The sequence below is a fragment of the Caballeronia sp. LjRoot34 genome (assembly GCF_964253815.1).
Taxonomy (GTDB): domain Bacteria; phylum Pseudomonadota; class Gammaproteobacteria; order Burkholderiales; family Burkholderiaceae; genus Caballeronia.
Window position 1 is genome coordinate 57672 of sequence record NZ_CAXUSB020000001.1, and the last position, 115343, is coordinate 173014.

At 59.5% G+C, this 115343-nt stretch carries 105 protein-coding genes, 1 tRNA gene and 2 pseudogenes (1 of these 108 only partly in view); 41 read left to right on the forward strand and 67 right to left on the reverse strand.

Features of this window, described 5'->3' with window-relative positions:
* Together mreC and ACSQ36_RS00250 are read right to left on the reverse strand one after the other, a co-directional pair.
* Positions 1-534, reverse strand: the start of a protein-coding gene (gene mreC, locus ACSQ36_RS00245; RefSeq protein WP_436180526.1) for a rod shape-determining protein MreC. It extends 567 nt beyond the left edge of the window; the window shows 534 of its 1101 coding nt (coding positions 1-534); its start codon is at positions 532-534; the stop codon falls past the left edge of the window.
* A 199-nt stretch (positions 535-733) separates the two neighbouring features.
* The gene (locus ACSQ36_RS00250; RefSeq protein WP_017772379.1) at positions 734-1777 is read right to left on the reverse strand and encodes a rod shape-determining protein; all 1044 of its coding nucleotides are present in this window, start codon (positions 1775-1777) and stop codon (positions 734-736) included.
* Between the two features lie 377 nt (positions 1778-2154).
* Here ACSQ36_RS00250 and gatC point away from each other — a divergent pair, with 377 nt between their 5' ends.
* From gatC to ACSQ36_RS00275, 5 genes are all read left to right on the forward strand, one after another.
* Positions 2155-2454 (forward strand): Asp-tRNA(Asn)/Glu-tRNA(Gln) amidotransferase subunit GatC, encoded by a 300-nt coding sequence (gatC, locus tag ACSQ36_RS00255; RefSeq protein ID WP_213765121.1) that lies wholly within the window; start codon positions 2155-2157, stop codon positions 2452-2454.
* A gap of 114 nt (positions 2455-2568) precedes the next feature.
* Positions 2569-4062 (forward strand): Asp-tRNA(Asn)/Glu-tRNA(Gln) amidotransferase subunit GatA, encoded by a 1494-nt coding sequence (gene gatA / locus ACSQ36_RS00260; RefSeq protein WP_436180527.1) that lies wholly within the window; start codon positions 2569-2571, stop codon positions 4060-4062.
* Between the two features lie 2 nt (positions 4063-4064).
* Entirely contained in the window at positions 4065-5543 is a 1479-nt protein-coding gene (gatB, locus tag ACSQ36_RS00265; RefSeq protein WP_436180528.1) for an Asp-tRNA(Asn)/Glu-tRNA(Gln) amidotransferase subunit GatB, read from the forward strand.
* Positions 5544-5635: 92 nt separating this feature from the next.
* Positions 5636-6472 carry a polyphosphate kinase 2 family protein gene (locus ACSQ36_RS00270; RefSeq protein WP_436180529.1) on the forward strand — a complete coding sequence of 279 codons (837 nt, stop codon included), beginning with the start codon at positions 5636-5638 and terminating at the stop codon, positions 6470-6472.
* Positions 6473-6496: 24 nt separating this feature from the next.
* Complete coding sequence (locus ACSQ36_RS00275; RefSeq protein ID WP_436180530.1) at positions 6497-7270, forward strand: exodeoxyribonuclease III; 774 nt, start codon at positions 6497-6499, stop codon at positions 7268-7270.
* A 1045-nt stretch (positions 7271-8315) separates the two neighbouring features.
* Here ACSQ36_RS00275 and ACSQ36_RS00280 read toward each other — a convergent pair.
* The 6 genes from ACSQ36_RS00280 to argB form a co-directional block, all read right to left on the reverse strand.
* On the reverse strand, positions 8316-9257 hold the full coding sequence (locus ACSQ36_RS00280) for a M48 family metallopeptidase (RefSeq protein WP_213768917.1): 942 nt from the start codon (positions 9255-9257) through the stop codon (positions 8316-8318).
* On the reverse strand, positions 9254-10540 hold the full coding sequence (locus ACSQ36_RS00285) for an AmpG family muropeptide MFS transporter (protein WP_436180531.1): 1287 nt from the start codon (positions 10538-10540) through the stop codon (positions 9254-9256). Before ACSQ36_RS00285 ends, ACSQ36_RS00280 begins: the two co-directional genes overlap by 4 nt.
* Before the next feature lie 54 nt (positions 10541-10594).
* On the reverse strand, positions 10595-11203 hold the full coding sequence (metW, locus tag ACSQ36_RS00290; RefSeq protein ID WP_213768919.1) for a methionine biosynthesis protein MetW: 609 nt from the start codon (positions 11201-11203) through the stop codon (positions 10595-10597).
* A complete protein-coding gene (metX, locus tag ACSQ36_RS00295) occupies positions 11200-12345 on the reverse strand; it encodes a homoserine O-succinyltransferase MetX (protein WP_436180532.1) in 1146 nt (381 codons plus the stop codon). Before metX ends, metW begins: the two co-directional genes overlap by 4 nt.
* Before the next feature lie 293 nt (positions 12346-12638).
* A complete protein-coding gene (locus ACSQ36_RS00300) occupies positions 12639-13343 on the reverse strand; it encodes a pyrimidine 5'-nucleotidase (protein WP_213768921.1) in 705 nt (234 codons plus the stop codon).
* Positions 13344-13410: 67 nt separating this feature from the next.
* Positions 13411-14310 (reverse strand): acetylglutamate kinase, encoded by a 900-nt coding sequence (argB, locus tag ACSQ36_RS00305; protein WP_213768922.1) that lies wholly within the window; start codon positions 14308-14310, stop codon positions 13411-13413.
* 257 nt (positions 14311-14567) lie between these two features.
* Here argB and ACSQ36_RS00310 point away from each other — a divergent pair, with 257 nt between their 5' ends.
* Positions 14568-14762: a cysteine-rich CWC family protein gene (locus ACSQ36_RS00310; RefSeq protein WP_436180533.1), complete on the forward strand. Its 195-nt coding sequence runs from the start codon at positions 14568-14570 to the stop codon at positions 14760-14762.
* A 103-nt stretch (positions 14763-14865) separates the two neighbouring features.
* Here ACSQ36_RS00310 and ACSQ36_RS00315 read toward each other — a convergent pair whose 3' ends face one another.
* Complete coding sequence (locus ACSQ36_RS00315) at positions 14866-16575, reverse strand: tetratricopeptide repeat protein (protein ID WP_436180534.1); 1710 nt, start codon at positions 16573-16575, stop codon at positions 14866-14868.
* A 108-nt stretch (positions 16576-16683) separates the two neighbouring features.
* On the opposite strand from ACSQ36_RS00315, the gene ACSQ36_RS00320 reads away from it, so the two are divergent.
* Together ACSQ36_RS00320 and ACSQ36_RS00325 are read left to right on the forward strand one after the other, a co-directional pair.
* Entirely contained in the window at positions 16684-18030 is a 1347-nt protein-coding gene (locus tag ACSQ36_RS00320) for an ATP-binding protein (RefSeq protein WP_436183053.1), read from the forward strand.
* Positions 18027-18569, forward strand: a complete 543-nt coding sequence (locus ACSQ36_RS00325) for a response regulator transcription factor (protein ID WP_089166514.1) — start codon at positions 18027-18029, stop codon at positions 18567-18569. The genes ACSQ36_RS00320 and ACSQ36_RS00325 overlap by 4 nt, the downstream gene beginning before the upstream one ends.
* Before the next feature lie 86 nt (positions 18570-18655).
* Here the strand turns inward: ACSQ36_RS00325 and hslU are convergent, their stop codons facing one another.
* The 9 genes from hslU to ACSQ36_RS00370 all read right to left on the reverse strand — a co-directional run bounded on the left by hslU (position 18656) and on the right by ACSQ36_RS00370 (position 28391).
* Positions 18656-19999: an ATP-dependent protease ATPase subunit HslU gene (gene hslU, locus ACSQ36_RS00330; protein ID WP_436180535.1), complete on the reverse strand. Its 1344-nt coding sequence runs from the start codon at positions 19997-19999 to the stop codon at positions 18656-18658.
* Between the two features lie 42 nt (positions 20000-20041).
* Positions 20042-20578: an ATP-dependent protease subunit HslV gene (gene hslV / locus ACSQ36_RS00335; RefSeq protein ID WP_089166516.1), complete on the reverse strand. Its 537-nt coding sequence runs from the start codon at positions 20576-20578 to the stop codon at positions 20042-20044.
* A 405-nt stretch (positions 20579-20983) separates the two neighbouring features.
* Positions 20984-21403 (reverse strand): RNA polymerase-binding protein DksA, encoded by a 420-nt coding sequence (gene dksA, locus ACSQ36_RS00340; RefSeq protein WP_089166517.1) that lies wholly within the window; start codon positions 21401-21403, stop codon positions 20984-20986.
* 768 nt (positions 21404-22171) lie between these two features.
* Entirely contained in the window at positions 22172-23251 is a 1080-nt protein-coding gene (locus ACSQ36_RS00345; protein WP_436180536.1) for a CobW family GTP-binding protein, read from the reverse strand.
* 185 nt (positions 23252-23436) lie between these two features.
* Complete coding sequence (locus ACSQ36_RS00350; RefSeq protein WP_436180537.1) at positions 23437-24639, reverse strand: class I SAM-dependent rRNA methyltransferase; 1203 nt, start codon at positions 24637-24639, stop codon at positions 23437-23439.
* A 201-nt stretch (positions 24640-24840) separates the two neighbouring features.
* The gene (gene xerC / locus ACSQ36_RS00355; RefSeq protein WP_436180538.1) at positions 24841-25761 is read right to left on the reverse strand and encodes a tyrosine recombinase XerC; all 921 of its coding nucleotides are present in this window, start codon (positions 25759-25761) and stop codon (positions 24841-24843) included.
* A 1-nt stretch (position 25762) separates the two neighbouring features.
* Positions 25763-26482, reverse strand: a complete 720-nt coding sequence (locus ACSQ36_RS00360; RefSeq protein WP_213768939.1) for a DUF484 family protein — start codon at positions 26480-26482, stop codon at positions 25763-25765.
* 29 nt (positions 26483-26511) lie between these two features.
* Complete coding sequence (gene dapF, locus ACSQ36_RS00365) at positions 26512-27396, reverse strand: diaminopimelate epimerase (protein ID WP_436180539.1); 885 nt, start codon at positions 27394-27396, stop codon at positions 26512-26514.
* A 110-nt stretch (positions 27397-27506) separates the two neighbouring features.
* Positions 27507-28391, reverse strand: coding sequence for a lipid A biosynthesis lauroyl acyltransferase (locus ACSQ36_RS00370; RefSeq protein WP_436180540.1), 885 nt, complete (start codon positions 28389-28391; stop codon positions 27507-27509).
* Positions 28392-28684: 293 nt separating this feature from the next.
* Between ACSQ36_RS00370 and metK the strand changes: the two genes are divergently transcribed.
* On the forward strand, positions 28685-29872 hold the full coding sequence (gene metK / locus ACSQ36_RS00375; protein WP_213768932.1) for a methionine adenosyltransferase: 1188 nt from the start codon (positions 28685-28687) through the stop codon (positions 29870-29872).
* Between the two features lie 926 nt (positions 29873-30798).
* Positions 30799-31563 (forward strand): phytanoyl-CoA dioxygenase family protein, encoded by a 765-nt coding sequence (locus tag ACSQ36_RS00380; protein WP_436180541.1) that lies wholly within the window; start codon positions 30799-30801, stop codon positions 31561-31563.
* 19 nt (positions 31564-31582) lie between these two features.
* Here ACSQ36_RS00380 and ACSQ36_RS00385 read toward each other — a convergent pair whose 3' ends face one another.
* A complete protein-coding gene (locus tag ACSQ36_RS00385) occupies positions 31583-31786 on the reverse strand; it encodes a DUF3185 family protein (RefSeq protein WP_213768934.1) in 204 nt (67 codons plus the stop codon).
* 33 nt (positions 31787-31819) lie between these two features.
* Entirely contained in the window at positions 31820-32650 is an 831-nt protein-coding gene (locus tag ACSQ36_RS00390) for a mechanosensitive ion channel family protein (RefSeq protein WP_436180542.1), read from the reverse strand.
* A gap of 249 nt (positions 32651-32899) precedes the next feature.
* Here ACSQ36_RS00390 and mgrA point away from each other — a divergent pair, with 249 nt between their 5' ends.
* The 3 genes from mgrA to ACSQ36_RS00405 all read left to right on the forward strand — a co-directional run bounded on the left by mgrA (position 32900) and on the right by ACSQ36_RS00405 (position 37074).
* On the forward strand, positions 32900-33943 hold the full coding sequence (gene mgrA / locus ACSQ36_RS00395) for an L-glyceraldehyde 3-phosphate reductase (protein ID WP_436180543.1): 1044 nt from the start codon (positions 32900-32902) through the stop codon (positions 33941-33943).
* A gap of 617 nt (positions 33944-34560) precedes the next feature.
* Positions 34561-35331 carry a ferredoxin--NADP reductase gene (locus ACSQ36_RS00400; RefSeq protein ID WP_213768937.1) on the forward strand — a complete coding sequence of 257 codons (771 nt, stop codon included), beginning with the start codon at positions 34561-34563 and terminating at the stop codon, positions 35329-35331.
* A gap of 345 nt (positions 35332-35676) precedes the next feature.
* On the forward strand, positions 35677-37074 hold the full coding sequence (locus ACSQ36_RS00405; RefSeq protein ID WP_436180544.1) for an amino acid permease: 1398 nt from the start codon (positions 35677-35679) through the stop codon (positions 37072-37074).
* A 455-nt stretch (positions 37075-37529) separates the two neighbouring features.
* On the opposite strand, the gene ACSQ36_RS00410 is transcribed toward ACSQ36_RS00405, so the two are convergent.
* Positions 37530-37739 (reverse strand): hypothetical protein, encoded by a 210-nt coding sequence (locus tag ACSQ36_RS00410; protein ID WP_436180545.1) that lies wholly within the window; start codon positions 37737-37739, stop codon positions 37530-37532.
* Between the two features lie 125 nt (positions 37740-37864).
* Entirely contained in the window at positions 37865-38989 is a 1125-nt protein-coding gene (locus ACSQ36_RS00415; protein WP_436180546.1) for an ISAs1 family transposase, read from the reverse strand.
* Between the two features lie 211 nt (positions 38990-39200).
* Between ACSQ36_RS00415 and ACSQ36_RS00420 the strand changes: the two genes are divergently transcribed.
* The 5 genes and pseudogenes from ACSQ36_RS00420 (at position 39201) to ACSQ36_RS00440 (ending at position 43516) form a co-directional block, all read left to right on the forward strand.
* Positions 39201-40331 (forward strand): PAAR domain-containing protein, encoded by a 1131-nt coding sequence (locus ACSQ36_RS00420; RefSeq protein ID WP_436180547.1) that lies wholly within the window; start codon positions 39201-39203, stop codon positions 40329-40331.
* Positions 40328-40951, forward strand: coding sequence for a hypothetical protein (locus tag ACSQ36_RS00425; protein ID WP_436180548.1), 624 nt, complete (start codon positions 40328-40330; stop codon positions 40949-40951). The genes ACSQ36_RS00420 and ACSQ36_RS00425 overlap by 4 nt, the downstream gene beginning before the upstream one ends.
* A gap of 1 nt (position 40952) precedes the next feature.
* A pseudogene (locus ACSQ36_RS00430) lies at positions 40953-41972 on the forward strand (vWA domain-containing protein); the annotation flags it as partial.
* Positions 41945-42506, forward strand: a pseudogene (locus ACSQ36_RS00435) (CoxG family protein). The pseudogenes ACSQ36_RS00430 and ACSQ36_RS00435, both read left to right, overlap by 28 nt.
* Positions 42479-43516 (forward strand): XdhC family protein, encoded by a 1038-nt coding sequence (locus ACSQ36_RS00440; protein WP_436180549.1) that lies wholly within the window; start codon positions 42479-42481, stop codon positions 43514-43516. Before ACSQ36_RS00435 ends, ACSQ36_RS00440 begins: the two are co-directional and overlap by 28 nt.
* A gap of 53 nt (positions 43517-43569) precedes the next feature.
* Here the strand turns inward: ACSQ36_RS00440 and ACSQ36_RS00445 are convergent, their stop codons facing one another.
* From ACSQ36_RS00445 to ACSQ36_RS00480, 8 genes are all read right to left on the reverse strand, one after another.
* Complete coding sequence (locus tag ACSQ36_RS00445; RefSeq protein WP_436180550.1) at positions 43570-44325, reverse strand: glycosyltransferase family 2 protein; 756 nt, start codon at positions 44323-44325, stop codon at positions 43570-43572.
* Positions 44326-44931: 606 nt separating this feature from the next.
* Entirely contained in the window at positions 44932-45804 is an 873-nt protein-coding gene (cas7c, locus tag ACSQ36_RS00450) for a type I-C CRISPR-associated protein Cas7/Csd2 (RefSeq protein WP_436180551.1), read from the reverse strand.
* Complete coding sequence (gene cas8c / locus ACSQ36_RS00455) at positions 45801-47618, reverse strand: type I-C CRISPR-associated protein Cas8c/Csd1 (RefSeq protein ID WP_436180552.1); 1818 nt, start codon at positions 47616-47618, stop codon at positions 45801-45803. The genes cas7c and cas8c overlap by 4 nt, the downstream gene beginning before the upstream one ends.
* Positions 47615-48289 (reverse strand): type I-C CRISPR-associated protein Cas5c, encoded by a 675-nt coding sequence (gene cas5c / locus ACSQ36_RS00460; RefSeq protein ID WP_436180553.1) that lies wholly within the window; start codon positions 48287-48289, stop codon positions 47615-47617. The genes cas8c and cas5c overlap by 4 nt, the downstream gene beginning before the upstream one ends.
* A 95-nt stretch (positions 48290-48384) precedes the next feature.
* On the reverse strand, positions 48385-48792 hold the full coding sequence (locus ACSQ36_RS00465; RefSeq protein ID WP_436180554.1) for a hypothetical protein: 408 nt from the start codon (positions 48790-48792) through the stop codon (positions 48385-48387).
* Between the two features lie 1131 nt (positions 48793-49923).
* Positions 49924-50649: a PepSY-associated TM helix domain-containing protein gene (locus ACSQ36_RS00470; protein ID WP_213764612.1), complete on the reverse strand. Its 726-nt coding sequence runs from the start codon at positions 50647-50649 to the stop codon at positions 49924-49926.
* A gap of 258 nt (positions 50650-50907) precedes the next feature.
* Complete coding sequence (locus ACSQ36_RS00475; protein ID WP_213764613.1) at positions 50908-51972, reverse strand: serine/threonine protein kinase; 1065 nt, start codon at positions 51970-51972, stop codon at positions 50908-50910.
* An 84-nt stretch (positions 51973-52056) separates the two neighbouring features.
* Positions 52057-52269 carry a hypothetical protein gene (locus ACSQ36_RS00480; protein WP_213764614.1) on the reverse strand — a complete coding sequence of 71 codons (213 nt, stop codon included), beginning with the start codon at positions 52267-52269 and terminating at the stop codon, positions 52057-52059.
* 306 nt (positions 52270-52575) lie between these two features.
* Here ACSQ36_RS00480 and ACSQ36_RS00485 point away from each other — a divergent pair, with 306 nt between their 5' ends.
* From ACSQ36_RS00485 to ACSQ36_RS00500, 4 genes are all read left to right on the forward strand, one after another.
* On the forward strand, positions 52576-53859 hold the full coding sequence (locus ACSQ36_RS00485) for an MFS transporter (protein WP_436180555.1): 1284 nt from the start codon (positions 52576-52578) through the stop codon (positions 53857-53859).
* Positions 53860-54102: 243 nt separating this feature from the next.
* Positions 54103-54288: a hypothetical protein gene (locus tag ACSQ36_RS00490; RefSeq protein WP_213764616.1), complete on the forward strand. Its 186-nt coding sequence runs from the start codon at positions 54103-54105 to the stop codon at positions 54286-54288.
* A gap of 346 nt (positions 54289-54634) precedes the next feature.
* Positions 54635-55417, forward strand: a complete 783-nt coding sequence (locus tag ACSQ36_RS00495) for a DUF1295 domain-containing protein (RefSeq protein WP_436180556.1) — start codon at positions 54635-54637, stop codon at positions 55415-55417.
* 51 nt (positions 55418-55468) lie between these two features.
* The gene (locus ACSQ36_RS00500; protein WP_436180557.1) at positions 55469-56563 is read left to right on the forward strand and encodes an SAM-dependent methyltransferase; all 1095 of its coding nucleotides are present in this window, start codon (positions 55469-55471) and stop codon (positions 56561-56563) included.
* Positions 56564-56674: 111 nt separating this feature from the next.
* Here ACSQ36_RS00500 and ACSQ36_RS00505 read toward each other — a convergent pair whose 3' ends face one another.
* Positions 56675-58147, reverse strand: a complete 1473-nt coding sequence (locus ACSQ36_RS00505) for an amidase (RefSeq protein ID WP_436180558.1) — start codon at positions 58145-58147, stop codon at positions 56675-56677.
* Positions 58148-58224: 77 nt separating this feature from the next.
* Positions 58225-58920, reverse strand: a complete 696-nt coding sequence (locus tag ACSQ36_RS00510) for a dienelactone hydrolase family protein (protein WP_213764619.1) — start codon at positions 58918-58920, stop codon at positions 58225-58227.
* Positions 58921-59615: 695 nt separating this feature from the next.
* Between ACSQ36_RS00510 and ACSQ36_RS00515 the strand changes: the two genes are divergently transcribed.
* A complete protein-coding gene (locus ACSQ36_RS00515; protein WP_213764620.1) occupies positions 59616-60761 on the forward strand; it encodes a branched-chain amino acid ABC transporter substrate-binding protein in 1146 nt (381 codons plus the stop codon).
* Between the two features lie 198 nt (positions 60762-60959).
* Here ACSQ36_RS00515 and ACSQ36_RS00520 read toward each other — a convergent pair whose 3' ends face one another.
* A complete protein-coding gene (locus tag ACSQ36_RS00520) occupies positions 60960-62183 on the reverse strand; it encodes an MFS transporter (protein ID WP_436180559.1) in 1224 nt (407 codons plus the stop codon).
* Between the two features lie 180 nt (positions 62184-62363).
* Here ACSQ36_RS00520 and ACSQ36_RS00525 point away from each other — a divergent pair, with 180 nt between their 5' ends.
* From ACSQ36_RS00525 to ACSQ36_RS00535, 3 genes are all read left to right on the forward strand, one after another.
* On the forward strand, positions 62364-63029 hold the full coding sequence (locus tag ACSQ36_RS00525; protein ID WP_213764621.1) for a HugZ family protein: 666 nt from the start codon (positions 62364-62366) through the stop codon (positions 63027-63029).
* A 373-nt stretch (positions 63030-63402) separates the two neighbouring features.
* On the forward strand, positions 63403-63708 hold the full coding sequence (locus ACSQ36_RS00530; RefSeq protein ID WP_060817484.1) for an H-NS histone family protein: 306 nt from the start codon (positions 63403-63405) through the stop codon (positions 63706-63708).
* 250 nt (positions 63709-63958) lie between these two features.
* Complete coding sequence (locus tag ACSQ36_RS00535; RefSeq protein WP_436180560.1) at positions 63959-65152, forward strand: cation diffusion facilitator family transporter; 1194 nt, start codon at positions 63959-63961, stop codon at positions 65150-65152.
* A 31-nt stretch (positions 65153-65183) separates the two neighbouring features.
* Here the strand turns inward: ACSQ36_RS00535 and ACSQ36_RS00540 are convergent, their stop codons facing one another.
* The 3 genes from ACSQ36_RS00540 to ACSQ36_RS00550 form a co-directional block, all read right to left on the reverse strand.
* Positions 65184-65642: an Lrp/AsnC family transcriptional regulator gene (locus ACSQ36_RS00540; RefSeq protein WP_062168666.1), complete on the reverse strand. Its 459-nt coding sequence runs from the start codon at positions 65640-65642 to the stop codon at positions 65184-65186.
* A 94-nt stretch (positions 65643-65736) separates the two neighbouring features.
* On the reverse strand, positions 65737-66387 hold the full coding sequence (locus tag ACSQ36_RS00545) for an exonuclease (protein WP_436180561.1): 651 nt from the start codon (positions 66385-66387) through the stop codon (positions 65737-65739).
* Positions 66384-67028 carry an MBL fold metallo-hydrolase gene (locus ACSQ36_RS00550; protein WP_436180562.1) on the reverse strand — a complete coding sequence of 215 codons (645 nt, stop codon included), beginning with the start codon at positions 67026-67028 and terminating at the stop codon, positions 66384-66386. Before ACSQ36_RS00550 ends, ACSQ36_RS00545 begins: the two co-directional genes overlap by 4 nt.
* A gap of 676 nt (positions 67029-67704) precedes the next feature.
* On the opposite strand from ACSQ36_RS00550, the gene ACSQ36_RS00555 reads away from it, so the two are divergent.
* A complete protein-coding gene (locus ACSQ36_RS00555; protein WP_436180563.1) occupies positions 67705-68343 on the forward strand; it encodes a septal ring lytic transglycosylase RlpA family protein in 639 nt (212 codons plus the stop codon).
* A gap of 89 nt (positions 68344-68432) precedes the next feature.
* On the opposite strand, the gene rsmI is transcribed toward ACSQ36_RS00555, so the two are convergent.
* Positions 68433-69335 carry a 16S rRNA (cytidine(1402)-2'-O)-methyltransferase gene (gene rsmI / locus ACSQ36_RS00560; protein ID WP_436180564.1) on the reverse strand — a complete coding sequence of 301 codons (903 nt, stop codon included), beginning with the start codon at positions 69333-69335 and terminating at the stop codon, positions 68433-68435.
* On the opposite strand from rsmI, the gene ACSQ36_RS00565 reads away from it, so the two are divergent.
* The 7 genes from ACSQ36_RS00565 to ACSQ36_RS00595 all read left to right on the forward strand — a co-directional run bounded on the left by ACSQ36_RS00565 (position 69334) and on the right by ACSQ36_RS00595 (position 73637).
* A complete protein-coding gene (locus ACSQ36_RS00565; RefSeq protein WP_436180565.1) occupies positions 69334-69762 on the forward strand; it encodes a YraN family protein in 429 nt (142 codons plus the stop codon). The genes rsmI and ACSQ36_RS00565 overlap by 2 nt on opposite strands.
* Before the next feature lie 268 nt (positions 69763-70030).
* Positions 70031-70618, forward strand: a complete 588-nt coding sequence (locus tag ACSQ36_RS00570) for an SIS domain-containing protein (RefSeq protein WP_436180566.1) — start codon at positions 70031-70033, stop codon at positions 70616-70618.
* 20 nt (positions 70619-70638) lie between these two features.
* A complete protein-coding gene (locus ACSQ36_RS00575) occupies positions 70639-71445 on the forward strand; it encodes a BON domain-containing protein (RefSeq protein WP_436180567.1) in 807 nt (268 codons plus the stop codon).
* A gap of 14 nt (positions 71446-71459) precedes the next feature.
* Positions 71460-71813, forward strand: coding sequence for a c-type cytochrome (locus ACSQ36_RS00580; RefSeq protein ID WP_436180568.1), 354 nt, complete (start codon positions 71460-71462; stop codon positions 71811-71813).
* Between the two features lie 67 nt (positions 71814-71880).
* Positions 71881-71956 (forward strand) — tRNA-Ala (locus ACSQ36_RS00585).
* 158 nt (positions 71957-72114) lie between these two features.
* Positions 72115-73272: an AAA family ATPase gene (locus tag ACSQ36_RS00590; protein ID WP_436180569.1), complete on the forward strand. Its 1158-nt coding sequence runs from the start codon at positions 72115-72117 to the stop codon at positions 73270-73272.
* Positions 73272-73637 carry a hypothetical protein gene (locus ACSQ36_RS00595; protein WP_436180570.1) on the forward strand — a complete coding sequence of 122 codons (366 nt, stop codon included), beginning with the start codon at positions 73272-73274 and terminating at the stop codon, positions 73635-73637. The genes ACSQ36_RS00590 and ACSQ36_RS00595 overlap by 1 nt, the downstream gene beginning before the upstream one ends.
* A gap of 507 nt (positions 73638-74144) precedes the next feature.
* Here ACSQ36_RS00595 and ACSQ36_RS00600 read toward each other — a convergent pair.
* Entirely contained in the window at positions 74145-75824 is a 1680-nt protein-coding gene (locus tag ACSQ36_RS00600) for a Na+/H+ antiporter (RefSeq protein ID WP_436180571.1), read from the reverse strand.
* 432 nt (positions 75825-76256) lie between these two features.
* Between ACSQ36_RS00600 and ACSQ36_RS00605 the strand changes: the two genes are divergently transcribed.
* Entirely contained in the window at positions 76257-77576 is a 1320-nt protein-coding gene (locus tag ACSQ36_RS00605; RefSeq protein ID WP_436180572.1) for a sensor domain-containing phosphodiesterase, read from the forward strand.
* 100 nt (positions 77577-77676) lie between these two features.
* Here ACSQ36_RS00605 and ACSQ36_RS00610 read toward each other — a convergent pair whose 3' ends face one another.
* Positions 77677-81246, reverse strand: a complete 3570-nt coding sequence (locus ACSQ36_RS00610; protein WP_436180573.1) for an indolepyruvate ferredoxin oxidoreductase family protein — start codon at positions 81244-81246, stop codon at positions 77677-77679.
* Positions 81247-81496: 250 nt separating this feature from the next.
* Between ACSQ36_RS00610 and ACSQ36_RS00615 the strand changes: the two genes are divergently transcribed.
* Positions 81497-82150 (forward strand): glutathione S-transferase family protein, encoded by a 654-nt coding sequence (locus tag ACSQ36_RS00615; RefSeq protein WP_436180574.1) that lies wholly within the window; start codon positions 81497-81499, stop codon positions 82148-82150.
* 20 nt (positions 82151-82170) lie between these two features.
* Here ACSQ36_RS00615 and ACSQ36_RS00620 read toward each other — a convergent pair whose 3' ends face one another.
* The 9 genes from ACSQ36_RS00620 to ACSQ36_RS00660 all read right to left on the reverse strand — a co-directional run bounded on the left by ACSQ36_RS00620 (position 82171) and on the right by ACSQ36_RS00660 (position 90102).
* Positions 82171-82416, reverse strand: coding sequence for a hypothetical protein (locus tag ACSQ36_RS00620; protein WP_213764635.1), 246 nt, complete (start codon positions 82414-82416; stop codon positions 82171-82173).
* A gap of 74 nt (positions 82417-82490) precedes the next feature.
* A complete protein-coding gene (locus ACSQ36_RS00625; protein WP_158933979.1) occupies positions 82491-82721 on the reverse strand; it encodes a hypothetical protein in 231 nt (76 codons plus the stop codon).
* Positions 82722-82809: 88 nt separating this feature from the next.
* On the reverse strand, positions 82810-83721 hold the full coding sequence (locus ACSQ36_RS00630) for a carbohydrate kinase family protein (RefSeq protein ID WP_436183054.1): 912 nt from the start codon (positions 83719-83721) through the stop codon (positions 82810-82812).
* Positions 83722-83733: 12 nt separating this feature from the next.
* Positions 83734-85002 carry an AGE family epimerase/isomerase gene (locus tag ACSQ36_RS00635; RefSeq protein ID WP_436180575.1) on the reverse strand — a complete coding sequence of 423 codons (1269 nt, stop codon included), beginning with the start codon at positions 85000-85002 and terminating at the stop codon, positions 83734-83736.
* Positions 84999-86024 carry a LacI family DNA-binding transcriptional regulator gene (locus tag ACSQ36_RS00640; RefSeq protein ID WP_213764637.1) on the reverse strand — a complete coding sequence of 342 codons (1026 nt, stop codon included), beginning with the start codon at positions 86022-86024 and terminating at the stop codon, positions 84999-85001. Before ACSQ36_RS00640 ends, ACSQ36_RS00635 begins: the two co-directional genes overlap by 4 nt.
* A gap of 244 nt (positions 86025-86268) precedes the next feature.
* Positions 86269-86904 (reverse strand): class I SAM-dependent DNA methyltransferase, encoded by a 636-nt coding sequence (locus ACSQ36_RS00645; protein ID WP_436180576.1) that lies wholly within the window; start codon positions 86902-86904, stop codon positions 86269-86271.
* On the reverse strand, positions 86901-87677 hold the full coding sequence (locus ACSQ36_RS00650) for a PIG-L deacetylase family protein (RefSeq protein ID WP_436180577.1): 777 nt from the start codon (positions 87675-87677) through the stop codon (positions 86901-86903). The genes ACSQ36_RS00645 and ACSQ36_RS00650 overlap by 4 nt, the downstream gene beginning before the upstream one ends.
* Positions 87665-88708, reverse strand: coding sequence for an acyl-CoA dehydrogenase (locus ACSQ36_RS00655; protein ID WP_436180578.1), 1044 nt, complete (start codon positions 88706-88708; stop codon positions 87665-87667). The genes ACSQ36_RS00650 and ACSQ36_RS00655 overlap by 13 nt, the downstream gene beginning before the upstream one ends.
* Before the next feature lie 371 nt (positions 88709-89079).
* Positions 89080-90102, reverse strand: a complete 1023-nt coding sequence (locus tag ACSQ36_RS00660) for a bile acid:sodium symporter family protein (RefSeq protein ID WP_213764640.1) — start codon at positions 90100-90102, stop codon at positions 89080-89082.
* Between the two features lie 524 nt (positions 90103-90626).
* On the opposite strand from ACSQ36_RS00660, the gene ACSQ36_RS00665 reads away from it, so the two are divergent.
* Together ACSQ36_RS00665 and ACSQ36_RS00670 are read left to right on the forward strand one after the other, a co-directional pair.
* Complete coding sequence (locus ACSQ36_RS00665; RefSeq protein ID WP_436180579.1) at positions 90627-91064, forward strand: hypothetical protein; 438 nt, start codon at positions 90627-90629, stop codon at positions 91062-91064.
* 733 nt (positions 91065-91797) lie between these two features.
* Complete coding sequence (locus ACSQ36_RS00670) at positions 91798-92820, forward strand: porin (RefSeq protein WP_436183055.1); 1023 nt, start codon at positions 91798-91800, stop codon at positions 92818-92820.
* 142 nt (positions 92821-92962) lie between these two features.
* Here the strand turns inward: ACSQ36_RS00670 and ACSQ36_RS00675 are convergent, their stop codons facing one another.
* Complete coding sequence (locus ACSQ36_RS00675) at positions 92963-93928, reverse strand: NAD(P)H-dependent flavin oxidoreductase (RefSeq protein WP_436180580.1); 966 nt, start codon at positions 93926-93928, stop codon at positions 92963-92965.
* A gap of 298 nt (positions 93929-94226) precedes the next feature.
* On the opposite strand from ACSQ36_RS00675, the gene ACSQ36_RS00680 reads away from it, so the two are divergent.
* Complete coding sequence (locus tag ACSQ36_RS00680; RefSeq protein ID WP_436180581.1) at positions 94227-95120, forward strand: alpha/beta fold hydrolase; 894 nt, start codon at positions 94227-94229, stop codon at positions 95118-95120.
* Positions 95121-95331: 211 nt separating this feature from the next.
* Here ACSQ36_RS00680 and ACSQ36_RS00685 read toward each other — a convergent pair whose 3' ends face one another.
* From ACSQ36_RS00685 to ACSQ36_RS00705, 5 genes are read right to left on the reverse strand one after another with little or no spacing between them, the layout of a single operon-like run.
* Entirely contained in the window at positions 95332-96240 is a 909-nt protein-coding gene (locus tag ACSQ36_RS00685; RefSeq protein ID WP_436180582.1) for an MBL fold metallo-hydrolase, read from the reverse strand.
* Positions 96237-96794, reverse strand: a complete 558-nt coding sequence (locus tag ACSQ36_RS00690) for a DUF1289 domain-containing protein (RefSeq protein WP_436183056.1) — start codon at positions 96792-96794, stop codon at positions 96237-96239. Before ACSQ36_RS00690 ends, ACSQ36_RS00685 begins: the two co-directional genes overlap by 4 nt.
* 41 nt (positions 96795-96835) lie before the next feature.
* Positions 96836-97336: a YbaK/EbsC family protein gene (locus ACSQ36_RS00695; RefSeq protein ID WP_436180583.1), complete on the reverse strand. Its 501-nt coding sequence runs from the start codon at positions 97334-97336 to the stop codon at positions 96836-96838.
* A gap of 37 nt (positions 97337-97373) precedes the next feature.
* Complete coding sequence (locus ACSQ36_RS00700) at positions 97374-98297, reverse strand: hydroxymethylglutaryl-CoA lyase (RefSeq protein WP_436180584.1); 924 nt, start codon at positions 98295-98297, stop codon at positions 97374-97376.
* A 36-nt stretch (positions 98298-98333) separates the two neighbouring features.
* Complete coding sequence (locus tag ACSQ36_RS00705) at positions 98334-99275, reverse strand: 2-hydroxyacid dehydrogenase (protein ID WP_436180585.1); 942 nt, start codon at positions 99273-99275, stop codon at positions 98334-98336.
* A gap of 261 nt (positions 99276-99536) precedes the next feature.
* Between ACSQ36_RS00705 and ACSQ36_RS00710 the strand changes: the two genes are divergently transcribed.
* Together ACSQ36_RS00710 and ACSQ36_RS00715 are read left to right on the forward strand one after the other, a co-directional pair.
* Positions 99537-100166: an RBBP9/YdeN family alpha/beta hydrolase gene (locus ACSQ36_RS00710; RefSeq protein WP_436180586.1), complete on the forward strand. Its 630-nt coding sequence runs from the start codon at positions 99537-99539 to the stop codon at positions 100164-100166.
* Positions 100167-100250: 84 nt separating this feature from the next.
* Positions 100251-101249: a sulfate ABC transporter substrate-binding protein gene (locus ACSQ36_RS00715; RefSeq protein WP_213764651.1), complete on the forward strand. Its 999-nt coding sequence runs from the start codon at positions 100251-100253 to the stop codon at positions 101247-101249.
* Between the two features lie 66 nt (positions 101250-101315).
* Here ACSQ36_RS00715 and ACSQ36_RS00720 read toward each other — a convergent pair whose 3' ends face one another.
* The 13 genes from ACSQ36_RS00720 to can all read right to left on the reverse strand — a co-directional run bounded on the left by ACSQ36_RS00720 (position 101316) and on the right by can (position 115324).
* A complete protein-coding gene (locus tag ACSQ36_RS00720; protein ID WP_436180587.1) occupies positions 101316-102641 on the reverse strand; it encodes a type II toxin-antitoxin system HipA family toxin in 1326 nt (441 codons plus the stop codon).
* Between the two features lie 27 nt (positions 102642-102668).
* Positions 102669-103004 (reverse strand): helix-turn-helix domain-containing protein, encoded by a 336-nt coding sequence (locus ACSQ36_RS00725; protein ID WP_436180588.1) that lies wholly within the window; start codon positions 103002-103004, stop codon positions 102669-102671.
* Positions 103005-103282: 278 nt separating this feature from the next.
* Entirely contained in the window at positions 103283-104344 is a 1062-nt protein-coding gene (gene bioB, locus ACSQ36_RS00730; protein WP_436180589.1) for a biotin synthase BioB, read from the reverse strand.
* Positions 104345-104379: 35 nt separating this feature from the next.
* On the reverse strand, positions 104380-105105 hold the full coding sequence (bioD, locus tag ACSQ36_RS00735; protein ID WP_436180590.1) for a dethiobiotin synthase: 726 nt from the start codon (positions 105103-105105) through the stop codon (positions 104380-104382).
* On the reverse strand, positions 105102-106322 hold the full coding sequence (gene bioF, locus ACSQ36_RS00740) for an 8-amino-7-oxononanoate synthase (protein ID WP_436180591.1): 1221 nt from the start codon (positions 106320-106322) through the stop codon (positions 105102-105104). The genes bioD and bioF overlap by 4 nt, the downstream gene beginning before the upstream one ends.
* The gene (gene bioA / locus ACSQ36_RS00745; protein WP_436180592.1) at positions 106319-107680 is read right to left on the reverse strand and encodes an adenosylmethionine--8-amino-7-oxononanoate transaminase; all 1362 of its coding nucleotides are present in this window, start codon (positions 107678-107680) and stop codon (positions 106319-106321) included. Before bioA ends, bioF begins: the two co-directional genes overlap by 4 nt.
* Before the next feature lie 64 nt (positions 107681-107744).
* Positions 107745-108530, reverse strand: a complete 786-nt coding sequence (locus ACSQ36_RS00750) for an enoyl-CoA hydratase/isomerase family protein (protein WP_436183057.1) — start codon at positions 108528-108530, stop codon at positions 107745-107747.
* A 1399-nt stretch (positions 108531-109929) separates the two neighbouring features.
* Positions 109930-111171 carry a dienelactone hydrolase family protein gene (locus ACSQ36_RS00755; protein WP_213764657.1) on the reverse strand — a complete coding sequence of 414 codons (1242 nt, stop codon included), beginning with the start codon at positions 111169-111171 and terminating at the stop codon, positions 109930-109932.
* Positions 111172-111533: 362 nt separating this feature from the next.
* Positions 111534-111956, reverse strand: coding sequence for a YchJ family protein (locus ACSQ36_RS00760; RefSeq protein WP_436180593.1), 423 nt, complete (start codon positions 111954-111956; stop codon positions 111534-111536).
* Complete coding sequence (locus ACSQ36_RS00765) at positions 111953-112561, reverse strand: glutathione S-transferase family protein (RefSeq protein ID WP_213764659.1); 609 nt, start codon at positions 112559-112561, stop codon at positions 111953-111955. The genes ACSQ36_RS00760 and ACSQ36_RS00765 overlap by 4 nt, the downstream gene beginning before the upstream one ends.
* 83 nt (positions 112562-112644) lie before the next feature.
* Positions 112645-113322 carry an SDR family oxidoreductase gene (locus ACSQ36_RS00770; RefSeq protein ID WP_436180594.1) on the reverse strand — a complete coding sequence of 226 codons (678 nt, stop codon included), beginning with the start codon at positions 113320-113322 and terminating at the stop codon, positions 112645-112647.
* 21 nt (positions 113323-113343) lie between these two features.
* Positions 113344-114537 carry an acetyl-CoA C-acetyltransferase gene (locus ACSQ36_RS00775; RefSeq protein WP_436180595.1) on the reverse strand — a complete coding sequence of 398 codons (1194 nt, stop codon included), beginning with the start codon at positions 114535-114537 and terminating at the stop codon, positions 113344-113346.
* Positions 114530-115324 (reverse strand): carbonate dehydratase, encoded by a 795-nt coding sequence (can, locus tag ACSQ36_RS00780; RefSeq protein ID WP_436180596.1) that lies wholly within the window; start codon positions 115322-115324, stop codon positions 114530-114532. The genes ACSQ36_RS00775 and can overlap by 8 nt, the downstream gene beginning before the upstream one ends.
* Positions 115325-115343: the final 19 nt, after the last annotated feature.

Sequence of the window (115343 nt, forward strand, 5' to 3'; positions counted from 1 at the left end):
GAGCAGCGTGACTTCCGATTGCAGCGGGAACACACGCGTGACTTGCCCGATGACACCGTCTTCATTCACCACCGGCGCGCCGTCCTGGATGCCTTGCTGCGCACCCTTGCCGATCACGACTTTCTGCGTGAAAGGATCGCGGGTGTCGTACTGGACTTCGACAGGCGTGGTTTGCGTGCTGGCGCGCGAGCCGAGCTGGAGCAGCGCGCGAAGATGCGTGTTCTCGGCGGTGAGCTGGGCCGCGTCGCCGGCTTTCACCGACAACTCGAGGTTCTTTTCTTTCAGCTTGGTGTTCTCGTTGCGCAGGGTTGCGCTGGTGACGGCAAGATCGGCCGCACCCATGAAAATATCGCGTGGTACGAGCGCCGCGCGCTGCAGCGGATACAAACCCGCTCCCAGCACGCCGCGCACGATTTCGAGCGTGTTGAAGCGTGCGTCGGAGATCAGCAGGGCGAGGGCGAGCACCACGAAGAAGATCAATCGCGCGAGAGCGGACGGACCTTGCTTAAAAAGTGGCGGCGGACTGTATTCCATGGTCGGCGCCGAGGGCGTGAGCGGTTGGTTCGATGCTGCGGGTTCGCGTGGGGGCGCGCCCTTGCCCAGCGCTGTTCGCCGTGGCCCGGACTAAGCCGGGCCACGTGAACCATTGCGCAAGTCGCATACTTCGCGCACGTCGCCGTTGTTGCGTTGAGCGAGTGCGTGCTGTTGGCGCCTTAGTGAAAGGCGTCAAGGCTTACTCGTAGGAGAAGATGCTGCCGAGCTTGTCCATGCGTTCGAGCGCCATGCCCGAACCGCGTACGACACACGTCAGCGGATCTTCAGCGACGAGCACCGGCAAGCCGGTCTCTTCAGCCAGCAACCGGTCGAGATCGCGCAGCAAAGCGCCACCACCGGTCAGCATCATGCCGCGCTCGGCAATGTCGGCGCCCAGTTCCGGCGGCGTTTGTTCCAGCGCGATTTTCACCGACGAAACGATCTGGTTCAGCGGATCGGTCAGTGCTTCGAGAATTTCATTGCTCGAAATGGTGAAGCTGCGCGGGATGCCTTCGGAAAGATTGCGGCCCTTGACTTCCATCTCCTTGACTTCGGAGCCCGGGAAAGCCGAACCGATTTCCTTCTTGATGGCTTCAGCTGTCTGCTCGCCGATCAACATGCCGTAATTGCGACGGATGTAATTGACGATAGCTTCGTCGAACTTGTCGCCGCCCACGCGCACGGAACCCTTGTACACGATACCGCCGAGCGAAATCACGCCCACTTCGGTCGTGCCGCCGCCGATGTCGACGACCATGGAGCCCGTTGCCTCGGACACCGGCAAGCCGGCGCCGATGGCCGCAGCCATGGGTTCTTCGATCAGATACACCTGCGACGCGCCCGCGCCGTGTGCGGCTTCCTTGATCGCGCGCCGTTCGACCTGAGTCGAACCGCACGGCACGCAGATGATGATGCGCGGCGAAGGCGAGAACATACGCGATTCGTGCGCAGTCTTGATGAACTGCTTGATCATCTGTTCCGTGACGGTGAAGTCGGCGATAACGCCGTCCTTCATAGGCCGGATAGCTTCAATGTTGCCCGGCACCTTGCCGAGCATCTGCTTCGCTTCGCGGCCGACGGCCTGAATGGTCTTCTTCCCATTAGGACCGCCTTCCTGGCGAATGGAAACCACCGATGGCTCGTCAAGGACGATGCCCTTGCCCCGCATGTAGATCAGCGTGTTGGCGGTGCCGAGATCAATCGCCAGATCGTTTGAAAAGTAGCTGCGCAAAAAACCGAACATTCAAAATCCTGTCTCGCTGGGAGCCGTGCCTCGCTTCGAGCGCCAAAGGACGGCAGCGGAAAAAAATGACAGCCTGCAGCGGGACCCAATTTTGGCCACGCAAATTGCAAGACTGCGGAGAAATCTACCGGAGGATGCAAGCGAACCAGGCGTGCACTTTTCTTAAAAATCTGAAACTAAGAACAGGCCGCTGGTAAGTCGATCCGGATTTGGGTCGAACGCGTAATGATACCTTATAATTTTGGGGTGTTCGAAGGAAAAGGACGGTACATTTTGCCACCGTCAAGCCTGCTTTTTAAGCTCCTTTATCTCGAATTGCAGTCGCACTGTTGTCGCACTGTTTCTCAGCGTGTAAGTCGAAAAAACCCGGTGATCGAATGTCTCTGACCCTGACCGATGTAAAACGCATTGCGCACCTCGCGCGGCTCGAATTGCCCGAGCACGAGGCCGAACCCACGCTTGCGCGACTGAACGACTTCTTCGGTCTCGTCGAGCAGATGCAGGCCGTGGATACCACGGGTATCGAACCGCTTGCGCATCCGATTGAGCAGATCGAGAAAGCTGAGCTGCGTTTGCGAAATGATGTTGTTACAGAGCACGTAAACCGCGAAGAGTTCCAACGGTCTGCGCCTGCCGTGCGCGACGGGCTGTATCTCGTGCCCAAGGTGATCGAATGAACGTCGTGTTTTGAAACATCGCCTCCGAGGCAATGTAATTGAGGCGATGCAATACACGCACGAAAACAAAAGGCGCACGGTACTCGATACCCGGCGCCCTTCAGGAAGAACGCAATGCATCAAAAAAGCTTGACCGAACTGCGCGCGGCTCTCGACGCAAAGACCCTCTCCGCCGTCGAACTCGCGCAGCTCTTTTTGCAGCGCATCGACGCAGCGAAGGATCTCAACGCGTTCATCAGTGTTGACCATGAACTCACGCTTGACCAGGCAAAAGCTGCGGATGCGCTGATCGCCAAGGGCGAAGCGGGCGTGCTGACCGGTCTGCCGATCGCGCATAAAGACGTGTTTGTCACGCGCGGCTGGACCTCCACGGCCGGCTCGAAAATGCTCGCGAACTACGCGAGCCCGTTCGACGCCACGGTTGTGGAACGTCTCAAGAACGCGGGCGTGGTAACGCTCGGCAAGACGAATATGGACGAATTCGCGATGGGTTCGTCCAATGAGAATTCGTACTTCGGCCCGGTCAAGAACCCTTGGGATCTCAAAGCCGTTCCGGGTGGATCGTCGGGCGGCTCGGCTGCCGCAGTGGCTGCACGCCTCGCGCCCGCCGCCACCGGCACGGACACCGGCGGCTCGATTCGCCAACCCGCGTCGTTCACCGGCATTACCGGAATCAAACCAACGTACGGCCGCGTTTCGCGTTACGGCATGATCGCGTTCGCGTCGTCGCTGGATCAGGGCGGACCCATGGCCCGCAGCGCGTCGGATTGCGCGTTGTTGCTCAACGCCATTGCGTCGTTCGATCCGCGCGACTCGACCAGCCTCCAGCGCGAGGACGAAGATTACACGCGCTATCTCGGTCAGCAATGGTCCGGCACGGATGCGGCCAAACCGCTCGCCGGCTTGCGCATCGGCTTGCCGAAAGAGTTCTTCGGCGACGGTTTGAGCGCCGAAGTGCGCAGCGCGATCGATACCGCCCTGAAGCAATACGAAGCGCTCGGCGCAACGCTGGTCGAAGTCTCGCTGCCGAAGACCGAATTGTCGATTCCCGTGTACTACATCATCGCGCCGGCTGAAGCTTCGTCGAACCTGTCGCGTTTCGATGGCGTGCGTTATGGCCATCGCGCGGCTGAATACACCGATCTTCTCGATATGTACAAGAAGTCGCGTGCCGAAGGTTTCGGCCCGGAAGTGAAGCGCCGCATACTCGTGGGCGCGTACGTGTTGTCGCACGGTTATTACGACGCGTATTACCTGCAGGCGCAGAAAATCCGCCGCATCATCGCGCAGGATTTCCAGGAAGCGTTCAATCACTGCGATGTGATCATGGGACCGGTCGCGCCATCGGTGGCATGGAATCTCGGCGAAAAAGCCGATGACCCCGTCCAGATGTATCTCGCCGATATCTACACGTTGTCGATCAGCCTCGCCGGCTTGCCCGGCATGAGCGTGCCGTGCGGTTTCGGCGCTGCCGGCAGCGCGCATGCCACGCGGCCGGTTGGCTTGCAGATCATTGGCAACTATTTCAACGAAGCCCGGTTGCTCCAGGTCGCCGACGCGTTTCAGCGCGCGACAGACTGGCACGTGCAATCACCGGCGGGAGTGTAAGTATGAGTACGCAATGGGAAGTTGTTATCGGTCTTGAGACGCACGCGCAGTTATCCACCGTCTCCAAGATTTTTTCGGGTGCGCCCACGCAGTTCGGCGCTGAGCCGAACACGCAGGCCTGTCCCGTCGATCTGGCGTTGCCGGGTTCGTTGCCCGTGATGAACCGTGGCGCGGTGGAGCGCGCGATTCGTCTCGGCCTGGCAATTGGCGCGACCATTGCGCCGCGCAGCATTTTTGCGCGCAAGAATTATTTCTATCCCGATTTGCCGAAGGGTTATCAGATCAGCCAGTTCGAGATTCCGGTCGTGCAGGGCGGTACCGTCACGATTCAGGTTCCGGCCAATGAGAAAACCGGCACGGCCGCTTACGAAAAGACCGTCAACCTGACGCGCGCGCATCTGGAAGAAGACGCCGGCAAGTCGCTGCACGAAGACTTCGCGGGCATGACGGGTATCGATTTGAATCGGGCCGGCACGCCGCTGCTCGAAATTGTGACGGAACCTGAAATGCGCAGCGCCGCCGAAGCGGTCGCCTACGCCAAGAGTCTGCACAGTCTTGTGCAATGGCTCGGTATCTGCGATGGCAACATGCAGGAAGGCTCGTTCCGTTGCGACGCGAATGTCTCCGTGCGCCCCGTCGGACAGGCCGAATTCGGCACGCGCGCCGAGATCAAGAACCTGAACTCGTTTCGTTTCCTCGAAGAAGCCATTCAGTACGAAGTGCGCCGGCAGATCGAGTTGATCGAAGACGGCGGGACGGTGGTGCAGGAAACGCGTCTCTACGATCCCGACAAGCGCGAAACGCGTTCCATGCGAAGCAAGGAAGACGCGCACGATTACCGCTATTTCCCCGATCCCGACCTGATGCCTTTAGTCATCGATGAAGCGTGGATTGCGCGGGTTCGCAGCGAATTGCCCGAATTGCCCGAAGCCATGCAGACGCGTTTTGTCGAGCAATACGGTTTGACGCCGTATGACGCGGCGGGGTTGACGTCGTCGAAGGGGATGTCGGCGTATTTTGAAAGCGTCGTTGGCGTAGTCGGGCCGACGCATGCGAAGCTCGCGGCCAACTGGCTGATGGGTGAAGTATCGTCGCAATTGAACCGCGATTCGCTGGATATTGCGAACTCGCCGGTTTCTCCCGCGCAGCTCGGGCTCGTCATTCAGCGCGTGGCCGACGGCACGATCTCCAACAAGATTGCCAAGGATATTTTCCAGGCGATCTGGGAAGAGAAAGCCACCGACGACGCCGCCGCCGATCGGATTATCGAAGCGAAGGGGTTGAAGCAGATTTCTGATACGGGCGCGCTGGAAGCGATCATCGACGAGGTGATGGCGGCTAATCAGAAATCCGTCGATGAGTATCGTTCGGGCAAGGAGAAGGCGTTTAATGCGCTGATCGGCCAGGCGATGAAAGCGACGAAGGGCAAGGCGAATCCGCAGCAGGTCAACGAGCTTTTGAAGAAGAAACTATCCTCTTGAGTTGACGGCTGGACTATTCGCGGGTTGTTGCCGGGTCTCGTCTGGCAGCAACCCTTTCTTTTATCAACCGGGATCAACCGAGAATCGCACGCGTGGCTAAAAAACCTGAGCTGGACGATTATCGCGTGCCGTATTTCGACGGCAAGAAGATCAAGCCGTTTGATCTGGCGTCTATCGATACCGCGTCGAAGCCGTTTTCGTCCGGCGCCAAAGACGCGGATCGGGAGCGTTTAAGCGAGTTGAGCACAGCGCTCGATGGCTTGCAGGAAAAGCTGCATGCACAACGCTCGCATCGCATTCTGCTGATCCTTCAAGGCATGGATACGAGCGGCAAGGACGGCACGGTTCGCGGTGTTTTTCACGATGTCGATCCGCTCGGTTTGCGCGTCGTGCCGTTCAAGGCGCCTTCCGAAACCGAAGCCGCGCACGACTTTCTCTGGCGCATTCATTCGCAAGTGCCGGCTGCGGGCGAGTTCGCGATTTTTAATCGCAGCCAGTATGAAGACGTGCTGGTGCCGCGTGTGCTGAAACAGATCGACAGCCAGGCGTGGGAACGCCGTTATCGGCAGATTCGCGACTTCGAAGCGATGCTTGCCGAAAACGGCACGACAATCGTGAAGTGCTTTTTGCATATATCGAAGGATGAGCAGAAGGTGCGGTTGCAGGCGCGTATCGACAATCCCGAGAAGCACTGGAAGTTTGATCCATCGGATCTGGATGCCCGCAAACTCTGGGACGAGTATTGCCTGGCTTATGAAGACGCCCTTGGGGCGACATCGACGGACATTGCGCCTTGGTACGTGATTCCCGCCGATTCGAAGACGCACCGCAACGTAATGATTGGGGAGTTGATGGTGCGCACGCTGCAGGGTTTGAAGCTCGAATATCCGCCGGCGAAAGAGTCGCTGAAAGGGATCAAGGTCGAGTAGTTCATCAACATACAAGGATGCTTCATGTTTCGTGTCATCACCGCTAATTTGAACGGTATTCGGTCTGCCGCCAAGAAGGGTTTCTTCGACTGGTTTGGCGAGCAGGATGCCGATGTTGTCTGTGTGCAGGAGATCAAGTGTTCGCAAGACGATCTCACGCCGGAATTTCTCGCGCCGCACGGTTTCCAGGGTTACTTCCAGCACGCCGTTAAAAAGGGATATTCCGGCGCGGGGCTTTATACGAAGCACGAACCGGATGAAGTGATCATCGGGTTTGGGAGCGAGGAGTTCGATCCGGAAGGGCGTTATGTGGAGGCGCGCTTTGGGGATTTATCGGTGATCTCGGTGTATGTGCCTTCGGGGTCCAGTGGTGAAGAACGGCAGCAGGCGAAATACCGGTTCATGGCTGAGTTCATGCCGCATCTTGAGGAACTGGCCAAAGAACGCGAAGTGATCTTGTGTGGCGATGTGAACATCGTGCACAAGGAAATTGATATCAAGAACTGGAAGAGCAATCAGAAGAATTCGGGTTGCCTGCCGGAGGAGCGTGCGTGGCTTACGCAACTCTTCGATGAAAAAGCCTATGTGGATGTATTCAGAACGCTGGACCAGCGGCCTGAGCAATATACGTGGTGGAGCAATCGCGGCCAGGCTTACGCGAAGAACGTAGGGTGGCGGATTGATTACCAGATCGCGACGAAGGGTGTTGCGGATACGGCCGCGGCGACTTCCGTTTTCCGCGATATCAAGTTTAGTGATCATGCGCCGTTGATTGTTGACTATAAGTGGACGGTTTAGTTTGTTCGCACCGGTGGACGGGGGGCGGTTTTGGGGTTAGTGGGGGGGCAGTGCCGGGGTGGTCGGTTCTGGGGTCAGCGGTTGGGGTTGATGCCGGGTTGCTGCTTTCAGTGTTAGCGGTCTGCGAGAGTCGGATTTTCTCTTTATCACTATTAGCCACTGTGCGTGGCGGCACGTCATTTCTTTGTCCAAAGCGACAAAGAAACGAAGCAAAGAAAGCGCTTTTAAAACACGCTACCCTAAGTGTCCACAGCGTGCAGTTTTTATTCATAGGTGCCCCAAAAGCACGGTGCTCGCCAGAGCGAAGGATGTTTGAACCCCTCCTTCTCGCGAATCCTGACATGAACACGCTTCGCCCCGTACGCTCTCGGGCAAGCACAATTGCTAAGGAACCCGCACGGCCCTACAGGTATTTATGGCTGCGGTTTTTTGACAGGTTAGCTACCTGGTCTGTGCGACCGTATTCATTCGCCACAGCTTGATGCGTGTTTGTGTTTACTGCTTCAGTTTTTGTGAATTGGCTGCGCGTTCTGTACAGCTATTTTCGTCGGTTACGGCCACCCGCATCTTCGCGACCTCGTTTTCAGCAGGGTTGGCGACATGGTTCGACGTGCGCACAAATTCGGTGGTTGGTCGTCCGCGGATAGCGCGGGGTGCTCCTTGGGCAGGTTCAATCACTGGTGGCGAAGCGTGTGGGTATCGGTGTTCGGAGAAGGAGGGTTTCACACATCCTTCGCTCTGGCGAGCACCGTGCTTTTGGGGCACCTATGAATGAAAACTGCACGCTGTGGACACTTAGGGTAGCGTGGTTGAAAGCGTTTTCTTTGCTTCGTTTCTTTGTCGCTTTGGACAAAGAAATGACGTGCCGCCACGCACAGTGGCTAATAGTGATAAAGAGAATATCCGACTCTCGCAGACCACCACGGCCGAAAGCACCAACCCGGCATAGACCCCGACCGCTGACGCTAGAACCCACCACCCCGGCATCAACCCCAACCGCTAACCCCTTGCCCAACCAGAACCCCGAGTGCGAACGAAACCCCCCTCACATATGAGGCTTCTTAAACCGCCCCATTCCCGCATAACCCGGCAACTGGTCCACCGTTTTCCCGATCGCTTTTGCATAAAGCGGCATCATATCCGGCAATCGCTTCATCAGATCGTGTACGCGCGCAGCGCCATACGGATGCATCCAGATAAAACCGTTCGGCGTGCGCCGCGTCCGCGCATCAATCTTCTTCCATAACGTGATGGCGGCGCGCGGATCGTAACCCGCCCGCGACGCAATCTCGCTGCCAATCACATCGGCTTCGGTTTCATCGGCGGCGGTATATCGCATGGCCAGCAACTGCTCGCCAATCCCCAGCGGAGTGGAACTGATATCGGCGAAACCGAATAACGGCGGAATCGTTCCCGTACTCAATTGCGCCGCCTGCTGACGCCCCAGCCGATCACGCGCATGTTCGCGCAACGCATGCGCAATCTCATGGCCGATCATCATGCCAAGTTCGTTATCGTTGAGACGCAACCGGTCTATCAGCCCGCTATAAATCACAATCTTGCCGCCCGGCAGGCAATACATGCGAATCTCGTCCGAACGCACCACATTGACTTCCCACTTCCAGTTCTTCGAGCGGTCATTCCACTTCAGCGCAAACGGAATTTCACGATTGGCAATTTCGCGTGCACGCTTCACGAGCGGATTGTCGTCGCCCAGAAGATGCTTGGTGCGCCGGGCCTCGCGCAGGATTTGAGCGTATTCGTCGGCGGACTGCTGTTCCAATGTCGCCGATGGAATCAGGTTGCGGAACAACGCCGCATTGCCAAAACGGATCTGGTCGGTGGCGGCGGAATAGGGCGGTTGTACATTAGCCGGTGCCGCCGGCGCTGCATCGGAAGTCCCCGACGCCGCGGACACCGCGAAGCTCAAGCCAGCATGTAGCGACACAACGCAAGCGGCGACGCGGATCAGGGCGTGCACCTTCATTGGACAGGTCTCCAGGGCGCGATTTTCGGCAACAGTAACATGCCTGGAATAGACAGCGCAGCGCAGATCATGAAGTACTCGAACCAGCCTGTTTGCGCGACCACAAAGCCACTCGATGCCGACGCCAACGTCCGCGGCACCGACGCAAGACTCGTAAATAGCGCGAATTGCGTGGCGGTATAACGCGGATCGGTCGTGCTCGCGATGTAAGCCACGAACGCGGCCATCGTCAGGCCGGTGGCGAAGGTTTCGAACCCGTAGAGCGCGGCCAGCGCCGCGGGCGACGGCCCGATTTTCGCCAGCCACGCAAAGCCGAGCGTGGAAACGATCTGCAACACGCCAAAGATCCACAGCCCGCGCGCAATGCCGATCTTCACCAGCCACACGCCGCCGACAATCCCGCCCGCCAGGCTCGCCCAGAACGCGACGGTCTTCGCAATGACGCCAATCTGCGTCTTGTTGAAGCCGATATCGAGGAAAAACGACGTGGAGAGCGTGGTCGCCATCGTGTCGCCGAGCTTGTACAGGAAGATAAAGCCAAGAATCAGCAGCGCCGTGCGCCAGCCGTCCCGGGCGATAAATTCGCGAAACGGCTGGATGATGGCATCGCGTAGATTCTTGGGCGGCGTGCCATGCACTTCGGGTTCGTTGACCACGAGCGTCAACACCATGCCCGGCAGCATGAACGCCGCCGTGACGAGGAAGACGGTGGACCACGGCAGGTGATCGGCGAGAATCAGCCCGAGCGAGCCGGGCACGAGCGCCGCAATCTTGTACGCGTTCACGAAGACGGCGTTGCCGAGTCCCTGCTCGGTGTCCGCCAGGAGTTCGCGACGGTACGCATCGATCGCAATATCCTGGCTCGCCCCGAAAAACGCGACGAGCGCGGTCAGCGCGGCGACGGTCCAGATCTGGTCTTTCGGCGATATAAACCCAAGCGCGCCAATGGCCACGGCCACCAGCAACTGCGTGACGAGCATCCAGCCGCGCCGCCGTCCCGGCCGCCAGCCCGGCAGGCGCGGCACGTAGCGGTCCATCAGCGGCGCCCAGATAAACTTCCAGGTGTAAGGAAACTGGATCAGCGCGAACAGCCCGATCTCTTTGAGGTTCACGCCTTCAGTGCGCAACCACGCCTGGACCAGATAGACGAGCGTGAAGAGCGGCAGCCCCGACGTGAAGCCGATAAACACGCAAATCAACATGCGTTTGTTGAGAAACGCGCGCCAGCCGGGGTGGTCTTCGTGAGCGGTAAGAGCGGGCGCCTCGTGTGGCGAGTTGGACATAGGATCGATTCGAAGCAGTAAGCGGTGCGCGAGCGACGAACCGGCAAGCTCAGTTCAGCTTCGCTTTACGCGATAGACCGCAAGGCTACCACGCCAGTTCGCCCCCCAACGGATGGACTGCCCACCGTGCAGCACCGCGCGATCGAGGATTTCGATCCCCACTTCCGGCGCCAGCGCCTCAAAATCCCGGATGGTGAGAACCCGTACGTTCGGCGTGTTATGCCATTGATACGGAAGCGTTTTCGACACCGGCATGCGCCCCTGCAAAACGGTTAGCCGATGCCGCCAGTACCCGAAATTAGGAAACGAGACAATGCATTCGCGTCCCACGCGCACGGTTTCACGCAGGATCGCGGCGGTTTGATGGATCGTTTGCAGCGTCTGCGACAGGATCGCGAAGTCGAAACTATCGTCTTCGAACAGGCGCAAACCGTCTTCCAGATTCTGCTGAATGACGTTCACGCCTTTCTGGGCGCACGCGAGCACGCCGGCGTCGTTGATTTCAATACCGTAACCCTTTACATCGAGTTCTTCGGCGAGCAGCGAGAGCAGCGACCCATCGCCGCAACCCAGATCCAGCACGGACGAGTTCGGTTCAACCCAGCGCGCAATGGCCCGAAAGTCCGAGCGCAGCGAAAGAGAGTCCAGCGTGATTTGGTTCATGCGCCCACCTCGGCGGCAATGCGTTCGTAATAGGCGCGCATCAGGTTGTGATAACGCGCGTCGTCGAGCAGGAAGGCGTCGTGGCCGTGCGGCGCATCGATTTCGGCGTAGCTCACCGTGCGTTTGTGATCGAGCAGCGATTTCACCAGTTCGCGCGAGCGTGCTGGCGCAAAGCGCCAATCGGTCGAAAAGCTAGCAATCAGATATTTCGCCGTGGTGTGCGCGAGCGACTTGGTCAGGTCGCCGTCGAACGCCTTGGCGGGATCAAAATAATCCAGCGCGCGCGTGATGAGCAGATACGTATTGGCATCGAAGTATTCGGCGAATTTATCGCCTTGGTATCTTAGGTACGATTCAACTTCGAACTCGACGTCGAAGTTGAAGTTGTACGCATCCAGAGCGCCTTCCGCCCGACGCAATGCGCGGCCGAACTTGGCGGCCATGTCGTCGTCCGAGAGATACGTGATGTGGCCGATCATGCGCGCGACCCGCAATCCGCGACGCGGCTTGACGCCGTGCGCATAATAATCGCCGCCATGGAAATCGGGATCGGACAGGATGGCGGAACGCGCGACCTCGTTGAACGCAATATTCTGCGCGGAGAGTTTCGGCGTCGATGCCACCACAATGCAGTGCGCCACGCGATCCGGATACATCATGCTCCAGGCCAAAGCCTGCATGCCGCCGAGGCTGCCGCCCATGACCGCGGCGAAGCGCTCGATACCGTATTGATCCGCTACGCGAGCCTGCGCGTGGACCCAGTCTTCAACCGTGACCACAGGAAAGCTCGCGCCGTACGGTTTGCCGGTGACGGCGTTCACGCTCATGGGACCGGTCGAACCGAAACATGAGCCCAGGTTATTGATGCCGATGACAAAAAACCGGTTGGTATCGAGCGGCTTGCCTGGACCCACCATGTTGTCCCACCAGCCGACGTTCTTGGGGTCGTCGACATAGACGCCCGCCACATGATGCGAGGCGTTCAGCGCGTGGCAGACGAGCACCGCGTTCGAGCGGGCGGCATTGAGCGTGCCGTAGGTTTCGACGACGAGATCATAGTCACCGAGCAGGCTGCCATTTTGCATGCGCAGCGGTTCAGTGAAATGCAGTGTTTGGGGAGTGACGATGCCGATTGATTCCATTCATTCCGCCTAAAGAAAACAGGGCGGCTAAACGGCGTCGGCGATGCGCGGAGGAGACCAAGCGGCGCGGCTGACAACCTCTTTAGCCGCATTTATAGTGAACCGGGTCAGGGTTCGCGCGCCCGCAATCGAGTCAGCAAATCGGCGCGTTGAAACAAATCAAGATAGCGGTGAAGTATATCGGAAAAACGGGAAAGGGGAGCTACGGGTACGGCTAGAGCAGCGAGCCCAAGCGATGAAGTTTGAAGTCCATACTACTTTTGTGATTTCAGGTGACTCGGGGTACGCCTGGTCTATCTGAGACCGCGCAAGCCTTTCAAAGACCGGATCTTGAGATCGACATAATGCGGCCGGCCGCTGGTCGGGGACCGAAGAGACTTCCCGCCGCTGGCATTTAAAACCGACGGCAGATGCCCCGTGATCCAGACCGTGCGAATCCCCAAGCGCTTATAGCGCTTCAAATGCCCACGCGTATCTTCTACAAGAACCGCGTCGGAGAGCGGCACATGAGCGCGCCGCATCGCGCGCCGAAGCATTCCTGCATCAGGCTTCGCGCGCCAATAACCGGTTCGGTCCTGCATATCCTCGATGGCAATCACGCGTTCAAACAGCTTGGCGATACCCAGTTCGTTGAGCACGGCGTGAGCATAAATTGAAGGCCCGTTGGTCAACACGATCTTCCGTCCCGGAAGCCCACGGATCATTCGTGCGAGACCGCGTTCGGCGCGAACCATGGAGCCGAGATCGGCAAAGGTATGGACGACGTGCAGGAAGTCGGCGGCGTCGATGGGATGATGGCGCACCAGGCCGAGCAGGGTGGCGCCGTATCGCTGCGTATAGCCGGTGCGCAACCGGTTGGCTTCGTCAACATCCACGCCCAGCCGGTCGATGATGTACTGCGTCATCCCGCGATTGATTGCGGGGAAAATCTCATGCGACGCGTGATGCAGCGTGTTGTCGAGATCGAATAACCAGACAGGGCGCCCGTGCGTGTTCATCCGGCGTCGGGAAGAACGCAAAAGCTCAACTCGAGCGCCGGCAGGTTCCACGTTCAATGCGCCACGTTCAATGCGAACGAATCATGGTCCCGAACGGCTGCTCGGTCAGGATCTCGAGCAGCACCGAATGCTCGATTCGACCATCGATGATATGCACCGAGCGCACGCCGCTCTTCGCTGCGTCGAGCGCCGATGAAATCTTCGGCAGCATGCCGCCGGAAATGGTGCCGTCGGCGAACAGCGCGTCAATCTCGCGTGCCGAGAGATCGGTCAGCAGATTGCCTTCCTTGTCCATCACGCCGGGGATGTTCGTCATCATCACGAGCTTCTCGGCGTTCAGCACCACGGCGAGCTTGCCCGCGACCAGATCGGCGTTGATGTTGTAAGACAAACCGTCTTCACCGAAGCCGATTGGCGAGATGACCGGGATGAACGCGTCGTCCTGCAGCGCCTTCACGACGGCCGGATTGATGGCTTCGACTTCACCCACCTGACCGATATCGATGAATTCGCCTGGATTGTCGCGATCCGGCATCATTAACTTGCGCGCGTGGATCAGGCCGCCGTCCTTGCCGGTGAGGCCGACCGCATGGCCGCCGAAATGATTGATCAACGTGACGATGTCCTGCTGCACTTCGCCGCCGAGCACCCATTCGACCACTTCCATGGTCTCTTCGTCGGTGACGCGCATGCCCTGGATAAACGTGCCCTGCTTGCCGATCTTCTTGAGCGCCTGATCGATCTGCGGACCGCCGCCGTGAACGATCACCGGGTTCATTCCGACCAGTTTCAGCAAGATCACGTCGCGCGCGAAGCCCTGTTTCAGGCGCTCCTCGGTCATCGCGTTGCCGCCGTACTTGATCACGATCGTCTTGCCGTGATACTGCTTGATATAGGGCAACGCCTCGGCCAGGATTTCGGCTTTCAGGGTCGGCGCGATCTGCGTAAGGTCGGGAAGCTCGGACATGGCGGCGATAAGGCGAAGAGCAGTTTAAACAGGCGGAATTGTACAGGACTGACGCGCTGCATCAGCGCGTTTCCGATAGCATTCCGACGACGGGTGAAAGTTAGCCTCTGGTCGCGCCAGTATGGGGTTGGCGCGTGAAATAATGACGCGATCGGGCAGGCGTGGGCGGGTCAAGACGTGGTGCTTCGGCAACGGCCGCATCGCGCACAATGCGGCTCGTGACCGCGTGTTTCGTTTTCGAAAGGCTTGGCTCCATCATGCGTTCCACCGACCCCGCTCCTCAATGCTGCGCCCTGTGCGGAGCGTTTTTCCGTTGTGCTCAGCAAACCGGCGACGCTCAATGCTGGTGCGCAGCGCTTCCGGCTTTGCCGGCCGAGCGCTTGAATCCGCGCATGACATGTCTTTGCCCGGATTGTTTGCGCGAAGAGACGCAACGTAGCATAAACGTGTGAATGTCGCGTTCGTGGCTGCGTTGGCGGAATGTGCGTGCGCATAAAAAAGCGGCGGTCCGTTGCCGGATCGCCGCTTTTTGCAGATTTAAACCTCTCGTAATGCTTACACGGCCGCTTTCTTCGCCGCCCGCTTACGCGGCGCCGCGCCGGTATGCGTTGCCGCGAGCGCGGCCAGATCACGCGTGACGTCGTCCATCACCGGCTCCCACTTCGAGAATTCCTTCTGCCGATACAGCGTCGCCGTCGGATACCACGGGCTGTCGGTGCGCTCCAGTTGCCAGACCCAATGCGGATTGGTGTCGAGGAGAATCCAGGTCGGCTTGCCGAGCGCCGCCGCCAGATGCGCCACGCTCGTGCAAACTGTAATCACGAGATCGAGTGAATCGATGAACGCAGCCGTGTCGTCGAATGATTCAAACTTGCCGGTGCGATCCGCGATCTCAAAACCACTGTCCCGAGCCGTGGATACCGCGCCCGACGCATCCTTCTGCAGCGAGAAGAACGCGACATTCTCGATCCCGCTGAACGCTTTCGCATACCGTTCAATCCCCACGCTGCGGAACATGTTGCGCTGATGGCCTTCGCTGCCGCTCCATACAAGGCCCACGCGCAGGCGTTTGTCGGCGGCGAATTCGGCACGCCAGTCGGCGGAGAGGTCGGCGTCGGCGGAAAGATACGCGCGCTTCGCCGGAATGGTGTCCGCGTCGATGCCGAAATGCAGCGGCAGGCTCAGCAGCGGGAAATGGAAGTCAGACGCGGGCAACGGCCCGTCGTGCGGCAGACATTCGACGCCTTTCGGCGCCATGCGTGCCATCAGCGGATGCAATGCCTTGAACGCAGCCCACACCAGCGTGCCGCCCTGCGCGTGAACCTTTTTCGCCAGCATTGGAACGAAACGGCAGAACTGCAGCGCGTCGCCGAAACCCTGCTCGCCCCACAGCAACAAGGTCTTGCCGCGTAGCGCTTCGCCGTTCCATCGTGGCATCGGGAAGTCGGGGTGCGCGTTGCGTAGTTCGCTTGAACCGTTCCAGCGCGACTCGAAATTGGCCCAGCCGCGCGCGTAATTGCCCTGCACGAGATCGAGAATGGAGAGATTGAACGGAAGGCGCTGCATTGCGGGCGCGATATGGAGCGCCGTTTCTGCGGCCTCGGTGGCCTCCGACCAGCGCTGCGCTTCTTTCAACCCGAGACTGTAGTTCGACAACGCGAGCGCATTCGACGGATTGATCTCGATCGCGCGCTTCCCGGCCGAAAGCGCACGATCGAGCTCCCAGCGGCGCGGATAGATGCGTGAGAGATTCGTCCACGCTTCGATATCGTCGGCATTCGCGGCGACGGCTTCTTCCAGCATGGCCAGTGCTTTATCTGCGCTGCCCGTGATTTCGTAGGCGACCGCCAGATTGTTGCGCAGCGTGAAGATGGCCGGATTGATCGCGTGGGCGCGTTCGTAGAAAGGAATTGCATCGGCGTGACGGTTGGCGAGCTGGAGCGCATAACCGAGATGCCAGAGCGCGAGCGCGTGCTGCGGATGCTGATCGACGAGTTGAGCCGCGAGCTGAATACCTTCGCCGATACGGCTTTGCTTCAGCATTGCGTCGATCAGGTCGAGGCAGATCTCGGGCCGGTCGGATTGCAACATCATGGCTGCCTGCAGCCACACAGCGCGCTCGGCCTGATTGCCTTGCGTGTTCGCGCTGCGAGCGTTGTCAATGAACGCGGTCAGCGCACGCGGGATAATGCTGTCTTGAGCGGCGCCGGTTTGCGGCGCTTCGCTGAGAAGCTGACTGGGGCGGGAGGATGGGCTGTTAGTCATTTTGTGTATGCGGCCTGGCCGCCCTGTACGAGACAACATTGGATGATGCGGCAATCCCCTTTGTCCAACCATTAGACTAATCTGAAATTTGAGGTGAAATTCACCGCGATGCATCGAATAACGAACACAGGCCGCGTCAATCTCGGTCACCTGTTTTGGCTTCGCAGTCTTGCGATCATCGGTCAACTTGTTACCATCGCCGTCGTACAGGCATTTTATGGTGCGCATCTCCCGTTAGCGGCCGTTCTGACCATTGTCGCGCTCGAGGTATTGTTCAACGCGCTGACATGGGTACGCGTTGCGCGCGCGCAGCCTGAAACGAATCTCGAACTGTTCGGGCAGCTCTGGGTCGATCTCGGCGCGCTGTCCGCGCTGCTGTTCCTGAGCGGCGGCGCCACGAATCCGTTTGTCACGCTGTACCTGCCGTCGCTCGCGATCGCCGCTGCTGTGCTGCCGTGGCGTTTGACCATCTGGCTCGCGTTGTTCGCGGTCGTCTGTTATTCGCTGCTGACGGTCAGCTATGTGCCGCTGAATATGGAAGATCCGCTGAATTTGTTCGAATATTTCCGCATCGGGCTATGGGTGAACTTCATGGTCAGCGTGGGGTTGATCGGCTGGTTCGTGGCGCGGATGTCGCGGGCGCTGCGGGCGCGGGATTTTGCGCTGGCCGATGCCCAGGAGCGGCTTCTGCGTGACGAGCGCGCCGTGGCGCTAGGGGTCCAGGCGGCTACGGTCGCCCATGAAATCGGCACGCCGCTGTCGACCATCGCGATGCTGAGCGAGGAGTTACGCGATTCCGCCCGTCACGACCCGCATCTCGCCCCCTATAGCGCCGATATCGAACTCCTCGAGCAGCAAATGACGTTGTGCACGTCCGCGCTCGCGCGCCTGCGCAGCCGCGCGACCGGACCCGCGCCGCGGCAACCGCTGGATGACTGGCTGCATGGGTTTGTCGAACAATGGCGGTTGCGGCATCCGCACGTGCGTTTCGAGTTGATTGAGTTGGAAGATGAGGCCGAGGAACACAAACGCGCGGGGCTGTTTCTCAGCGATCCCGTCGCAGTAGGGCAAATACTGACCATTCTGCTGGATAATGCGGCGCGGGCCAGCCGCGATTCGGTGACGCTCGCGACGTCGGCGAGCCGGCACCTTGGCGAGCCCGTGATTCAATTCGATGTCCGCGATCAGGGTCCCGGCATTCCGGTGGCATTGCGGGGTTCGCTCGGCGCGATGCCCGTCGACAGTACGCAAGGCGGCCACGGTGTCGGCTTGTATCTGGCATTCTCGGCAGCTACACGGCTTGGCGGGTCGATCGAGCTCACGCCAGCCAGCCCGCGCGGTACGCACGCCATCCTGCGTCTCGCCGACACAAGCGTCCCCGAATCGCGGGAAAAAGCAGCAAGGACGGGCCGCGGCGGCGTCGCCGCTTCCGTCACTACGGAGAAAAGAGCATGAGCGATACAAATTTTTTGGTCATCGACGACGATGAGGTTTTCTCGGGCATCCTCGCGCGCGGTTTGACGCGGCGCGGCTATACGCCGCATCAGGCGCACGACGCCGCCACGGCGTTGAGATTGGCAAACACGCAGAAGTTCAGCCAGATCACCGTCGATCTGCACCTCGGCAACGATTCCGGGTTGACGCTTGTCGCGCCCTTGCGCGATCTTCAGCCCGATGCACGGATTCTCGTGCTGACGGGTTACGCGAGCATCGCGACGGCGGTTCAGGCCGTGAAAGATGGCGCCGATAACTATCTGGCCAAGCCGGCGAACGTCGAGACAATCCTGTCCGCGCTGCAGGAGGAGGCCAGCGAGCAGACGGCCGAAGAGGCTATCGAGCACCCGGCGCTGCTGTCGGTCGCGCGGCTGGAGTGGGAGCATATCCAGCGCGTGCTGGCCGAGAACAGCGGCAATATTTCAGCCACGGCGCGAGCGTTGAACATGCATCGGCGGACACTGCAGCGCAAGCTGGCGAAGAAACCCGTGCGGCAATAAAGGTTATGTAGAACGTAAAAGGGCGGTTCCTTTGATTCCAGCGAGTGGCTGAAATCAAAGGAACCGCCCTTTTTGATTGAGCGCTTTTACAGCACGTAGCGCGACAAATCTTCGTCTTCGGCTACGTCGTTTAACGCTTTATCGACGTAAGCCGCATCGATTTTCACCGGATGACCCGTGTGATTGCCCGCCGCGAACGACACTTCTTCAAGCAACTTTTCGATCACGGTATAGAGCCGACGCGCACCGATATTCTCGGTCTTCTCGTTCACTGAAAACGCAATCTCAGCCATCCGGCGAATACCGTCCGCGCTGAAATCCAGCTCGACGTCTTCCGTTGCCAGAAGTGCCGTGTACTGCTTCACGAGACTGGCGTCGGTGGTATTCAGAATGGATTCGAAATCCTCCACGGACAGCGAATCCAGCTCGACGCGAATCGGAAAACGCCCTTGCAGTTCGGGGATCAGATCGCTCGGCTTGGCCAGATGGAACGCACCGCTGGCGATAAACAGGATGTGATCGGTCTTGATCATCCCGTATTTCGTATTGATGGTCGTGCCTTCCACGAGCGGCAGCAGGTCGCGCTGCACACCAGCCCGCGATACTTCCGCGCCACCCGTCTCGCTGCGCGAAGCGATCTTGTCGATCTCGTCCAGGAACACAATGCCGTTCTGCTCGACGTTCTGAATGGCCTTGGTCTTGACCTCATCGTCGTTCAGCAGCTTGCCGGCTTCTTCGTCGGTGAGCAGCTTCAGCGCGTCCTTGACCTTCACCTTGCGCTGCGTCTTCTTGCCGCCGCCGATATTCGCGAACATGGAACGGATCTGGTCGGTCATTTCCTCCATGCCCGGCGGCCCCATGATATCCATGGTCGCTTGCGGCGCTTCGATGTCGATCTCCACTTCCTTGTCGTCGAGCAGACCTTCTCGCAGACGCTTGCGGAACGTTTGACGCGTGCTGTTCGCGCTGTCGTCGTGCAACTCGGGCGTGCTGCCGAAACCAGCCGCCGGCCGGGCGCTTGGCAGCAGGATGTCCAGGATCCGGTCCTCGGCGCGATCGATCGCTCGCGAACGTACCTTGCGCATCTCGCTTTCACGCGTCTGCTTGACCGAAATTTCGATCAGGTCACGCACGATGCTGTCCACATCGCGACCCACGTAGCCGACCTCGGTGAACTTCGTTGCTTCGATCTTGATGAACGGTGCGTCGGCGAGTTTCGCGAGACGCCGCGCGATTTCCGTCTTGCCGACGCCGGTCGGTCCGATCATCAGGATGTTCTTCGGGGTGATTTCCTGGCGCAGCGGTTCGGCGACTTGCTGGCGGCGCCACCGGTTGCGCAGCGCCACGGCGACCGCTTTTTTCGCGCGGCCCTGGCCAATGATGTGTTTATCGAGTTCCGAGACGATCTCGGCGGGAGTCATGGTGGTCATCGTTGGTCCTTGTCCTGTGCTCGCGAATACGCGAAAGCGGTGTTACTCGATCGTCTCGATGACGCGATTGTGGTTCGTGTAGATGCACATATCGCCCGCGATTGTCAGTGCCTTTTCGACGATATCGCGCGGCGAGAGTTCGGTGTTTTCGGTGAGGGCCTGCGCCGCGGCCTGCGCATACGCACCGCCCGAACCGATCGCGCAAATGCCGTTTTCCGGATCGAGCACGTCGCCGTTACCCGTGATGACGAGCGTGGTTTGCGCGTCGGCGGCAATCAGCATGGCTTCCAGCCGGCGCAACATGCGGTCCGTGCGCCAGTCCTTCGCGAGCTCGACGGCGGCACGGGTCAGGTTGCCCTGGTGTTTTTCCAGCTTGGCTTCGAAGCGGTCGAGGAGCGAAAACGCGTCGGCCGTGCCGCCCGCGAAACCGACCAGGACCTTGCCGCCATAGATGCGGCGCACTTTCTTAGCACCGCCTTTCATCACGATATTGCCGAGGGTGACCTGGCCGTCGCCACCGAGGGCGACCTTGTCGCCGCGTCGTACGGAGACGATGGTCGTGCCGTGAAACTGTTCCATGTGCATTCCTTTGAAAGCGGAGTGGGCGCGGCGGCCAGTTGACCGGTGTGCCGCCGCGCCGCCGGGGAATCCTTTGGGAGCATGAAGAGCCGGACACGCTGCAGCATTGCGCTCGAACGGACTCTTGTAATGCCCACGCCACGAAAGCGCGTCCAGTTCATTTTAGGGCGCGGCGGAATTTATCAAGGCGCTTCTTGCGGCATCTTGTGCGCGATGGCGTTGTGGACTTGCCCGTTCGTTGGAGCAAGCGCCGCCCGTTGCGAAAACGGCGCGCAAAAACAAAAAGGCACACGATTTTTCGTGTGCCTTTTGTGTTTTCAAGCGCCTTCTAATTTCTTCGAACCAAATCCCGGCCGGCAGGTTTCCCGCCGCAGCCAAGGCCGCAGCGTACGCTGCCGCGGCAGATCAGTCGCCGAACAGCTTCTGGCGCAGTTCGCGTCGTTCCTGCGCTTCGAGCGAGAGCGTCGCCGTCGGGCGCGCGATCAGGCGCGGAATGCCGATAGGCTCGCCCGTTTCCTCGCACCAGCCGTAGTCGCCGGACTCGATACGCGCCAGCGACTGCTGCACTTTCTTCAGCAGCTTGCGTTCGCGGTCGCGCGTGCGCAACTCGAGCGCGTGTTCTTCCTCGATCGTCGCGCGATCAGCCGGATCCGGAACGATAACGGTTTCCCGCAGGTTTTCAGTCGTCTGGCCCGCATTCTTGAGAATGTCGGCCTGCAACTGTTCCAGTCGGACCCTGAAGAACGCGAGTTGATCCTCGTTCATGTAGTCCTTGTCGGCCATCTTCTGGATTTCGTCTTCAGTCAACAATCGTTTCGTCGTCATCTGGCTTGCTTCTTCAATGTGGGGCGATGTCGTTCGCCATCTTCGCGGTCGCTCGCCGCGCTCGCCGCCGCCGTTGTCCGGATTACCCGCACTTCGGCGATACTCGCCAACAATTACTGCATGCACTTACTACGCTAAACGGGCTGCGACTCTCGCGGCGCTGGACGGCGCCACGCGGGGCCGATTTTATCTAGACCGCTGCATCTAGACAGATTCGTCTGTTTCGTCTGGGCTGATTTTCAAGCAATTCGACCGGTGCCCGATGTTCGGAACAACACCTTACCTTTCACTTCCACGCTTTCAGCCGGTTTGCAATACAACGGTGAAATGTTGCTCGCGGCGCCGGCGGGAGCGCTTTTCAGACTCTTTTTAGCCGCACTTGCGCCGGGCTTTGTAGTAAAGGCTCGGCGGTGTACCGGCTTCTCCAGTGGGGCTGTATTGTAACTGAATCGCAAATGCGCACTACACCCAAGCAAAACACTGGCGCGATTCGTTCGTTATCTCAAAAATATAACGCGCTGACGTTTAAAAAGCGATGCTTCTTGGTGGGCGTGAACACATATTGCAACTACGTTCATCGCGAAAAACCACCGCCTCACGAAGGCGCAGCGATTTTAGCCTCGCTTAACGGCCGCAATGGTTGCGCTTCGGGAGAGAAATAGCGAGAACTGTGCCAAAAACGGAGGTTTTGGATTGAGCGGCGGCGCGAAGCCGCCGTGTGAGGGCTTCGCGTTTCGCCGGTTTCTTCGGTTTCTTTAATCTCCTGGATCAGACCAGGCAGGCGGTCAGCCCGTCGATGATCAAATCCTGCGGCAATTCAATCCCAATGAACACCATCTTGCTGTTCTTCTTTTCGATCGGTTGCCATTTCGCGGCAAGATCGCTGCCCATCATCTGATGCACACCCTGGAACACGACCTTGCGATCGACGCCCTTCATATACAGCACGCCCTTGTAGCGCAGCAGGCGTTCGCCGTAGATCTGCAGGATACCGCCGAGGAAATCTTCGAGCCGGTTGGGATCGAAGGCGCGGTCGCTGCGGAATACAAACGACTTGATCTTGTCGTCGTGATGCGCGTGGTGGTGATTCGCGTGGCCATGCTCGTGGTCGTGGCTGTGATCGTGGCCGCAGGTGGCGTGGTCGTGATCGTCGTCGTGCGCATGGTCGTGCCCGGCGTGGTCGTGATCGTGATCGTCTTCCGCCAGGAAATCCGGGTCGATTTCGAGCTTCGAGTTCAGGTTGAAGCCGCGCAGGTCGAAGATTTCCTTGATGTCAGCATCGCCGAAGTTCACGACTTTGATCGCAGCGCGCGGGTTCATGTGAACCAGACGGTGCTTGAGTGCGTCGAGCGTGGCGGCGTCGACCAGATCGGACTTCGTGATGAACAGGCGGTCCGCGAAACCTACCTGGCGCTGTACCACTTCGTGCTCGTCGAGCTGATGGTTGGCGTGCTTTGCATCGACCAGCGTGATGATTGCGTCGAGCAGGAATTCGTCGGCGATGGTGTTGTCCATGAAGAACGTCTGAGCGACCGGGCCAGGATTCGCGAGCCCGGTTGTCTCGATCACCACGCGATCGAAGTTCAGCGTGCCGGCCTTCTTGCGCTCGGCGAGATCTTCAAGCGCCCGCGCGAGGTCGCCGCGAATCGTGCAGCAGATGCAGCCATTGCTCATCTGAATGATCTGCTCGTTCGTTTCCTGAACGAGGATCTCATTGTCGATATTTTCTTCGCCGAACTCGTTCTCGATCACGGCGATCTTCATGCCGTGCTTGTCGTTCAGGATGCGCTTGAGCAACGTGGTTTTGCCGCTGCCTAGAAAGCCGGTCAGGATGGTAACGGGAATCATGATGGTCGCCCTGTTCTTTAAAGTCGAAGGATCGTGCGGCATGTTTTCGAGCTACGAAGCGCGGTCTGAAACGCCTGCGCTACACCCAAAAACATGCGGTCGGTCGATTATTGAAACATATTTGTCAAGCGGACGCTCTGTGCTGCCCTGAATGCGCGCTGTCCGAAGCGCTCAACTATGGGCGATCACGCGATTTGCAACAATAGGCCTTTCAGGTATTCCCCTTCGGGAAACGCGGTTAAAAGCGGGTGATCGACCCCTGCGCCCAGGCGCTTCAGGATACGCGCGTCCACTTTCGCATCGGCCGCGGCGCCTGCCACGATCTTTTGGAACAGATCGGCGTCAATGGCGCCCGAGCACGAGTAGGTAAACAGCAGGCCGCCCGGGCGCAACAGCTTGAATCCGGTCAGGTTGATGTCCTTGTATGCCCGCGCGGCGCGGTCCACGTGTTCCCGCGAAGGCGCGAACTTGGGCGGATCAAGCACGATCAGGTCGAAGCGCTCACCTTCCTCATGCAAGCGGCGCAAGGTCTTGAAGGCATCGGCGTCGAGCCATTCGGCGCGTTGCGGATCGAAACCGTTCGCGATGACATTTTGCCGGGCGAGGGCCAGCGCGTCGCCGGAGGAATCGATCGACACTACGCGTTTTGCACCGCCTTTCAACGCCGCCAGCGAAAAACCGCCGGTATAGCAGAAGCAGTTGAGAACGTCGCGGTCGCCGGCGTATTGGCGCACGAGCGCGCGATTGTCGCGTTGATCGATATAGAAGCCCGTTTTATGACCCCGTTCGACGTCGATGTGATACCGCACGCCGCCTTCGTTCGCGATCAGAGTGGCCGGAGGCGGATCGCCGGCCAGCACGCCGGTGATCTGTTCGAGCCCTTCCTTCTGCCGGATCGACACGTCCGAGCGTTCATACACGTTCGGGCAGCCGGTCGCGCCGATCAGCGCCTGCACGATCGCCTCTTTCCAGTGTTCCACGCCCGTCGCCATGAACTGGCAGACCAACTGGCCACGCTGGCTTTCATCGTCCGCGATGTAGTAATCGACGATCAAGCCCGGCAGCCCGTCCGCCTCCCCGAAAATCAGCCGCGTGGCGCCGGTATCGCGCACCATCGATTGCCGGTGGGCGATCGCCCGTTGTACACGCCGCTTGAAAAACGCGTGATCGATGGGCTCGCTTTCGTCGAAACTCCAGACACGGGCGCGAATCTGCGAGACCGGGCTGTATGACGCGCGTGCCAGAAACCGGCCATCGTGGGCGCGGATCAGCACGGTCGCACCGGGCGCGGGCTTGCCTTCCACATGTTCGATCGCGCTTTCGTAGATCCACGGGTGGCGGCGCGCAAGCGACTTGTCTTTCGCCGGTTTCAGCGTAATGGTGTTCATTCGGGTCTTCGGTGAAAGCGCTGACTGGACAGGGGAAGTGAACGCTGGGGAGGTTTCGGGCCGCGTTTTTGTTGCTGTTTCTGTTTCTATTGGCAGCGAGAGAATCTGGTGGTTACGCCGGTTACGCTCGTTACACGGGGAGTTGGCCACGTTTCCGGGCGCCGCGACGCGTCCGTATCTTGTTGCTTGCAGCCACGTGGCTTAGTCGCGTTTTTTTGCGCGCGGATGCGTCTGGTCATAGACGCGAGCCAGATGCTGGAAATCGAGCGACGTATAAACCTGCGTGGCCGCGATACTCGCGTGGCCGAGCAGTTCCTGCACGGCCCGAAGATCGCCGCTGGATTGCAACACGTGCGTGGCGAACGAATGCCGCAACACATGCGGATGCACATTCGATGGCACGCCGGCCAGCAACGCCACGCGTTTCACCCGATCACGCACCACGTTCGGCGACATCCGGTTGCCGCGCACCGAGAGAAACAGCGCGTGTGGATCGTCTTTCACGAATTGTCCGCGCACTTCAATCCACGCGCGCAGCGCGGTGATCGCCTTGCTGCCCACGGGAACCGACCGCCGCCGGTTTCCCTTGCCGAGCACATTGACTTCGGTGCTGGCGAGGTCGAGCCAGCCGGCAGACAAATATCCTTCGGATTGCACGAAATGCACGTCCAGTCCGACCAGTTCGGCGAGCCGCAAGCCCGACGAATAGAACAGTTCGAGTATGGCGTGGTCCCGCAGCGCTTCCGGCGTGTCGGCCTGGGGCGCTTCCATCAGCGCGTTGGCGTCGTCGACGGAAAGCGCCTTGGGCAGGGACTTCGCGCGTTTCGGCGCGCGCACGGTCGCGACCGGATTGGCTTGCATTTCAACCTGCTCGGCAAGCCATCGATAAAACGCCCGCCAGGCCGATAACCGATGCGCAATTGAGCGCGCCGACAACCCGCCGCCATGAGCGCGCGCTACAGCGCCACGCATGTCGGTGGCGTTCAGCGATTCCAGCGCCCGGCCGTTGGCCAGCTTCTTCAGCTCGTCGAGTTCGTGCGTATAACCGCGCAACGTGTGGTCCGATAATCGCCGCTCGTGCTCGAGCATCGACAGATAGGCGGTTACCGGATCGTCGGTCATGTCAGTGGGGCAGCAAGCGGCTGAGCGCGGCGCTGGCAAGCGTGCCGATTTGCGTAAGAAAGTCAGTGGCCATGCCTTCGTGGAACCGGCGTGGATCGGGCGAACCCATGACCAGCAAGCCGAATACGGGCGCTTCGGGACCGGCGACCGGATCGCGCAGCGCGAGCAGCGCGATGGATTCGGTGGTGTTGGCGGTATCAACGACACCATCCGTTGTAGCCGATGCCACCGAGACCGAACTCGCCGACGTCAGCCACTGGGCGGCCTCAAAGCCGGTATTCGGCCCGCAATACGGCGCGGCCAGGCTGCTCGTGAAGGAACGGACTTCCTCGCTGGTAGTCCGCGCGAACTCGGCTTGCGCGTAGGGCTCTGCGACATCCCACACGCGCAGCGCGGCTTGCGGCACCTCAAAGATTTCGCACAGGCCGGCGGGGATGGTTTTCGGCAGGGCATGCGGATCGCGCTCGGACATGACCCGAATTGTCCATCGATGAAACTTCGCGGCGATGCTGTCGTTCTCATGTCCGTAACGAAGCAATTCGGCCAACCGGCGTTCGATCTGCTTGTTCTTGTCGCGCAGCATCTGCATCTGACGCTCTTGCAGCGACACTGCGGACTTGCCATGCGGATTGGACAGCCGGATCGAGCCCAGCAACTCTGCATGCTCGGCAAAGAAATCCGGATTGGCGATCAGGTAGTCGGCGACTTCACGTTCATTCATGGTATCGGGCAGCATCGGGTTCCTGACGGTCAGTCGGCGTTAGCGAGTTTGGCATCAAGCTCGATCTCGCCTTCGAATACGGTGGCGGCGGGGCCGGCCATGAAGAGCGGGGCCGCGGCATTGTGCGCGCCCTCCCAGGCGATGGTCAGCACGCCGCCGTGAGTCTGGACCTGCACCGGCGAGTCGAGCAGACCGCGCCGGATACCCGCTGCGACCGCCGCGCATGCGCCCGTGCCGCACGCCAGCGTTTCGCCCGCGCCACGTTCGAAAACGCGCAGCTTCACCGCACCACGGTTCACAATCTGCATGAATCCCGCGTTCACCCGATTCGGAAAGCGCGCGTGATGTTCGATCACCGGTCCCTCGGTCAGCACCGGTGCATTTTCAACGTCGGCCACGATCTGTACGGCGTGCGGATTACCCATCGACACCACCGAGACCCAGCGTGTTTCACCTTGTACGTCGAGCGGCCAGAGCGTGTCGTGGCCTTCGGTGCGGCCTTGCAAGCCTTTCGCGTCGAACGGCACCAAAGCAGGTTCGAACTCCGGACGGCCCATGTCCACCACCACGTCGCCGTTCTCCTGCATGGTCAGCACGATCACGCCGTGATGTACTTGTACCCGAACGCTCGTCTTGCTGGTGAGGCCCCGGTCGCGGACAAACTTCACAAAGCAGCGCGCGCCGTTGCCGCAATGCTCCACTTCGCCGCCGTCGCAATTGAAGATGCGGTATTTGAAATCAACGCCTTCAATGTCCGGTTTTTCGACCAGCAGCAACTGATCCGCGCCGACGCCGAAATGCCGGTCCGCGAGCGCGCGCACCTGGGCTCCGTTCAGCGTGAGCGGTTTGGAGTAGCCGTCAAGCACGACAAAGTCGTTGCCCGCGCCGTGCATTTTGGTGAATTCGAGTTTCATGACGCTATTGTAAGTGACGCGCAGCAAGGGCATGCACTAGACCGAATGGGGGATGAGCCCGATCAGGTGTAGCAATCCCGCATTGTTTCCAGGAGACTGGTACTCGCCGGTCAATAAAAGCCCGGCTCGCCCGGCGGTCGCGTCTTGAAGCGCTTGTGTACCCAGTAATACTGCTCGGGCATCAGCCGGACCTGCTCTTCGAGGAATGCGTTCATGCGGCGGGCGTCGGCTGCGTCGTCGCCGGTCGGGTAGTTGTCCCAGGGCTTGAACACCCGCAGCCGGTATCCCTTGTAGTTCGGCAGCACTTCGCCCACGAACGGCATGATTTGCGCATGTCCGGTCTTGGCCAGGCGGCCGACCGCTGTCAGCGTGCACGCCTGGACACCGAAGAACGGCACGAAAGTGGAGTTGCGCATGCCGTAGTCCATGTCGGCTCCAAGCATGACGGGTTTGCGATCCCGCAACCAGCGCAGCACGATCCGCGCGCTGTCGGCGCGACTCGCCATCTCGGCGTCGAAACGGCCGCGCTGCTTCTTGGCTATCTCGTCGAGCGCTTTGTTCGACATCGGCTGATACAGCGATCCGCAGGTCCTGTGCAGCGAGTAGTTGATCCACACCGAAGCCGCCTCGATCGCGACGAAGTGAAAGCCGAGCAACAACGTGGGCGGCATGTCGGGATCGAGGAGATCGACTTCGCTGTCCACCTGGATGAGCTTGGCGAGCTTTTCCGCCGAGCCGAACCATTGCACGCTGCGCTCCACGTAACTGCGGATCGCGTGCCGGAAATGCTTCTGAGCGACCTCTTCCCGGCGCTCGGGTGGCCACTCGGGGAAACACAGGCTGAGATTGATATGCACGATCCGTTTCCTGTGGCTCGGGACTTGATAAAGCAGCCAGCCGAGACCGTCGCCGAAACGTGCAGTGATGCCGTAGGGAATGAGGGCGAGCAGTTTCAGGAAGCCCACCGCGAGCGCGACGCCAATTCGACCTAACATGTGACGCTCCCATGGGTCCGGAAGGTGGGGTTTCGACTTTGCCGGGGAGCGTTCCGGGCATGACGCGGGTGAGGGTATTTCTGGGATGGCAGCAAACGTTCGGCTCTGTGACAAAAGTGAGAAGCCGCTATAATAAAACCTTCGCCGAGTTAATGGACAACTTGCGGGGCGAAGCTGAATAGCGCTTAACGGCGCTATCCGGACCATGTTTTCCGCTAAAGCGTCGCCGCTTCAGACTCCAAACGAAGTCGGCTACGTGAACAACTTACCCGTACTCAAATGGAGTCTGAAGCGTGTCAAACAATTACTTCTTTACCTCTGAATCCGTCTCCGAAGGCCACCCGGACAAGGTAGCCGACCAGATCTCCGACGCCATCCTCGACGCCATCCTGGCGCAGGACAAGTATTCGCGCGTCGCGGCAGAAACCCTTTGCAACACGGGTCTCGTCGTTCTGGCGGGCGAAATCACCACGCAGGCGAACGTCGACTACATCCAGGTCGCGCGTGACACCATCAAGCGTATCGGCTACGACAACACGGAATACGGCATCGACTATCGCGGTTGCGCGGTGCTCGTCGCGTATGACAAGCAGTCGCGGGACATTGCGCAAGGCGTGGACGCCGCCCATGACGACAACCTCGATCAAGGCGCCGGCGACCAAGGGCTGATGTTCGGCTACGCATGCGACGAAACCCCCGAACTGATGCCGCTGCCTATTCACCTGGCGCACCGGCTGGTCGAGCGTCAGGCGAATCTGCGTCGCGACGGCCGTCTGAACTGGCTGCGTCCGGACGCGAAGTCCCAGGTGACCGTGCGTTATGTCGATGGCAAGGCGCACAGCATCGACACCGTCGTGCTGTCCACGCAACATGCGCCGGACATCGAACTGAAGGCGCTGCGTGAAGCCGTGATCGAAGAGATCATCAAGCCGGTCCTGCCGGCCGAGCTGATCAAGGGCGACATCAAGTTCCTGGTCAATCCGACCGGACGTTTCGTGATCGGTGGTCCGCAAGGCGATTGCGGATTGACGGGTCGCAAGATCATCGTCGACACATACGGCGGCGCGGCACCTCATGGCGGCGGCGCGTTCTCGGGCAAGGACCCGTCGAAGGTCGATCGCTCGGCAGCGTATGCGGGCCGTTATGTCGCGAAGAACATTGTCGCGGCAGGGCTGGCTTCGCGTTGCCTGATCCAGGTGTCCTACGCAATCGGCGTGGCGCGCCCGACGTCGGTCATGGTCAACACGTTCGGCACGGGCCGCGTGTCGGATGCAAGGATCCAGGAACTCGTGCTCGAGCATTTTGACCTGCGTCCGAAGGGCATCATCCAGATGCTCGACCTGCTGCGTCCTATCTATGAGAAGTCGGCAGCGTATGGCCACTTCGGCCGTGAAGAGCCGGAATTCTCGTGGGAAGCCACGGACAAGGCGCTCCTGCTGGCGGAAGCCGCCGGTATCGAACCGGTTGCTGAAACGGCCTGAGTTCCCGGTTTGAGTGTGTAAAAAAAGCCCGCTGAGCATCACGCTTAAGCGGGCTTTTTTGTGATGGTGCTGCCGTCGCGACCCTATCCTGGCGATTTCAGCCGCAGGCGCAACGGTCTGCTTCGTCCGAGGCTCACAGCGGCAAAACGGCACACGCATGAAGAAAGCCGGGTCCGGATTTCGGCTTTGCGTTGTCAGGAATAGTTAGCGAGCAACAAACGCAAACCATTCGTCGCTGGTCGAAAGCCTGCGCGGACGGCGGCTTGTCGTATTAATTACACCGGGCGCCAATTTCAATTTCGCCACGGGCGGGCGTAATTGCGCCGGTTTTCGCAATAGCGCTTTAAATGCAGCCTGTCGCGATGCTGCCCTTAATCGCAGATTCGAAAAAAATCCGTGAAACCAGGAGCGAATGCCATCGACAGGATGGGTATTCCTGAATTGTCCTGCGAGCAATTGAGTGCGCGCGGAATGATGGCGTAAGGCCCGGACAACGCTGCGTCCGGCAGGACGTGCAGCGCGGACGGCGGCACGGGTAAGACGATTCGTGAAACGGATATTCATGGATTTCACAGGCTCGGGTTCGCAATGGCTGCAACCCGACATTAGTCGGATCAAAAAAAGCGTTCAACAGTTTGATCGATTGAACACAATAAAAGTTGCGGGCTTGAAGCGCGCACTTATTTAATAGATTTTCATCGAAAGGGATTTTCGATGGGCTCTCTCAATGCACGTCGGCAGGTTATAGAAGAAATGTTACTGCCGGAAGTCGGCATTTTCCCGCACGGGTGTTCGACGGCCGGAAACCCGCGGGATGGAACGCTCGACGGCCCCGGCGATTTACAATCGATGTATTCGCCCTAATTAGCCGGTTTTCTTACAGTCTGATGAAGCCAGCCGGCCAGATGCTTTCCCTGTGAGTCGATATGCCGAATCAATCAAAGTTGGAACAAGTCCGCGCGTTGCGTGAGAACGGCTACGTGGTGGTGCCCGGCCTTGTCACGCCGGAGCGCTGCGAAGTCATGCGCAACGTGGCGCGGCAGCAGTTGGTGGAAGCGGCGGCGCCGGTGGAGTTCGAAGCCGACCTGCAATATCCCGGCGCGCCGAATTCGAAAGACGCGCCCGGCGGCCATACCGTGCGACGCTTGCTCGACGCATACGGTCGCGATCCACGATTCGCTGCCTGGGCCACGTCGCCCGACGTGCGCGGCTGGATGGAGGTGTATTTCGGCGAGACGCCGACGCTTTCCCGCGCGCATCACAACTGCGTGATGACGAAACATCCGGCTTACGGCAGCCTGACCGGCTGGCATCGCGACGTGCGTTACTGGAATTTCGAGCGCGATGACCTGGTGTCGGCGTGGGTTGCGCTGGGTAACGAGACGGTCGAGAACGGCGGGTTGTGGTTCGTGCCGATGTCGCACAAGTTGCCGTTCACGTCCGAACGTTTCGATCAAGCCAAGTTCTTCCGTTCCGACCTGCCCGAGAACGAAGTGCTGATTCGCAGCGCGGTATCGCCGAAATTGAATGCCGGCGACGTCGTGTTCTTCCACTGCAACACGCTGCATTCGGCCGGCAAGAATCTCACCGATCAGGTGAAATTCTCGCTGGTCTACACCTATCGTGGCGCCAGCAACTTGCCGTTGCCGGGAACACGGTCGGCGTCGATGGAAGACGTGCCGCTTATTTGACGCTTGACGCCTGAACGCGTCAGCGCCTGGACGGGATTGCCAGGCCGATCAACCCGGCCAGCATGGCAACCGCGCCGCCCGCGATCAACCAGATCGTCTTGTTTGTCGGCGAGCCGGTGAAGAAGCGCGAGACGTCGTTGCTGAGCGAATGGAACGACTGGCCGCCGAAATACAGCAGCACGACGCCGCCTACGATCAGTGCAATGGAAATCGCCTTGGTCATGAAAATCTCTTCAATGTGCGGGCGGCAAGCTTATTAGGCCTTGGCCGGATCGTCCAGCGCCGCGGCAGCTTGTTGAGGCTCAGGCGGATTGAGGCCCGGCTTGATCTGACGCAGCAAGTCGGCCTGCACGTTCGCGTAATCGGTCCGGTTCGTCCAGACGGCGACGTTCAGTTTCACGCCGGTATCGGTGTAGTCGGAGACGGCGATCCACGGTTTGGTCGTGTCGTCGTTGATGATGCGCGGGTCGGTTCCCACAATCCGATGTATCGACGCCAGCGATTCCTCGATATTTTGATCTTCCGGGATGATCACGTTCAGCACCACGCGGCGGCGGTCGTTCGCGGTGAAATTGGTGACCGGGTTCGCCCAGATCGAGCTGTTCGGCACGAACATGATGATGCCGTCGCTTTTGGTCAGACGGGTGGTGAACAGGCCGATTTCGTTCACGGTCCCGGCGGTCGTGCCGGCGCCTTCAATGTAGTCGCCGACCTTGAACGGCCGCAGCAGCAACAGCATCAAACCGGCTGCAATGTTCTGCAACGTGCCCTGCAATGCGAGGCCGATAGCCAGTCCGGCCGCGCCAAGCACGGTCAGGATGCTGGCCGCCGCGACGCCGAATTTGCCCAGCGCCGCAACAATGGCGACCACCCGTATCGCCCATTGCACCAGGCTTGCCATGACGGGCGTGAACGTGGCGTCCGCGTTCGTGCGGCCGAGCGCACGTTTCACCGCACTCGCCACACGGTTCGATACCCACCAGCCAACCAGCAAAATCAGTACAGCCATCAGTACGTTGAATCCGTACGTTACGCCTGCCGTCAGTAAGAAATCGTAGGCAGGGCGTAGTTTGTCCAGCGGGTCCATGAAACTTCTCCTCATTCGAATGAACAGGGTTGGGCTGGGTCCGCCCCCTAATCGTTCCCCATGCTGGCCATTTGGTCAGGTCCCGAATATCGGGATAGCCTTGAAGTCTTTCAGGTCAAGCCTGACGCGAATCCGCGCGATTCGCTAACATGACGGACTCAGTGCACGTCAGACGACATGTCCCGCGCGATTGTTGCTTGTCTGTGCTTACACACCCCATTGTCCCTTCACCAATTCGAGGATTCCGTCATGGCTTACGAAGCAGCTTCCGAACGCTATTCGGAGATGGCCTACCGCACCTGCGGCAAGAGCGGCCTGAAGTTGCCGGCGTTGTCGCTGGGTCTTTGGCACAACTTCGGCGACACCACGCCGATCTCCACGCAGCGCGACATCCTGCGCACCGCGTTCGATCTCGGCATTACGCACTTCGATCTCGCGAACAACTACGGCCCGCCGTATGGCAGCGCAGAGACGAATTTCGGGCGTCTGTTCAAAGATGATTTCAAGCCCTACCGCGACGAATTGCTGATTTCGTCGAAGGCGGGGTGGGACATGTGGCCAGGGCCGTACGGCCAGGGCGGCGGATCGCGGAAATACGTGCTGGCGTCACTGGACCAGAGCCTGCAGCGCATGGGCCTGGATTACGTGGACATTTTCTATTCGCATCGTTTCGATGCCGACACGCCGCTCGAAGAAACCGCCGGTGCGCTCGCGACCGCCGTGCATTCGGGCAAGGCGCTGTACGTGGGGATTTCGTCGTATTCGTCGGCTAAAACGCGCGAGATGGCGAAGTTGCTGGCCGAGCATAAAGTGCCGCTGCTGATTCATCAGCCGTCGTACAACATGCTGAACCGCTGGATCGAGGAAGATCTGCTCGATACACTTGACGACGTGGGGGCGGGCAGTATCGCGTTCACGCCGCTGGCGCAAGGGCTGCTGACGGGCAAATACCTGAACGGCATTCCCGCCGACGCACGGGTCAACAAGCCGGGCGGCGGGTCGCTGAAGCAGGAGCATTTGAGCGAGAAGAATATCGACCATGTGCGCAAGCTCAACGAACTCGCCCAACGGCGCGGTCAAAGCCTCGCGCAAATGGCGCTGGCGTGGGCGTTGCGCGGCGGACGCGTGACGTCGGTGCTGATCGGCGCGAGCCGTCCGGAACAAGTGACGGAGAACGTCGGCGCATTGAAGAACCTGGAGTTTTCGACGGAAGAACTCGCCGAAATCGATCAGCACGCGACCGAAGGCGGGATCAACCTGTGGGAAAAGCCATCGACGGATCAGCGGGTCTGAATCCGCACCGATGAGCATAAGGGGCGCGGTTATCGCTGCGTTCCCTGACGCTTGATCGAAGCCGCAACGTTGCTTCGATACTGACGGCCGGCGCGGCGTTGGCTGCAACGTCAAGGTGAACACCGGCTGGCAATGCCGGTGCCGACTGTCTTTCCGCCTCGCAAAAAACCAGCCTGACGGCAGCAGGGCCTTTGCCTTGCTGCCCGCACGGGTTGTTATCATGCGGACTCCGGAACGCTTGCTTCGTCTTCGTTTGCGATCAAGTTCGTTGTCCGACTTTTATGCCCTAAGCGTGGCGTCCGGACGAGCCGGCGGCGGCTGGTCATTCCTGTGCCGCGTGTCGAAAGAGCGCGCTCCGAACCCAGAAATCGCGTGTGCGGTAAAATAACCGATTACGCGTGAGGCAAGCGGGGAATGCGGGACATTCGCTCCAAACGCGCGGGTCTTTGCCGTTATCGGCCTGGTTCTCGCATGTCGCCGGAAATTCCGCTTTAGCATCACGCATTGCTTTCGTCGCGCCTTCGAGGTGTTGTCGCCGGAATCGAGCCTGAGTTAGCCAACAACGGCCGCCGGAACGCACTGCTGCGCCGCCCTGATTCCGCACTATCCATGAAGCCATGAGCAACCTTAATCCTCAAACCGTTCTAAGCGTCCATCACTGGACCGACACGCTGTTCAGCTTCACTTGCACGCGCGATTCCGCGTTCCGTTTCGAAAACGGCCAGTTCACCATGGTCGGCCTGGAAGTCGATGGCAAGCCGCTGCTCCGCGCTTATAGCCTGGCGAGCGCGAATTACGAAGAGCACCTCGAATTTCTCAGCATCAAGGTACAGGACGGTCCGCTGACATCGCGTCTTCAGCATTTGAAGGTCGGCGATCCGGTGTTGATCGGCAAGAAGCCGGTGGGTACGCTCATCGCCGACAATCTGCTGCCCGGCAAGACGCTGTGGCTGTTGTCGACGGGCACGGGTCTGGCGCCGTTCATGTCGATCATCAAGGACCCGGACGTCTACGATCGTTTCGACAAGATCGTGCTCACGCACACCTGCCGTTTCGTCGATGAACTCGCGTACAAGGATTTCATCACTGATCACCTTCCGGCGCACGAGCATCTGGGCGAGCTGATCCAGGAAAAGCTGGTGTATTACCCGACGGTGACTCGCGAAGAGTTTGCCAATCGCGGCCGGATCACGGACCTGATCGAAACGAAGAAGCTGTTCGCCGATCTGGACGTGGCGCCCTTCTCCGTGGAAAACGATCGCGTCATGCTTTGCGGCAGCCCGCACATGCTGCGCGACACGCGTCAGATTCTCGATGAAATGGGCTTCCAGGAAGGCAGCAACAATCATCCGGGACATTACGTGGTGGAGAAGGCCTTCGTCGGCTGAACCTGGCGTTGCTGGAATGCTGGAAAACAAAAACCGAAGCCCTTGTGCTTCGGTTTTTTCATTTGGGCGGTCGATCAACCAATCGCGATATGCAATTCCGTGTTGCGACAAGATGCCCTAAAAAGTGGCTTTTACTATTGATTCAGCTTACAAAAGCTAACTTCAGCTCAAATCAGCGCTGATACGCAATTTTCAAACGTTTTTGGAAAAACTGCGCTGACGCCGGGAAGTCAAAAATCAATTGTGCGCAACGTTTTGCGACGCTTAGCTTCCTCAATCCGATAAAATCGCGGGTTTTCCAATCGATTTAGCGCAACGCGCTCGAGGTTTGAGGAGTCATCGTTCATGTCCCTGTTCCGTAAGAAAAGCATCGAGCACATGCTCGCCGGCGCGCAACGCGCCGGACTCAAAAAAACGCTGGGGGCGCTCGATCTGACGTTTCTGGGTGTCGGCGCGATTATCGGCACGGGAATTTTCGTGCTCACCGGGACCGGTGCGGTGCAAGCCGGTCCGGCGCTGATGGTGTCGTTCATTTTCGCGGCCATTGCGTGCGCTCTCGCGGCGCTCGCGTACGCGGAATTCGCATCGACAATTCCCGTCGCCGGGTCGATCTATACCTATTCGTATGCCACGCTCGGCGAATTGGCCGCGTGGGTCATCGGCTGGGACCTGATGCTGGAATACGGGCTGGCGACCTCCGCCGTGTCGGTCGGCTGGTCGGGTTATCTGCAGTCGCTGCTGTCGGGCTTCGGCATTGGGTTGCCGACCGTGCTCACAGCCGCGCCGGGCGCCGTGCCCGGGCATCTCACCCTGTTCAACTTGCCCGCGTTTCTCGTCATGATGGTGATCACGGCGTTGCTGTCGATCGGTATCAAGGAGTCGGCGCGCGTGAACAACGTGATGGTCGCGATCAAGGTCGCGGTCGTGGTGATGGTGATCGGTGTTGGCGTGTTCCACGTTACGCCGGCTAACTGGCATCCGTTCATGCCCAACGGCTGGAACGGCGTGTTCGGCGCGGCGGCCGTGATGTTCTTTGCGTTTATCGGCTTCGACTCGGTGTCGTCGGCGGCAGAAGAGGTGAAGAATCCGAAACGCGATTTGCCGATCGGCATTATTTCGTCGCTGGCCGTGTGTGCCGTGCTTTATGTGGCAGTGGCCGCCGTGGTGACCGGCATTGTCCCGGCGGCGCAGTTCGCCAATGTCTCGCATCCGGTGTCGTACGCGCTGCAGGTCGTGGGGCAGACGTGGGTGGCGGGTTTCATCGATCTGGGCGCGGTGCTCGGCATGCTGACCGTGATTCTGGTGATGAGCTACGGCCAGACACGCATCATCTACGCGATGTCCCGCGATGGCTTGCTGCCCGCGCGTCTGTCGACGGTGCATCCGAAATTCGGCACGCCGTTCTTTACGACGTGGCTCGTGGGTCTGTTCTTCGGGTTGATCGGTGCGCTCGTGCCGCTCAACGTGCTGGCGGAGCTGATCAATATCGGTACGCTGGCCGCGTTTTCGATGGTGTCTATCGCGGTGCTGATTTTGCGTCGCACGCATCCTGATCTGCCGCGTGCGTTCCGTTGCCCGGGCGTGCCGGTCGTGCCGGTGCTGGCGGTCGCGTCTTGTCTGTTCCTGATGCTGAACCTGAAGGCCGTGACGTGGATTGCTTTCGTGGTGTGGCTGGCAATCGGGCTGGCAATCTATTTCGGCTATTCGCGCTCGCATTCGAAACTGGGGCGCGGAGTGGAGTGAATTTCACTTAGCCAGGGTGCGACTGCTGAACGCGCGGTCTCAAAGCAGAAAAAGCCGTTTCGACATAAGTTGAAACGGCTTTTGCACAATTGTAATTGATTGCAGAGAATCCACGGTAGTGGACAGTGATATTAGGATGACAAAGAGTCACTCCTTCCAAGGTAAGCAGCGACGACTCGATAACAGTCTAGAGGTTACAAGTTCGTACTGCTAGCCAACCTACGCAGACACTTTCTTGCCTCGCTTACGAGCCGAGGCGATACATGGCTGTTGGAACTATTAAAGGCGATACGACATCGAAAGTCCGACTTGAACTTCGACACCTGAAAGCATTCGCCCACGATAGTGATCCCCTCAACTCCTTGACTGATGACAGCGTCAAGTCATGCAGTTTGCGGTTTCCACGAGATTGCCATAGGACGCCCCAAAAAAATCGGAGCAAGCCGGGTTAATCGTTAGTCAAATTCCATGGTGGCTGGGCAATAACTCTCAGTTGTGACTACCGCTTGCTGGCCCAAGACTTCGTACACACAGCGGTAGGCGGATTTGCCCGTAACTGTGGTGACGAACTCAGCATTTTTCAAAATCCCCAAAACGCCAGCATTAGCGGTCGTCGATACAACGACGACCGCTCCGACGATAAGCGCTGCGATTTCCTTCTTCATATTTTTCCTTTGAACACGTGAAAAAATAAGCTATGTCACTAGCGATATGAACGCCAATCGGACATTTCCGAAATCGACTTGAACAAAACGCGCTATCCAGGGCGATTGCACTAAAAGTTAAATTTCTATTCACCATGCCAGCCGAGGAGTTGAGCGAGATAGCGGTCGTTCGCACACGCTTTCAGACGGCGAATCTTCAGTCCGACCTTGGATGTCGTATCGCGCTTGAGCAAGTTCATCACGATGCGCCGAAGGACAGCGAAGTTCTGCGCGGCGTTGTCCACCCGTATGCGGCACTGATCTTCGCCAAAGGCCATGTCCAATACCCAATGCATCGAGTTTTCTATGCGCCAGTGGGAACGTACGGCCTGAGCGATCGTGAGTGCGTTAGGCGGGAGGCTGCTGATGTAATAACGGCGCTCGGTTGAAACGGCACCGTTGATCTCACGCGTGGCCTCGACCATCGCCACTGAACGCAGCTTCGGCCAGCGAGACAGGGCGTCCAGTGCGCAGGGCGTGTACGACAGCGCCACGCAGCGGCGTGTTTCGATGCGCCCGTGATCCTTGCCAATCTCCACATGTTCGTCGCACTCGTAGGCACCCGGCCAGCGCTCCAATGCTGCAAAGGCCTCATGGACCCGGTCCTTGAGTTTGCCCTGGTTTCCCTTGACGGCCAGCACGTAGTCAGCCTCGCCGTCCACGATCTTCTGCGCAATACGCTGCTGACACCCCATGGCATCGATGGTGACAATCGCACCCTTAAGCAGCAGGGCATCGAGCAGTTCCGGAATCGCCGTGATTTCGTTACTTTTGTCGGCCGTGCGGACCTGCCCGAGAACTACGCCCAGTCCACAACCGTATGCCGAGACCAGGTGAATCGCACGCTCACCTGCCCGATGCGAGCCACGCACGGTCTTGCCGTCGATCGCCACGACCTGATCGACAAGCGCCGGACACAGGTGGCTCATCCAGCGGATAAAACATGCTTCGAATTGCTTGGAATTAAGCGACGCAAACACCCGCCCGAAGGTGTCGTGAGAGGCAATGCCGTGCTCCAGCGGCACATAGCGGCGCAGCCAGTCCAGTTTTTCTGTGCCCCAAGTCTGGATCGCGACCCAGCTGTCTGCCCCGCTGAGGATCGCACACACCGCAACCATAAGCATCCCGCTCAGATCGTGAGCCGGCGTGCGCCTGCGAGGGTCTTTCAAATCACCAAACGCATCTTCAATACTCAGTGCTTCATCGTGCATCGTTTCGACCTGAAAAAGACGAAAGTAAACGCCTTTCCCGTCGAGTTAACAACCATCTTTTTCTAACACGTTGATTGTTAACGAGGCTTCATGCAATTGCCCTGTCATTCGTGCTTTCTGATAACGATTTTAGGATTTTTCTGATTCACTAGCGAAGACAGATCCCGCTAAAACTCATGGTTCCAATCCAATAAATAAGGGCAAAGAACCTGTGAGACGAAACTACCTCAAAGTCGGCGACGTAGCGACCAACGGTGCAACCATCATCGAAGGTATCGATAAGGTCAAATTCGGGGGCGTGTACCTCACTTATCTCTACGCGAAGGTCCGTTGTCCCGTATGCAATACCATCGGCGTCGTCGTTCCATGGGGTCCACGCCGTCCCGGAAAATGGATGGGTAAGGAGCCAGCCTTAGATAACGATCTCTGCGCTTGTCAATGCGATCCCAGACCGCATTTGATCTCGTCACAGAGCGGCATGTTTATGTCGTTCGAGTCTCACGAGTTAGCTGCAATGGGTTTTTCGCCAATGGGCAAGCCGCTCCCAAAATCTCCTTTGCCTGCAGGACTGGGGGAACGCAATCTATCTGAATTGACCGACAGTAATCCAGCCCCCGGCCCTGGCAGCCAACCTACAACCGATTGTTCATATCTCGATGGTTCAAAGAGTCGTATCGATGCACCAGCGGGCTTTTACGTCTCGCGAAACGCCGTCAGCTTGTCTCCTGCAAAGCTAACCCAAGCTGACTTCCCGGCGGGCGGTGAAGCAGCCGCAATGCAATATGACGCGAAGGTCGATGGTAAGCAGATCCCGATCTTCGTACCGACTCGCCCGCCCGGGGATGGCTCGCCGATGATCGGAGAGCGCCAACTCGCGAAAGCGCTGGAGAAGTTGCCATCGCAGAACTTGGAAAATATCGGTCAAATCACGACCAATGCGAGTCCAAATCCGGAAGACGCGATCTGGCAACGCGATTATGGGCAACCAGACTTCTCATCGGCCGCGACCGCCAGCATCAAACAAGGCGTCGCGTTTTATCCGTGGGCCGCGTGGAAGGGACAAGGCGAAATCCCGCAGCGATACATTGACAGCACGATGCTCCATGAGACAGGACATCAGGTAAGTGAGGCACTTTGGAAGGATCCTGCAATGAAGCAACGTTTTGAGGATGCGATTTCTAGCGACGGACAGACGCCGTCGCAATATGCGGGACGGAACGCGAACGAAGACTTTGCCGAATCGGGAAATATGTATTGGTCGAGCAAAGGGACACCGTGCGCGGCAGAGGGACGGAAGCGGTATCCGGCCAGATTTGCCTACTTCGATTCACTTACCAAATGACGAAACTGCTTGGGTTATCTACTGCCATAGCGACATCGATCGCGCTCGCCACTGGATGCTCGACACAAACAGAAAGAAAAATAATGCCAAAAGATTTTTCGTTGGAAGGGTTTCAACCGGCAAGTTTGCCGCACCCCGGCACCATCACATTTATCGAGTCGTGGAACGACGTTCCTAAGCGAAAAAGCGCTGACGAATATCCCGACTCGTTCAGATTTCTTTGCCTGGACGAGAACGAGAAGGAAGTGTCCCGTGACAAAGCGAAGTGGTGCATCCCAATAGTGGAGTTCGATGTTTTTTCTGTGGATGACAACGGAAAATCAGTTCCTTTCAAAGAGGGGTCCTCCATTTCGATAACGGCGTATGGACCCGGCCATCGATTTGTCCGTTCTCTGTCGACCGCACCGCGTCCCCCATCGCCCGCGGCCCCCGCTCCGAAGCCCGGCGCAGGAAGTGCTGTGCCGCAAGGGGGCCCTGGCGGCGCTTCACGAACCGCTTCGTCGTCGAGTGCCACTTCGCTGAAATCAGCCCAATCGGCTTCCCAGTCCTTCGGCACCATGCTGGACAAAACGCAGATGACATTTTGGGAAAGGCTCAAAAGGACAATTCGCGACATTTAAGCCTGACGAACGCGAACTTTTCCATTAGGCCTTCGATCCTTTGGCGCGATCCCGATTGGGAAGGGAAACTGAGCGCGTTATTGCTGCCGAAGGTAACGAACGGCGTGCCGCCGCCCAAGCGTAACAACCGCCTTGCCGACGCCCTTGCCGCACGCGCGGCCGCATTGAAGCCGGCGAATCAGCAGCCGGACAACGTTGAACATCTCCACGCGCGTTTTACGTCAGCGCGCAGGAACGCCTGAGCCATCGCGATTTCGACACTCTTTCATCCGATGAATGGCGCGCGCTTCGACATCAAATTCGTTCGCGTAGAATGCCGCTAGCCCACGGAGCCGACACGGCGCTTGAAAACGGCATCGCACGGCACGCATGCGGATTTGCGTGCCAGCGCCCAGAGCACCGTGCGCTCGGGCGGCGACTGGACCACATGGAAATACAAGAAAGTGGTCGAGCGTTGCTCGCCGCTTGTCTTGCTGCTCGACATTTCCGGATCGATGAGCGCGTATTCCCGGGCTGTGCTTTACTTCTGTCATGCCTTGCTGCAATCGCGCGAGCGCCTGCAGGTTTTCCTGTTCGGCACGCGTCTGACCAACGCCACGCGGACGTTACGCTAATGCGATCCCGACGTCGCGATCGTCGCGATCTCCGATCAGGTGGTCGACTGGCCGAGCGGCACGCGGATCGGCGCGGCGCTGGCCGAATTCAACCGGCGCTGGGCGCGGCGAGTGCTCAACGGTCGCGCGACGGTGTTGTTCGTCACGGACGGGCTCGATCACGAAGCAATCAATGTCCTCGAAACCGAAATGCAACGTCTGCAGCGTTTTGCGCATCGGCTGGTGTGGCTCAATCCACGGGTTTCACCCCACGCGCGCGGGGCGTGCGGGCGATTCTGCCGCATGTCGATGCGATGCCGACGCTTGCGGCTGACAACCTCGACAGCCTGAACGCTGTCGGCCGGGAGCTGGCGACGACGACGCGTCATGCGGACCGGAAATCAGCAGGAGACACGCCGTCGAACTGACCGAAACGCATAATCTGCCTGTGGCGCACAATGTTTCGTGGAAAGCGCTGAACGATACCGAAATCTTGCGCGCGCGCATTCCGGTCGCGAACGCATGGAAGCCGATGGCGAAAACACGTTTGCGGTCGCAATGACGGCGTCGGCCGGACCCGTGAAAGCGAAATTCAAAGGGCGCGTGAATTTGGTGGACATCGACGCGCCGTACACGTACACCATCGTGTTCGAGAGGCAAGGCGGAACGGCCGGTTTCGGCAAGGGACGGGCGAACGTCGATCCGGAACTGGGTGACAATGTCGATTCAACGATGTTGTCTTACACGGCGCATGCACAAGTGGGCGGCAAGCTCGCGCAGATCGGCTCGCGGCTGATGGATGGCGCAGCCAGAAAGATCGCCGGGGAATTTTTCAAGCGCTTCAGCGCGCAGTTGACGCAGAGTGACGAGCCTGAGGGTGAGTCCATGCGGCGGCGGCCGACGGCGCAGGTGAAGGGAAGGAGGGGAAAAGATCATGGACAGCGTGGATCTCGAAGTCCTGAGAAACAGCGCGCGATGGCTCGAACGTGGGCATCGCGTGTTGCTGGTGACGGTGGTTAAAACGTGGGGCTCGTCACCCCGGCCCGAAGGCGCGATGCTCGCCGTGCGCGATGACGGCGCGGTGATGGGATCGGTGTCGGGCGGGTGCATTGAAGACGATCTGATCGATCGCGTCAGGCAGCGCGGCATTGAGCAGACGAAACCCGAGAGCGTGAAGTACGGAATTTCGGCGGAAGAAGCGCATCGGTTCGGACTGCCTTGCGGCGGGACGATTCAACTGGTGCTTGAACCGTTGTCGATGGCGAGCGGTATTGCTGAATTGTGCGAGGCTGTTCTCGCCGGGCGGCTGGTGACCCGCACGCTCGACATGACAAATGGCGCGGTCAAACTGGAGCCATCGCACACAACGGACGGTCTTACGTTCGATGAAACCACGCTCGCGACCATTCACGGGCCGCGGTACCGGATGCTCGTGATCGGGGCGGGACAGTTGTCGCGGTATTTGTGCAGTATCGCGGTCGGGCTGGATTATCACGTGACTGTCTGCGATCCGCGCGAGGAGTACACCGACGAGTGGGATGTGCCGGGGACGAAGATCGTGCGGACCATGCCCGACGATACCGTGACGGAAATGAAACTCGACGAGCGTTGCGCGGTGATTGCGCTGACGCATGATCCGAAGCTGGACGATCTGGCGTTGATGGAAGCGTTGAAGACGCCGGCGTTTTATGTCGGCGCGTTGGGATCGCGGAAGAACAACGCGGCGCGCAGGGAACGGCTGAAGGAGTTTGATCTCTCCGATGTCGAGTTGTCGCGCCTGCATGGGCCGGTGGGGATTTATATCGGCAGCCGGACGCCGCCGGAGATTGCGGTGTCTATTCTTGCCGAGGTGACGGCGGCGAAAAATGGCGTTTCGTTGCCGACTATTTTGCAGGTGGAGGGCGCGAAGGCGGCGCGGGAACTTGAAGGGACGGGTGAGATTTGCGGCATTTCCGGGATTGAATACTCGTAGACGACGCCGCGCTTGAAACAGCTCAAGGCATTGAAGCGCGGCGTTCGAAACGATCAGAGTATATTGCCGCGAAACTTCATGGCCTGCAGCCATTGTCCCGATACTTCCGACATTCCGTAATGCACGACTGTCTCGTCGATGAGCGCCCAAACCGATAAGCCGGCCTGACGGACTCGCCGGCAAAACGAGATGTCTTCTCCCTGATAGACCCCGTTCTCTTCGACCGTTTCAAAAAATCCGTAGAACTCACCGTTGGTTACCATCGACGCATATTGTTGTGGCGGCGCGTAGCATTCCGTAAACGGTTTAGTTGCCTCAAACGCTTCACGTTGCGCTAGAAAAACGCCCGTTCCAACGTGCTCGGCTTCAATGAATCCATTCGTGAAACTCACACTTCCATCTGCCTTCGTCAGTGGGCTGACGGTGTAGTCGGCGTATTTCTCTAGATACTGACGTACGGTCAAGCCCACGTCGGCGGCTGATATAGCCCCGTCGAGCCCCATTCTCCTGAACGGATACGCGACGCCTGAAACGATTTTGTTCGCGGCCAGAAGTCTCATGACGGCGGTGGCTGGGAACTTCATGTCGGTATCGAGGAAAAGGAGATGCGTGAATTCAGGATGATTCAGGAAATAATTGGCGAAGAAGTTACGCGCTCGAATGATCTGCGACGACGCAACGTGCAACGTTTCGTAGCTCGAACCGGAATCCGTTAATGCGCGCGTCAGATCGAGCAGCGAGAAGGCGAAATTGACATGGACCTCTTCGCTGTAGGTAGGCAGGCAGATCAGTACATGGTGAGAGGGCATGGGGGTGTCCGTATGAGGATGATTGAGTTCGCGCTCAAAGCTGAGGAAGCGATATCGTTAGGAATGTTAAAACAAATTTTCGATCTGAGAGATCTATGTGGATTGAATGTCGTGATGTTACAGGGCGGGAGGAGGTAGTGAATTTTTAGACTTTATACTCGCGACGAGATTGCGGGAATCACGCGCGGTGATTTGCGCTGGTTAGTTGTTCAAGCTATACGCGGGTGGGACACGGCTGATCGACTGGAGCAAACCCATCGGATGTTTCAAATTATGCGACCGTGGAGCGCGCGACCGCCGGTCCCGCTTCGTTGATACGATCTCATGGAGCGTTTCAACCCACACGCCCGCGAAGAGCGCGACTTGTTGCATACCGATCGACTTGAGAGGCAACCATGTTTCAACCCACGCGCTCGTGAAGAGCGTGACCGGTGGCACATCCCGCCGGACGCAATCCCAAGTCGTTTCAACCCACGCGCCCGTGAAGAGCGCGACGCTATCGCTTATAACCTGCCGTTTTCGCAGTATAAATTCGCCGTTTGCATCGGCGTATTAAAGTCGACCGCCTCCTTGGTCTCGCCGTGCTCGAGCACGCGAGTCATCGACTCAGATTCGCTCGATGACTTCAACACCGCTCGCAATCTTCGCTTTGTCAATCGACACGACATAATCGGAAAAATACCGGGCCGGCAGATCAGCGCCTTCTTTTATGCGCTCGACCTTTACCGCATCGAAAAGGGTATGCGCCGGCGCGTTGCCCACTGAATTTTCGTGTTTGAACACGATCAGCTTGCGCGCAGCCATTTCGCCACGGGCTGCGGAGCGATCGTGTTCGAACATGTTGATCAGCGAGCGCCATACCAGTTCGAGATCGTCTTCAGTGAACCCGGTGCGTTCCGCGAGCTTCGCCGATATGAAGCCATGTACCCGATATAAACCGTAGGGCACGATGTGCTTGCGACCCATCGTGCGGTCAGCGTTCTCCGCGTCCTTTTCGGTTGTGACGGCCATGCGGGTGATGGAGACTTCCATCGGCACAATGGGTTCGATCGACTTGGCGAACGCCAGTTGAATGGGGCCGCGCACTTGCCCGCAGTTGACGCCCGTGCTCATGACTGCGCCGAAAGCCCTGATATCGAAGAAGTTCGTGCACATCCATTTGGTGAGCGCTTCCGCGTCCTTGACATCCTTGGGCAGTTTCTTGTCCACCGGGACGAGATTGAGCGCCGCATAACCTAGTTTGTGCTGAAGATTGAGCACGGCCTTTTCCTGCATATAGATGGCGTGACCGGCCTCGTTATCCTTCTCCAGCGTCACGTAATTGCGAATCTTTCGTTTCAGGCAGACATCGGTGACAAGGCCGAGATTGGTTTCGGGATCGAGACGCGGCAGGTTTCCCGCATCGGGATCGCCATTCGGATTGCCGTTGGTGACATCGAACAGATAAACGAATTCGTAGCGGTTGGCGAGGATGGTCATACGCTTGTCTCCAGGATATCGTCGGTGATGATTTCTGCAGCGTCGCCTTTGCCAGCCTTCGAACGGAAACGTTCGTTGCGCTGGTGGTAGTAGCCGATAGCAAAGCGGCCCTGGTCTTCTAGTCGAAGCGTCTTTGGAAATTCACAGCCAAGACCATCGATAATTTGTTGCACTTCTTTTTCTAGCGATATCGCGAGTCCTTTTCCCTTCGGATCTTTCATCGCCTTGGATAAGTGGTTTTGCGCGCCACGCATGAGGATCGGAAATACGGCTGCGGGCATGGCAGAAGCGGACCCGTAATAACGATCCTTGATGCTCGCGCTGGCAGAGTGCAGCGCGGCTTCCTGAATGCCTTCCAGCACCGAGAACAACCGCCCGAGTAAATAACCCGGCATGGTGTTGCTTCTATCGAGACTCACAGGTACCTCCTCTTGAATATCGCCATTGCCGAGACGCTGGTCGCGTGCCAGAACGGCTTTGCACAACGCCACGCGCAGTCCGGAAATATCTCCATCTGCGCGCATGCGCATGATCGCGGCGCTCAACAAAGTGCGCGGATAACGCCCGCCGCTGAGGACCGCGCGCATCAAGGATCCCGCTAGTTGCTGCGGAACGTTTTCGGTCTTCTCCCGTGCCGCTATAGCGGACAGCAAGCGCCACGCGGCTGGCGTTGTTCTCCACGGCGTGGGTTCGATGGCCAGATCGTTGTAGTGCTGCGCGAGTCGTTTCGTGAATACGCCAAGGTTTTCGCTGAACCAATAGCGCACCGAAAGCCGAGACGCATTCGGTGACAACCCAAGCACGAATATTTTCGAGGCAGGATCGAGATTCGGATCGATGTCGTGCAGCGCACGTCCCTCCAATACCGCATCAAGCGCATGCTTGAGCTTGGCGGATTCGGCTGAGTCACTGGACGGCGGTTCCAGCTCACTGAGGAACAGGTTTTCCGCTGCTTCCCGCTGTTGCTGATCCTTGGCTTCGGCCCAGAACACCACACTTGCATCCCCAATCTGCACGCATTGACGATGATGCGGATCGCGCAGCAACAAGTGGTTAAGTACCGTTGTGTAAGCGAAGGCCGCATGCACGGAAACCGGTGCGTTCGCGCCGCGATCCTTGCCGTATGAGTCGAAGGCGTCGAGGTTGAAAGAGACAATCGATGCCCCCGATGTTTGCGCTCCCCACACGCCTTTAATGGCCGGATGAAGACGCGCGATCGGACGCGTTTCACCGCTGACGAGACACAAGCCGAGGGTCGTTTCATCGGCCGCGCTGTAGTGCTTGACCAGTTCCTGAGCCGCGGGACGCTCGTGGATATAGCCGAGTTCGCCATCAAGCCGGAAAACGACGTTCGTGCCGAAAATAGCCGGGGCGTGTTTGGCAATGTGTTCGCACCCTTGCCAGTTGTCTGGAATCCACGCCTCTATGAACTTGCGTAACGCGACAAGCCCTTCGTCGGTTGCCCCGGCCAGACGATCAAGATGGAGCGCCTTGAAAACTGCCCATGATCGTGCATTTAGCGTCGGGGTATCAGCCCCCGCTTTTTGGTCGACCCCAAGCACGAAAGCCGTCTTGTCCCACAGGAAAAACGGTGGCGGCGCGATACCCGACCGTTTAAACGATGCCGGAACCGTGAGCATTGTCCACTTCGATTTATTGTCGGCGGGATTGCTGAGATTGATGACGTCCTGCACTTCGCCTTCGCGATTCAACAGGATCGAATAGCCGATCTTTTCCTGCGTCGATCCGAATGCGGGTACCTTGCCTTGTGCGGCGAGCCGTTCGTAATACTCGACCAGTGATGTGAAGATCATGCCGAATACTCCACGAACGGCAACGGCGGAACGTCGATCCATCCGTCCTTTATCGATGCCCTGAAGAAGTGAGGCGCCATGCCATTCTTGAAGTCGATGTCGTGAAGCATCCAGCCGAGATCTTTTTCCGCCATAAGCGATTGATGCGGCTCGCGGGCGGGGGCATCGTCTTCCAGTAAAGTGAAATCGGCGGGAAATTCGCGCACGCCTAAGCACGGCGTTTGAAAACACTGACCTTTGCGCGCGCGACGGTTAAAGATGTCCAGGTGCTTACCGATTGAGTCTCCTTCTTCGGCTTTATCGGTAAGTTCAAAATGCGCTTCGATCACGTACGCTACGTCCTTGAGAATGGACGCCGCGCGTTGCTGACGATCCTCATCAACGTAGTTGACGAGACCTTCCAGCGTGCCCTTTTTCATGGCTGATCGCGCGCTCGATGCCGGGATCTTGCTTGCGACTTCGTTTCGACGGATGGTGTCGAAGCGAATCTCGTTGAGCACCTGAATACGGTCGATGACCCAACGGATGGCCGGCTTCCAGTGAATGGCTTCCACGATGCCGCGCGCAGCGGACGGCGTGATGACGTCGTAGGACACGCGCTCAACCTTCATCTCGGGGCGCGTGAACAATGCACGCTCGCCCTGGACATGCAAACGTATTCCGTATGCCACGGTTGTCTCCTTTATGTCGCGATGAGATACGTGATCGGTTTCTGCTGTTGCTCGCTCCTCCACATCGGGCTGATTAAACCGATCTGAAAATAGGTTTAGTAAATGAGTCTGGCCGCGTCGAGAAGCGCGGACTCGCCAAGCTGCAAACCATGTCGGTCGCTGTGTAGATTCATGGCAATAAGTTGCATGAATTGCGTGCCATATTTCGGCTCGGCAGCGGTATAAGCCGTTACTTTTTCATGCGGTCCGTACTGGTCGCAGGCGATCTTCGCGCCCCACGTTGCGTGGCCCACGCGCGGTCCGCCGCGAATGCGCCTTGGGTATGAATCGGTGTACTTATCAATGTAGCGGAGTTTTCCGGCAGTTTCTGCGAGTTTGGATGTGCCGAAGTGTTTCGCGGACTCCGCTGCGAGTTGACCCACTGCGTTGAAGTGATCCGAGAGTGTCTGCCAGCCGCTTTCGTCCGGATTCGGCGTTGAGTGTGCGTGGAAAACTCGAGTCACGAGCGTCGCCTCTGAGATTATTAGTGGGCGTCGCGATCGATTGAAATCGAGCGGCTTAGGTTGCCGCTATGTCGCTGATCAGCCCGTATTCGAGGGAGCTTAATATCAGCGTCATCTTAAAATTCGGTTTGAAATGTAATAATTGTTGCGATTCGCGCGCTTGTGACGGCGCCACCTCTTTTCGATGCCAGCGTAGACCGACCTACAAAATCTCAATCCACACGCTGGTAAAGGCGCGACGTACTGACGCAGCCAGTTGTAGATGGCAACTCCCTCGTTTCAATCCACGCGCCGTGATGGCGCGACTGTGCTGGATACGCCGGTCAAAAATCCGGCAGGCGTTTCAATCCACGCGCCCGTGAAGGCGCGACGTTACGCCCGGCGATGACTTCCTTTTCCCGGTTGTTTCAACCCACGCGCCAGTGAAGGCACGACTCTTTCACCGCTGCGCAGCTTCTCATCACTATAAAAGTTTCAATCCGCGCGCCGATGAAGGCGCGACAAGAACATAGGTCCAGACGCAGACCATGCGCGCAACGTTTCAATCCACGCGCCCATGAGAGCGCGACTCCATCCCATCTAACTCGTGGTTCTTACCCTGAAAGTGCGGTGCTTTCCGCGAACTCGCGTTGGTGCTCGGCGAGAGTCTTCGGCGGCACTGATCCTTGTTTCCGCACCCCAAAAAACGCAACGCTACTTTCTGCGAACCTGCCCGCAAAACCCTGATCGCTTACGGTTCGCGGACACCGACACAACGTTGCTGCCATGAACGTACGGGCGATTGCCACCATTCGCCGCGATATTAACTGACGACCTCGCGACTGTTCTAAGTAATAGGTAAAAAATCGTCGAGGACGAAAGCGGGAGTCGTTAGTTGTATAGAACAATCATTCTCATTGCGCCGCTCATACGACTGCTCCATCGCCCGATTGGCATTGCTCGACTTCTCACTTCTTTCGATCAATTCGCCAACCTCTCCAAGCATTCGTGCGCCAAATCACCGCACTCCATCACCGACTTTGCGAAGCGGTCGAGGAAGAACTAAAAGAATCCAGATCCCCAAAACCCAAAAAACCCGCGTTTTCGCGGGGTTCCACATTCAAGCACCAGCGCAATTGAGGACCGAAGCCCTCACATCAACCCCAGACAAACCATCGCGACAATCGACGCCATCACAATCACCGCGCCCACCGTCTTGCGTTTATTCAGCTCGGTCCACAGCAACACGCCCGTCAGCGACAGCAGAATAATGCTGCCGGCAAGCGTATCGATCAGCAGCACCCAGCCCACGCTTAATCCCACGCCTTTGTGCAGATTGCTCATGGTCGCGAGAAAACTGTTCTCGCTCTTCTTCACCGATACAAACCCGTTCCCCACCCAGTATTCCGCCGATACCGACCCGCCCGGCGACGCCACCGCCACCGTCCACAACTCCGGCTGCATGGTCTTCTGATCGCCCCAGCCAACCGGATGTGCCGCTTCACGTTTCGGCCGGCCGATATTGCCGTCGAGCTTGAGTTCCTGCTTGAGCCACTTGCCGAGTTCCATCGGCGACTTGAGGCCCTTCGCGGGCACGGCCATTTGCATTTGAGAAACTTGAGGTTCTCCGCTCGAAATCTTCAGCGGACCGGCGCGATGATTCAGCAGAAAACCCGTCGTCCCGAACAACAACCCCAGCACGGCGCCCCACAAACCGACCCAGCCATGCACCTTGCGTAGCCATTTGATGAAGGTTGCGCGGCGCGAGCGTTGTTTCCGAGCGAACTGTTCGGCGTCGTCGATAAGGCGGCGGCCGTGCGGCGCGTACGGCATCGTGGTCACGTTGGACGCGGGTTCAAAAGTTTCAGGCGCGTTCACGCGTCTCTCCAGAGGACATAGCGAATAAGGGGATGCTGCGGATGGATTTCTCACCGATACGGCCAACAAGCCGCCAACGAGCGACCAACAAGCGCATCGGCGGAGTCAAGCTTTCAAATGAGAATTGTTATCATTACACGGACATTAAAAATCTTCAATAGTCCCATTAAGTCCCATTAAGTCCCATTACGCGGCCGACGCAGGAGGGGCGCGCCGGCCGCAGTGAAAAGCTATCGGCGAACGATCGCCGAACGCCCGTCAAACCGGCCAGAGCGGCCCTTCTTCCATCGCGCCGACCTGTTCGCGCAACTCAAGAATCCGGTCTTCCCAATACCGCTGCGTGTTGAACCACGGAAACGCGGCGGGAAACGCGGGATCGTTCCATCGACGTGCCAGCCATGCCGCGTAATGAATCAGCCGCAACGTGCGCAGCGCTTCGACCAGGTGCAGCTCGCGCGGCTCGAAATCGCAGAAATCCTCGTACCCGGCCAGCAAATCGCCCAGCGCACGCGACGCCTCCGGGCGGTCGCCCGGCAGCAGCAACCACAAATCCTGGATAGCGGGCGCCATGCGGCTATCGTCGAAATCGACAAAATGCGGACCGGCATCCGTCCACAATACGTTGCTCGGATGACAATCCCCGTGCAACCGGATGCTTTTGACATCGCCGGCTCGCTCGTAGCATCGCTCGACACCTTCCAGCGCCATCTTCACCACGGTTTCATACGCTTCGCGCACGTCCTTCGGCACAAATCCGTGTGTCAGCAAAAACTCGCGCGGTTCGTATCCAAAGGTCTGGATATCGAGTGCTGGCCGTTCCACGTACGGCTTGATCTGCCCGACCGCGTGAATCCGGCCGATAAACCTCCCAAGCCATTCCAGCGTCTCCGGCCGGTCGATATCCGGGGCACGCCCGCCGCGCCGTTCAAAGATGGAGAACCGGAAACCCTCGAAGGTATGCAGCGACGCGCCATTCAACACGCGTGCCGGTACCGCCGGAATCTCGCGTTCGTAAAGCGTCGAAACGAAAGCGTGCTCTTCGAGAATGGCGTCGTCGGACCAGCGCAATGGCCGGTAGAACTTCGCGACCATCGGCGGCCCGTCTTCCATGCCAACCTGATACACACGATTTTCGTAGCTGTTGAGCGCGAGCATGCCGCCGTCGGTGCGTTCGCCAAGCGGCATCAGGACGCTGTCGAGCGCATCGAGCACACGCTCGGGCGTGAGATCGGCGAAAGGCGGAGGCGGGAGATTAGCGTCGTCGCCGGAGAGAGACAGATTGTCTCCGGACGCGCGCGATGCATTGGAATGGTTCGAGTTCATCCCTGCATTGTGACGCGCATCGCGGGGGGAAGCATCAGCGATGCGCGGTTACGGCGAAACAACGTTCTGAAACGCGCTAATTCCTCAATGCATGAGCGCGTTGTTCGGACGAACGAGTTCGCCGGTATCGATCAGGTCTTCGAGGAAGAACGGTTCCGTGTTTAGTAGTTCCGACGTGCCGGGTTCATCCGCGTACCAGGCGACCATGGCCATGTCGCCGAGAATCCGCATGACAATCCCGCGTGCGCCTTGTGGCACCGCAATATGGACGGAGCGAACGATTGAACCGATTTGCATGATGACTCCCCGAGGTGTGCCGGCAAAACAGTGCGCGTGCCGGCCGGTTCTGCATGAAGCACAGGCGCGTGAGGCCCTGTGCACGAAACTGAAGTGCCGCGCGTAAATTCCTCGAATGCCTGCAAATTGCAGTCGTGTTCCGATGATTTCGGCTGAAACGATGTTCTACTTTAGCGCATCAATTCGCGTGGGTCGAAAACTTGCATCGCATGGAAACAACGTATTTGCATTCCATCCGCTTTTCGAAAGTCGATTGAAAGCGCTCGGCGCGGTCTCCGGCAAAACCCTGACGATCACGGTATTGTTATGCCCTTCGCCACCGGAGATCCACTTGTGACTTCATCGCCGGCGCCGTCCCGGTCAGCTTCGTCCTCCTCGCTTTCCCCCGATCCCTTGCCCTATCTCGAACGTGGATCGCGTGCTTACTGGCACGCGGCGATTGCCTTGCTGTTTGCAGGCTACGCCACCTTCTCGCTGCTTTACTGTGTGCAGCCGCTCCTCCCTGAGTTCACCAAAACGTTTGGCGTGAGTCCGGCGGAAAGTGCGCTGTCGGTATCGGTGACGACGGCTTCACTCGCCATAGCGATTTTCATCGCCGGCTTCGTTTCAGAGGGCTGGAGCCGGCACCGGTTGATGACGCTGTCGCTGACGGCTTCGTCGTTGCTGACGATCATCGTGGCGTTCTTGCCGAGCTGGCACGCGCTGTTGTTCGTGCGTGCGCTCGAAGGTCTCGCGCTCGGCGGCGTGCCGGCCGTCGCCATGGCCTATCTCGCGGAGGAAGTGCATCCCGACGGCCTCGGCCTCGCGATGGGACTCTACGTAGGCGGCACGGCAATCGGTGGAATGGCCGGGCGAGTGATCAGCGGAATTCTCGCGGACTTTTTCTCGTGGCGCGTGGCTATCGGCGGAATCGGGGTGCTTGGGCTGCTCGCCACGCTGGCGTTTCGTGCGCTCCTGCCGCCGTCTCGACGTTTCGTGCCACGCGCCGGAATGGGATTTCGCCATCATCGGACGGCGCTGGCCGGGCATCTGAAAAACCGCGGCTTGCGTTGCGTGATCCTGATGGGCTTCGTGCTCATGGGCAGCTTCGTGACGCTTTATAACTACGTTGGGTATCGATTGATCGCGGCGCCGTTCAACCTGAGCCAGACGGAAATTGGCGCAATCTTCGTGGTGTATCTGACGGGCGTGGTGGCATCGCCCTGGTCCGGAAAAATGGCCGATATATTTGGCCGTGGCCGCGTCCTGATTGCCGCGCTGCTGTTGATGATCTTTGGCGTGGCGCTGACATTGTCGAGTTCGTTGCCCGTGGTGATTGCCGGTATCGCATGCATGACGTTTGGTTTTTTCGCCGGTCATTCGGTCGCAAGCGGCTGGATCGGTTGGTTGGCCAAAGGCCCGAAAGGTCAGGCAGCCGCGCTCTATCTGCTCGCTTATTACATCGGCTCCAGCGTGCTTGGTTCATGGGGCGGCCACTTCTGGACTATCGCCGGCTGGCCGGGCGTAAGTGGCTTCGTATTCGTTCTCCTATTAATCGGTTTGGGCGGGGCGGAATATTTGCGCCGGCAAGAGCATCACATGAGCGCTTGATCGCTTAGATGCACGAACGGATGTAATGAAGGTTTTTTGTAAACATTGGCGTGTGAGGGTTTTTCCGCATCCGCTTAAAACATCTGGCCGGAAAGCCTCGCCCCATAAGGCGTTTCGTTGATCTTCGCCAACGTTTGCGGAAAGCGGCACAAATAAAGCCTAAACAACGGCCTATACTCAAATCGACAGTGCGACGTCTCACGCAGCCAGGTGGACGCTGAGCACGAACGATGGGAGACGAGTATGAACACCTACTTCACGATCGGCGACTTCATCCTGATTATCCCGATGGCGCTCGCTGGCATTCTTTTCCTCGGCGCTGTACCGTGCGCCACGCAATTCCGGAAAAACACACTACGCGTATTCGGTGCGCTGCTCGGCGTGCTGCTTGCGTTTTTGCTGGTGGAAGGATTGCCTGCGCTGGTTTAGCAGTCCGATGGACCGATGGGCGCGGCGAGTAAAGTGGAGTCAAGGCTTCGGCTTTAACTCTTTGACTTCCACGCTTGGTTGACCGGGAACAGGGCGTCGAAAGACGCACCGTTCCTGCGTTTCTTGCATTCCCATTTCTCGCCGGGAATATCTTATGCTCGCGTTCGTTCTGAACGTCGACGCTTGCTTTGCTTCCACTTATCGCTTGGCTACCTTGTGTCGGCGCATCCGCCGGAGGATAACGTGCGTAAGTAGCCTATAAGTCGTAGTCCGAGTCTTAGTTGCAATCGCTCTCCAGTCGATGCCACCGATATTCATTGAACAAAAAATCGACATCGAGGACTTCATGCCGCCGCTCACCGTTGCCGTTATCGTTTTTATCGCGCTTATCGTTGTTTTCACGGCGGTTTGGGCGTGGCAAGCTAAATCGAAGAATGCGGGGATGGTCGATCCCATCTGGGCGATGTCGCTCGGCGTGGTCGCGGTGCTGGTCGCAATACTCGCCGAGGGCGATTCGCCTACGCGGGTCGTCGTTGGAATGGGCGGGTTCGTCTGGGGTATTCGGCTTGGTCTGCATCTGTGGAAGCGCAATGCCGGTCACGCGGAAGATCCCCGCTATCACACGTTCCGCGAGCAATGGGGCGCCGACGCGAACAAGAAAATGTTCTGGTTCTTCCAGATGCAAGTCGTGATTTCGATGCTGCTGTCGCTCGCGTTTTTCGTACCGGCCTATCGCGCAACGCCGCCGGGCGCTGCATGGGTTGCGCTGGCGACGGTGATCTGGCTGATCTCGATTGTGGGCGAAGCGTTCGCCGATCATCAGTTGCGCGTGTTCAAAGCGGACCCGTCGAATCACGGTAACGTCTGCCGCGCGGGCTTGTGGCGTTATTCACGGCACCCGAACTACTTCTTCGAGTGCGTGCATTGGGTCGCGTATATCCCACTCGCAATCGGCGTTGGCGTGTGGATTTTCGCCATGCTGTTGCCGCCCGTGCTGATGGCGTGGCTGCTGATGAAAGTCTCGGGCGTACCCATGATTGAAGCGGAATCGGCTAAAAAGCGCGCGGGATATGCCGACTATATGCGCACAACCAGTGCATTGATTCCATGGCCGCCGCGTCATCCTTAAATAATAATAGCGGGGAGTTTCCACATGAGCGATCTGCCATCGCGAGCGGTTATGTCAGAACCACAAGAAAAACCACAAGAAGAAGTGCCGACGCAAAGCTGGCTGATCGACTGGTGCGAGCGCGGCCGGCTTCCGGATTCGCTCGTGCGCTTCGGGATGCGCCGGTTGATGAAACAGCGCCTGCGCGATGAAGGTATTGATGATGGCGAAGCGCGTTCGAAGCGCTTTAATCGCCTGGTCGATGAACTGCGGGCAAGCCCGATCGCGATCGAAACGCAAGCCGCGAACACGCAGCACTACGAGGTGCCGGCGGCGTTTTTCCAGGGGCATTTGGGCGAGCACCTGAAGTATTCGTGCTGCTTGTATCGGACGGGAACGGAAACGCTCGATCAGGCCGAGCAAGCCATGCTTGAGGAATATGCGGTCCGCGCGCAACTCACCGACGGCCAGCGCGTCCTCGATCTCGGTTGCGGCTGGGGTTCGCTCTCGTTGTGGCTGGCGGAAAATTATCCGCGCTCGCAGATTGTGGCGTTATCGAATTCGCGGGGGCAACGCGAGTTTATCGAGAGCGAGGCGGCTGCGCGTGGCATAACCAATCTGAGCGTGGTGACGGGGAATATCGTCGATTATCAATTCGATCCGGCGTTGCTCGGCAATGGCTTCGACCGCGTGTTGTCGATCGAGATGTTCGAGCATATGAAGAACTATCGGCTGTTGCTCAACAAGATCTCAGGCTGGATGCGCGAGGACGGCAAGCTTTTTGTGCATGTGTTCGCGCATCGCACGTTGGCGTATCACTTCGAGGTGAAAGACGGCAGCGACTGGATGTCGAAGTATTTTTTCACGGGCGGGACGATGCCATCGGAGGCGCTGCTGCTGCATTTCCAGGACGATCTAACCATCGACCGTCAATGGTGGGTGAGCGGCGCGCATTATGAAAAGACGGCCAATCACTGGCTGGCGAATCTGGACGCGGCGCGCAGCGAATTGATGCCGCTGATGATCCAGACTTACGGCGCGGCTAACGCCGGCATCTGGTTTCAGCGCTGGCGCATGTTCTATATGGCGGTGGCCGAGTTGTTCGGGTATGCCGGCGGCAACGAATGGGGCGTCGCGCATTACCGCTTTTCCAAGCGCTCAGGCTAGGTTTTCGTGCGCTTGAGCTAACGCCAACCCGCCAACCCGCCAACCCGCCAACCCGCCAACCCGCCAACCCGCCAACCCGCCAACCCGCCAACCCGTCAATCCGCCAATCCTTCACCTCGCCGCCATCAACGCCGGGCGGCGGGCGAACCACGGCCTCGCGGCCTCTAGCTGGATTGCCAGCCGGAACAACGTGGCATCGTCGTTTATGCGCCCCGCGAACTGCACGCCGATCGGCATGCCGCGGGCGTTCCAGTAGAGCGGCACGGACATCGCCGGCTGACCGGTAAAGTTGAAAAGCTCCGTGCAACCGGCCCAGTCAAACGCCTTCTTCGCAGAAACCGACAACATCCGCCGCAACAACGTTTCAACCGGAAACGTCGAGAGCACCTGCATCTGGAAACGCTCGAATTGGGTCGGCTGCTTGGCGCCGATTCTGAACGGCGCGGCAGCGAGCGTGGGCGTCAACAACACGTCATATCGTGTCATCAACGCAGCCATCTGCGCCTTGAACTGACGCTGGGTTTCCAGCGCCGCCGGCAGATCGCGCTCGCCAATCCTCCGGCCGATATGCGCCATCGTCCATGACGCAATCTCGAAATCAGCGCGTTTGGGCTTCTGACCACTGATGCGATCGGCGTGCAGCACAATCTGTTCTGCCAGCACCGACCACATCACGAGGAACGCATGAGCGAGGGCGCCGAAGTCGAGCCCGAAAGACGCCGGCTCTACATGATGACCCAGTGATTCAGCGAGCCTGGCGGCATCGTCGAGAGCGGTTTTTACATCCGCCGATAACGCCCCCGCAAGCTGCGGCTCTTCCATATAGCCGATGCGCAACGGCCCGCACGGCTCGCGGACGGCCCGGAAGAAAGCGCCCGGTTGCCCGGACGACGTGAGATCGAGTAGCAGGGCGCTATCGCGGACACTGCGCGACACGGCATGATCCACCGCTAAATCGCCGGGTGCGGGCAGCGGTTGCGGCTGGACATCGTTGGATGGCTTGTAGCCGAACAGCCCGCAACACGACGCCGGGATGCGGATCGACCCGCCGCCATCCGCCGCGTGCGCGAGCGGGACGACGCCGCCCGCGACCGCCGCCGCGGCGCCTCCGCTGGAACCGCCGGTGGTGTAATCGAGTCCCCACGGGTTGCGCGCCGGGCCGAACAACTCGGGTTCGGTATACGGCATCTGGCCGATTTCAGGCGTGTTGGTCTTGCCGAAAATGTTGAGCCCGGCCTGCTTCGAGCGCGCGACGATCGGCGAATCTTCAGTGGGCGTGAAATGCTGGAAATGGCGGCAGCCCATGGACATCCGCAAACCCGCGACCGGCGCGCCCAGATCCTTGATGAGGTAGGGAACACCCGCGAGCGGACCTTGGCCCAAGGTGCCGGAACCGTCGCGTCCGCCACGGCTCGCGCGGTTGCGAGCCGCCTGATAGTCCTTCAGGACAATGGCGTTGAGCGCCGGATTGACGGCTTCGGCGCGCGTGATTGCCGTATCGATCAATTCCCGCGCGCTGACCTGGCCGCTGCGCACGAGCTCGGCCAGGCCGATCGCGTCGTAGTCGAGATACTTGGACTGCAAGGCTCCCCCTACTTGATGCGGTTGTATCCCGTCTTCTCAGGCGGCCAACCGTGCAGTCCGCGGCGTTGTGCGCCGAGTCAGGAATGCTCGCCGAGGAACGTCAGTGTGCGGCCGTGCGCGAGTGCTGACGCCGCCTGATTGTACGATGCGCGATCCGTGCAATTGAAGCCGTGATCGGCGCCCGGGTACACGTGGACCTGAGCGTCCTTGCCCGCGAAGCGCTGCTTGACCGAGTCGACGGCGGCAGACGGAATGTGGGCATCGAGCGCGCCGTAGTGGAATTGCATCGGCACCTTGATCTTGTCGGCCTCGTCGAGCTCGTTCTGGATGCCGCCGCCGTAGTAGGCCACGGCGATATCGAACGCGCCTTGCGCGGCGGACAAATACGCCAGCCGGCCGCCGAGGCAATAACCGACACCCGCGACCTTGCCCGTGACTTCCGGCAATGCGCGCAGCGCGGCGGCGGTGGCGGTGACATCAGCCACTGCATGCGCTACGTCGAGTTTGCCGTAGATTTCCATTGCTTTCTCGCGGTCCGCGCCGTCATAGCCGAGTTCCACACGCGGCTGGACGCGCCAGAAGATGTCCGGTGCGAGCGCGACGTAACCATCGGCCGCGTATTGATCGGCCACGGCGCGGATATGCGAGTTCACGCCGAATATTTCCTGGATGATGACGACGCCCGGGCCTTTGCCGCCTTTGGGCAACGAGAGATAGCCCTGGAAGGTGTCGCCGTTTGAAGGAATGTCGATCCAGCGGGATGTCACGGTCATGATGAAGCTCCTGGCTGATGCCTGAATGGGTGGGGCGAAATGATAAGGGACGATCGGGGCGGAACCGCAACCGAAGAGTGTGCCACCATTCCATGCGCCTTGCCGGCAAGGGCGCGGGCTGTAAAGCGGCTGTAGGAAATGCACGCGGCGGCGCGTTTTCAGAAGTGTTTCTGCAACTTTCCGTGGTCGTCATGGAGCCCGGCCTGAGGCTTTAAAGCGGCGGCTAGTTAATAGCTAAACCGAGTACTAACCCCAGCGCTTATCTGAGTCCTTAACCGAGTTCTTAACTCGCGCAATTGACTTGAAACAAGCGGACCGGATAATAACGGCCCGGCTGGCTAAAACTAAAGCGTTGCCTCCGGAATGCCGCGAACGCGCACTTGGCGGAAAGTGTCAATCCGCTGAAGAACCGCATGAACAGGACCTTTCCGCACTGCACCAGCACACTTTCAATAGCTTCTCAACACCTCTCTTATTAGTAGTCACACCACTAGCTTAAAAAACTTCCCCAAATTAATTTGACAACCCTACACTTGCGCGCAGTGCGGATGCTGGTCGTCATAAACGGCCTGCGGAAGTACGAGCCAAGTGCATGACGATGCATCCGGCGTGGTCGTCCACGGGGCTGAGCGAAACGTGACGAGACGGAGCACAGGGCGACACCGTTGTTTTTGGGACCGAAACTGGAGACTTACATGAACACCAAGCTTCACAAACTGTTGCCTATCAGCGCTGCAGCGCTAATGTTCGCCTCGATGGCAACAACCGCTACGGCCGACGAGGTCGTCAAGATCGGTCACGTTGCACCGTTGACCGGCGGTATTGCCCACCTGGGCAAGGACAACGAAAACGGCGCGCGCCTCGCAGTTGAAGAAATCAATGCCAAGGGTCTGACGATCGGCGGCCAGAAGATCACGCTTCAACTCGACGCACAAGACGACGCGGCTGACCCGCGTACGGCTACTCAAGTGGCGCAGAAACTCGTCGACGATAAAGTCGTCGCCGTGGTTGGTCACCTGAATTCGGGCACCTCGATCCCGGCTTCGAAGATCTACAGCGATGCTGGCATCGTGCAGATTTCGCCGTCGGCAACGAACCCGGTATACACGCAACAAGGCTTCAAGACGACGTATCGCGTTGTGGCAACCGACGCACAACAAGGTCCGGCACTGGCTAACTATGCGTCCAAGGACCTGAAGCTGAAGAGCGTCGCGATTGTCGACGACTCGACCGCTTACGGCCAAGGTCTCGCGAACGAGTTCGAAAAGACCGCCAAGTCGCTCGGCATGAACGTGATGTCGCACGATGCGACCAACGACAAGGCTGTCGACTTCCGCGCGATTTTGACGAAGATCAAGGGCGAAAATCCTGACGCGATCATGTACGGCGGCATGGACGCCACCGGCGGCCCGTTCGCCAAGCAAGCCAAGCAACTTGGCCTGCGCGCACGCGTTCTGGCGGGCGACGGTGTTTGTACCGACCAGTTGTCGACCCTTGCTGGCGATGCAACCGACAATATCGTCTGCTCGGAAGCCGGTATGGCGCTCGAAAAGATGGCGGGCGGCGCGGAATTCGCAGCCAAGTTCCAGAAGCGTTTTGGCCAGCCGATCCAGATCTACGCTCCGTTCACGTATGACGCGGTGTACATCATTGTCGATGCTATGAAGCGCGCCAACTCCACCGATCCGGCGAAGATTCTGGCAGCTATGCCGAATACGGATTACAAGGGTGTGATCGGCGAAACGACCTTCGACTCGAAGGGCGACCTGAAGCACGGCGTGATCTCGCTGTACGACTACAAGGCAGGCAAGAAGACGCTGCTGGACGTGGTCAAGATGTAATTGCCGCGGGTGGTCGGCGTCGTGATGCTGCGACGAAGACCGCCTTCGATGATTTATTTGATTGTTGAAAAACGCGCTGATTTCGGTCGGCGCGTTTTTTTTGCGTGGCGATTTTGCTAATACTGGCCAATGCTTATCGAATGATTGGCGCTTGTGGCCGGTTCGCGTGTGCAATGCGGCGACCGCAGCGCTGTCCGGTCACAGCTTCAACTGCTTCATGATTCTCGGTCCCACGAGCGCGATCAGGGCTGCGCAAGCCGCGACCACCGATAACCCGACCGGCAACGTGCTCAACTGGGCCACACCGCCTATCAGCACCGGCCCGAACAGCAAGCCGAAGTAAGCCAGCCCCGCGACCTGCGCGAGCCCTTCAGCAGGGCTTACGCCCTGTACACGCGCCGCCGCGGCGAACAGCACCGGCATCATGTTCGCGAGTCCGAGCCCCATCAGCGTGAAACCTGCGAGCGTGACGAGCGCGTCAGGCAGTAACAGCGCCGCCACCATGCCGATAAACGCCAGCGCCGCGCTCGCGAAGATGAGTTGAGGCGCGCCGAAGCGGGCACGCACCGCATCGCCGCCAAAACGCCCGGCCGCCATGCCGCCGGTGAAGGCCGCGTAGGCCGTGCTGGACAACGCGGGCGTGGCGAGCACAACGTCGCGCATGTAGACCGTTGCCCAGTCGTACATGGCCCCTTCAGCGATCAACGCGACCAACGCCATGCCGCCGAGCGCCCACAAGGCCCTTGAGCGCCAGCGATTCGATGACGACCCGCCATGGACACCGTCCGTGTGAGGGACGTGGGACAGCACGGCGGGCATGGACACCAGCAGAACGATCACGCTAACCACCGACGCCAGCGCGAGATGCGCCTCCGGCGGCATGCCGTGCGCGAGCAGCACGCCGCCGGCGGCCGCGCCGGCCATCCCGCCGACGCTGAACATGCCGTGCAGCGACGACATGATGGGCCGCTCGAGCGCTTCTTCAACGGCGCTGGCTTCCGCGTTCATCGCGACATCGAGCGTGGCCATGCTGAAGCCGAACAGCGCCAGCACGACGAGCAGCAGCCAGTAGAACGGTGCGGCCAGGATCAGCGCCCCGCAAATCGTCATGCCGATACCGCCGGCCAGGCACGCGCGGCGAGTGCCGACGCGCGTGATCCACGGACCGTTGGTGAGCATCGCGACAATCGATCCGACGGCAACCGCCAGGAGCGCGATGGACAGCGATCCGGGACTCAGGTGAAACTTGTCGCGCACCGTGGGCACGTGCACGCCCCAGGAGGCGTAAAGCATCCCGGCGATGAAAAACACGGCCATGGTCGCGTAGCGCGCACGCTCGCGTTTTGCCACGGGAAGCCGCCGATGCGCGGCGCTCGGGGTATCGTGCCCGACGGCACGGGCACTTGAGACAGATTCGGACAAGGAATTGCTCTCTTTGCTTGCTTGTTTCAACGGCCGGTCCTTTCATTGGCCGGCGAAGCTTTCAATTCTATCGGGTTGCGGACGGACCTGGTTTTAGTGCTTTAAGATCGCAAAGGCCGTTCGCTGCTCTTATTTAGTTCGCTTGCATGGTTGCTGGTCAGTCTCTCGTGAGGTCCCGCTTTGAATATCCCGTCGCATGCTCCGTTGCATCTCTTGCATCAAGTGCCGCACGGCACGCTTGCCACGCACTCGCGTGAGCCGCGCGGTTTTCCTTATCCGACCGCATTACCGTTCGCGCCGACTTCCCGTCACGTGCCAATGGTGCTGATTAGCCATCTGGCTGAACACACGCGCAATCTGCAAGTGGACGCGCGCGCGGGTTTTTTGATTACCCAAACGGCCAGCGATGCCATTCTCGAAGGACAGCGTCTTACCATGCTCGGCTCGTTTTCTCCGGCGCCGCCTGAATCGGTCGATGAACTGGCGCGCCGTTATCTCAGATATCACCCGGATGCTGCCCGTTATCTTGAATTGGGTGACTTCACGTTCTGGATCATGTCGCTCGAACGCATGAGGTATATAGGCGGCTTTGGTGCAATGGGTTGGCTGGATGCTACGGCGCTTGATCCACTCGAACCGTTATCCGAGCAGAATGAGCTTCGGTTGCTGGAATTATTTGCCGATTCTCCCGCACGACCGGCGGAACTCGAACTAATGGGGATAGACAAATATGGTTGCGATCTGCGGACTCCCGGAGCGCGCAATCGTTTCACCTTTGATAAACCGAAACAAACTCGCGCAGAACTCAATGCCGCATTGATCGATTGTATTGAACGGCATAGGTGATTGTCTGAACTTCTGGTCACCCAATGCGTGTCTTTATGTCGCTCAATTTACGAGATAGCGTTACGGCGTGAGAATGTTCGGGCAAGCTCGCACGGGATGGAAGTTTTAGTCGATATGTTTCGTGTTATTTTCATTTCATGAAAGACTTTGTGGGTTAATTTAACGATGTAAGTAAGATGAATGCGTGGTTTCGGCAGCTTTTACAAGACATCACAAATTGTTACGGACAGCCGTTCGGCTGAACTGATTTAAATCGACAGCGTAGAAACGTGCGCAGAATCCTAGTTGTGTTAATCTGCGATTCATTGAGAGGCTTAACGTTATAACCGGAACGGGCGACGACTCGTACACTGCAAACCACAAGGAAAAGATCATGCCGTCTTACAAGGAACTTCTCGCGCAGCGCGAAAATCTCGAACGACAAATTGAAGAAGCGAAGTCGCGGGAATATGCCGAAGTTCTCAATGAAATCAAGCAGAAAATGACCGACTACGGGATCACGCTTGCTGAATTGGCAGGTGGCCGCGGCGGCAAGAATTTGAAAAACGCCGCGCGTCCGCGTGCGGGCGTTGCACCGAAGTATCGCGACCCGGACAGCGGTAGCACGTGGTCGGGCCGCGGCAAGCCGCCGAAGTGGATTGCCGGTCAAGAGCGTGACAACTTCCTGATCCAGAAGTGAGATGTAGATTGTTTGAAAAAACCGCACCATTAAACGGTGCGGTTTTTTTTCGCCTGCGCGGCGGCCGGCCGATAGCCGATGCGGTTGAAATCAACCGCCGGCCCGGTATTGCGACGATATTCAAGGTGACGGCCGAGAACAGGTCATATGTAACTTAAATAGATGATTTTTATAAGGTTTTCTCGTTTTAAGCGAATATGCTGCAGCGCGGCTTGGTAAAATTCGTCAAACGATGACTTCGAGTGATGACATGTCGCAATCAACGGCGCGCGCCGCAGAAAAGCAGGACGTAGCCCGCAAAACAACCTTCTCAAGTATCGCGGTGAATTCTGTGCTGATGGCGGCGCAGATTGTCGTCGGCGTGTTTGCGCATTCCCAGGCTCTGATTGCTGACGGGATTCATTCACTGTCCGACCTGGTGTCGGACTTTATCGTGCTCCTGGCCAATCGGCATAGCACCGCTGCGCCAGACGACGATCACAATTATGGCCACAGCCGCTATGAAACAGTCGCTTCATTATTTCTCGGTGCGCTTTTAATTGCTGTCGGCGTCGGGATGTTATGGCGAGCAGGAGAACGTATTACCAATCTTCAGGACATCCCCGAGGTTCACGCAAGTGCACTGATTGTCGCGGTGATCGTTCTGATTTCCAAGGAGTTATTGTTCCGCTATATGCTCCGCGCGGCCGAACGCGTGAGGTCGGCACTACTGATCGCAAATGCGTGGCACGCTCGTTCGGACGCGGCCTCGTCATTGGTCGTCGCTATCGGCATTATTGGGAGTATGGCCGGCTGGCGTTTGCTGGACCCTATCGCGGCCGCAATCGTCGGTTTTATGGTCGCGCGAATGGGTTGGACTTTCGGATGGGACGCTTTGCAGGATTTGTCTGATCGCGCGCTGGATCACGACGAAACCGAGAAGTTACGCATGCTGTTGAGCAGCACGCCGGGTGTTTGCGACGTGCATGAATTGCGGACGCGGAAAATGGGCGATCTCGCCATTGTCGACGCGCATATTCTCGTCGATCCCCTCATTTCAGTTTCAGAGGGTCACTACATTGCAGAATTGGCGCGAGCGCGCTTGTTGACGAATACCTATATTGTGGATGCATTGATTCACGTCGATCCGGAAAATGACGAAATCAACCCACTGCCGGGCAGAATGCCGACGCGTTCGGCTGTCAGCGATGCCATAAGCGCTGTATTGGGGCCCCATGGACTCACGTACAACGCGTTGAATCTGCATTATCTTAGCAGCGGATTCGATATCGACGTGACGTTTTCCGCTGACTTAAGCGACGATCAACTGGCCAGTCTGGGACCCGGCGATTTTGACGCGCTCAAGCGAAAACTCGGCGCACGCGAGATTCGCTTTATGCGACCGGTAAGAAACATCTCGGGCAGTGTCATTACTGAATCGACCGGCCTTTCACGCCCTGACTAGGGCGTCGGCATTCGGTCAATTGAAAGCTGTTTCAAAGCGGCAATTGTGTATCGAATTTGATTTCGCGCAGGACCACACTGGTCCGGACTTGCGCGACTGCAGGAATCTTGAAGATGCGGTCATGGAGAAAAGCGTCATACGACTTGATGTCCGGCGCGACAATCTTCAGGATGTAATCGGCCTCGCCCGTGGTGCTGTAGCACTCGGTGACTTCCGGGCACGTGATGATCTCGCGTTCGAATTGCTCGACACCGCCTTCTGTGTGGCGCGTGAGATGAATATGAGCGAGCGCGCAGACATGCAAGCCAAGCTTTTCGCGATCGAGCAACGCGGTGTACCGCTGGATCACGCCCGATTGCTCCATGTCCTTGATACGTCGCCAGCACGGAGTGCTCGAAAGCCCGACCTGGTCGGATATCTCCTGAACCGAACGGCGGGCGTCCAGTTGCAGAAGTCGCAGGATTTTTTGTGAAAACGTGTCGAGAGTCAACTGCGCCTCCTTTCGGTCGCTACCAACTCCAATAGTAGAGGCGGCAGAAAGGAAGCGCAATGTCAAACGCCCAGCGTGAGCAATATTGCCTAACTCAACGCCCAGACTGCGCGTTTTGTCCTTCGATGTCAGTGTCGTCCGGCGTTTCGCCAGCCGCTTTCAGCGACGCCAGCAGCGTCCGTTGAGTCCGCAATTCGGCCAGCATGTTGCAGAAAAGGGCACCTTGTTCAACGGCGTCATCTAGCGCAACGTGAGTGTGCGGAAGTTCGTCGAACCAGTGTTTCGGCAAACGCGGTTTGATCGCCTTCCGGTATGGCAGATCGGTCAGCGCGAATGCGAGCGTCTTGATGTCGAGTGCCGACCATGAGAACGGGCAACGTTCAGCGAAACGCATCATGTACCAGAACATATAAGTGAAGTCGAAACCCGCCGGATACGCAACGAACACTGGCTTGCCGGGCAATGCCTCGACCCATTCCACGTAGGCGCGCAATGCAGTGAGCGGTTGCTGCAGGTCGGTCCGGCAGGCGGCCCACGCCTCGGGCTGCGTTTTCCACCAGGCGGCCTGAATTGGGTGAGGCGCCGCGCCTTCCAGTGTCTCGAGATTGGCTGAGAACGTGCCGATCAGCTCCTTGTGTTCCGTGTAGGCCGCCGACGCAAAACTCAGCATGGAGTGCGGGCCGGGGATAGGTCCATCAGCTTCGACGTCCGTGCTGACATAGATTTCAGGAATGGCGGTGCTCATGCGGTCATCCGGTCGGCGACAAACGGGTTGGTGCGGCGTTCATGGCCGAACGTGGACGTAGGACCGTGGCCCGGTACGAACGTGACGTCATCGCCTAGTGGCCAAAGCTTTTCCTGCACGGAGCGCACAAGGTCCGAGTGGCTGCCGCGCGGAAAATCGGTACGGCCGATCGAGCCCGCGAATAGCACGTCGCCGACCAACGCCACGCGATTCACGCGGCTGAAGAAGATCACATGGCCCGGTGTATGTCCGGGACAGTGATAGACCTCCATGGTTTCATCGCCAAACTGAACCGAGTCGCCGTCTTGTAGCCAACGGTCGGGCGTGAAGGCTTGCGCGTCGCCGAAGCCGAAGCGTTTGCTTTGAGCCGGTAACTGTTCGATCCAGAAAGCGTCTTCGGCGTGCGGCCCGTGGATCTCTACGCCGTAGTGATCCGCGAGCGCCTTTGCTCCCCCGCAGTGATCCAGATGCCCGTGCGTGAGCAGCACCTTGTCGACGCTCACTGCGAGTTGTCCGATTGCGCTGATGATCCGCTCGACTTCGCCACCTGGATCGACGACAACCGCACGGCCCGTTGTCTCGCACACAACGATCGAACAATTTTGCTGAAATGGTGTCACTGGAATAAGGGTGACCTTCATGGCTGGGCAACCGGGACGTGTAAAAACGTCCATTGTAACGGGCGAAAACCGGCGCTGCGGTAGCGCGCCGGGCGTTAGCCGAACGGTCTAGGTGTGCTCAAAAAACAGGCGAGAGTCGCAATTTTTACGCCAACGGAGAAAATGAGTAACATTTTGTTGATCTCCGGGCGGCTCGTCAGTGTGTTTAGGTATAATCGGGTCACTTGTGCATGGTTTGAGCATGCCATCAATGGGCAATAAGAAACACGAGTAGCGCGTTTTTACAATTGTCATCAAGTACGCAATTCGGAGCAGAGATGCTTCGAAATCGCAATCAAGCATCGGTTTCGGCCGATGTACACGTCTTGTCCAGCCAGGTGCGATGCACCTGCCAACGGCCTTAGCTGCCGTTACGCTGGATGGGGCCTACGCCGCCGTTCCTGCGCAGTTGAGCGCGCAAGAATGTGTGATCCACGTTCGATGGCGGCATGTGGGGTCTGGTCAGGCTGCCGGGGACAGGTTGCGCCAGACGTGAAAACTAACCGGGCATTTGTGGCGAGGTACGCCGCACCCGAGCACTGGCTCGCCGTTCGACTTTTCGAGCGGCGCGTACCTTTGCGCGGAAAGCCTTGAGCTGCCTACGCACGTCCGCGTTTTGCCGGATGGTTGAGGCGGCTCTAACCGTTGATACACGTCTATGAATGTACGACTAACCCGACGTCTCGGGAGTCTTTTGGTCTTCGCAATCCTCACCGGTTGCGCCATGCCGCCAAGCGCCAGCGATCAGGCCAGTGCGCTGAAAACCGGCTCGCAGTTGAGCACCGCAAACAACGCTGCGAACTCGGGCCGAGGTCCGGCGCGCCTCGCAGTACCGCTCGCCTATGACTCCCGGCTGAACACGCTGCCGTCGTCAGCAGGCAATTCGTCTGACACTTCCTCGCTTGCAAACGCGGAGCCCATCACCGCCGGACCCGATGTCAGCGACTTCCAGCAGCAAGGTCGCGCCTCCTGGTACGGCCGCGGTTTCCACGGTCGCAAGACGGCGAGCGGCGAACGCTACGACATGCACGCGCTCACGGCCGCGCATCGCACATTGCCGCTTGCTTCGTGGGTTCGTGTGACCAATGAGGCGAATCAGAAAACAGTGGTCGTCAAGATCAACGACCGCGGCCCGTACGCGCGTGGCCGCGTGATTGACCTTTCTTATGCGGCAGCTGCGGTACTGGGCATGCGTGGCGCGGGTGTCGGAAAGGTGAAGATCGAAGGCTTGACGCAGCAGGAAGCGCGGGCGGCGGCACGAGATCAATCGCTGGCGTCACTCAACCCAGTCGACTGATCATCGTCAACTTGTTGCGTAGGAAAAACGGGCCGTTTCGACGGCCCGTTTTCTATTGCACGGCGCGTTTGCCGCGTCCTTCCTGGTCGTCATTCCTGCTCGTTTTCGCTCTGTTCTCCGCGTGCCTTATCCATTGCCAGCGCCCTTGTGTAAAGCGCGTTGCGCGATGCGCCCGTCAACGTTGCCGCCAGTCTTGCAGCGCTGCTCACCGATAACTCCTCCAGCAACGTCGCGAGCAACGCATCATGGGCGTCGTCCGCCGCCTCCTTCTGCGGCGCGCCTTCCACTACCAGAACGAACTCGCCGCGTTGCCGGTTTGCATCGCCGGAGAGCCACGTTGGCCCTTCGGCCAGGGTGCATCGATGGATGCTCTCATGTAACTTGGTCAGCTCACGAGCAATCAGCAATTGCCGCTCGCCACCGAATGCACGCTCGAGCGCCTGCACCGTTTCCACAATTCTATGCGGCGCTTCGTAGAACACGAGTGCCGGCGTGTGCGTGAGCAGCGACTGCAGTTGCGTGTCGCGCTGCTTCGGTTTGGTGGCAAGAAAGCCGATGAACGAAAACGTGTGAACCCATGCGCCGGCTACGCTGAGCGCGGTGGTGAGGGCGCTTGCGCCCGGCAAGGGAATCACGGGGAAGCCGGCTTCGCGCACGGCATCGACCAGTTTTGCACCGGGGTCGGAAATCCCCGGGGTGCCTGCGTCGGACACGCACGCAATGCGCTCGCCATTGCGCAGATGCGCGATCACGTTCTCGGCGGCGCTGCGCTCGTTGTGCTCGTGTACCGCGATGGTCGGCTTGGAAATGCCGTAGCGCGACAGGAGTTGCGACGTGTTGCGCGTGTCCTCGGCCGCCACCCGGTCGACAAGTCCGAGCACATGCAGCGCGCGCACCGTGATGTCCGCGACATTGCCGATCGGCGTCGCGACTATATAAAGCGCGCCGGTCGGAAATTGCTGGCCAAGGGCTAATTCGGAGAGTGGAGTCATGAGGGCGGGTGGCATGCGGAGGACGTCATTGTGCCATGCGATGAGGGACAACTTTTTGGGGAACGGAGTGTCGAAAACGATCGGAAGCGCGTTCGAGCAACGCGCGCTTGAATATTTGCAGCGGCAGCGCCTGCGTTTTGTCGCCCGCAATTTCGCCTGTCGCGGCGGCGAAATCGATCTCGTGATGCGTGAGATCGGCAGTCAGCGTGCACTTGTATTCGTGGAGGTACGCGCGCGGCGAAGCCGTCAGTTCGCGGCAGCGGCGACCAGTATCGGTGCGCATAAGCAGCGGCGGCTGGTGCTCGCGGCGCAGCACTATCTGATGACGTGGCGCGGTGCGTTGCCCGTGTGCCGCTTTGATGTGATCGCGTTCGATGCGGGTCGGATCGTGTGGTTACGCGATGCTTTTCGCGCCGATACGTCGTGAAAACAGCCTTATCTTAAGTGATGCGGACAGCGAGTGCGGTAAACTGCGCGGAGCCTGCGCGCCGGATTGATCGAGGTCTTATGGTCTTATGTTCGAGCGCTGCGCACGAGTGCGTTGCGGCGAACCGTGGTCCGTAAGGCACCGTAGCTCAAGGTTTGAATTGGTGAAGCATCGGCTTTGGAGACCGTAGCAGCAAGCCGTCGAAGCAAATCATCGCAGCAACCCGTCAATGAACTACCGCGCATGCGCGGCCGATAACCGAGAGTCGATGTCCGTCGAACGTATCCAGCAACATTTCCGCGAAAACGCGGCAGTCCATCGTGAAGCACTCGACACGCTTGCTTTTCCCGTCGCCGCAGCCATTGACGTGCTGTTCGGCGCGCTCGCCAACGGCTCGCGAATTCTCACGTGCGGCAACGGTGGCTCAGCGGCTAACTCACAGAGGCTCGCGTCCGCGCTGGTCGGGCATTTCGAGCGTGAGCGGCCGGGTTTGCCGGCCATTGCACTGGACGCGAATGTCCTGACGCTCACGGGCATTGGTAATAACTCGGCGTTCGAAGAGATCTATTCGAAGCAGATCCGCTCGCTCGGGCAGGCCGGCGACGTTCTGGTCGTCATCTCAACGTCGGGCAACTCGGTCAACCTGCTCTCGGGGATCCAGGCAGCGCATGAGCGCGAGATGTTCGTGATCGCGATGACGGGTGCGGGTGGCGGCGTGATCAGCGAAGTGCTCGCCGATACCGACATCCATATCTGCGTGCCGTCCGAACGGCCGGCACGAATCCAGGAAGTCCATCTGCTAACCATTCACTGTCTGTGCGATGGCATCGACGCGATGCTGCTGGGCGACGAATGATTCTTAAGGGGAACGAGTTGATGAAAAAGACACGCGTCAGGTCGACGCTAGCCAGAGCCACGTTGCTGGCGAGCCTGTTGTCAGGCGTTGCGCTAACCCTGCAAGGTTGCCCGCTTGTGGTCATCGGCGCAATGGGTGGTGCAGTGGGTGGCGGCACGCTCGTCGCCACAGACCGGCGCACGCTGGGCGCGCAGACCGAGGACCGCGAGATCCAGGTGAAAGCCAAGTCGCGCATTGGTGAGAGCCTGCCCGATCAGGCGCACGTTAGCGTGACCGTGTTCAACCGGCGTGTGTTGTTGACCGGGGAGGTACCGAGTGATCAATGGAAGCAGAAGGCCGAAGAGGTGGTGCGCGGCATCAACAATGTGAACAGCATCGTGAATGAACTTGCTGTTGAGGGCGCGAGTTCGTTGTCATCGCGGACTAACGACGCCTATCTCGAGAGTCGCGTGAAGGGTGCGATGGTCGGTGAGAAGGACATGCGGGCGAACTTCTACAAGGTGGTGTGCGAGCGCGGCACGGTGTATCTGATGGGTCTGGTCACGCGTGACGAAGGCGCCGCCGGCGCAAATGTGGCGGCGCAGGTCCCGGGTGTTGCACAAGTGGTCAAGGTATTCCAGTACATCAAGCCGGAAGATGCTCAGGCGTTGTCGGCCGCGGCAGCATCGGGCGCGAGCGCGCCGGTGGTAACACCTATCGATAGCGACCCGACCGTCGGCGCGGTACCGGATTCGTCGGTGAGCGCAAGGCCGCTCGATGGGCAGGGGCCCGCGCCGGTCGTGAATTCCCCTGTGCAACCGGGTAATCCTGCGCCCGCAGCGAAATGACGCGGTTGTTTTCCATGACCGCGACTGTATTCACAATGGCGATGGCGATTATGGCAGCGACTGGCCAGGGTGCGCTCGCAGCCGACGTGCCCGCTGCTTTTTCGCCCAGCGATGCTATGAACATCGCTCGCAAGAATGCCTGCATGGGATGTCACGCGGTGGATCGCAAGCTGGTCGGGCCATCGTTCCAGCAGATCGCCATCAAGTACAAGGGCGACGCGCAGGCGCAAGCGCGGCTTGAAACCAAGGTGAGGGACGGCGGCAGTGGAGTGTGGGGTGTCCTGCCCATGCCGTCGCATCGATCCATGAACGGGGCCGATATCAAGACGGTTGTTGGCTGGATTCTCGCGGGCTCGCCGTCGAAATAAGGTGTGCCTCAGGCGGCTTTAGGCCTTGTCAGACGGTTTTAAGGCTGTGCTAGAATCAGGACACGTTGGGGGGGTAGCTCAGCTGGGAGAGCGTCGCGTTCGCAATGCGAAGGTCGGGAGTTCGATCCTCCTCTCCTCCACCACGACTTCGAAGGGCTTAGCCAGCGGCTAGGCCTTTTTTTTCGACAGAATACTTTGGGGACTGTTTCCTCACTGTTACTGTCGTTACCTTGCAGGCATGCGATTCAGTGCGGAGTTCGGTCTGCACCATGTCCAATACCAAGCCGAAAAGGTCGTCTTAATGATTGTCACCCATCTCAACTTGAAGAACTGGCGCAATTTCCGTACGGTCGATGTTCCGTTGCGCGAGCGCACCTATCTGCTTGGTGCCAACGCGTCAGGGAAGTCGAATTTACTCGACGTATTTAGATTCCTACGCGACATTAGCAAGTTGCAGGGCGGCGGTTTGCAAAAGGCAGTGCACGACCGGGGTGGAATCCAGAAACTCAGGTGTCTCCATGCACGCAAAGACCCAGAGGTTCGCATAGAAGTTCACTTGGCAGAGAGCCCCGATGATCCCGTTCCCCAGTGGAAATATATCCTTGGATTCAAACCCGAGGGTAAGGGCGCGCAGCGTACCCTGATTTCGACCGAAGAGGTCTGGAAGGATGGGAAGCAGATCTTGAAGCGGCCTAACAAAACTGATTCCGGAGATGTCGTAAGGTTGACGCAGACAGCTCTCGAGCAGATTCAAGCGAATGTGGGCTTTCGTGAGTTGGCGGCTTTTTTTGGAGAAACGACCTATTTGCATCTTGTGCCACAACTGCTGAAACACGGCGATCAGATCGGTGGTCAACGTCTCGACGACGACCCGTTCGGACAAGGCTTCCTCGAGCGTATTGCAAAGACGCCTGCTAAAACGCGAGATTCGCGCCTGAAAAAGATTGAAGCAGCATTGGCGCTCGCGGTTCCCCAGTTCAAAACATTGCGGTTTGTCTCGGATCCAATCAACGGGCGTCCTCATCTAGAGGCAATGTACACGCATTACAGACCAAATGCTGGGTGGCAACGCGAGGAGCAGTTTTCTGACGGAACACTTCGTTTACTCGGCCTACTGTGGGTATTGCAAGAGGGGGATTCGTTGCTGTTGCTTGAGGAGCCGGAATTGTCACTCAACGACTCCATAGTACGGGAAATTCCATTGTTGCTACAGCGCGTCCAACGAGACCGGAAACGCAGGCCTCGCCAAGTATTGGTCAGCACGCATAGCGAAGCATTGCTAAGTAACCAGGGAATAGACGGGCGCGGCGTCCTCCTGCTCGAGCCAGCACCCGAAGGCACGCGCGTTCGGGTGATCGATGAGCTGGAGACATTGTCATTGCAAACTGGGTTTTCCGTTGCGGAAGTTGTACTTCCAAAAACGCGCCCCGCTTCGGTTGAGCAATTGAGGTTTTGGTAATGGCATCGATCGTACTCGCGACAGAAGACGAACTAAGCGAGCAAGTAGGACTTTCGTTAGCAAATGAGGCCGGACTACAGGTTGGGTTATGTCTTCGCAAGGGCGGAAATGGATATCTGAGAAGCCGTCTCTCAAGCTTCTGTCAGATGGCTCGGACTCAGGCAGTTTTTGTAATCACAGATCTCGATCAGATTCAAACTCCAGCGATGCTGATAGCCGATTGGTTTGGCAAACAGCATCGACCCGACAAACTTCTTTTCAGGGTGGCTGTTCGCGAGATCGAGTCATGGCTGATCGCTGATCATTTGGCCATAAGGCATTTATTTGGTAAAAAAAGCTGCAAAATTGCCGAACTCTCCGGATGAACTTCCCGATGCTAAACAGACGCTGCTGCGTCTTGCGCAGTATGCGCCTCGCAGTGTGCGAGATGATTTGGTCGGTGCGCGCGGTAGCGTGGCATCTCAAGGAATCGGATATAACGCGCGGCTATGCGAGTGGGTCCGAGAAACTTGGCGGCCCGCGCTTGCAGCAGAACGATCACCTAGCCTCGCGAAGGCTAGGGCCGCGCTCGCAGAACTTTCACGGTAAAAAAACCGCCCAGAGCCGGGAGGCTGTGAGCGGACAAGATCGGAGAGTTACAACGACATCATGCACATTCATGGATTGCGCATGAGATGAAGTATGCGGCGCTGGGCGTCGGCGGCGAATACGAAAACTCTTAAAAATCCAGCAGGTTGATTCATTCGCGCCCATTGTGTCGAAGCCCGGAACGAGCGGTTCCGGGCGTGGCGGATCGCCATGAAGTAATGAACAGGAAACGTCGAAACGTCGAAACGTCGAAACGTCGAAACGTCGAAACGTCGAAACGTCGTTTACGCGCTACTGCCTTTCTTCCGGTTCACAATCGCCGTCTCCGATAAATCGATTTCCCGCATCAGCTTGTTCAAGGTTTCATCGTTGATTGCCTGCCGCGTGCGCATCTTGAGCAACTCCGAGCGCTCCGCCCTCAATGCGGCCATCTTCAGCTTCGTCTCCACCATCTCGCTTTGACGCGCAGCCCGGCGGGGTTCCTCTTCTTCGCCAAGCCCTTCAAGACGCCGCCGATACAAACTCATCACGCGCGCGGCCGTATCCGTGCAGCGGGCAGACGCCGCTTCGTCCATCTGCTCGCTGAGATTTTCCTGGGCGGTATCGATAGCGCGGATCGCGGCCTGCGCCGCATGCCGGCGCGCGATGCGTTCCTCGGCCGCGTGAGGATCACCGCGCTTTTTCAGGCCGTTCAGCAGCAGGGGCAAACCGATCACGCCAATCAGCAACGACATCAGGATAGTCGCCGATGCAATGAAGACCGCGAGATCGCGTCCGGGCAGTTCCGATCCATTCGGCAGCACCTCGGGCAACGACAGCACGCCCGCGAGCGTGATCGCGCCGCGCACGCCGCCGATGGTCGTCATCGCGACGGTGCGCGCGCCCGGCACCGCGTTCGCCATGCCGTGTTTCGCGGCGCCCCGGCTCGCGACCCAGCGCAGCACCCAGACCCACGCGAAACGCAGCCCGTACAACGCGATCACCACCGCAGCCACATAACCGAGCAGCAAGCCGACTTGCTGGAGACCGTCGTGATGCGCCTCGATCAACGCGCGTCCGATAATGTGCGGAAACTGCAGCCCGAGCAGGATGAATACCATGCCGTTGAACACGAACTCGATCATCGTCCACGTGCTGGTCATGCGGATTCGCGCCGCCGTGGGAATGCCCTCGCGCAGGCTCTGGAAGTTCATCATCATCCCGGCCGATACCGCCGCGAGAATGCCCGAGCAACCGAACCGTTCCGCGATGAGATACGCCGCGAACGGAATCAGCAGGGTGAGGATAACGCCGGCGGCGGGATCGTCGTCTTCGGACAGCTTCGCGATCCGCCCTGGAATCGATGTCACGAGCCAACTGATTGCCGCGCCGATCACTACGCCGCCCACCGCGATCAGCACGAAACTGATGGCCGCCGCGCGCAACGAAAACACGCCCGTCAGCGCCGCCGCGATGGCGAATTTCAGCGCGACCAGGCCGGACGCGTCGTTCATCAGCGCTTCGCCTTCCAGGATGTGCATCAGGTTCGCCGGAATCCGGCCCTTGCCGGCGATGCCGCTGAGCGCAACGGCGTCTGTCGGCGATAACACCGCGGCCAGCGCGAATGCGACCGGCAGCGGCATCGCCGGGATCATGAAATGCAGGAACCAGCCGAGCGCGCCCACGGTCATGAATACGAGGCCGAGCGCGAGCAGCAGGATCGCGCGGCGCTGCATGAAAAATTCGCGTTTCGGGATGCGCCAACCGTCCGCGAACAACAGCGGCGGGATGAAGAGCATCATGAATAGCTCGGGATCGAACGTGACGTGCAGGCCGAATCCCGGCCACGCGAGACACGCGCCTATCGCGATCTGGATCAGCGGCAGCGGCAGCGTGAAGGGCAGCGCGTTGGGCAACAGGCTGGTGGCGAAACCGGACACGGCGACCGCCAGCATCAGGATCAAGACAGTGAAAACGATTTCCATAGATTCGGGATCCGGCAGGAGCGCGACGAGTCAGCAGCGACGCTCCTTTTAACGAGGAAGGGGCAAAGTTTAGCTTGGACGTGATTCAAGGGTGTTTTGAAGACTCGGCTGCGCTGGAACTTGCGCTACGATTTGCACTGTCCTGGTGCGTTCGTACGCTGTGCTGTGAACCCGGCGTCTCGTGGCGGTGCACATGCCGGCGCGCGCTCAGGAAACGCGTGGACTTGCGTGAGCACGGAGCTTGCTTTATCGAAGGGGACGGGACGGGTAGATTCCGCTTGAAGATAAACGAGGGCAGTGTATGAAACCAGGACAGAGGGGGCCGGTTGTGCGATGTCGAGCGCAATCGATTGCGTTGATCGGCGATGACCGCGGCTATGACCGGTTGCATGAACGAGGATCAAATGCGGGCATCCGGACAGGGAAGGCAAGATGGTAATAGCGAATCCTGACAAGGTGAAACCGGTCTCGCCGCGGACATTCGAACTGAGCGTGACGTCAGGGTTCGACCGGTATTCGGTCGCGCATGGCGCATGGACGCTGTCGAGCGTGTTTCAGCCGGTGTTCAGCCTGTCGCATATGCGGGCAGTCGGCTACGAAGGTTTGCTGCGAGCGCACGACGCGCTTGATCGCGTGGTGTCGCCGCTCGATGTATTCGGCCAGGCCGCGCGCGTGGGCGAGGCGATGCAGGTCGACCGGTTGTCGCAGGCGCTGCATCTTGAGAATTTCAATGTGCTTGGCACGGAGAACGAGTGGTTGTTTCTCAACGTGCATCCGGGGGCGTTGACCGAGCCGTATCACATGGCCGCATTGCTGGCGAATCTCAAGCGCTTGCAGATCGAGCCGCGCCGCGTGGTGCTGGAGGTGCTGGAGCAACGCGCCGACGATATCGAAAAGCTCGCGGACGCCGTGCAGCATTTTCGCGAGCATGGCTTCCTGATCGCGCTCGATGATTTCGGCGCGGGGCATTCCAATATCGAACGGATCTGGCAACTCGATCCGGATATCGTCAAGCTGGATCGCGTGATGTTGTCACACGCCGCGCACTCGGCGCATTCCGTTCATGGGACGAGCCACTTGAAGCATCGGCGCAACATGGAATCGATTCTGTGCGGCGTGGTGTCGCTACTGCACGAGGCGGGCAAGCTGGTGTTGATCGAAGGCGTGGAGACCGAGCACGAGGCGCAACTGGCGCTCTCGAGCGGTGCGGACTTCGTGCAGGGTTTTTTCTTCGGCCGGCCAAATCCTGGTCTCGCCGATGCTGTGCAGGCGCACACGTTGATGAGCGAATTGACCGAGCGTTTCCGCTTGCAGACGGAGGCGAAGGAGCGGCGCGTGGCGGCGCGGCTGCAGCCGTATGTGCGAGCGTTCGAGCGTGCGGCGGAACGGTTGGCGGCGGGGGAGCCGCTGGAGGAGGTGTGCTGGAATTTCCTCGCGCTGGATAACGCCGCGCGGTGTTTTCTCCTCGATGCCAACGGGCGCCAGGCTGGGCGCAATGTCGTGCTCAGGGCCGATCGCGCGGCGCATGAGGCGCGGTTGTTGCCGTTGATCGATGCGCAGGGGGCGAACTGGTTGCGGCGGCCGTATTTTCGGGCGGCGCTGGGCGACCCGGATAGGGTGCATGTGACAAAGCCGTATCTATCGATTAATGAGGCTTTGCCGTGCGTCACGCTGTCGGTCGAGACGCGCATGGGCGGACAACGGTGCGTGCTGTGTGGGGATATCGACTGGATGCCGGAGGAGGACGAGTAGGGGGCGTTTCTGTTTTCGCGACATCAAGAAAAAGCCCGTGAATCGCTCGCGGGCTTTTTTACATTCTTGCACGGCTACTGAGCGGCTTAGGGTACGGTCTTCACTTCGCCACCACCACCGGAATTCCCCTCAACGCGCCGGCACCTTTGACCTCATCGAGCGACGCCTTCACATACCGCCCTGTCTCCACCTCGATCCCCAACTTCACCCCCAGATCCCGTTCGCGCCGCTTTACCATCGACAGATTCGCCAGTTTCACGTGTCCATAACCGCGAATGCGTTCGTGCATCAGCGCAAGCGTTTCGATATCCTTAGCGTTATCGGGTGTGAGCACTTCAAGCGCGCGTCGAATAGTTATTTCGTAGTCTCCAGGAAGCTCGCGCTCCATCTTTCGCTCAAGCGACTTGCCGAACGGATCAATGACTGTCCCACGCAATCCGCGAACCTTCGACAGCACCCCAAGCACTGGCCACAACCATTGCCCAAACGTCATCTTCCGAGGTTGCCCACCATTCTTCGCCTTCGATAAAACCGGCGGCGCCATATTAAATTTCACCGCGAAATCCTGACCCGCCGTGCCTTCGAACTGCGCTTCGAGCGCAGCGCGGAATGCCAGATCGGTGTGAAGCCGCGCGACTTCGTATTCGTCCTTCACCGCCAGCAGCCGATAAAACGTCGAAGCCACCGCGCGCGTCACGGCATTGTTGTGATGTGCCGCAGCGGCCGAAACCAATGCCCGATATCGCGTCACATAACTCGAACCGCCATAAGCCAGCAACCGTGCTTCACGATCCGCGATCAACACATCCAACGGCATCGCAGCCATCTCGACTCGCGGCGTAACAGCAGCTTTGCGCAGCGCTTCCAGCGCATCCAGATCCGCCGCAGCCAGCCGGCCGATAGCAAACGCCAGCTTGTTCATCGGCACGGCGACATTGTTCAACTCGATCGCGCGCATCAACGCGGCATGGGAGACCGGCACCAGTCCAAGCTGCCACGCATAACCCAGCATCAGGATATTTGCGCCGATCGTGTCGCCGAGAAAACGTGTCGCCAAGGCTTGCGCGTCGCACGTATTCATGCGTTCCGCGCCCGCCGCGTGTTGCATCTTTTCCAGCAACGACCCAGCGTGAAGGTTCGCATCGGGGTTCTGCACAAACGTCGCGTTCGGAATCGCATGCGTGTTCACAACAATCCGCGTGCGCCCATGCCGCACCGTTTGCAGCGCGTCAGCGCTCGCACCGACGACCATATCGCAGGCGAGCAGCACGTCGGCTTGCTGGGTATCGATGCGCACCTGGTTCAGCAGTGCATCGGTGGAAGCGAAGCGCACGAACGACAGCACCGCGCCGCCTTTCTGCGCAAAGCCCATGAAGTCGAGCACGGACGCGCTCTTGCCCTCCAGATGCGCGGCCATGCTGATCAGCGCGCCGACCGTCACCACGCCCGTGCCGCCGACGCCGGTAATCAAAATGTCGTACGGCGCGTTATCGAGTGGGAGCCTGGGTTCCTGTAACGCATCGACGCGTGCCGCGAGCGCTTCGGGATCGAATACATTGCCGGCGGCTTTCTTGAGCTTCGCGCCTTCAAGCGTGACGAAGCTCGGGCAGAAACCGTTCACGCACGAGTAGTCCTTGTTGCACGACGATTGGTCGATACGGCGCTTGCGTCCGAGTTCGGTTTCCACCGGTTCCACCGATAAACAATTGCTCTGCACGCCACAATCGCCACAGCCTTCGCACACGGCTTCGTTGATGAACAAGCGCTTGTCGGGATCGGGGAACTCGCCTTTTTTCCTTCTGCGTCGTTTTTCCGCCGCGCAGGTTTGATCGTAGATGAGGACGGTAACGCCCTTGATATCGCGCAAGCGCCGCTGGACATCGTCGAGTTCGCGCCGATGATGGAACGTCGTGCCCTTCGGAAACTGATCGTGATGGCCGTCGTATTTCTCGGGTTCATCGCTGACTACGACGAGCGTGGCAATACCTTCCGCCTCAACTTGCCGCGCGATTTGCGGCACGGAAATGCTGCCATCGACGGGCTGGCCGCCGGTCATCGCGACGGCGTCGTTGTACAGGATCTTGTACGTGATGTTGGCCTTCGCCGCAACCGCCTGCCGGATCGCAAGGATTCCTGAGTGAAAGTAGGTGCCATCGCCGAGATTCTGGAACACGTGCGGCGTTTTCGTGAACATGGAATGCGATGCCCAATCCACGCCTTCTCCGCCCATCTGGATCAAGCCCGTCGTATCGCGTTCCATCCACGACGCCATGAAGTGGCAGCCAATCCCGGCTTGCGCGATGGATCCTTCAGGCACTTTCGTCGATGTATTGTGCGGACAGCCGGAGCAGAAATACGGTGTGCGTTTGACGGCATCGGCGGCATTCGAGAGGATTTTCGGCGCGACGAGATCCACGACTTTATCGCGTCGATCCAGCGCGGGTTTGTGCCGCGCGAGCCAATCCGCGAAGACAGGCAGCACGCGCGATGGGCGCAGTTCACCGAGCGCACTCAGCAGCATTGCACCGTTCTGCGCGTTCTTGCCGACCACGATCGGCCGCGCGCCTTGTGTCCGGTTATACAAATGGTCCTTGATCTGCTGCTCGATCACCGGCCCTTTTTCTTCGATCACCAAGACCTCAGAGAGACCTTCGACGAAGGTATCGAGGCGCGTGGTTTCCAGCGGAAACGATAAACCCACTTTATAGATGCGCACGCCGGCGGCATCGAGGTCATCGACACTCAGATCCAGCCGGCGCAACGTTTCCATCAGGTCGAGATGCGCTTTGCCGCACGTGACGATGCCGACGTTCGCGTGCTGACTCGGGGCGATCCATTTATCGATGGAATGCGTTTTGGAAAAATACCGCACGGCGTCGAGTTTTGCGGCAAGACGTGCTTCGATCGTCAAGCTCGGCAAGTCGGGCCAGCGATTGTGCAACCCGCCTTCGGGCGGGACGAAACCCTCCGGCGCGGGCCACACGGTCTGGAACGCGTCGAGGTCAACAGTTGACCCGGACTCCACCGTCTCCGATATCGCCTTGTAGCCCACCCACGCGCCCGAAAAACGCGATAACGCCCAGCCGTAGAGACCGAACTCGAGCATATCGGCGATGTTCGATGGGTTCACCACCGGCATATGCCAGGCGATCATCGCCTGATCCGACTGATGCGGCATGGACGACGACACGCAGCCATGATCGTCGCCCGCCACGACCAGCACGCCGCCGTGCGGCGACGAACCGTACGCGTTGCCGTGCTTCAGCGCATCGCCGGCTCGATCCACGCCCGGGCCCTTGCCGTACCACATCGCAAAGACGCCTTCCACCGTCCGCTCGGGGTCCGATTCCACCCGCTGCGTGCCAAGCACGGCGGTGCCACCAAGCTCCTCGTTGATCGCAGGCAGAAAACGCACGTCATGCGACGCGAGGAGTTTTTTCGCCTTCCACAATTGCTGATCGACCATACCCAGCGGGGAACCCCGATAACCGCTGACAAAACCCGCTGTATTCAGCCCGGCGGCGCGATCGAGCTGGCGTTGCATCAAGACAAGCCGAACCAATGCCTGCGTGCCGGTGAGGAAGATCCGGCCGTGCGCGGCGTTGAGGTTATCGGTGAGTTGGTAGCTGGCTAGAGGAGGGTTATCTGAAAAAGGCACACGCGCGTTCATGGATGAGGCTCCGGCGTTTTATCGATGAATTGAGAGGATGTCGCCATTCTTCCTCGACATAACCGGAAGGTTTTTGCGTTCTTCGTGATCGCACGCTTGTAGCAGAAACGAAATCGATCTTTATTGAGATGGATGAGTGGAAATCACCTGCCGAATGGCTAACGTGTGGTTAACCCGCGTCTCGAAACCACCAGGAGCGGGTAATCTGGACGCTCCCTGACAATGCCGCGCCACAAAAAGGAATTCGCCCATGAAGCTCTACTACTGGCCGAAGACGCGTGCGTTTCGCGCGTTATGGATGCTTGAGGAATTGCGCGTGCCGTATGAGTTCGCCTACGTGAACATTCGGGCGGGCGAGCAGAACGCGCCGGCGTTTTGTTCGGTGAATCCGATGTCGAAGTTGCCCGCGCTGGATGACGACGGCGTGTGCGTCGCGGAATCGGGCGCGGTGCTGCTTTATCTCGCCGATAAATACCCGCAAGCGGGGCTGGGCGTCTCGCTTGATGATCCGTTGCGAGGCCGTTTCCTCCAATGGATGTTTTTCACGGGCGCTTGTCTTGAGCCGGCAATGGCAGAACGGATGACGGGCGCACCGGGCAACAGCGTGAGTTTCGGCTGGGGCGATCTGGGCCGCGTGGAAAAGGCGATTGAATCGGCGTTGGCCGACGGCGCTTGGCTGCTCGGCGAACGCTTTACAGCAGCCGACATCCTCGTTTCGAGCACGCTGCAGATCGCCTATATGGCGAAGCTGATCGAGCCGGGAGGCGTGTTGTCGGATTATGTGGCACGCGCGACGTCGCGGGAGGCGCACGAACGCGCGGTATCGATCGATAAACAGGAAGCGCAGAAGGTGCCGTCAGCCGTCTCGCAGCAGCAGACGGGAACGGTGAGTCTGAAGCCCTGAGGTCGTATCGGGCTCGGGCGTCAAGGGAAGGTCTTGGGCTTGGGAATGCCCGCACCGGCTTCAATGTCCGCGACGGCTTGGACGTGCGCGGCATCAATGGCGTCGGTGGGGGTCGACAAGCCGTTATCGCCGCCAACGGTTTTCCACGGCTGCACGGCTTTGTCGAGATGACGGATTTCGTATTCCGCGTCCCAGCGCGTCCCCTGTAGTTCGATGGGCCGAACGTGGATGGAGTAGACGCCGTAGAGGAAGAGTTGTTCAGGCATGGTGGTTCTCCCGTTCAAGCGAAGTGACGACAGCAGCAGCAGCGGCGGCGAGCAATCTCCGCGCCGCCGTCATTTCACAACTCGAGTTCGCCGAGGATCCGGTGCGCGAGCGCGCGGGCTTCTTCCAGCGCCTCTTCTTCGGACAGGGAAGTGGCCGCGACGTCGTACTGTTTGGGCTCGGAATCCTCGCCGTCTTCGCCGTCGTCCCGCACCAGCGTGACAACGCCTCGAAACTCGCCGCCGTCTACGGCGTGCGCGCCGATGGTCGCGGTGTAGATGCCTTTCGTGTAGATCGTGTCTTCCATGATGCACCTCCGGCAAAGGTTGAAACGATGCTAGCACGCGTATTTATCTAGCGTGTGACCGTCTCTCATTGACCCGTAGGCGCACGTTTCAGGCCAGCAAATTTTCCACTTCTTCCAGCGATGGTGAGTGCGCCCCCGACATCCGGCACGCCGCCGCGCCCGCCGCGAGCGCAAAACGCAGATGATCGGGCCAGCCGCCGGCGCGGGTCATCAAGCTATAGAGCAAGCCGGCAATGGACGCATCGCCGGCGCCGACTGTATCGGCGACATCGACTTTTGGCGGGCGTGCCTGCCAGCTTTCGTCGCCGACGTGCAGCGTGGCTTCAGCCGATCCGCGCGTGACAAGCACCGTGGCTTGCGGGTTCATCGCACGAATCTCGGCGAGGGCGTCGGCTTCATCCGGTAGGGATGGGAAGAGTTTTTGCAGGTCTTCGTCGGAGACTTTGATCAGGTCGGCAAGCGCTGCCATCTTGCGCAAGGTTGGTTCGTAGTCATGCTCCATCAGGTTTCGATAATTCGGGTCGAAGCTGATCTTCACGCCGTGCTCGCGCAATTGCGCGGCGAGACGGGCGAGCGTGTCGCCAAGCGGCTGGCGCACGAGGCTGATGCAGCCGAAGTGCGCCCATTTCACCGAGTCCATCCAGCCGGTCGGCAGAAGGGAGGGATCGAAGGCGAGATCTGCGCCGTTTTCACCCATGAAGTAATAGGTCGGCGGCTGCGTCTTGTGGACAATCGCCAGCAGCGGCGGCCGCTCTACGCGCTGCATGAAGCGCATGTCGAGGCCGGCCGCGACGCTGGCGTCCCAGAGTTCATCGGAGAAATTGTCCGTGCCTAGCGAACCGGCACATGCTGTAGGCAAACCAAGATGCGCGACGGCGCGTGCGACATTCCAACCCGCGCCACCCGGGCGCGACAGCCAGTCTGACGGCCCGGTGCGGATCAGGTCCGTCAGGATGTCGCCGGCCGAGACGAATTGGGGGAAAGTTGAATTGGAGGTCATCGTACTCACGGTTTAGCTCGTCTCTTTCGCTGTCTCGCGGTTTTGCCGGGGCGCGTCGGTTAGTGGTATCGCGTTCAGCACTTCGTAGCACGCGCCCATCGTGTGGTAATCGGTCTTGCCGGCGGGACTCTTTTCGTCGCCGTATTTGCGGTTGTCGCAGGTCAGGATGCGGAACCACGCGCCATATTCGTGATCGACGAAATGTGCCCAGCTATAACGCCAGAGTTCGTCGTAGCAATCCCAGAATCGCTCCAGGCCGGTCCGCTTGCCGAGCAACGCCGCGGTGGCGAAGGTCTCTGCCTGCACCCAGAAGTATTTGTCGTGGTCGCAGATGGTGTCGTCAGGGCCGAAGCCGTAATACAGGCCGCCGTGCTGGTCGTCCCACGCGCGGTTGAAACCGGCGTCGAATAGTTCGATGGCGCGTGGTGCGAGCCATGGCAACGCGCGATGCCGCTCCAGGATCAGCAGCAGCTTCGCCCACTCGGTCTGGTGGCCGGGCTGGAAACCCCACGGGCGAAAGATGTTGGAACTGTCGGATTCGTTGTAATGCCAGTCGACCGACCAGTCGGCGTTGAAGTGCTCCCAGACGAGGCCATTGCTCAACCGCGCCTGGCGCAAGGTGATGTTGCCGGCAATTTTCTCCGCGCGATCCAGATACAGCACGTGGCCGGTCGCCTCGTACGCGGCCAGCAACGCTTCGGTCGCATGCATGTTGGCGTTCTGCCCGCGATACGACGACAACTGCCAGTCGGGCGTGGCTTCATCGGCGTATAGACCGGCGCCGGCGTCCCAGAAATGCTTGTCCATTAACTGGAAGGTTTCATCGATCAAGGGTTTGGCTTCGTCAATACCAGCCATTGCCGCGTGCGCGCACGCCAGCAAAACGAACGCGTGGCCGTAGCAATGCCGCGTGCCGTCGAGCGTACGTTTCGCACCGTCGCGCCATTCGATTTCCCAGTCGTAGCCTTCATTCACCGAGTCCCAATGCGCGTTGCGCAGGAATGCGAATGCGTGACGGGCATTGTCCTGATGCTGTTGGCCGCCGAAATGACGGAACGCCATCGCGTGGTTGAAGACGAAGCGCGTGCTGCTGACAAGGTGACGCGTGGTGCGGTCGTAGACCGTGCCGTCGTCTTTGAAAAAATGGAAAAAACCACCCGAGTCATCACGGGCGGTTCGCGCGTAGAACGCCAGCGTGTGCCGAACGTGATCGAGGAGGAAATCGCGGCTGCGAAAGTCCGGCTCTGCCGAACGCGCCACGTGCAAAGCGGTTGAGTTCATACCGGTGTGTGTGTCCGTGTTATGGCCGAGCTCGCGCGAGGGATGAGGCGCACGGGCACGAGCGTGTCGGTGGTGTTCGCGTCGTCGTGGCTCTGAGCGGTTTCCAGCAGCAATTCCACGCCGCGCCGCCCGAGCGCTTCCTTGTCGACCGTGACGGTGGTGAGCGGCGGCGTGCTTTGGGCTGCGGCGGGGATATCGTCGAAACCGACAAACGCGATGTCTTCCGGCACCCGCAAACCGTGCGCGAGACAGACGCGCATGGCAGCGAGGGCCGCTGCATCGTTATAGGCGAAAACGGCGTCAGGCAGCGGTGCGGATTGAGCACGCGCTTGCGCGATCAGGCGCTCCATGGCGTCGGCGGCAGCCACATCGGCGTCGATAGCCGGCTGCGTGGTGACTTCGAGCGTCGGGTTAAAGAGTAGTCCTGCTTCGAAATACGCCAGCCGATAACCCATTGCGCGCTGGGAGATGCTGTAGTGCGCCAGCGATCCGCCAATGAATGCAATCCGCTTGCGCCCGAGTGCGAACAGGTGCTGCATGGCAAGCGCGGCGCCGCGCGCGTTGTCGACGTTGACCGAGCGGAAACCCGGCGCGCGCAAATCGATCAGTACGACCGGCCGGTTCATGGAACGCAGATGAGCCAGCAGCTCGGGCTCGATAAATCCCGCAACCGCGACGGCGTCCGGTGCGTGAAGGCGCATCTGCTGGGCGAGATCATGCGTCGGGCCGGCTGTCAGTACAGACGGCACCAGCCGTCGCTCGCGGCAGGCTTCTTCGAAACCATGCAGCACGTGGGAAAAGAACGGGCTGACTGCGAAATTATTGTGCTGGCGATGAAGCAGGAACGTGACGCGCCGGATTCGGGTGCGAAGCTGAGCGGCGTCGTAGCCAAGTTGTCGCGCCGCTTCCACCACGCGTTCACGCGTGGTTTCCGACAAGCCCGGCTGGTTTTTAAGCGCTCGCGATACGGTGCCGATTGACACACTGGCTGCGCGCGCGACATCGCGAATGGTGGTGGCCATCGGGTTTCTCGTCTCCGCATTGCGTAGATTTGTTGTTTATCGGCGCTGAGGCGTTGTACGCACTTGACGTGTTTACTAACGACGTCAGTTTGCACAATTTCGGCGATTGTATAGTAAAACCGCGCGAAAACTTGCCTGAGGAACCTAGAGAAAACCCGCAATCTCTTTGTCAATAAGACTTTCAGTTAGCTTTATTGTTTAGTAAATGTGATGGAAAATTCAACTTAATATGTGTTGGCGAGCGCTAGCGCGCCTCCCGTTGATGCACGGATCGCGCATTCGATGACCACACGTCGAGCACCATGTCATCGTCCCGATAGCAGGACAGAAGCGGTAGCGTGAGTTTTGCGCGAAGTTCTCGATGTACATGATCTCCTGAGTGCGGCCATCCCTTGATCGGCCGCCGCCAATGGCAGGCGATCAGCGTTCCCCCCTCGGCGAGCGAAACGGTCAGCTTAGCTATCAGCTCCGCCAGTTGCGCCTCATTCAGGTAATACGCCACCTCGCTGATTACGATCAGGTCGAACTCGCCATCCGGCCACTCGTTGGGCATGGCGCGCTGCTCGACCCGAACGTGCTGAAGATGCGCGACTCGCTGGCGGGCAAGTTCGACCGCGGCTGGATTCAAATCCGCTGCGAGCAGCATCTCGCATCGAGACGCCAATTCAGCTGTCAGTTCGCCGTTCGCGCAACCGGGTTCATACGCACGACGGTAACGTTCGTCGGGGAGGGCGGCCAGCGTCAACGCGCGCTTGCGCCGCTCGTACCAGCGGTCACGAAGTAGCCAGGGGTCGTTGCTGCGTTGATAGAGACCGGCGAAATAGTCCTGCGCGTCGGGTTCCTGCGCGTTCGGTTCCTGCGTGCTCCGGCCCACTGTCATATCAGCACGACCTCATAGGGCCGGGTGAGACGTTCGAGCACATGCTCGGGCAGGATGGGTGCGCGACCCGTCGAGTTGTCGGCTTCGATCTGGCTCCGAAACGCCTGGACCGCGTGAACCTTGCGGGCAAGCGTTGCCGCATCCAGCACGATGCGGCGCGCACGGCTCCAGGGCACGCGGGAATCCTCGGGTGTCGCCCAGTGCCACGTCCATACAGGGACTTCCACGAACGGCAGGTCAAGCGCACCCGCCACGGCGATCACAACCCGGCCGACCGACTCGTGGTCGGGATGGCCATCGAAACGCCAGGTTCCGAACACAATGTCGCCCGGTTCGAGATGGACTTTCAACGCTTCCGCCAGTTCGGGCTCGAACGTTTCTCCACCGCCGTCCGCAAGGTGCAGCCGCACCAGCGCGACGTGCCTCATGCGCAGACGTTGTAGCGCGTCGCGCGTTTCTTGCGGACGGGCCGCGGCGAGCCTCGCTCTGGGCCATTCCGGCGAATCAGGATGGCTCGCAGTGCCGTCCGTCACGGCGATGATCAGCACCTTGCGACCCAGATCCGACAGTTGCGCCAGCAGGCCGCCCGTGCCCAGAACCTCGTCGTCTGGATGCGGCGCAACAATCACGGCGCGTGCACCGGGCGGCACGAGGATCGCCGGATCGACTTCGGGCAGGCTCGAAAGCAGCCCGGACTTTTGCCAGGTTGCTTCGGGCGTGCCATTCCCTCTGATAGCGCGGTCGTTTGCCGAGTGAGTTACTACAGGTTCCATGTGCCGCATTCCCCATTGATAAGTCGTTCAGCAAGTGCGGCTTCGTCGCGTTCGGCATGACTCTGCCGGATAAAGACAGGTAGATCGGCCATCAGGCTGGCGAAATGGCGGTTACGGCAGAGCGGCCCGGCGCCCAGCGCACGGCCGGCCCGCTCGACGACATCAACCGCCGCCCGTTCTGCGGCCAGGCGGACTCGAAAGGCATCGGGCATGGCGTCCGCCTGCGGCTCGCGGTCGATCCGTGCGGCCGCCTCGCGCAGCAGGCTGGCCGTGCCGGAGAGAGCCGTGTCAATAGCGCCCAGATGGGCGAGTTTGTACGCGTCGGCGCGGCGCGCGGCATCCCGTTTGACGAATTCCCCGATTGCCGCAGCCGCCCCGAACCAGCATGCAGCGATCCCGCCGCCGCCGTGCCAGAAACCCGCGCGCTCCAGATAGGCGCGCGGCGCGCCGATGCAGTTGGCTTTAGCGTGATCGAAATGGACGTCCACGCTCGCGCTCGCCAACATGCCGACCGCCATCCAGCCATCACGCGTGATGCGCACGCCCGGCTGGCGGAGATCGACTGCGACGAGAATTGGCTCGTCCCGCTCGTTCCAGGCCGTGACGAGGGCATGGGTAATCGAGGCCGCTCCGGAGCACCAGGCCTTCGTACCGTGCAACGTGACGCTGGTTGGGTTGGACGCAGCTTTCGCGGCGAGGCGTGCCGCGGGCGGCTCTGCTGCCCAAACGCCCCACGTCTGACCGCATTCCGGGACATGCCCCTCGCCTAGTTCAGCCATGATTGCGAGCGCGTCCGTATGGCCTTCGAACAGCTTGACCAGTGCGAGATCGCACGCCGCGACCGCCGCGAGTATTCGCCAGCGTTCGAGCGTCGCGCCATGGCCGGGGAGTGGCAGGCGATCAAAGCCGGCATCGATCAGGGCGTGGAGCGCGCGAGCGGTATCAGTGTCCGAGCCGCGCTCGAACTGGAGTTCACGCAAAAACGGACCGAGAATGGATTCGCTCGCGGCCCCGCCAGTCATTGCTTGCATGGTGGTCATTCCCAACCGCTTGCGTGGATGAAGTCAGGCATGTCGTTGTCCGTTGCCTGGTGCCAGTAACAGCTTATGGACACAAGTGTGGCAAGGCACATGCCCGATCACCAGTCCGCCAGATGGCATAGGGGTTGTGAATAAACGGGTTGTGAAGAAACGAAACGCGTTTGTTGCCAGTTCCCGCATCAAGTCATAGGTCTTCAGGCCGAATCGACAGAACCCCTGAATGAGCTCCAAATAGCAAAAAAGCCGCGCGGGGCGGCTTCATGCTTGGGTAAGTTGGGTCGGGAGAATCAGTGATGCAGCGTATTTTCACGCTATTGCCAGTCGCGGCATCGGCGCAGCGGTTACTAGCGGTCCTAATTGACCTAACGGACTTGCGCGCGGGCGCCTTCTCCTTCTGGCTGCGGCGCTTGCTCGCCGGAAGTGTCGCGGGCACCCCAGCGTTGCGCGAGTACAGCACACGTCATCAACTGGATCTGATGAAAAAGCATCAATGGCAGAACGACCGCGCCTACTGCATGGGAAGCGAAAATCACCTTCGCCATGGGGATCCCCGAGGCGAGGCTTTTCTTCGATCCGCAAAAAATGATCGTGATCTGATCTGCCCGGTTGAAGCCCAGCCGCTTGCTGGCAAACGCTGTGACCCCCAGCGCGAGTGCAAGCAGCACCACGTTCACTACGACAAGTCCGCCAAGCGTTTGCAGGGAAATGGTGTGCCAGATACCCTCGTTCACCGCTTCGCTGAAGGCGACGTACACAACCAGAAGGATCGAACCTTGATCAACGAAACGCAGGATGCTGCGATTCTTGTCGAGCCATTTGCTGATCACCGGCCGCAGCAGTTGCCCGGCAATAAACGGCACGAGCAGTTGCAGCACGATATTGCCGACCGTGTGCCATGCCGAACCGGCGTGGCCGCTGCCGTCGGTTACCACGATACCGACCAGCGCGGGCGTGATGAAGATGCCGAGCAGGCTCGACGCCGAGGCGGCACAAACTGCTGCCGGCACATTGCCCTTTGCAATGGATGTGAACGCAATAGACGACTGCACGGTGGACGGCAGCGTGCACAGGAACAGGATGCCCATATACAGCGCGGGCGTGACGAGCGGCGTGAGCACGGGTTTCAGCGCCAGGCCAAGCAAGGGAAACAGCGCGAAAGTGCTGAGCAGTACGACGATATGCAGACGCCAGTGCGTCATGCCCGACACGATCGCTTCACGGGAGAGCTTTGCCCCGTGCAGGAAAAACAGCAGCCCGACAGCAATGTTGGTCAGCCAGTTGAAGCCGACCGCCGCCGCGCCACGGCAAGGGAGCAGGCTGGCAAGGATCACCGTGCCTACGAGTGCGAGAGTGAAGTTATCAGGGAGAAACTTGGGGCGGGTCATCAGGGATTCGCATGTTCATGAAAGTGCATGACGACTCTCGGCGATCACATTTTGTGCCTTCAAAAAAGGCGAACGGACGCGCGCGAAAACCGTCGCGATCGCTATTTTGAGCGCATACCGATTCAAGATGCAAATTCATTTAAGTGATCTATTAATTCAACAAACGCATGAGTCACCTATTTTGGGCATCCGGCACGGGCACGCAGAGCGCGCCACGGATCGTTTGCGGACCACTGGGCAGCAACTGGAATCAAGCTGGATTTGATAAGACGGAAGTGCCGCAAGCCATCCCAAAATGAGCCAAAAAACAGTGAAGTAACATGGTGTTACAACCCTCAGGAAGACCTAACACTTTTTGGCTCGACTCCAGTCGCGCAGCACAATAAATTGAATGACAGACCGGTCGGCAGGCGCGTTAAGAAACGCGGGCCTGATGCTCCGACAATTGACCGGTCGGCGATGCCTGGCGGTGTCCACTTTCCGCCAACACGCCCGAACAGACTCGGACAATTCGCAGTATCGACATGTTGCTCACCCGATTTGGACCTATCGCTCGCTTGATCCTCACCGCTGCCGCCGGTCTGGTTGCGGCGTCGACGCTGTGTGCGTCGCTGGCTTTCGCCGGCGGGAACAACGGCGGAATGTTCAGCCGCAACGCCGGTCAGGCTCAAGGGCAATGGAAGGCTGTGAATCCCGTGAACCGGCATGCAATGCGAGTGGACGACGTCGAGCGTGGTGCCCAGTCGTTCCGTTATCAACGCGTTGCGGCAGGTTCGGGCCTGACGCCGATCAGCGCGGAAGTGCGTGGTGGACCGCGTGCCGACCAGGCTGCGCAATTGCGCGCCGGCGGATCGATCCGCGCCGACATCGCACGTTATAACGAAGAGCGCAGCAGTCCGCGTCCGTCGGGCCGCCAAGTCGACGACCCGCGCTCGCCCGCGAACTCCGCCTATCGGAATTGATGGCTGAAGTACCCGGCGCGCGGCAGGCGAACGCGTGATCATCCGCATGAATCAAATCCGCACGGGGTATCAATAGACGAAATGCGCCTCTGCCGCCCCTCAAAGAATCCGCACCTCCAGAATCCGCCCCTCCCTCGTAGTTCTCGCCGTGTTCTTCACCCATCAGTTCGAACAGCCGGTTCGACTTGTAGCCAGTAGCTTGGCGAGTGCAAAACAAAAAACAATTCCCCCGTCTATGGCAAGCGTCGCAATGACGTAATCCCGCCACAGGTTCATCGCCCGAAGCGCGTATCCATTCCTCTCAAATTTAGCCGCATTAACAATGCATGCGACTGGCGTTTCTGATCGCATTTTTATTGTTGCCGGAATCCAGATTGCCCGGGTGCACCGTGGCATATAGCATCGCGGGCTATCGTCTTGCAGGCCGACTCCCCCTTCAAGTGTCCTTTTCGTATCGCGTTGCATCAGCCGATAAAAGTTCGGCGCGCGCAATGTATTCAAACCGCTATAGACAGCATAAGGAAAGTTATTTTTGTCCAGAAAAATGATCCGTAAAGATGGTTCCGCCCTAAGCCATCTGCATGCATAGCGGACATTTATAAGAACAGTCCGATAAAGCGAGGCAATGTCCCTCGCCGAATCCCGTTTTAACGTTAATACGACAGGAGAGTCCATGAAGCCACTCGTGAACCGCGTGCTTAAGGCCGCGGCCAAGGCTACCGTTACTGCCGGCATGTTCGGCTTGCTTGCCGCCAGTTCCGCTCAAGCGCAATCGAGTGTCCAGTTGTATGGACAGGTCGACGAATGGGTGGGAGCCACTAAATTCCCGGGCAGCCCGACGGCCTGGAACGTAGGTGGCGGGGGTATGTCGACGTCGTACTGGGGTATGAAAGGCAGCGAAGATCTCGGTGGCGGTTATAAGGCGATCTTCACGTTGGAAAGCTTCTTTCGGGCGCAGAACGGTAATTACGGCCGCTTTCAGGGCGATACATTTTTCGCGCGCAATTCGTATGTCGGTATCGAGTCGCCGTACGGTACGGTCACCGCTGGCCGGCTGACCACGCAGCTTTTTGTATCGACCATTCTGTTTAACCCGTTTGTTGATTCGTATACGTTCTCACCGATGGTTTATCACGTGTTCCTCGGTCAGAGCACGTTTCCGACGTACACGACGGACCAGGGTGTTGTCGGCGATTCAGGTTGGGATAATTCCGTTCAGTACACCACACCTGATTTCAGCGGTTTGTCGGGTAGCGTGATGTACGGCGTCGGCAATCAGGCCGGACAAAACGGCGCGAAGAAATACAGCGCGCAATTCCTGTATTTCCACGGCCCGTTTGCGGCGACCGGCGTATATCAGTACGTGAATTTCAGCGCAACACCGGGTGACCTGACGTCGTTCGTGGCCGGTTACAAGAGCCAGAGCGTGGGCCAGTTGGGTGCTTCGTACGACATGAAGTACGTCAAGTTCTTCGCGCAGTACATGTACACGCACAACGATATCGATCCAGGTTCGTTCCACGTGACCACGGGCCAAGGCGGCGTGACCATTCCGGTTGGCGTGGGTTCGGTGATGGCGTCGTATGCGTATTCGCGCAGCAACGGCGGGCTCGACCAGACGCACAAGAGCTGGGCGGTCGGCTATGACTATCCGCTGTCGAAGCGCACCGACGTCTATGCCGCGTACCTGAACGACAAGTACACGAGCATGTCGAGCGGCGATACATACGGCGTCGGCATTCGCACGAAGTTCTGATCGAAGGCCGCGAGCATTACGCGCGGGCTCCCGGCAACGCAACAACGCCGCCCTAAGCCAATAGGCTTAGGGCGGCGTTTTTGTTGTCCGGCGCGCAAGACGATTCAAAGAGGTCCGCGAACCAGCCGCTCACCGGACGGCTTTATCGCGAAATACCTAGCCGCGTTTTTGCATCGTCGTATTCGTGTTTGAGTCGCGACACGAGCTCCGCCACCGTCGGCACGTCGTCCATCAGGCCGACACCTTGTCCCGCGCCCCAGATTTCTTTCCACGCTTTGGCTTTGACCGCCGAGTCGCCGAAATTCATCGCGGCTTTATCCGATGCCGGCAGCGCATCCGGATCGAGTCCGGCATTGAGAATGCTCTGACGAATGTAGTTGCCGTGCACGCCGGTGAACAGGTTCGTATAGATGATGTCGGCGGCCTTCGATCCCACGATCGCACTCTTGTAGTCTTCCAGCGCATGCGCCTCGCGCGTGGCAATAAAGCGTGTGCCGATATACGCGAAATCCGCGCCCATGGCTTGCGCGGCGAGAATCGAGCCGCCGTTGGCAATGGCTCCGGACAGCGCGATCGGGCCATCGAAAATACGCCGCACTTCGCCCACCAGCGCGAACGGTGACATCATGCCCGCGTGTCCGCCGGCGCCGGCTGCAACCAGGATCAGGCCATCGACGCCGGCTTCCAGCGCCTTCTCGGCGTGCCGCAGGTTGATCACGTCGTGCAATACGATGCCGCCGTAGCTGTGCACCGCGTCGATCATCTCCTTGACCGGTGCGCGCAGGCTGGTGATGAAGATCGGCACGCGATGTTCCACGCATACCCGCACGTCCGCCTCAAGCCGCGCGTTCGAATGATGCACGATCTGGTTGACCGCGACCGGGCCGACCGGCGCGCCAGGATTCGCCGCCTTATGCGCCTCGATTCCTTCGCCGATTTGCGTGAGCCATTCGTCGAGCAGCTCGGCCGGCCGCGCGTTCAGCGCGGGAAACGAGCCGACAATACCCGCCTTGCATTGCGCAAGCACGAGCTCGGGATAACTGACGATGAACATCGGTGAAGCGATAACGGGTAGCGCGAGGTGTTGCAGAGCGGCGGGGAGTGCCATGACACGAGTCTCCTGATTGAATGTGAAAGCCCGCGATACGCGTGCGTCCATCTGGCGTGGGGTCACAATAACTGCACGGTAGCTGCGAACGGCGATTGCCGCCGGACTTGGGCGTTGCTTAAGCGCATGCGCCGAAAAGCATGCGAACGACCGTTCGATTATAGGCGAATCCGTTGATGCGCGATCACCGGGGAGATTGGAAGAAGTCTTCAGCTTCTACGAAAGCGCCCGCCAGCAAGCAGTTTAGTATTGCCGAGGACGCCTACAATGCTTTTCCCGTCACGCGAATATTCACGCCATGCCGTTCGAAGACTACGAGCCGTTCACCTTCGATGCCGCGGGCGTCGACATCTTCGGCATGAAGGGCGGTAACGGGCCGCCGCTTCTCCTGCTTCACGGCCACCCGCAGACCCATGAGATCTGGCATCGGCTGGCTGGCGTTCTCGCGCAGCATTTCACCGTGATCGCGACCGATCTGCGCGGTTACGGCGCATCGGCGAAACCGCCCAGCGATGCGCAGCACACACCCTATTCGAAACGCGCAATGGCCGCCGATCAGGTCGCGGTCATGCGGCACTTTGGCTTCGAGCGCTTCATGGTCTGCGCGCATGATCGTGGCGCGCGGGTGGCGCACAGGATGGCGCTGGATTTTCCGCAGGCTGTCGACCGCCTGATGCTGCTCGACATAGCGCCAACGCTTGCCATGTACGACGCCACGAATCGCGCCTTCGCCACTGCCTATTTTCACTGGTTCTTCCTGATCCAGCCCGAGCCGTTGCCGGAATTGCTGATCGGCGCGAATCCGGACGTGTATGTCGAGCGTGTGATGGGCAGCCGCCATGCGGGTCTTGCACCCTTCGCGCCGCACGCTTTGCAGGCATACCGCGACGCGTTGCGTCAGCCGGGCGCGGTGCATGCAATGTGCGAGGACTACCGGGCGTCGGCGTCGATCGATCTTGAGCATGATCGCGCGGATATTGAATGCGGCAACAAACTCGCGTGTCCGCTGCGGGTGTTGTGGGGGCAGGAGGGCGTGATCGAACAATGCTTTGAGCCGTTGACCGAATGGCGTCGTGTCGCGCGCGATGTCAGCGGCCGGGCGTTGCCTTCCGGCCACTATATTCCGGAAGAAGTACCCGATGAACTGCTTGCGGAAATGCTCGCGTTTTTCGAGGCGACCGAGGCTGCATAAAGGGCGCGGCGTGTGCGCGTCATGGCACGTTTAGCCGGCTGTTATAAGTCTGTAGGGAAAGCACCGATGCGTCTCAAAAACAGGCGCGCTACGATGCATTCGGCGCTGATCACGTCAACAAAATTCCGCCGCTTGGGCCTGGCCGTTCGACGACAAATCGATAGCTGACAAGCGGCTTTCTTTTGGGCTGTCTGGTGTCATGCTTTCGCGTTCAGCCGATCTTCACTGTTTCGCCATCCACCTTCAGCACGCCGCTCGTTGCCAATTCGGCGAGATACTTGCGCACCAATCCCGGACGATCATCGGAGAGCAGGTTAGCGGCGGCGCGCATGGCCCCGGCTTGATCTACGAGCAGCAACAACTCGCTGACGGGCATCGAGCGCAACTCCATCAGCTTGAACACGATCAACACCTTCAGCGCATTCTTCGCATTGCGCACGGGATCCGCGCGCAGATAATCGATTCGCGAGAAAGCGATATCCAACGCCTTCGATACATCCGTGAACGGCGCGCCGTGGCCAGGAATCACCGCCCTCACGTCCAGTGTGGCGATCAGGTCGAGCACCGCGCGTTGTTCCGCGAAACCGCTTTCGCCTTCCAGTTCAGGAAAGATCACGCCGAAGCCGTTTTCCCACAGCGCGTCGGCGCTGATCAGCAGTCGTTCTTCAGCGCAATACAACATCAGCGAATGGGGATCGTGACCGGGCGCGCCGAGCACCGACCAGTCGAGGCCGCCAAGCCGGAGCGTCGCGCCCGGCGCAATCGTGCCGGTGAAACCGAAACGCTCGCAGGTCTGCCCGGTCGCGCGGAACGTGAGCCTGTCTTCATCCCATTCACGCACGGCGTCGGCCTCTGTTTGTGGAATGAGCGTCTCACAGACGAAGTTGGATTGCAGCAGCGCATTGCCGCCGCAATGGTCCGAATGCAGATGCGTGTTCACAATCAGGTCGAGCGTGCGCCCATCGCCAAGCGCTTGCCGCACGAGTGCCAGCGTCTGCGGCGCGTGAGTGGCGTAGCCGGTATCGACCAGCGCGGTGCGTGTGCTATCGATGAAAAGCACGTTATTCGACGACAGCCAGCCGCGCTCAAACACCCGCATGGACGCAGGTAATGTGATCATGTGTCTGGCCCTTTCGGCATCACCACGATGGTCGCGCTTGCCTTGACCATGATCTCGCCGTGCTGATTCAGCGCCTGGCCTTCCAGCTTCACGAGATCGCCGTTCAAGCTCGGCTTCCAGTGCGCTTCGGTAACGTGCCAGCTCATCGCGAGCACGTCGTTCGCCTTGACCGCCCGCACGAGCTTGATGCCGAATTCAAGGCCGAGCGGCTGGGCGTAGACGGAAAAATGCGTCGCGATCATCGCCATCAAATGCGCCGTGGGTTGCGTGCCCGACGCGATCAGCGAACCGAAGCGGCTGGCTTCGGCGTAGGCATCGTCGTGATGCAGCGGGTTGTGATCGTTGACCAGCGTGGCGAATGACTTGATGGAATCGGGCGGCAACGCCAGCGTGGCCGTGAATTGCTCGCCGATGCGCACCACACGCGGTCCTTTTTTCCGCACTTCCGCTAGCTTCAGGACCGCCGCCTTTTGCGTGTCATCGAAGGAAGACCAGCCCGCAATTTCATCGATCGTGCGAAAACAGCCGTCGCAGAGTCCTGTTGATGGATTCATCCTGCATACATCGATACACGGCGATGCAACGGCCTCAGTCATCACGCCGTCTCGCGCAATGCGACATCGGCGACCGGCGCGCCCGTCAGCGCGACCAGTTCCTGCGGCGTCAGGTTGAACACCGCGTGCGGATGACCGGCGGCGGCCCAGAGGCTGTCAAGCGCGAGCAGGTCTTCATCGATCAGCGTCAGCGGCGGCGTGGCATGGCCTATCGGGCACACGCCGCCAATTGCGTAGCCGGTTTTCTCGCGGACGAACCTGGCGTCGGCGCGGGCGAGTTCACCTACGCGTTCGGCCACTTTCTTCTCGTCCACACGATTCACACCGCTGGCGATCACGAGTACCGGCGCGTCGTCTTTCTTGCGGCGAAACAGAATCGATTTGGCGATTTGCGCGACGGAGCAGCCAAGGCCTGCCGCCGCTTCAGCCGATGTCTTGCCGGTCTCGGCGAGCATCACGACGGGACTGGCGTGTCCGCGTTCCTGCAGCAGGAGCGCCACGCGGCGAGCGGATTCGGGCAGGGCGTCGAGTGTTTCGTTCATCGTGTTTTATCCAAGGTCCAAAGTAATGAGCCGGCCGTCAAACGCAGGCAGCCAGACCATCGCGTTTTTTCGCGAGCAACGCGCGTCCCACTCGCGACGCGCTCGGCTTGCCGATCGCCCGCGAAATGAAATCACCGATCTCCACGAGCTGGTCGAGATCGACGCCGGTTTCAATACCCAGTCCGTTGAGCATGAAGATCACGTCCTCGGTCGCGACGTTGCCGGTCGCGCCTTTCGCATACGGACAACCGCCAAGTCCTGCCACGGACGCGTGGAAAATCTCGATGCCTTCCTGCAGCGACGCATAGATATTCGCGACCGCCTGACCGTAGGTATCGTGGAAATGGCCGGAGAGCCGTTCGCGTGGAAATACCTTCGATACCGCAGCCATCACCTCGCGCGTGCGGCCCGCGGTGCCCACGCCGATGGTATCGGCAATGTCGATTTCATCGCAGCCGAGCGCCTTCATGCGTTGCACGACATCGACGACAGCATCAATTGGCACGTCGCCCTGATACGGGCAACCCAGCGCGCACGAAATACTGGCGCGCAAACGCAGGCCCGCTTCTTTCGCCGCCTTCGCGACGGGTTCGAAGCGCGCGATGCTTTCCGCAATGCTGCAGTTGATGTTCTTCTGCGAGAACGCTTCGCTGGCCGCGCCGAAGATGACGATTTCATCGGCTTTCGCTTCCAGCGCCGCTTCGAAGCCACGCAGGTTCGGCGTGAGCGCCGAGTAAATCGTGCCCGGACGCCGCTCGATGCCGGCCATCACAGCCGCGGCGTCCGCCATTTGCGGCACCCATTTCGGGGAGACGAAGGACACCGATTCGACGTTCTGGAAACCCGCGTTTGCCAGCCGATTCACCAGTTCGATCTTGATGTCGGTCGCGACGAATTCCTTCTCGTTCTGCAGGCCGTCACGCGGTCCCACTTCGACGATTTTCACTTTGGCGGGTAGCATGCCTGTCTCCTTTGAATACCTATAAATCCTTGTAGCTCAATAACCGCGTTTCACATCGACTATGCCGGATATCGGCTCGCCGCGCGTGAGCGCCATGATCTTGTTCGCGATCTGCTCGATGCTTTCTTCGCGCAGCGTTTCGGCGGAGATGTGCGGCGTGATCGTGAGGCGTGGCGTGCGCCAGAACGGATGATTGTCCGGCAACGGTTCGGTGTGGAATACATCGAGTGTCGCGGCGGCGATCTGGCCGGTCTGCATGGCGTGCAGCAGGTCGTCGTCTACAAGATGCCCGCCGCGCGCCAGGTTGACGAGATACGCGCCGGGTGCAAGCCGTTCGAACGTGTGCCTGTTCAGGATGCCTTCGGTATCCGGCGTATGCGGCAGCAGGTTGATGAGCACTCTCGTGCCGTCGAGGAAGCTCTCGAACTGTTCGTCGCCGGCGAAAGTCTTGACGCCTTCGATATCCCGCTTGGTACGGCTGAAACCGCGCACCGGCATGCCGAACGCCGTCAGCGCCCGCGCGACCCGCGCGCCGAGAACGCCCATGCCCAGCACGCCGACGGTGAAATCCTTCAACGCATAGGGCGGCAGTTTTTGCCAGCGATGCTCGCGCTGGAGCGCATCGTATTCGTCCAGGCGGCGCAGGTAACGCAGCACCGTGTGGGCCGCGTATTCGACCATCTGGTGGCCCATGCCGCTGTCTTCCAGGCGCACGAGCAGCGCGTTGGGCGGCAGGGTGCCCGGTTGCTTGCGTTCGACCTCAAGGATCGCATCGACACCCGCGCCCAGATTGAACACCGCCTTCAGATCCGGCCGGTTCGCGAACAACTCGGGCGGTGCACGCCAGACGACCGCGTAATCAGCGGGGGCGTTGTCGCCGGGTTGCCACAGGCGGACATCGGCGCTGGGAAGCGCGCGGGAGAGATCGTCGAGCCAGAGAGGGGCCTCGGCGTGGTGTTCGTAGAGAATGATCTTCATCGAAGGGTCGTATTCACGGGGTAAGGGCGCGGATTGATCGTTGAATTGTGTCCGAAATTAAGCCTATTTTACGGTTTCGCCGTGGTTTCGCAGGGTTTTGCCGCGGTTTTGCCGATTAACACGCGCGGCGCGAGAAACCACGCCGCCGCATGGTCCGATTGCCGCCGATAACCAAATGACGAAAACTTGGTTCGCGCGGACGCGCTCACGCAGCAGAATTGTTCCTCACCATGCTGGCTACGAGCCAGCAGCGAGGTTCACATGAGTTCATGCAGCACATCCCCCTGGCCGCCGCGGCTCGTGACCGTGCCCGGTCTGCACGGCAGCGAGGGCGCGCACTGGCAAACCTGGCTGGAACGGCAATTACCGAAGTCACGACGCGTCGAGCAAGCCGACTGGGACGCGCCTCAACTCGAGGCGTGGGCGCAATCCGTCGCGGATACGGTGACGAGCGTCCGCGGTCCGGTGATTCTTGCCGCGCATAGTTTCGGTTGTCTCGCGGCCGCGCACGCGATCGCACAAGGGCTGACCGGCGACGCCGTGGCCGGCGTGCTGTTTGTCGCGCCTGCCAGTCCGGACAAGTTCCGGTTCGCCGGGGCACTCGAGCCGCGCCGCCTTGGGGTGCCATCGGTGCTGATTGCGAGCATGACTGATCCGTGGATGCCCTTCGACCAGGCGATGCGTCTCGCGAGCCAGTTTGGCAGCGCGTTCGTGAATCTCGGCGATTCCGGGCACATCAACACTGCAGCGGGGTTCGGCCCGTGGCCGCGCGCGAAATATTTCGTCGATACCTTGATTCATTGCGCGGCCCCGGCGCATTTCGCGGCGCAACCCGATGTGTCGGACCACTTCGACGACTTCGAGCACATCGAACAGGCGGCTTATGGATGAGGTGTCCGATGCATTAAAGCCCCGGCTTTTCGATAGAATCGCCGCTTTGCAGCGGTTTTCACTATTCGAACAATCGGGGGATGTATGGCGGGTTTGAAGCACTGGGCAGCAATCGCGGCGTTGGGTCTTACTACGTTGGCACACGCGGATACGGCGTTGCTCAACGTCTCTTACGACGTCACGCGTGAGTTGTACAAGGACATCGATACCGCGTTTATTGCCGACTATAAACAGAAGACCGGCGAGACGCTTTCCGTGCGCCAGTCGCATGGGGCGTCGAGTGCGCAGGCTTTGTCGGTGATGCAGGGTCTGCAGGCCGACGTTGTCACAATGAACCAGCCGAACGACATCGATTTGCTGGTCGAGCGCGGCGGTCTTGTGCCGGCTAACTGGCGCACGCTTCTGCCGAATAACGCGGTGCCGTACACCACCACCATGGTATTTCTCGTGCGCCATGGCAATCCGAAGAACATCAAGGACTGGAGCGATCTCGCGCGTCCCGGCGTGCAGGTCGTGATCGCGAATCCGAAGACGTCGGGCAACGGGCGTTATGCGTATCTGGCGGCATGGGGCTACAAGAAGCAGCAGGGCGCAACCGATGAACAGGCTCAAGCGTTCGAGAAAGCCATTTTCAAGAACGTGCCGGTGCTGGACACGGGCGGTCGAGGTGCTACGACAACATTCACGCAACGCGGTATTGGCGACGTGCTGGTGACGTTTGAAAACGAAGTCGCGTTGATGGATACGGGGGCGGGCGGAAAGGATTTCGACGCTGTGTATCCGTCGGTGAGTTTGTTAGCCGAGCCGCCGGTCGCGGTGGTTGCGAAGGTCGTCGACAAGCGTGGGACGCGCAAGGAAGCGCAGGCGTACCTGGACTATTTGTGGACCCCGGCGGCGCAGGAAATCATCGCGCAGCATCATCTGCGGCCGCGTAACGCCGAGGTGCTGGCGAGGCACGCAAGCGAATTCAAACCGATCAAGACGTTCACGGTGGAGCAGGTTTTCGGCAACTGGCAGAAAGCGCAGCAAACCCATTTCTCCGATGGCGGCACGTTCGATCAGGTGATTGTCGATAAGAATTGAGGGGGGCGATACCAACGAGGTACTGCCCGCTTGACGCGAGCGCTCGCGAAAGATTTCGCGACGCCGCTACAGCAGTAGCAAATGTTGGCGCCCAATGTCCTTCATTTGTTTATCCGCTATGCCGGCTCGCTCTGCGAAAGTCGGCCAGGAAGTAATAGCCAGGCGCACCTCCTTGATGACGTTTCGCGCAGTGCCGACCCCGAAACGCTCCGCCTCGGCAAGCAGGTCATCTTCAGTAAAGCCCTTGAACTTGCCGTTCACCGACATGAGGTGCTGGTTTGTCCATTCGCCGTTCGGGTTATGCGCGAAGGTCACGTCGTAGGCAGGAGTCAGTTCCCACGGTGCGCCTTGTCGCAGCCGGAACGAGAAGTTTTTCGTATGGTCATCGCAGTTGCGGCCCATCACGTTGAACACCATGCGACGGAATGCTTCCTCCATCTCGGCATAGGGCAAATCCAATTGACGCATGGTAGTGAAGAGCTGCGAGTACGCGTTGGTGCCCTTCTTCTTATAGTCGACGTGATCGAGCGCGCACAACGTCTGCATGTGGTGCCGGATGTTGGTTCCTTCCCGGTCAAAGCGCCGTGTCATGAAATGCGCCCGGCCGCTTTCTTCAAGCAGCCGGCACTCGGACATGGTCATGTTCGCTGCACGCGCCATCAGATGATAGGCGTACTCAATGCGCCCATATCCCTGCGGTGTACCTAGTTCACTGTCCTCGCCCATGCCGTCGAACTTGAGGAGCCAGTGCTGAAAACCTTCCGGTGCCTCTAGCTGCCCCGAGCGAATCTCGTTGGTAAGCGGGTTCCAGGCAATTACGGCTTTTGCGCGTGCGCCACCAGCAGAGGTACCGACGTCGATAATGCTTCGAAGCGCGGCACTCGTGTGGTCATTGTCGTCGATTGTTCCGGCGACGGCTTTGCGGGCCTCATTGACGAGGTGACTGAGCTGGATGGACGTCGGCTTGTGCCGAGCCGGGCCGCGTGCCGGTCTAAAGGTGAGTGCGCCCATTGCGCGGTTGCTCATGTACGCCAGGCGGTCAATCGATGTCACGCCTGACGCGGGAATACCGTGATCTGCCATGTAGCGGTTGATCAACGCATTACCGAAGTCGTCAGGCAAGGCGTCGCTCAGGAGGGCGGGAAGTCGCTTATAGGTTGCGTCTGGAAGGTCGGCGAAAAGGTATGGTTCAAGGCTCAGCGGCATGTGCAGCGGGGATGGCTCGACGCCCCGGTCTACAAACTCCGGTGCGTAGGCAAACACGTAGTAGCCGTACGCGGGATCGAGGGCGACGGCGCCCATCAACTGGTCCCACAAGAACACTTCGACGCGGTCAACGTGCTTGTACGGAGCCGCCTTCTTTTTCGCTGGTTGATTCTTTTCCGTACTCACGGCGGGCTCCTGCTGGTCGAATTCAAATTACTTCGGGGGTTTGGCGGCGCGCTTGCGTGCGCGTTGGCGTGGAGCAGCGTTGCGCACCATGGTCATGGGATTGACTGTCGCAATTGGCGCGATGGTCGTGAGCCAATCGTCCCGGTCGAGCGCCCTGAGTACAGATACCAGCGATTTAAGCGAGGAGCCGCCACCGTTCTCGAGACTTCTGAGGGAACGCGCGCTGATGCCCGCTCGCTCGGCCAAAGTCTGTTGGTCGATGTTTCGGCTCAGCCTGAGTTTTTTCAGGCTTTCACCGACCTGGACTTCGAGTTCCGATGGTGTATGGCTTGTCTTCACAACGACGTTTGCATTTGTAGGCAAGATTACGCCTCTTAAATCGAAATACGAGGTTAAGAGGCAATTTATTACTGATTATAGTAGATATCTTTTAAAGTATTGTTAACTTTAAGAGGTAGTTTATTGCCTTTTAAGCTTGTTTTAGCTGCTTAGTGGGCATCTTTCTACCTCTTATGGCGAGTAGATAACGTGCGAGCAAATGAAAATCCCCCGGGATCTGACGATCGCAGGGGATTCTGGACATCAACCGGATGTTGCCTGACCCTTCACGGCTTGGATCAGTGAATCAAGCCGCTTGTCGATCACTGCACCTGCGCGTGCCCGCACTTCACATCGCAAGTCTCGGCCGCTTGCATCTGCTGCGACGCTTCCGCGCGCATCCCCAAACGCTCCAGCAATTTCCGGTCGGCTTCAGCCTGCGGGTTGCTCGTCGTCAGCAACTGGTCGCCGTAGAAAATCGAGTTCGCGCCGGCCAGGAAACATAGCGCCTGCAGCGCTTCATCCATCTGCTCGCGTCCCGCCGATAACCGCACCATTGCCTTGGGCATCGTGATGCGCGCAACCGCGATCGTGCGCACGAATTCAAACGGGTCCAGTGGCGCGGTACCCGTCAGCGGCGTGCCTTCCACCTGCACCAGATTATTGATAGGCACTGATTCCGGATACGGCTCCATGTTCGCCAGTTGCGTGATCAGTCCGGCCCGTTCACGCCGCGTTTCGCCCATGCCGACAATCCCGCCGCAACATACGTTGATACCGGCATCGCGGACATGTTCAAGCGTATCCAGTCGGTCCTGATACGTGCGCGTCGAGATGATCTGGCCGTAGAACTCCGGCGATGTATCGAGGTTATGGTTGTAGTAATCCAGCCCCGCGTCGCGCAGACGTTCCGCCTGATGCGCTTCCAGCATGCCGAGCGTCACGCAGGTTTCCAGGCCCATCGCCTTCACGCCGCGAATCATGTCGGCGATAGGTTCCAGATGCTGGTCCTTCGGATTGCGCCATGCCGCGCCCATACAAAACCGCGTCGCGCCGTTCGCCTTGGCGATTTCGGCGGCCTTCAGGACTTCATCGACGGCCATCAGTTTTTCGGCCTTCAACCCCGTGTCGTGATGCGATGACTGCGGGCAATACGCGCAATCTTCCGGGCAACCGCCGGTCTTGATCGACAGCAGCGTGGAGAGCTGAACTGTGTTGGCATCGAAATGTTCGCGATGCACAGCCTGCGCGCGAAACATCAAGTCGTTGAACGGCAGGTCGTAGAGCGCGACGATATCCGCCACGCGCCAGCGCGCCAGCGTTTGCGGTGCGGCGGGTTGAGCGGAGGACTGCGTTGTCTTTTCGGTGGATTGCACTTGCGTCATGTGAGGATCCTTTTCATTGTGCAGATAACGATGAATTACTGGTCCGCGCCGGCTGAACGAAGTGTGTCCAGCAGCAGGGAGGTATCTAGATAAGGCGTAGCCGCGCGCGCATCCGGCGGCGTGAGGCGGGGAATCGTGCCGAGCAATGGCGCATTGTATTGACTGTCCAGCCGCAGCCGGATTGCCTCGATGTTTTCAGCGGGAAACAGCATGGCGGGATCGATCTGGTTAGCCACCCAGCCCACCAGACGCAGCCCACGCGCTGCTATAGCCTCAGCGCTCAGCAACGCGTGGCTGATGCAGCCGAGCCGCATGCCGACCACCAGCACAATCGGCAGGTTTAATGCGAACGCGAGGTCGGCGGTGTCATGGACATCGGTGAGCGGTACGCGGAATCCGCCCACGCCTTCCACCACGACCACGTCTGCTTGCTGAACGGCGAACTGGTGCGCCTCCACGATGCGCGCAATATCCAGCGACACGTTCTCGCGCGCCGCCGCGATATGCGGCGCGGCGGCTTCCTTCAGCAGGAATGGCGTACGTATCGATGGCGGCAGCGCAACGTTCGCGGCGGCATCGAGTTGATCGGCGTCTTCGTTGTGCCATTCGCCATCACGTTCGAACGCGCCCGCCGCGATGGGTTTCATCGCAGCGGCGCGCAGGCCGAGCTTGGCAAAACCATGCAGCAAAGCGGCGGAAACGAGCGTCTTGCCGATCTCGGTATCGGTGCCGGTGACGAAGAGCGAGAGTGGCGCGGTCATGATCGATTGCTCAGGGTTTGCAATGCGTCGTCGAGCTTCGCGAGGTCGTCGTGGCTATGCGCGGCCGAGAGCGAAATGCGCAGACGCGATGTGCCAACGGGCACGGTCGGCGGCCGGATTGCGGGCACCCACATGCGGTATTCATCGAGGGCGGCGGCGAGCTTCAGCGTCTCTTCATTGCCGCCAATAATCAACGGCTGAACTGCCGTATGCGAATCTACGGGCGACCATCGCGTGCGCTTTAGCATGGCACGCGTACTGTCAATCAGGGTAGCGAGACGGGCACGTCTTGCGTCGCCTTCATGTCCTTCGATAATCTTCAAACTGGCAGACACCGCATGCGCCACGGCCGGCGCCGATGCCGTCGTAAAGATGTACGGCCGCGCGCGCTGCACGAACCATTCGATCACCGTCTCATGCGCGATCACGAATGCGCCGGACACGCCCGCTGCCTTGCCCAACGTGCCGACGTACACGAGATGCGGCGAGCGCAACGCGGCCTCAGCCAGCGCACCGCGACCTTGCGGACCGAGCACGCCGAAGCCGTGCGCGTCGTCGACAACCAGCCACGCGCCGTGACGCTCCGCCAGCTCGAGCAGCGAGCCAAGCGGGGCGATATCGCCGTCCATGCTGAATACCGAATCCGTCACGATGATCTTCGTGCCGCCCTCATTCGCCGATGCCTCCAGCAGGGCGCCGAGCGCTTCTGCGTCGGCATGAGGATAGATGCGAATTTGCGCACGGGACAAACGCGCGCCATCGATCAGTGATGCATGGTTCAACGCATCGCAGAACATCAGCGTGTCGCGACCGCCTGACTTACTCACAGCGCCGAGCGTAGTCAGTGTCGCGAGATTCGCCATGTAGCCTGTGCTGAAATACAGCGAGCGCGCCTGGTCGACGAAACCACCGGAGAACGCCGCGAGGTCATCTTCAAGCTGCGCATGCGCGCGCGAATGGCCGCCGAGCAAATGCGATCCGCCGCTGCCCGCGCCATATTTTTGCGCGCCTTCGGCAAGTGCTTCGCGCAAGGTTCCATGAGCCGCGAGGCCGAGATAATCGTTACTCGCAAAGCCGATGATCTCGCGTCCGTCCACCGTCATGTGAGCGGCGCAGGCGCTGTCGGCGATGCGTCGGCGACGACGCAAGCCGTTGCGCTCGATATCGGCGAGGCCTTGTTTCAGGGTCTCGAAAAGAGCGGGCGATGTAGTGCTCATGCAGCCTCCGATAACGTGGCGTCGAAGACAGTGCGCGTGCGTTCGGCGAGCAGCGCGAGTTCGTCATCGCTGAGGATGTACGGCGGCATCAGATAGACGGTCTTGCCTATCGGTCGCAACAATAGCTCGTGTTTCAAGGCATTCTCGAAGAAACGCCGCGAGAATGAGCGTGCTTGAGTGGGGTCTTCAACGATGGCGTCGAACGCGAAGATCGTGCCGCGTTCCCGCAGATTCCTGACGTGCGGATGATCTTGAAGCGGCCCCAACGCAGCGCGCAACACGGACGATTTGCGGTGGTTCTCTTCAAGCACGTTTGCGCTGTCGAACAGGTCGAGCGTCGCCAAAGCGGCGCGACAGGCGAGCGGGTTGCCCGTATACGAATGCGAGTGCAGGAAACCGCGTGTCATGTCGTCATCGTAGAACGCGGCGTAGATCTCATCGCGTGTCAGCACGATGGACAACGGCAAATACCCGCCGCTGATTCCCTTCGATAAACACAAGAAATCCGGCCAGATCGCAGCCTGTTCGCACGCGAAGAACGTGCCGCTGCGACCACAGCCGACAGCAATTTCATCGGCGATGAGATGCACGCCGTAGTCGTCGCACAATGCACGCAAGCCCTTCAAATACGAAGGATCGTGCATCGCCATGCCGGCCGCGCATTGAACGAGCGGCTCTACGATCACGGCCGCAAGCTGCGAGGCTTTGGCGTCGAACAGGGTTTTCATATCGGCGAGCGCGCGTTGGGCGACATCGCGCGCCGTCTCGCCTTCGCGTGCCTGGCGAGCATCCGGCGATGTCACCACGTGCGCGTGGCGAATCAGCGGATCGTAGGCGTCCTTGAACAACGCGACGTCGGTTACGCCGAGCGCGCCGATGGTCTCGCCGTGATAGCTGTTCGCGAGGCACACGAATTCGCGCTTCTCCGTGCGGCCGCTGTTGCGCCAGAAGTGGAAGCTCATCTTCAACGCGATTTCGACTGCCGACGCGCCGTCAGACGCGAAGAACGCATGGCCCAGCGTGCGCTGCGTCAGCGTGTGCAGACGCTCGGCGAGCAGGACGGCGGGTTCGTGCGTGCAACCGGCGAGCATCGCGTGTTCGAGCGTGTCGAGCTGGTCCTTCAGCGCGGCATTGATGTGAGGATTCGCGTGGCCGAAGATGTTGACCCACCACGAGCTGATGGCATCGAGATAGCGATGGCCGTCGTGGTCGTAGAGCCACGCGCCCTTGCCGCGAGCGATGGGCACGAGCGGCGTGCGCTCGTGATGTTTCATTTGCGTACACGGATGCCATACGGCGCGTAGCGAGCGTGCAACCCAGTCATCGGGTGCAGGCTTTGGCTGGTTATTCAGGTTCAAAACGACTCCAGGGGAGCGGCCAATCATGCGCGTGGGCGAACTCTGGCAACGCTCCCGATCACATTCAGGCAAGCCACGACGGCTTGCTCTTTTCCAGAAAACTGCGCACGCCTTCGCGCCCTTCGTCCGAGGCGCGAATTCGTGCGATACGGTCGGCGGTGTCCGAGATCAGCGTTTCATCGATCGCCTTGTCCGCCAGATCGACCACCAGTTGTTTGCACTCGCGCACCGCATTCGGGCTGTTGGCGGCGATCGCGGCTGCGACTGCATCGACGGTGGCATCGAGCGCGTCTGCTGCAACGACCTGATGCACGAGGCCGATGCGCAGTGCTTCGGCGGCATCGAAACGTTCGGCGGTCACGAAGTATCGGTGCGATGCGCGCGCGCCGATTGCCCTGATCACGTAGGGCGCGATGGTGGCGGGCATCAAGCCGAGCTTAGCCTCCGATAAACAGAAGTGCGCTGATTCTGCGCTGATTGCAATATCGGCGACGGCTACAAGGCCCATGCCGCCTGCGTACGCGTCGCCTTGGACCTGCGCGATCACGGGTTTGTTGCAGGTGTAGAGCGTGTTGAGCATGGTGGCGAGGCCGAGTGCATCGGCGCGATTTTCTGCGTCCGAGTACGCCGCCATGCGTTTCATCCAGTTGAGGTCGGCGCCTGCGCAGAATGCGGGGCCGTTCGCGGCGAGGATGATGACGCGGATGGCGGAGTCGTCGGCGAGCGCGCGGAAAGCTGCGGTCAATTCGACGATGGTGGCTTCGTCGAAGGCGTTGCGGACGTCGGGGCGATCGAGCGTGACGCGTGCGACGTAGCCGTCGACGGTGACTTTCAGGCGCTGCAGGTTCATTGCATCGGTCATTGGGGTTTCTCGATGTACGCGACACGGTGTTTCGCTGAGCACCAATTATCTCTAAATTTGTCGCGGGATTCGATTTTAGGAGCCCATGGTGCCTCCGGCGGGCGTGGGACGCGTTGGGCGATTGCGCGGCGATGCGGCTAACTTCGCTTATCGTGGAGGGTCTTGGTCGGGTTTAGGGGCTATTTCGCCTATTTTCCGTTCGCACTCGGGCGGGGGATGGGGTGGGGGATGGTTGGTTACTCGTGGGTTTCGGCGTGGCGGTCGGGGTTGATGCTAGGTTTTGGGGTTGGTGGTCGGTGGCGGTGCTGGGTTGGTCGGTTCTGGGGTTAGTGGTTGGGGTCTATGCCGGGTTGGTGCTTTCGGCGTTAGTGGTCGGAGTCAATGCCGGGTTGCTGCTTTCCGCGTTAGTGGTCTGCAAGAGTTGGATATTCTCTTTATCACTATTAGCCACTGTGCGTGGCGGCACGTCATTTCTTTGTCCAAAGCGACAAAGAAACGAAGCAAAGAAAACGCTTTTAAACCACGCTACCCTAAGTGTCCACAGCGTGCAGTTTCTATTCATAGGTGCCCCAAAAGCACGGTGCTCGCCAGAGCGGAGGATGTGTGAAACCCTCCTTCTCGCGAATCCTGACACGAACACGCTTCGCCCCGTACGCTCTCGGGCAAGCACGCGTTGCCAAGGGACCAGCACGGCCTCACGCGTTCTGCCGGCCGTGTTTTTTGATGGGTCCGCGGCCTGGTTCGTGCGGTCATATTCGTAGATCACGGCTCGGTGCCTAGCGGCTCGATGCGTGTTTAGTGTTTCAGTTTTTGGTGAGCTGACTGCGTGCTTCCGCGGTTATTTTCGTCGGTTACGGCCTTACATATTTTGTGGCTTTATTACCGGGTAGGTTGGCGGCGTGGTTCGAGGCGCATACAAATTTGGAGGGTGGTCGTCCGCGGATAGCGCGGGGTGCCCCTTGGGCAGGTTCAATCACTGATGGCGAAGCGTGTGGGTATCCGTGTTCGGAGAAGGAGGGGTTCACACATCCTCCGCTCTGGCGAGCACCGTGCTTTTGGGGCACCCATGAATAGAAACTGCACGCTGTGGACACTTAGGGTAGCGTGGTTGAAAGCGTTTTCTTTGCTTCGTTTCTTTGTCGCTTTGGACAAAGAAATGACGTGCCGCCACGCACAGTGGCTAATAGTGATAAAGAGAAAATCCGACTCTCGCAGGCCGCTAACGCCGAAAGCAGCAACCCGGCATTGACCCTGACCGCTAACGCCGAAAGCACCAACCCGGCATTGACCCCGACCACTAACCCTGGAAACCTAACCCTCAGCACTAACCCCGCCCGACCACCCCCCAAAAAACCAGCCACCAGCCTTTGGCTGACTCAAAGGCCCCTCATCGTGAGGCTGTCTGCGTCTGCGCAACATTCCGATCCTTCCATACCACGGCGTTATTAACGGCATACAACCGGCATGGATCGCTGCTCTGCTTCTGGCACCCGTTCAATGCCACCGCCATCGGGTCGTCACCCCCTTCCGCCCACGACCACGCACCCGAATCCGACACCGCGAACGCGCGGCTCGAATACTGATGCAGAAAGTTCTGGTAACCCTCACGGCCCCGCTCATCAAGGAACGGCACCGCAGTCACCGCATCGACAGTCGCATAACCCGTCGGCGATGGCTCCCGCGGATCCGAAACCTGATATTGCCGATCCGTCGGCATACCGACATCCTCAAGGAACGCCTTCACGCGCGGCCACCAGATCGCGACACCATCACGATCCCCAACCAGCCGATGCGCATCGTTCTTATACGCGCCGAAATCGACCATGTCGGCCCTCGCACCGTGCGCGCTATACGACGCAAACATTTCATCAGGCAAGTCGCCCTGCCACACGGAGTCGTTGCTCCCGTACATCCACAACGACGGCAACTTCACATGCTCACCGTATTCACCAAACGCGCTGGTCAGGTTTTTCTGCCAGCCAGGACACTCGTCCTGACGCAGACCACCAGAGAAATTGATGAGACCACGCACCCCTTTTTCCTCAAGCGCATCGCGCGCGCCATACGCCATGGTCACCAGCCCGCCATGCGAAGCGCCCGCCACCACCACGTGCTGGCTGTCGACAAACGGTTGCTTGTCCATGTAAGCCACCGTGGCCGCCACGTCGCGCGCCTGCGTGAAACCGTTGGCTTCGACATCACAACCGTTACCGGTATATTCGCCGCCCGATTCCGCAAAGCCACGGCGATTCGGCACGACAACCACATAACCATGGCGCACGAATTCACGCGCAAGCGCAATCGGACGCGCGCGCGGCTGCTCATGCGCATTGCCAGGGAGCTTGCCATGATTAAAGACGACCATCGGGAAAGGACCCGGGCCGTCAGGTTTGAAGATGGTGGTTTCAAGCGAGACGTCGCCTGAAGGTACTTCGATGACGGACTCGTTGAGGTTCGCGTCGACAACGGGAAGCGATGGGTCGAACGATGGCGGCGCCGTGCCGAAGGCGGGTGCCTCGAGGTTCGCGTACTGCTGCGCGCCCGGAAACGGCTCTGCAAGCGCCGAGGCGGACACCGCCGCGAGCGCACACACCACGACACAGCCTGACAACACTTGCCTAAATGCCATCCCCGAAACCCCATCCGCTTCTCGACCCGGCTGATTTCCCAAAGCACGAGCCAGCTTATTGTCACAATCCATCGATCCGGACGTTTGTACTGTCAATCAGTATCGCTGGTCGGATCGTCAAGTCATGTCCCGAATAGACAAGACAATGGGCTTCAATACGCAACACCGGCGCGCTGACAGATATTTGGCTTATGAAACAGCAACTTAATATCATTCTCCAGCGACTGGCGAAAAGCTAGAGTACCCGGACAAAATGAATAGGCGCAATTAGAAAGTACCCGCGCGGCACGCTAATTTTTAGGCGAAAGCAGACGTTAAGGAAATTATTGCCGCGATGCAGCGAAATTTGCGGCTACGGCGTTCTAATCGCGAAGATCACCGTCGACATAACGCCACAACCCGGCAGCATCGCGTTCGAACCGGCCCGTCTCATGCAGCCGGAACGCCCGGCCGCCAAGCTTGTAGCGCGCGACAAATTCGACCTCGGCGTGATCTGCGTCAACGGGCGTGTGGCGTTTTATCCGCAAGCCGAGCCATCGGGTGGTGGGATCGGCGGAGGTTTCCAGGTCACGGGGGCAGGTTTTCTCGGCCCAGGTCGCGCGCAAATACGCCGTGTTGCCAAGCACGTAGGCGCTGTAGCGCGAACGCATCAGTTCCATGGCGTTGCCCGCCGGCGCGCCGTCTTCTATGAACCGCCCGCAGCAATCCGCGTAGCGAGGCGGGCGTTTCGCATTGCTCGACCCCGGCGACGCGCCGCCACAAGGGCATTCCACTACTTGTGTCATACGTCGACACCGGGCATTTCGATGTGCCGCGGCTGCGCTTTCACGCGCGCAAGCCATGCGCGAATGGCCGGATACCGGCCGAGGTCGAGGTTGGCTTCATCGGCGACATGGGTGTACGCATACAGCGCAATGTCCGCGATGGTGTATTGCTCATCGACGAAATACGTCCGCGTCGCGAGATGCGTCTCCATCACGTCGAGCGCACGATACGAGCCAGCGGTTTTCTCGGGCAGGCGAGGATCGTCAGGATGTTTGACGAACTGAAGGATGAAGCGCGCAACCGCGATGTTGGGTTCGTGGCTGTACTGCTCGAAGAACATCCATTGCAGGACGCGCGCCCGCGAGAGACGGTCCGTGGGCAGCAACGGCGTGCCTTCAGCGAGGTAATACAGGATCGCGTCCGATTCGAACAGGCACGTGTGCTCATCGATCTGCAGCACTGGAACCTTGCCGTTCGGATTCAGCTGACGAAACGCTTCGGTGCGCGTGGCGCCGTTCATCATGTCGACTTCATGCCAGACATACGGCCTGCTCAGTTGTTCGAGCGCAAGCCGGACCTTGTAGCAATTCCCCGATGACGCCACACCATGTACTTGATACGCCACTTCATGTCCTTTTCGGTTGACGAACGGTTGATTGAGCGTTTGATTGAAACGCTAACTTCGGATGCCTTACTAATATACGGCGTTCACCACGAGAGCGGCGTACCGTCGTACTGGACGAACGAGCCGTTGAATTTTTTAGGGTTCGCCGCAGCCGCTGCAATCACCGCGCGCATTCCGGAGATGCTGTGCGCCGGTTCGATCGCCGCCGACGCGCCGCCCATCCCGGTGCGCACCCATCCCGGATGCAACGCGATGCAAGTCGAGCCGCGCGCTTCCAGCGATGTCGCCTTCAACGCCGCATTCACTGCCGCCTTGCTCACGCGATACAGCCATCCCGCCGTCCCGTTCATCTCCGCGATACCGCCCATCTTGCTCGACAGTACCGCGAGCACGCCATGCGCGGCGTCGGTGAGCGGCAGGAGAGTGGGCAGCAGTTGCATCGGACCGCGGACGTTGGTGTGCATGACCTGATCGAAATCCTCCGGCAGCACGGTTTCCACGTGTTCAGTTCGCGGACCATAGACGCCCGACACGATGATCGCGACATCCAGTTTCTCGCCATCGAGTTGCCAGCCGAGCGCGGCGATCTGCTCAGGTTGAGTTGTGTCGAGCGAGAAGGTTTTTGCGCCCATGGCGTTGAGTGCTTCCAGCGACGCGGCATCGCGAGCGGTGGCGAGCACGCGCCAGCCATCGCGGCAATATCCTCGCGCGAATTCGTGGCCGAGTCCGCGCGATGCACCCACGATCAATACGGTTTTCATGACGTTCTCCTGCACGATGCTCTAAACCAGTTCGATACCCATCGCCGTCGCTTCCCCACCGCCGATACACAAGCTCGCCACGCCGCGTTTCAATCCGCGCTGACGCAATGCGCCGATCAGCGTAACGAGAATCCGCGCGCCCGATGCGCCGATCGGATGTCCCAACGCGCAAGCGCCGCCGTTGACGTTGACCTTGTCGTGGGGCAGGTCGTGTTCCCGCATGGCAGCCATCGCGACGACGGCAAACGCTTCGTTGATCTCGAAGAGATCGACTTCGTTCGCGCGCCAGCCGTTTTTATCCAGCAGCTTGCGGATCGCACCAACAGGCGCAGTCGTGAACAACGCCGGTTCCTGCGCGAAAGTGCTGTGTCCGACGACCCGCGCGAGCGGCGTGACGCCGAGCCGTTTCGCCATCGATGCCCGCATCATCACGAGTGCGGCGGCGCCATCGGAAATAGACGATGCATTGGCAGCCGTCACCGTGCCATCTTTCGCGAACGCGGGTTTGAGCGTCGCAATCTTGTCGATATTCGCCTTGAACGGCTGCTCATCGTGATCGATGACGGTATCGCCCTTGCGTCCTGCAACGGTGACGGGCGCGATTTCCCAATCGAATGAACCGTCTTCGTTGGCCCGCTTCGCGCGACGCAGCGACTCCACCGCAAACGCGTCCTGCGCTTCCCGCGAAAATTTATATGACCCGGCGCATTGTTCCGCGAACGCGCCCATCAACTGGCCCTTTTCGTACGCGTCTTCAAGGCCATCGAGGAACATGTGATCGAGCACCTGGCCGTGACCCATGCGCATGCCGCCGCGCGCCTTGGGCAACAAATACGGCGCATTGGTCATGCTCTCCATGCCACCCGCGACAATCACGTCCGCCGAGCCGGCCAGCAGCATGTCGTGCGCGAACATGGCGGCGCGCATGCCCGAGCCGCACATCTTGTTGACCGTGGTGCTGCCGACGGACAGCGGCAGGCCTGCGCCGAGCGCGGCTTGCCGCGCAGGCGCCTGACCGAGTCCGGCGGGCAGCACGCAACCCATCACGGCTTCTTCGATCTGCCCGGGCGTAAGCCCGGCCCGTTCAACCGCGGCGCGGATTGCCACCGAGCCGAGTTGCGGTGCTGTCACCGTGGCGAAGTCGCCTTGAAAAGCGGCCATCGGCGTACGGACAGCCGACACGATCACCACGGGATCATCTACGAAATCAGTCATGTTTCAGCTCCTTGATCACACCTTTCACAATAGCCGGGACATCGCCGAGACGGGCGGCATCGGAGGCGAGCACATCGTTCTCCGATGAATGCGCCCCACCGCGCGCCAGCGCCGCGATGCATCGCTGGTAGGTCGGTTCGACTTCCTCCGACCCGCCGATCATCATGCCCATGTTGCGCACACGGCCGTCATGCACGCCGTAGGTCCAGCCGTGTACGGTGATCTCCTGACCACGCGCCCACGCATCGCGCAGGATGGTCGTATGGCACACGTTCACCGTCTGTTCGATGGTATTCAGCTCCACCAGCCGGCGATTTCTCGCGACGCCCATCGGCCATTCTTCCAGCAGCGCGGAGTGTTTGTCGCGCACGTCTTCCACGTGACGCAGCCAGTTATCGGCCAGGCCGACGCGCCGGCTCACGAGCGCCGCGCCTACGCCGGAACAGCCGTAGTGCCCGACGACCATGATGTGCTTGACCTTCAGCAGGTCGACCGCGAACTGGATCACGGACAGGCAGTTGAGGTCCGAGTGAACGACCACGTTCGCGATGTTCCTGTGCACGAACACTTCGCCCGGCGGCAAGCCGATGATCTGGTTGGCCGGCACGCGCGAGTCCGAGCAGCCGATCCACAGATATTCGGGCGCTTGCTGGTGCGCGAGGCGAGAGAAGTACTCAGCGTCTTCCGAGAGCTTGCGATCGACCCACTTCAGGTTGTTATCGAACAGGTGCGAGAGCGGGTTATTGTCCTGGCTTTCAGGTGCGTCGGTGTTGTCGATGTTGGGCATGGCATTCAGTGCGGATAGG

Excerpts from the sequence above, each read along its gene's own strand:
- ACSQ36_RS00545 (WP_436180561.1), bottom strand. The coding sequence starts at position 66,387 with ATGAGCACCGCCATTCCTGAAATCTATGTCAGCACGGACGTCGAAGCT.
- dapF (WP_436180539.1), bottom strand. The coding sequence starts at position 27,396 with ATGAAACTCGAATTCACCAAAATGCACGGCGCGGGCAACGACTTTGTC.
- cas7c (WP_436180551.1), bottom strand. The coding sequence starts at position 45,804 with ATGACCATCCTCGCCAACCGCTACGAATTCGTTTATCTGTTCGATGTC.
- ACSQ36_RS00760 (WP_436180593.1), bottom strand. The coding sequence starts at position 111,956 with ATGACACAAGTAGTGGAATGCCCTTGTGGCGGCGCGTCGCCGGGGTCG.
- ACSQ36_RS00490 (WP_213764616.1), top strand. The coding sequence starts at position 54,103 with ATGAACACCTACTTCACGATCGGCGACTTCATCCTGATTATCCCGATG.
- ACSQ36_RS00630 (WP_436183054.1), bottom strand. The coding sequence starts at position 83,721 with ATGACCTCCAATTCAACTTTCCCCCAATTCGTCTCGGCCGGCGACATC.
- ACSQ36_RS00350 (WP_436180537.1), bottom strand. The coding sequence starts at position 24,639 with ATGAACACCATTACGCTGAAACCGGCGAAAGACAAGTCGCTTGCGCGC.
- ACSQ36_RS00390 (WP_436180542.1), bottom strand. The coding sequence starts at position 32,650 with ATGGACCCGCTGGACAAACTACGCCCTGCCTACGATTTCTTACTGACG.
- ACSQ36_RS00695 (WP_436180583.1), bottom strand. The coding sequence starts at position 97,336 with ATGAACGAAACACTCGACGCCCTGCCCGAATCCGCTCGCCGCGTGGCG.
- ACSQ36_RS00650 (WP_436180577.1), bottom strand. The coding sequence starts at position 87,677 with ATGGAACCTGTAGTAACTCACTCGGCAAACGACCGCGCTATCAGAGGG.
- metW (WP_213768919.1), bottom strand. The coding sequence starts at position 11,203 with ATGAACCAAATCACGCTGGACTCTCTTTCGCTGCGCTCGGACTTTCGG.
- ACSQ36_RS00565 (WP_436180565.1), top strand. The coding sequence starts at position 69,334 with ATGAGGGCGGGTGGCATGCGGAGGACGTCATTGTGCCATGCGATGAGG.
- ACSQ36_RS00680 (WP_436180581.1), top strand. The coding sequence starts at position 94,227 with ATGCCGTTCGAAGACTACGAGCCGTTCACCTTCGATGCCGCGGGCGTC.
- ACSQ36_RS00495 (WP_436180556.1), top strand. The coding sequence starts at position 54,635 with ATGCCGCCGCTCACCGTTGCCGTTATCGTTTTTATCGCGCTTATCGTT.
- hslV (WP_089166516.1), bottom strand. The coding sequence starts at position 20,578 with ATGGAACAGTTTCACGGCACGACCATCGTCTCCGTACGACGCGGCGAC.
- ACSQ36_RS00690 (WP_436183056.1), bottom strand. The coding sequence starts at position 96,794 with ATGAATCCATCAACAGGACTCTGCGACGGCTGTTTTCGCACGATCGAT.
- ACSQ36_RS00715 (WP_213764651.1), top strand. The coding sequence starts at position 100,251 with ATGGCGGGTTTGAAGCACTGGGCAGCAATCGCGGCGTTGGGTCTTACT.
- ACSQ36_RS00530 (WP_060817484.1), top strand. The coding sequence starts at position 63,403 with ATGCCGTCTTACAAGGAACTTCTCGCGCAGCGCGAAAATCTCGAACGA.
- mgrA (WP_436180543.1), top strand. The coding sequence starts at position 32,900 with ATGGCTTACGAAGCAGCTTCCGAACGCTATTCGGAGATGGCCTACCGC.
- ACSQ36_RS00615 (WP_436180574.1), top strand. The coding sequence starts at position 81,497 with ATGAAGCTCTACTACTGGCCGAAGACGCGTGCGTTTCGCGCGTTATGG.
- ACSQ36_RS00280 (WP_213768917.1), bottom strand. The coding sequence starts at position 9,257 with ATGAAGGTGCACGCCCTGATCCGCGTCGCCGCTTGCGTTGTGTCGCTA.
- ACSQ36_RS00750 (WP_436183057.1), bottom strand. The coding sequence starts at position 108,530 with ATGAACCTGCAGCGCCTGAAAGTCACCGTCGACGGCTACGTCGCACGC.
- ACSQ36_RS00575 (WP_436180567.1), top strand. The coding sequence starts at position 70,639 with ATGAAAAAGACACGCGTCAGGTCGACGCTAGCCAGAGCCACGTTGCTG.
- ACSQ36_RS00555 (WP_436180563.1), top strand. The coding sequence starts at position 67,705 with ATGAATGTACGACTAACCCGACGTCTCGGGAGTCTTTTGGTCTTCGCA.
- ACSQ36_RS00710 (WP_436180586.1), top strand. The coding sequence starts at position 99,537 with ATGAGTTCATGCAGCACATCCCCCTGGCCGCCGCGGCTCGTGACCGTG.
- ACSQ36_RS00700 (WP_436180584.1), bottom strand. The coding sequence starts at position 98,297 with ATGCTACCCGCCAAAGTGAAAATCGTCGAAGTGGGACCGCGTGACGGC.
- ACSQ36_RS00705 (WP_436180585.1), bottom strand. The coding sequence starts at position 99,275 with ATGAAGATCATTCTCTACGAACACCACGCCGAGGCCCCTCTCTGGCTC.
- ACSQ36_RS00625 (WP_158933979.1), bottom strand. The coding sequence starts at position 82,721 with ATGGAAGACACGATCTACACGAAAGGCATCTACACCGCGACCATCGGC.
- cas8c (WP_436180552.1), bottom strand. The coding sequence starts at position 47,618 with ATGATCTTCACATCACTGGTCGAGTATTACGAACGGCTCGCCGCACAA.
- hslU (WP_436180535.1), bottom strand. The coding sequence starts at position 19,999 with ATGACCACCATGACTCCCGCCGAGATCGTCTCGGAACTCGATAAACAC.
- rsmI (WP_436180564.1), bottom strand. The coding sequence starts at position 69,335 with ATGACTCCACTCTCCGAATTAGCCCTTGGCCAGCAATTTCCGACCGGC.
- xerC (WP_436180538.1), bottom strand. The coding sequence starts at position 25,761 with ATGACCGACGATCCGGTAACCGCCTATCTGTCGATGCTCGAGCACGAG.
- ACSQ36_RS00580 (WP_436180568.1), top strand. The coding sequence starts at position 71,460 with ATGACCGCGACTGTATTCACAATGGCGATGGCGATTATGGCAGCGACT.
- bioD (WP_436180590.1), bottom strand. The coding sequence starts at position 105,105 with ATGACCGCGCCACTCTCGCTCTTCGTCACCGGCACCGATACCGAGATC.
- ACSQ36_RS00515 (WP_213764620.1), top strand. The coding sequence starts at position 59,616 with ATGAACACCAAGCTTCACAAACTGTTGCCTATCAGCGCTGCAGCGCTA.
- argB (WP_213768922.1), bottom strand. The coding sequence starts at position 14,310 with ATGTCCGAGCTTCCCGACCTTACGCAGATCGCGCCGACCCTGAAAGCC.
- ACSQ36_RS00410 (WP_436180545.1), bottom strand. The coding sequence starts at position 37,739 with ATGAAGAAGGAAATCGCAGCGCTTATCGTCGGAGCGGTCGTCGTTGTA.
- ACSQ36_RS00640 (WP_213764637.1), bottom strand. The coding sequence starts at position 86,024 with ATGGCCACCACCATTCGCGATGTCGCGCGCGCAGCCAGTGTGTCAATC.
- ACSQ36_RS00590 (WP_436180569.1), top strand. The coding sequence starts at position 72,115 with ATGATTGTCACCCATCTCAACTTGAAGAACTGGCGCAATTTCCGTACG.
- ACSQ36_RS00425 (WP_436180548.1), top strand. The coding sequence starts at position 40,328 with ATGACGAAACTGCTTGGGTTATCTACTGCCATAGCGACATCGATCGCG.
- gatB (WP_436180528.1), top strand. The coding sequence starts at position 4,065 with ATGAGTACGCAATGGGAAGTTGTTATCGGTCTTGAGACGCACGCGCAG.
- ACSQ36_RS00685 (WP_436180582.1), bottom strand. The coding sequence starts at position 96,240 with ATGATCACATTACCTGCGTCCATGCGGGTGTTTGAGCGCGGCTGGCTG.
- ACSQ36_RS00385 (WP_213768934.1), bottom strand. The coding sequence starts at position 31,786 with ATGACCAAGGCGATTTCCATTGCACTGATCGTAGGCGGCGTCGTGCTG.
- bioB (WP_436180589.1), bottom strand. The coding sequence starts at position 104,344 with ATGACGCAAGTGCAATCCACCGAAAAGACAACGCAGTCCTCCGCTCAA.
- metX (WP_436180532.1), bottom strand. The coding sequence starts at position 12,345 with ATGGAATCAATCGGCATCGTCACTCCCCAAACACTGCATTTCACTGAA.
- ACSQ36_RS00275 (WP_436180530.1), top strand. The coding sequence starts at position 6,497 with ATGTTTCGTGTCATCACCGCTAATTTGAACGGTATTCGGTCTGCCGCC.
- ACSQ36_RS00300 (WP_213768921.1), bottom strand. The coding sequence starts at position 13,343 with ATGAACACGCACGGGCGCCCTGTCTGGTTATTCGATCTCGACAACACG.
- ACSQ36_RS00510 (WP_213764619.1), bottom strand. The coding sequence starts at position 58,920 with ATGACCGTGACATCCCGCTGGATCGACATTCCTTCAAACGGCGACACC.
- ACSQ36_RS00675 (WP_436180580.1), bottom strand. The coding sequence starts at position 93,928 with ATGGCACTCCCCGCCGCTCTGCAACACCTCGCGCTACCCGTTATCGCT.
- ACSQ36_RS00595 (WP_436180570.1), top strand. The coding sequence starts at position 73,272 with ATGGCATCGATCGTACTCGCGACAGAAGACGAACTAAGCGAGCAAGTA.
- ACSQ36_RS00535 (WP_436180560.1), top strand. The coding sequence starts at position 63,959 with ATGTCGCAATCAACGGCGCGCGCCGCAGAAAAGCAGGACGTAGCCCGC.
- dksA (WP_089166517.1), bottom strand. The coding sequence starts at position 21,403 with ATGACGACGAAACGATTGTTGACTGAAGACGAAATCCAGAAGATGGCC.
- ACSQ36_RS00315 (WP_436180534.1), bottom strand. The coding sequence starts at position 16,575 with ATGACTAACAGCCCATCCTCCCGCCCCAGTCAGCTTCTCAGCGAAGCG.
- ACSQ36_RS00610 (WP_436180573.1), bottom strand. The coding sequence starts at position 81,246 with ATGAACGCGCGTGTGCCTTTTTCAGATAACCCTCCTCTAGCCAGCTAC.
- ACSQ36_RS00670 (WP_436183055.1), top strand. The coding sequence starts at position 91,798 with ATGTTCGGCTTGCTTGCCGCCAGTTCCGCTCAAGCGCAATCGAGTGTC.
- ACSQ36_RS00665 (WP_436180579.1), top strand. The coding sequence starts at position 90,627 with ATGTTGCTCACCCGATTTGGACCTATCGCTCGCTTGATCCTCACCGCT.
- ACSQ36_RS00660 (WP_213764640.1), bottom strand. The coding sequence starts at position 90,102 with ATGACCCGCCCCAAGTTTCTCCCTGATAACTTCACTCTCGCACTCGTA.
- ACSQ36_RS00635 (WP_436180575.1), bottom strand. The coding sequence starts at position 85,002 with ATGAACTCAACCGCTTTGCACGTGGCGCGTTCGGCAGAGCCGGACTTT.
- ACSQ36_RS00475 (WP_213764613.1), bottom strand. The coding sequence starts at position 51,972 with ATGAACTCGAACCATTCCAATGCATCGCGCGCGTCCGGAGACAATCTG.
- ACSQ36_RS00770 (WP_436180594.1), bottom strand. The coding sequence starts at position 113,322 with ATGAAAACCGTATTGATCGTGGGTGCATCGCGCGGACTCGGCCACGAA.
- ACSQ36_RS00645 (WP_436180576.1), bottom strand. The coding sequence starts at position 86,904 with ATGACAGTGGGCCGGAGCACGCAGGAACCGAACGCGCAGGAACCCGAC.
- can (WP_436180596.1), bottom strand. The coding sequence starts at position 115,324 with ATGCCCAACATCGACAACACCGACGCACCTGAAAGCCAGGACAATAAC.
- ACSQ36_RS00310 (WP_436180533.1), top strand. The coding sequence starts at position 14,568 with ATGCGTTCCACCGACCCCGCTCCTCAATGCTGCGCCCTGTGCGGAGCG.
- ACSQ36_RS00415 (WP_436180546.1), bottom strand. The coding sequence starts at position 38,989 with ATGCACGATGAAGCACTGAGTATTGAAGATGCGTTTGGTGATTTGAAA.
- gatC (WP_213765121.1), top strand. The coding sequence starts at position 2,155 with ATGTCTCTGACCCTGACCGATGTAAAACGCATTGCGCACCTCGCGCGG.
- ACSQ36_RS00320 (WP_436183053.1), top strand. The coding sequence starts at position 16,684 with ATGCATCGAATAACGAACACAGGCCGCGTCAATCTCGGTCACCTGTTT.
- ACSQ36_RS00445 (WP_436180550.1), bottom strand. The coding sequence starts at position 44,325 with ATGCCCTCTCACCATGTACTGATCTGCCTGCCTACCTACAGCGAAGAG.
- ACSQ36_RS00570 (WP_436180566.1), top strand. The coding sequence starts at position 70,031 with ATGTCCGTCGAACGTATCCAGCAACATTTCCGCGAAAACGCGGCAGTC.
- ACSQ36_RS00405 (WP_436180544.1), top strand. The coding sequence starts at position 35,677 with ATGTCCCTGTTCCGTAAGAAAAGCATCGAGCACATGCTCGCCGGCGCG.
- ACSQ36_RS00325 (WP_089166514.1), top strand. The coding sequence starts at position 18,027 with ATGAGCGATACAAATTTTTTGGTCATCGACGACGATGAGGTTTTCTCG.
- ACSQ36_RS00345 (WP_436180536.1), bottom strand. The coding sequence starts at position 23,251 with ATGATTCCCGTTACCATCCTGACCGGCTTTCTAGGCAGCGGCAAAACC.
- ACSQ36_RS00755 (WP_213764657.1), bottom strand. The coding sequence starts at position 111,171 with ATGGCATTTAGGCAAGTGTTGTCAGGCTGTGTCGTGGTGTGTGCGCTC.
- ACSQ36_RS00400 (WP_213768937.1), top strand. The coding sequence starts at position 34,561 with ATGAGCAACCTTAATCCTCAAACCGTTCTAAGCGTCCATCACTGGACC.
- ACSQ36_RS00605 (WP_436180572.1), top strand. The coding sequence starts at position 76,257 with ATGGTAATAGCGAATCCTGACAAGGTGAAACCGGTCTCGCCGCGGACA.
- ACSQ36_RS00600 (WP_436180571.1), bottom strand. The coding sequence starts at position 75,824 with ATGGAAATCGTTTTCACTGTCTTGATCCTGATGCTGGCGGTCGCCGTG.
- bioF (WP_436180591.1), bottom strand. The coding sequence starts at position 106,322 with ATGAGCACTACATCGCCCGCTCTTTTCGAGACCCTGAAACAAGGCCTC.
- ACSQ36_RS00250 (WP_017772379.1), bottom strand. The coding sequence starts at position 1,777 with ATGTTCGGTTTTTTGCGCAGCTACTTTTCAAACGATCTGGCGATTGAT.
- ACSQ36_RS00620 (WP_213764635.1), bottom strand. The coding sequence starts at position 82,416 with ATGCCTGAACAACTCTTCCTCTACGGCGTCTACTCCATCCACGTTCGG.
- gatA (WP_436180527.1), top strand. The coding sequence starts at position 2,569 with ATGCATCAAAAAAGCTTGACCGAACTGCGCGCGGCTCTCGACGCAAAG.
- ACSQ36_RS00775 (WP_436180595.1), bottom strand. The coding sequence starts at position 114,537 with ATGACTGATTTCGTAGATGATCCCGTGGTGATCGTGTCGGCTGTCCGT.
- ACSQ36_RS00655 (WP_436180578.1), bottom strand. The coding sequence starts at position 88,708 with ATGCAAGCAATGACTGGCGGGGCCGCGAGCGAATCCATTCTCGGTCCG.
- ACSQ36_RS00285 (WP_436180531.1), bottom strand. The coding sequence starts at position 10,540 with ATGTCCAACTCGCCACACGAGGCGCCCGCTCTTACCGCTCACGAAGAC.
- ACSQ36_RS00550 (WP_436180562.1), bottom strand. The coding sequence starts at position 67,028 with ATGAAGGTCACCCTTATTCCAGTGACACCATTTCAGCAAAATTGTTCG.
- ACSQ36_RS00360 (WP_213768939.1), bottom strand. The coding sequence starts at position 26,482 with ATGAATGAACGTGAAGTCGCCGACTACCTGATCGCCAATCCGGATTTC.
- ACSQ36_RS00480 (WP_213764614.1), bottom strand. The coding sequence starts at position 52,269 with ATGCAAATCGGTTCAATCGTTCGCTCCGTCCATATTGCGGTGCCACAA.
- ACSQ36_RS00500 (WP_436180557.1), top strand. The coding sequence starts at position 55,469 with ATGTCAGAACCACAAGAAAAACCACAAGAAGAAGTGCCGACGCAAAGC.
- ACSQ36_RS00485 (WP_436180555.1), top strand. The coding sequence starts at position 52,576 with ATGCCCTTCGCCACCGGAGATCCACTTGTGACTTCATCGCCGGCGCCG.
- ACSQ36_RS00440 (WP_436180549.1), top strand. The coding sequence starts at position 42,479 with ATGGACAGCGTGGATCTCGAAGTCCTGAGAAACAGCGCGCGATGGCTC.
- ACSQ36_RS00370 (WP_436180540.1), bottom strand. The coding sequence starts at position 28,391 with ATGTTAGGTCGAATTGGCGTCGCGCTCGCGGTGGGCTTCCTGAAACTG.
- ACSQ36_RS00380 (WP_436180541.1), top strand. The coding sequence starts at position 30,799 with ATGCCGAATCAATCAAAGTTGGAACAAGTCCGCGCGTTGCGTGAGAAC.